This window comes from Dysgonomonadaceae bacterium zrk40, from assembly GCA_016916535.1.
In the GTDB taxonomy this organism is placed as follows: Bacteria; Bacteroidota; Bacteroidia; order Bacteroidales; family Dysgonomonadaceae; genus Proteiniphilum.
On sequence record CP070276.1, the window covers coordinates 1037143 to 1152485 of the forward strand.

104 protein-coding genes and 1 tRNA gene (2 of these 105 only partly in view) are annotated in these 115343 nt (G+C 51.4%); 53 read left to right on the forward strand and 52 right to left on the reverse strand.

The window, feature by feature from the left end; translation table 11 throughout:
• The 3 genes from rsmI to JS578_04470 all read right to left on the reverse strand — a co-directional run.
• Window positions 1-64: the beginning of a 16S rRNA (cytidine(1402)-2'-O)-methyltransferase gene (gene rsmI / locus JS578_04460; GenBank protein QRX64917.1), read on the reverse strand. Its footprint begins 605 nt before the window's first position; only the first 64 of its 669 coding nucleotides appear in the window; its start codon is at window positions 62-64; its stop codon lies beyond the left edge, outside the window.
• A gap of 16 nt (window positions 65-80) precedes the next feature.
• The gene (locus tag JS578_04465; protein QRX64503.1) at window positions 81-812 is read right to left on the reverse strand and encodes a hypothetical protein; all 732 of its coding nucleotides are present in this window, start codon (window positions 810-812) and stop codon (window positions 81-83) included.
• Between the two features lie 84 nt (window positions 813-896).
• Window positions 897-2324 (reverse strand): AAA family ATPase, encoded by a 1428-nt coding sequence (locus JS578_04470; protein QRX64504.1) that lies wholly within the window; start codon window positions 2322-2324, stop codon window positions 897-899.
• Window positions 2325-2452: 128 nt separating this feature from the next.
• Here JS578_04470 and JS578_04475 point away from each other — a divergent pair, with 128 nt between their 5' ends.
• The 5 genes from JS578_04475 to JS578_04495 all read left to right on the forward strand — a co-directional run bounded on the left by JS578_04475 (window position 2453) and on the right by JS578_04495 (window position 7581).
• Window positions 2453-3145 (forward strand): hypothetical protein, encoded by a 693-nt coding sequence (locus tag JS578_04475; GenBank protein QRX64505.1) that lies wholly within the window; start codon window positions 2453-2455, stop codon window positions 3143-3145.
• A gap of 26 nt (window positions 3146-3171) precedes the next feature.
• On the forward strand, window positions 3172-3990 hold the full coding sequence (locus JS578_04480; protein QRX64506.1) for a DUF3822 family protein: 819 nt from the start codon (window positions 3172-3174) through the stop codon (window positions 3988-3990).
• Complete coding sequence (locus JS578_04485) at window positions 3981-4514, forward strand: RsmD family RNA methyltransferase (protein ID QRX64507.1); 534 nt, start codon at window positions 3981-3983, stop codon at window positions 4512-4514. The genes JS578_04480 and JS578_04485 overlap by 10 nt, the downstream gene beginning before the upstream one ends.
• Window positions 4515-4555: 41 nt before the next feature.
• Window positions 4556-6601, forward strand: coding sequence for a TonB-dependent receptor (locus tag JS578_04490; protein ID QRX64508.1), 2046 nt, complete (start codon window positions 4556-4558; stop codon window positions 6599-6601).
• Between the two features lie 83 nt (window positions 6602-6684).
• Window positions 6685-7581, forward strand: coding sequence for a dihydrofolate reductase (locus JS578_04495; protein QRX64509.1), 897 nt, complete (start codon window positions 6685-6687; stop codon window positions 7579-7581).
• Here JS578_04495 and JS578_04500 read toward each other — a convergent pair.
• Window positions 7568-8356: a DUF108 domain-containing protein gene (locus tag JS578_04500; GenBank protein ID QRX64510.1), complete on the reverse strand. Its 789-nt coding sequence runs from the start codon at window positions 8354-8356 to the stop codon at window positions 7568-7570. The genes JS578_04495 and JS578_04500 overlap by 14 nt on opposite strands.
• A 467-nt stretch (window positions 8357-8823) precedes the next feature.
• Here JS578_04500 and JS578_04505 point away from each other — a divergent pair, with 467 nt between their 5' ends.
• Both JS578_04505 and JS578_04510 read left to right on the forward strand, forming a co-directional pair.
• A complete protein-coding gene (locus JS578_04505) occupies window positions 8824-9330 on the forward strand; it encodes a DoxX family membrane protein (GenBank protein ID QRX64511.1) in 507 nt (168 codons plus the stop codon).
• Complete coding sequence (locus JS578_04510; protein QRX64512.1) at window positions 9327-10994, forward strand: Gfo/Idh/MocA family oxidoreductase; 1668 nt, start codon at window positions 9327-9329, stop codon at window positions 10992-10994. The genes JS578_04505 and JS578_04510 overlap by 4 nt, the downstream gene beginning before the upstream one ends.
• A gap of 37 nt (window positions 10995-11031) precedes the next feature.
• On the opposite strand, the gene recG is transcribed toward JS578_04510, so the two are convergent.
• The 3 genes from recG to JS578_04525 all read right to left on the reverse strand — a co-directional run bounded on the left by recG (window position 11032) and on the right by JS578_04525 (window position 15033).
• Window positions 11032-13125 (reverse strand): ATP-dependent DNA helicase RecG, encoded by a 2094-nt coding sequence (gene recG, locus JS578_04515; GenBank protein QRX64513.1) that lies wholly within the window; start codon window positions 13123-13125, stop codon window positions 11032-11034.
• Between the two features lie 127 nt (window positions 13126-13252).
• The gene (locus JS578_04520; GenBank protein ID QRX64514.1) at window positions 13253-14524 is read right to left on the reverse strand and encodes a serine hydroxymethyltransferase; all 1272 of its coding nucleotides are present in this window, start codon (window positions 14522-14524) and stop codon (window positions 13253-13255) included.
• An 80-nt stretch (window positions 14525-14604) separates the two neighbouring features.
• Window positions 14605-15033 carry a hypothetical protein gene (locus JS578_04525; GenBank protein QRX64515.1) on the reverse strand — a complete coding sequence of 143 codons (429 nt, stop codon included), beginning with the start codon at window positions 15031-15033 and terminating at the stop codon, window positions 14605-14607.
• 162 nt (window positions 15034-15195) lie between these two features.
• Here JS578_04525 and JS578_04530 point away from each other — a divergent pair, with 162 nt between their 5' ends.
• Entirely contained in the window at window positions 15196-16578 is a 1383-nt protein-coding gene (locus tag JS578_04530; protein QRX64516.1) for a tyrosine phenol-lyase, read from the forward strand.
• A gap of 1 nt (window position 16579) precedes the next feature.
• Here the strand turns inward: JS578_04530 and rfbB are convergent, their stop codons facing one another.
• The 5 genes from rfbB to JS578_04555 form a co-directional block, all read right to left on the reverse strand.
• Window positions 16580-17617 carry a dTDP-glucose 4,6-dehydratase gene (gene rfbB / locus JS578_04535; protein ID QRX64517.1) on the reverse strand — a complete coding sequence of 346 codons (1038 nt, stop codon included), beginning with the start codon at window positions 17615-17617 and terminating at the stop codon, window positions 16580-16582.
• Window positions 17614-18141, reverse strand: coding sequence for a dTDP-4-dehydrorhamnose 3,5-epimerase (rfbC, locus tag JS578_04540; protein QRX64518.1), 528 nt, complete (start codon window positions 18139-18141; stop codon window positions 17614-17616). Before rfbC ends, rfbB begins: the two co-directional genes overlap by 4 nt.
• A gap of 106 nt (window positions 18142-18247) precedes the next feature.
• The gene (gene rfbA / locus JS578_04545) at window positions 18248-19129 is read right to left on the reverse strand and encodes a glucose-1-phosphate thymidylyltransferase RfbA (GenBank protein QRX64519.1); all 882 of its coding nucleotides are present in this window, start codon (window positions 19127-19129) and stop codon (window positions 18248-18250) included.
• A gap of 57 nt (window positions 19130-19186) precedes the next feature.
• Window positions 19187-19867 (reverse strand): tRNA (guanosine(37)-N1)-methyltransferase TrmD, encoded by a 681-nt coding sequence (gene trmD, locus JS578_04550; protein ID QRX64520.1) that lies wholly within the window; start codon window positions 19865-19867, stop codon window positions 19187-19189.
• A 76-nt stretch (window positions 19868-19943) separates the two neighbouring features.
• Window positions 19944-22436, reverse strand: coding sequence for a TonB-dependent receptor (locus JS578_04555; protein ID QRX64521.1), 2493 nt, complete (start codon window positions 22434-22436; stop codon window positions 19944-19946).
• A gap of 143 nt (window positions 22437-22579) precedes the next feature.
• On the opposite strand from JS578_04555, the gene JS578_04560 reads away from it, so the two are divergent.
• The 3 genes from JS578_04560 to JS578_04570 are packed head-to-tail and all read left to right on the forward strand — an operon-like array spanning window position 22580 to window position 24652.
• Window positions 22580-22900 (forward strand): LysO family transporter, encoded by a 321-nt coding sequence (locus JS578_04560; GenBank protein ID QRX64522.1) that lies wholly within the window; start codon window positions 22580-22582, stop codon window positions 22898-22900.
• The gene (locus JS578_04565; protein ID QRX64523.1) at window positions 22897-23499 is read left to right on the forward strand and encodes a lysine exporter LysO family protein; all 603 of its coding nucleotides are present in this window, start codon (window positions 22897-22899) and stop codon (window positions 23497-23499) included. The genes JS578_04560 and JS578_04565 overlap by 4 nt, the downstream gene beginning before the upstream one ends.
• 19 nt (window positions 23500-23518) lie before the next feature.
• Entirely contained in the window at window positions 23519-24652 is a 1134-nt protein-coding gene (locus JS578_04570) for a metallophosphoesterase (protein ID QRX64524.1), read from the forward strand.
• Between the two features lie 5 nt (window positions 24653-24657).
• Here the strand turns inward: JS578_04570 and JS578_04575 are convergent, their stop codons facing one another.
• Both JS578_04575 and JS578_04580 read right to left on the reverse strand, forming a co-directional pair.
• The gene (locus JS578_04575; protein ID QRX64525.1) at window positions 24658-25962 is read right to left on the reverse strand and encodes a UDP-N-acetylmuramoyl-tripeptide--D-alanyl-D-alanine ligase; all 1305 of its coding nucleotides are present in this window, start codon (window positions 25960-25962) and stop codon (window positions 24658-24660) included.
• Window positions 25963-25988: 26 nt separating this feature from the next.
• Complete coding sequence (locus JS578_04580) at window positions 25989-27158, reverse strand: aminopeptidase (GenBank protein QRX64526.1); 1170 nt, start codon at window positions 27156-27158, stop codon at window positions 25989-25991.
• Window positions 27159-27326: 168 nt separating this feature from the next.
• Between JS578_04580 and JS578_04585 the strand changes: the two genes are divergently transcribed.
• The 5 genes from JS578_04585 (at window position 27327) to JS578_04605 (ending at window position 29903) form a co-directional block, all read left to right on the forward strand.
• On the forward strand, window positions 27327-27782 hold the full coding sequence (locus JS578_04585; GenBank protein QRX64527.1) for a hypothetical protein: 456 nt from the start codon (window positions 27327-27329) through the stop codon (window positions 27780-27782).
• Between the two features lie 10 nt (window positions 27783-27792).
• Window positions 27793-28416 (forward strand): ribonuclease H family protein, encoded by a 624-nt coding sequence (locus tag JS578_04590; protein QRX64528.1) that lies wholly within the window; start codon window positions 27793-27795, stop codon window positions 28414-28416.
• 108 nt (window positions 28417-28524) lie between these two features.
• Complete coding sequence (locus tag JS578_04595; GenBank protein ID QRX64529.1) at window positions 28525-28929, forward strand: ribonuclease P protein component; 405 nt, start codon at window positions 28525-28527, stop codon at window positions 28927-28929.
• Window positions 28930-28934: 5 nt separating this feature from the next.
• The gene (yidD, locus tag JS578_04600) at window positions 28935-29198 is read left to right on the forward strand and encodes a membrane protein insertion efficiency factor YidD (GenBank protein ID QRX64918.1); all 264 of its coding nucleotides are present in this window, start codon (window positions 28935-28937) and stop codon (window positions 29196-29198) included.
• A gap of 3 nt (window positions 29199-29201) precedes the next feature.
• On the forward strand, window positions 29202-29903 hold the full coding sequence (locus JS578_04605; GenBank protein QRX64530.1) for a TatD family hydrolase: 702 nt from the start codon (window positions 29202-29204) through the stop codon (window positions 29901-29903).
• 87 nt (window positions 29904-29990) lie between these two features.
• On the opposite strand, the gene JS578_04610 is transcribed toward JS578_04605, so the two are convergent.
• The 4 genes from JS578_04610 to JS578_04625 are packed head-to-tail and all read right to left on the reverse strand — an operon-like array spanning window position 29991 to window position 33546.
• Window positions 29991-30755 (reverse strand): uroporphyrinogen-III synthase, encoded by a 765-nt coding sequence (locus tag JS578_04610; GenBank protein QRX64531.1) that lies wholly within the window; start codon window positions 30753-30755, stop codon window positions 29991-29993.
• Window positions 30752-31651, reverse strand: coding sequence for a DUF4271 domain-containing protein (locus JS578_04615; protein QRX64532.1), 900 nt, complete (start codon window positions 31649-31651; stop codon window positions 30752-30754). Before JS578_04615 ends, JS578_04610 begins: the two co-directional genes overlap by 4 nt.
• Before the next feature lie 25 nt (window positions 31652-31676).
• A complete protein-coding gene (locus JS578_04620) occupies window positions 31677-32282 on the reverse strand; it encodes a TIGR00730 family Rossman fold protein (protein QRX64533.1) in 606 nt (201 codons plus the stop codon).
• Window positions 32254-33546 carry a methionine adenosyltransferase gene (locus JS578_04625; protein QRX64534.1) on the reverse strand — a complete coding sequence of 431 codons (1293 nt, stop codon included), beginning with the start codon at window positions 33544-33546 and terminating at the stop codon, window positions 32254-32256. Before JS578_04625 ends, JS578_04620 begins: the two co-directional genes overlap by 29 nt.
• Before the next feature lie 365 nt (window positions 33547-33911).
• On the opposite strand from JS578_04625, the gene JS578_04630 reads away from it, so the two are divergent.
• Window positions 33912-35147 carry an FAD-binding oxidoreductase gene (locus JS578_04630; protein QRX64535.1) on the forward strand — a complete coding sequence of 412 codons (1236 nt, stop codon included), beginning with the start codon at window positions 33912-33914 and terminating at the stop codon, window positions 35145-35147.
• Between the two features lie 8 nt (window positions 35148-35155).
• Here JS578_04630 and JS578_04635 read toward each other — a convergent pair whose 3' ends face one another.
• Window positions 35156-35761, reverse strand: coding sequence for an HAD family phosphatase (locus tag JS578_04635; protein QRX64536.1), 606 nt, complete (start codon window positions 35759-35761; stop codon window positions 35156-35158).
• 433 nt (window positions 35762-36194) lie between these two features.
• Here JS578_04635 and JS578_04640 point away from each other — a divergent pair, with 433 nt between their 5' ends.
• Both JS578_04640 and prfB read left to right on the forward strand, forming a co-directional pair.
• On the forward strand, window positions 36195-37193 hold the full coding sequence (locus JS578_04640; protein QRX64537.1) for a C40 family peptidase: 999 nt from the start codon (window positions 36195-36197) through the stop codon (window positions 37191-37193).
• Between the two features lie 68 nt (window positions 37194-37261).
• A protein-coding gene (gene prfB, locus JS578_04645; GenBank protein QRX64538.1) for a peptide chain release factor 2 occupies window positions 37262-38372 on the forward strand; the annotation gives its coding sequence in 2 pieces (ribosomal slippage) (window positions 37262-37324 and window positions 37326-38372; 1110 coding nt in all).
• Here prfB and JS578_04650 read toward each other — a convergent pair.
• Complete coding sequence (locus JS578_04650; GenBank protein ID QRX64919.1) at window positions 38369-39136, reverse strand: TIGR02757 family protein; 768 nt, start codon at window positions 39134-39136, stop codon at window positions 38369-38371. The two genes, prfB and JS578_04650, sit on opposite strands and share 4 nt — an antisense overlap.
• Window positions 39137-39256: 120 nt before the next feature.
• Here JS578_04650 and JS578_04655 point away from each other — a divergent pair, with 120 nt between their 5' ends.
• Window positions 39257-41443: a trypsin-like peptidase domain-containing protein gene (locus JS578_04655; protein QRX64539.1), complete on the forward strand. Its 2187-nt coding sequence runs from the start codon at window positions 39257-39259 to the stop codon at window positions 41441-41443.
• 85 nt (window positions 41444-41528) lie between these two features.
• Here the strand turns inward: JS578_04655 and JS578_04660 are convergent, their stop codons facing one another.
• The 5 genes from JS578_04660 to JS578_04680 form a co-directional block, all read right to left on the reverse strand.
• Window positions 41529-43235: a transglycosylase SLT domain-containing protein gene (locus JS578_04660; protein QRX64540.1), complete on the reverse strand. Its 1707-nt coding sequence runs from the start codon at window positions 43233-43235 to the stop codon at window positions 41529-41531.
• A gap of 82 nt (window positions 43236-43317) precedes the next feature.
• Entirely contained in the window at window positions 43318-44037 is a 720-nt protein-coding gene (locus JS578_04665) for a hypothetical protein (protein ID QRX64541.1), read from the reverse strand.
• 7 nt (window positions 44038-44044) lie between these two features.
• Window positions 44045-44944 (reverse strand): ParB/RepB/Spo0J family partition protein, encoded by a 900-nt coding sequence (locus JS578_04670; protein ID QRX64542.1) that lies wholly within the window; start codon window positions 44942-44944, stop codon window positions 44045-44047.
• 24 nt (window positions 44945-44968) lie between these two features.
• Window positions 44969-45733, reverse strand: coding sequence for a ParA family protein (locus JS578_04675; protein QRX64543.1), 765 nt, complete (start codon window positions 45731-45733; stop codon window positions 44969-44971).
• A gap of 193 nt (window positions 45734-45926) precedes the next feature.
• Complete coding sequence (locus JS578_04680; GenBank protein ID QRX64544.1) at window positions 45927-47258, reverse strand: lysine 2,3-aminomutase; 1332 nt, start codon at window positions 47256-47258, stop codon at window positions 45927-45929.
• Between the two features lie 415 nt (window positions 47259-47673).
• Between JS578_04680 and JS578_04685 the strand changes: the two genes are divergently transcribed.
• The 11 genes from JS578_04685 to JS578_04735 all read left to right on the forward strand — a co-directional run bounded on the left by JS578_04685 (window position 47674) and on the right by JS578_04735 (window position 59522).
• Window positions 47674-48291, forward strand: a complete 618-nt coding sequence (locus JS578_04685) for a GNAT family N-acetyltransferase (protein ID QRX64545.1) — start codon at window positions 47674-47676, stop codon at window positions 48289-48291.
• The gene (gene argG, locus JS578_04690; GenBank protein ID QRX64546.1) at window positions 48288-49484 is read left to right on the forward strand and encodes an argininosuccinate synthase; all 1197 of its coding nucleotides are present in this window, start codon (window positions 48288-48290) and stop codon (window positions 49482-49484) included. Before JS578_04685 ends, argG begins: the two co-directional genes overlap by 4 nt.
• On the forward strand, window positions 49471-50445 hold the full coding sequence (locus JS578_04695) for an N-acetyl-gamma-glutamyl-phosphate reductase (GenBank protein QRX64547.1): 975 nt from the start codon (window positions 49471-49473) through the stop codon (window positions 50443-50445). The genes argG and JS578_04695 overlap by 14 nt, the downstream gene beginning before the upstream one ends.
• 97 nt (window positions 50446-50542) lie before the next feature.
• Window positions 50543-51685: an aspartate aminotransferase family protein gene (locus JS578_04700; protein ID QRX64548.1), complete on the forward strand. Its 1143-nt coding sequence runs from the start codon at window positions 50543-50545 to the stop codon at window positions 51683-51685.
• A 26-nt stretch (window positions 51686-51711) separates the two neighbouring features.
• Window positions 51712-52665, forward strand: a complete 954-nt coding sequence (locus tag JS578_04705; GenBank protein ID QRX64549.1) for an N-acetylornithine carbamoyltransferase — start codon at window positions 51712-51714, stop codon at window positions 52663-52665.
• 74 nt (window positions 52666-52739) lie between these two features.
• Window positions 52740-53522: an acetylglutamate kinase gene (gene argB / locus JS578_04710; GenBank protein ID QRX64550.1), complete on the forward strand. Its 783-nt coding sequence runs from the start codon at window positions 52740-52742 to the stop codon at window positions 53520-53522.
• 57 nt (window positions 53523-53579) lie between these two features.
• Window positions 53580-54650 carry a M20/M25/M40 family metallo-hydrolase gene (locus JS578_04715; protein QRX64551.1) on the forward strand — a complete coding sequence of 357 codons (1071 nt, stop codon included), beginning with the start codon at window positions 53580-53582 and terminating at the stop codon, window positions 54648-54650.
• 61 nt (window positions 54651-54711) lie between these two features.
• Window positions 54712-56007, forward strand: coding sequence for an argininosuccinate lyase (gene argH, locus JS578_04720; protein QRX64552.1), 1296 nt, complete (start codon window positions 54712-54714; stop codon window positions 56005-56007).
• Window positions 56008-56299: 292 nt separating this feature from the next.
• Entirely contained in the window at window positions 56300-57313 is a 1014-nt protein-coding gene (pta, locus tag JS578_04725; protein ID QRX64553.1) for a phosphate acetyltransferase, read from the forward strand.
• 11 nt (window positions 57314-57324) lie between these two features.
• Window positions 57325-58305 (forward strand): 3-hydroxyacyl-CoA dehydrogenase family protein, encoded by a 981-nt coding sequence (locus tag JS578_04730; protein QRX64554.1) that lies wholly within the window; start codon window positions 57325-57327, stop codon window positions 58303-58305.
• 14 nt (window positions 58306-58319) lie between these two features.
• On the forward strand, window positions 58320-59522 hold the full coding sequence (locus JS578_04735) for an acetate kinase (GenBank protein ID QRX64555.1): 1203 nt from the start codon (window positions 58320-58322) through the stop codon (window positions 59520-59522).
• Window positions 59523-59828: 306 nt separating this feature from the next.
• Here the strand turns inward: JS578_04735 and JS578_04740 are convergent, their stop codons facing one another.
• From JS578_04740 to JS578_04750, 3 genes are read right to left on the reverse strand one after another with little or no spacing between them, the layout of a single operon-like run.
• Entirely contained in the window at window positions 59829-60272 is a 444-nt protein-coding gene (locus JS578_04740) for a 50S ribosomal protein L9 (GenBank protein QRX64556.1), read from the reverse strand.
• Window positions 60273-60287: 15 nt separating this feature from the next.
• Window positions 60288-60554, reverse strand: coding sequence for a 30S ribosomal protein S18 (locus JS578_04745; protein ID QRX64557.1), 267 nt, complete (start codon window positions 60552-60554; stop codon window positions 60288-60290).
• A gap of 3 nt (window positions 60555-60557) precedes the next feature.
• Entirely contained in the window at window positions 60558-60965 is a 408-nt protein-coding gene (locus JS578_04750) for a 30S ribosomal protein S6 (GenBank protein ID QRX64558.1), read from the reverse strand.
• A 191-nt stretch (window positions 60966-61156) separates the two neighbouring features.
• Between JS578_04750 and JS578_04755 the strand changes: the two genes are divergently transcribed.
• Window positions 61157-62686, forward strand: a complete 1530-nt coding sequence (locus JS578_04755) for a glucose-6-phosphate dehydrogenase (GenBank protein QRX64559.1) — start codon at window positions 61157-61159, stop codon at window positions 62684-62686.
• A 2-nt stretch (window positions 62687-62688) separates the two neighbouring features.
• Window positions 62689-63414: a 6-phosphogluconolactonase gene (gene pgl, locus JS578_04760; protein ID QRX64560.1), complete on the forward strand. Its 726-nt coding sequence runs from the start codon at window positions 62689-62691 to the stop codon at window positions 63412-63414.
• Between the two features lie 8 nt (window positions 63415-63422).
• Here the strand turns inward: pgl and def are convergent, their stop codons facing one another.
• From def to folB, 4 genes are read right to left on the reverse strand one after another with little or no spacing between them, the layout of a single operon-like run.
• On the reverse strand, window positions 63423-63983 hold the full coding sequence (gene def, locus JS578_04765; protein ID QRX64561.1) for a peptide deformylase: 561 nt from the start codon (window positions 63981-63983) through the stop codon (window positions 63423-63425).
• Window positions 63980-64402 (reverse strand): Holliday junction resolvase RuvX, encoded by a 423-nt coding sequence (ruvX, locus tag JS578_04770; protein QRX64562.1) that lies wholly within the window; start codon window positions 64400-64402, stop codon window positions 63980-63982. The genes def and ruvX overlap by 4 nt, the downstream gene beginning before the upstream one ends.
• Before the next feature lie 5 nt (window positions 64403-64407).
• Complete coding sequence (gene lptB, locus JS578_04775) at window positions 64408-65187, reverse strand: LPS export ABC transporter ATP-binding protein (protein ID QRX64563.1); 780 nt, start codon at window positions 65185-65187, stop codon at window positions 64408-64410.
• 55 nt (window positions 65188-65242) lie between these two features.
• Window positions 65243-65596 carry a dihydroneopterin aldolase gene (gene folB / locus JS578_04780; GenBank protein ID QRX64564.1) on the reverse strand — a complete coding sequence of 118 codons (354 nt, stop codon included), beginning with the start codon at window positions 65594-65596 and terminating at the stop codon, window positions 65243-65245.
• 140 nt (window positions 65597-65736) lie between these two features.
• Here folB and JS578_04785 point away from each other — a divergent pair, with 140 nt between their 5' ends.
• The gene (locus tag JS578_04785) at window positions 65737-67527 is read left to right on the forward strand and encodes an aminopeptidase P family protein (protein ID QRX64565.1); all 1791 of its coding nucleotides are present in this window, start codon (window positions 65737-65739) and stop codon (window positions 67525-67527) included.
• A 23-nt stretch (window positions 67528-67550) separates the two neighbouring features.
• Window positions 67551-68078 carry a gamma carbonic anhydrase family protein gene (locus JS578_04790; protein QRX64566.1) on the forward strand — a complete coding sequence of 176 codons (528 nt, stop codon included), beginning with the start codon at window positions 67551-67553 and terminating at the stop codon, window positions 68076-68078.
• 65 nt (window positions 68079-68143) lie between these two features.
• Here JS578_04790 and JS578_04795 read toward each other — a convergent pair whose 3' ends face one another.
• On the reverse strand, window positions 68144-69403 hold the full coding sequence (locus tag JS578_04795) for a U32 family peptidase (protein ID QRX64567.1): 1260 nt from the start codon (window positions 69401-69403) through the stop codon (window positions 68144-68146).
• A gap of 213 nt (window positions 69404-69616) precedes the next feature.
• Here JS578_04795 and JS578_04800 point away from each other — a divergent pair, with 213 nt between their 5' ends.
• A complete protein-coding gene (locus tag JS578_04800; GenBank protein ID QRX64568.1) occupies window positions 69617-72832 on the forward strand; it encodes a DUF4981 domain-containing protein in 3216 nt (1071 codons plus the stop codon).
• Window positions 72833-72926: 94 nt separating this feature from the next.
• On the opposite strand, the gene JS578_04805 is transcribed toward JS578_04800, so the two are convergent.
• The 7 genes from JS578_04805 to dnaB all read right to left on the reverse strand — a co-directional run bounded on the left by JS578_04805 (window position 72927) and on the right by dnaB (window position 79010).
• The gene (locus tag JS578_04805; GenBank protein ID QRX64569.1) at window positions 72927-73337 is read right to left on the reverse strand and encodes a DUF302 domain-containing protein; all 411 of its coding nucleotides are present in this window, start codon (window positions 73335-73337) and stop codon (window positions 72927-72929) included.
• A gap of 3 nt (window positions 73338-73340) precedes the next feature.
• Window positions 73341-73826, reverse strand: a complete 486-nt coding sequence (trxA, locus tag JS578_04810; protein ID QRX64920.1) for a thioredoxin — start codon at window positions 73824-73826, stop codon at window positions 73341-73343.
• Between the two features lie 35 nt (window positions 73827-73861).
• Window positions 73862-74113 (reverse strand): hypothetical protein, encoded by a 252-nt coding sequence (locus JS578_04815; GenBank protein QRX64570.1) that lies wholly within the window; start codon window positions 74111-74113, stop codon window positions 73862-73864.
• Between the two features lie 24 nt (window positions 74114-74137).
• Complete coding sequence (locus JS578_04820; GenBank protein ID QRX64571.1) at window positions 74138-74455, reverse strand: winged helix-turn-helix transcriptional regulator; 318 nt, start codon at window positions 74453-74455, stop codon at window positions 74138-74140.
• Between the two features lie 104 nt (window positions 74456-74559).
• The gene (locus JS578_04825; GenBank protein ID QRX64572.1) at window positions 74560-75252 is read right to left on the reverse strand and encodes a PorT family protein; all 693 of its coding nucleotides are present in this window, start codon (window positions 75250-75252) and stop codon (window positions 74560-74562) included.
• Entirely contained in the window at window positions 75249-77207 is a 1959-nt protein-coding gene (locus tag JS578_04830; GenBank protein ID QRX64573.1) for a LysM peptidoglycan-binding domain-containing protein, read from the reverse strand. The genes JS578_04825 and JS578_04830 overlap by 4 nt, the downstream gene beginning before the upstream one ends.
• A 267-nt stretch (window positions 77208-77474) precedes the next feature.
• Window positions 77475-79010 (reverse strand): replicative DNA helicase, encoded by a 1536-nt coding sequence (dnaB, locus tag JS578_04835; protein QRX64574.1) that lies wholly within the window; start codon window positions 79008-79010, stop codon window positions 77475-77477.
• Between the two features lie 374 nt (window positions 79011-79384).
• Here dnaB and JS578_04840 point away from each other — a divergent pair, with 374 nt between their 5' ends.
• From JS578_04840 to JS578_04855, 4 genes are all read left to right on the forward strand, one after another.
• Entirely contained in the window at window positions 79385-80839 is a 1455-nt protein-coding gene (locus tag JS578_04840) for a catalase (protein QRX64921.1), read from the forward strand.
• Window positions 80840-81168: 329 nt separating this feature from the next.
• Window positions 81169-83208: a thioredoxin family protein gene (locus JS578_04845; GenBank protein ID QRX64575.1), complete on the forward strand. Its 2040-nt coding sequence runs from the start codon at window positions 81169-81171 to the stop codon at window positions 83206-83208.
• Between the two features lie 47 nt (window positions 83209-83255).
• Window positions 83256-84044, forward strand: coding sequence for a nucleoside triphosphate pyrophosphohydrolase (gene mazG, locus JS578_04850; protein ID QRX64922.1), 789 nt, complete (start codon window positions 83256-83258; stop codon window positions 84042-84044).
• Entirely contained in the window at window positions 84041-84241 is a 201-nt protein-coding gene (locus tag JS578_04855; GenBank protein QRX64576.1) for a hypothetical protein, read from the forward strand. The genes mazG and JS578_04855 overlap by 4 nt, the downstream gene beginning before the upstream one ends.
• Window position 84242: 1 nt before the next feature.
• On the opposite strand, the gene JS578_04860 is transcribed toward JS578_04855, so the two are convergent.
• From JS578_04860 to JS578_04900, 9 genes are all read right to left on the reverse strand, one after another.
• Complete coding sequence (locus JS578_04860) at window positions 84243-84806, reverse strand: DUF2179 domain-containing protein (protein QRX64577.1); 564 nt, start codon at window positions 84804-84806, stop codon at window positions 84243-84245.
• Between the two features lie 33 nt (window positions 84807-84839).
• Window positions 84840-85871 (reverse strand): threonine aldolase, encoded by a 1032-nt coding sequence (locus JS578_04865; GenBank protein ID QRX64578.1) that lies wholly within the window; start codon window positions 85869-85871, stop codon window positions 84840-84842.
• 34 nt (window positions 85872-85905) lie between these two features.
• Complete coding sequence (gene metH, locus JS578_04870; protein ID QRX64579.1) at window positions 85906-89598, reverse strand: methionine synthase; 3693 nt, start codon at window positions 89596-89598, stop codon at window positions 85906-85908.
• An 83-nt stretch (window positions 89599-89681) separates the two neighbouring features.
• The gene (locus JS578_04875) at window positions 89682-90617 is read right to left on the reverse strand and encodes a nucleoside recognition domain-containing protein (GenBank protein QRX64580.1); all 936 of its coding nucleotides are present in this window, start codon (window positions 90615-90617) and stop codon (window positions 89682-89684) included.
• A gap of 3 nt (window positions 90618-90620) precedes the next feature.
• On the reverse strand, window positions 90621-91073 hold the full coding sequence (gene smpB / locus JS578_04880) for an SsrA-binding protein SmpB (GenBank protein ID QRX64581.1): 453 nt from the start codon (window positions 91071-91073) through the stop codon (window positions 90621-90623).
• A complete protein-coding gene (locus JS578_04885; GenBank protein QRX64582.1) occupies window positions 91073-91624 on the reverse strand; it encodes a DUF1282 family protein in 552 nt (183 codons plus the stop codon). Before JS578_04885 ends, smpB begins: the two co-directional genes overlap by 1 nt.
• Window positions 91625-91744: 120 nt before the next feature.
• Complete coding sequence (locus JS578_04890; GenBank protein QRX64583.1) at window positions 91745-92482, reverse strand: hypothetical protein; 738 nt, start codon at window positions 92480-92482, stop codon at window positions 91745-91747.
• 27 nt (window positions 92483-92509) lie between these two features.
• Entirely contained in the window at window positions 92510-93817 is a 1308-nt protein-coding gene (locus tag JS578_04895) for an outer membrane beta-barrel protein (protein QRX64584.1), read from the reverse strand.
• Complete coding sequence (locus tag JS578_04900; GenBank protein ID QRX64585.1) at window positions 93804-94382, reverse strand: RNA polymerase sigma factor; 579 nt, start codon at window positions 94380-94382, stop codon at window positions 93804-93806. The genes JS578_04895 and JS578_04900 overlap by 14 nt, the downstream gene beginning before the upstream one ends.
• 255 nt (window positions 94383-94637) lie before the next feature.
• Here JS578_04900 and sppA point away from each other — a divergent pair, with 255 nt between their 5' ends.
• The 5 genes from sppA (at window position 94638) to JS578_04925 (ending at window position 99488) form a co-directional block, all read left to right on the forward strand.
• Window positions 94638-96413, forward strand: coding sequence for a signal peptide peptidase SppA (gene sppA / locus JS578_04905; protein ID QRX64586.1), 1776 nt, complete (start codon window positions 94638-94640; stop codon window positions 96411-96413).
• A 5-nt stretch (window positions 96414-96418) separates the two neighbouring features.
• The gene (lpxK, locus tag JS578_04910) at window positions 96419-97537 is read left to right on the forward strand and encodes a tetraacyldisaccharide 4'-kinase (protein ID QRX64587.1); all 1119 of its coding nucleotides are present in this window, start codon (window positions 96419-96421) and stop codon (window positions 97535-97537) included.
• Window positions 97494-98306, forward strand: coding sequence for a purine-nucleoside phosphorylase (locus JS578_04915; GenBank protein QRX64588.1), 813 nt, complete (start codon window positions 97494-97496; stop codon window positions 98304-98306). The genes lpxK and JS578_04915 overlap by 44 nt, the downstream gene beginning before the upstream one ends.
• A complete protein-coding gene (thiL, locus tag JS578_04920) occupies window positions 98306-99337 on the forward strand; it encodes a thiamine-phosphate kinase (protein QRX64589.1) in 1032 nt (343 codons plus the stop codon). The genes JS578_04915 and thiL overlap by 1 nt, the downstream gene beginning before the upstream one ends.
• Window positions 99338-99415: 78 nt before the next feature.
• Window positions 99416-99488, forward strand: a tRNA-Phe gene (locus JS578_04925).
• Between the two features lie 56 nt (window positions 99489-99544).
• Here JS578_04925 and JS578_04930 read toward each other — a convergent pair.
• The 3 genes from JS578_04930 to JS578_04940 form a co-directional block, all read right to left on the reverse strand.
• Complete coding sequence (locus JS578_04930; GenBank protein ID QRX64590.1) at window positions 99545-99748, reverse strand: dodecin domain-containing protein; 204 nt, start codon at window positions 99746-99748, stop codon at window positions 99545-99547.
• A gap of 143 nt (window positions 99749-99891) precedes the next feature.
• A complete protein-coding gene (locus tag JS578_04935) occupies window positions 99892-100626 on the reverse strand; it encodes an SMUG2 DNA glycosylase family protein (GenBank protein ID QRX64591.1) in 735 nt (244 codons plus the stop codon).
• Between the two features lie 321 nt (window positions 100627-100947).
• A complete protein-coding gene (locus tag JS578_04940; GenBank protein QRX64592.1) occupies window positions 100948-101634 on the reverse strand; it encodes a Crp/Fnr family transcriptional regulator in 687 nt (228 codons plus the stop codon).
• Window positions 101635-101818: 184 nt separating this feature from the next.
• On the opposite strand from JS578_04940, the gene nrfH reads away from it, so the two are divergent.
• From nrfH to asnB, 8 genes are all read left to right on the forward strand, one after another.
• Window positions 101819-102421, forward strand: a complete 603-nt coding sequence (nrfH, locus tag JS578_04945; protein ID QRX64593.1) for a cytochrome c nitrite reductase small subunit — start codon at window positions 101819-101821, stop codon at window positions 102419-102421.
• Window positions 102422-102529: 108 nt separating this feature from the next.
• On the forward strand, window positions 102530-104002 hold the full coding sequence (gene nrfA, locus JS578_04950) for an ammonia-forming cytochrome c nitrite reductase (GenBank protein ID QRX64923.1): 1473 nt from the start codon (window positions 102530-102532) through the stop codon (window positions 104000-104002).
• Between the two features lie 22 nt (window positions 104003-104024).
• A complete protein-coding gene (locus JS578_04955) occupies window positions 104025-105293 on the forward strand; it encodes a cytochrome c biogenesis protein ResB (protein QRX64594.1) in 1269 nt (422 codons plus the stop codon).
• Window positions 105290-106078, forward strand: coding sequence for a cytochrome c biogenesis protein CcsA (gene ccsA, locus JS578_04960; protein QRX64595.1), 789 nt, complete (start codon window positions 105290-105292; stop codon window positions 106076-106078). The genes JS578_04955 and ccsA overlap by 4 nt, the downstream gene beginning before the upstream one ends.
• Before the next feature lie 331 nt (window positions 106079-106409).
• The gene (locus JS578_04965; GenBank protein QRX64596.1) at window positions 106410-108605 is read left to right on the forward strand and encodes a glutamine synthetase III; all 2196 of its coding nucleotides are present in this window, start codon (window positions 106410-106412) and stop codon (window positions 108603-108605) included.
• 103 nt (window positions 108606-108708) lie between these two features.
• Window positions 108709-113244, forward strand: coding sequence for a glutamate synthase large subunit (gene gltB / locus JS578_04970; protein QRX64597.1), 4536 nt, complete (start codon window positions 108709-108711; stop codon window positions 113242-113244).
• 37 nt (window positions 113245-113281) lie between these two features.
• Window positions 113282-114715 (forward strand): glutamate synthase subunit beta, encoded by a 1434-nt coding sequence (locus JS578_04975; protein ID QRX64598.1) that lies wholly within the window; start codon window positions 113282-113284, stop codon window positions 114713-114715.
• A 113-nt stretch (window positions 114716-114828) separates the two neighbouring features.
• Window positions 114829-115343, forward strand: partial view of an asparagine synthase B gene (gene asnB, locus JS578_04980; GenBank protein QRX64599.1) — the 5' portion only. It continues 1165 nt past the right edge of the window; the window shows 515 of its 1680 coding nt (coding positions 1-515); the start codon lies at window positions 114829-114831; its stop codon lies beyond the right edge, outside the window.

Below are 115343 nucleotides of genomic sequence, written 5' to 3' on the forward strand. Positions count from 1 at the left end.
CAGCCCTGAAGGTGATGTCTTCCAGGTTACCAACAGGTGTGGGTATGAGGTAGAGTTTGCCCATCTTGTAATAGACTGAATTAAGCAAATCCTTTTTTGATGACCCTCAGGAAATCTAGCACCACCGGTGCATCGAAATCCCATTCCATCGTTGCTTTCAGGTACTCTTCCGCCTTTTCATAAGTCTCGAAAGCGTTGAGACGTATCATGACCCCGTTCATCTCCTCACGATTGTTGTGAAACAACTCCCGCTGAAACTGGAAACGGTCATTCAGGCTTATTCCCCGTTTCAGGTCCAGCACTGAGGGGGGTGTTTTAATCACATCGTTCAGGGAGGGAATCCCTGGCGACTCATCGCTGGTTGCCTGCTGCTGTTTGAATCTTGAATCTTCGGTCTCAAGAGGTTCGTTCAAACGGGGATTCCTGTAACCCGGAAGTTGCACTCTCTCAGACGACCTCACCTCATCAATCTCCTCAATTTGGGTGGACTCTTCCATCAAGGGATTTGTCTCATCTGCAGAAATCTCCTCAACAACGGAAACAGTCTCCTCTGTTACGGGGTGCTCCTCACTCTCCGGCTCTGCCCTTTCAGAAAGAAGTACCAACAGTTTTTGCATCTGTTGCTTCATCTCATCAATCTGCAATGACTGAAGCCGATGCAACAAGCGGGTTATCTGCTCCAACTGATTGAACGATTCGTTGAAAAATGAAAAGGAGAGTGTGTCTTCCTTTTCGGAAACTTCAACCTTCTCACTCAATTGCCGCACAGCATGGAGCAGCTGATCCATATAATCTTTTTTCTTATCCGTCATGCTAAAATCTATTTCCTTTGGTGCGTTCACGGCTGTTATGCACATCACCGCATCTTAGCTGCCACTTGTTCAATGCAAATGTAGTTATATTTTGGGAAGCTCCACAAAATCGTCGGGCAAATTCACCAGATAGAGCTTTTGGGAGCTACGGGTCACAGAGGTATAGAGCCAGCGATAGAAGTTGTCACCCATGTAGGACTGTTGAATATATCCCAGATCGAGGAACACATTCTTCCATTCTCCCCCCTGTGCTTTGTGACAGGTGATCGCATATCCGTATTTCACCTGCAGTGCATTGAAATAGGGATTCTCCTTCACCTTTCGGTATTTCTTCCGCTTCTGGGTGATCTCGGCGTAGTCTTCCAACACTCCCGTGAAGAGAAGATCATGTTGTTCTCTTGTGAGGCCGGGGACCTCGGTGTGCAACACATCAAGCAGAACCTTGGATTCAAACTCAATCTCAAAGTCACGATGAAAGAGCAGCACATTGCAAAACCGAAAGCCATACATCTCCTCTTCGCCTCTCACCCTCATCACTTCTACAAATTCACCATTGGCCAGGAAGTCGAGATGCTCATAGCCAGCCGCCCAGAAATAGTTGTTTTTGGTAATCATCAGGATATCACCGGCCGACAGCTCCTCCTCGCGGAAGAGCACCCTGTTGCGGATGCCGTTGTTGTAGGCGTTCACCCTTTTGTTGGAACGAGATATCACGACTGTCTCCTCAACTCCGTCGCGCCGGTAGGCATCGCCAATCTCATCAATCAGCTCAACACCTGTGATACGTTGCACATCGGCAAAACCTTCAACTCTAAGACGCGGGTACTGATCTGTCTCATTCAGCAACAGAGCATTGCGCAACATGGTAGCATTGTAGAGAATTCCCGAACTTTCTGCCTGCCGTACGATCTCTGTAAGGGTGGCACCCATCACCTGGAGGGAATAGGAACGGAGTACCTCCCTGTCAAGTGCCGGGCTATTGGCCTGCTTCACAGGTGGCAGCTGCGCATTATCGCCAATCAGCAACATCCGGCACCCCTCGGCCCCATAAACATATTCAATCAGGTCATCAAGGAGTCGTCCAGTACCAAACAGAGAGTGATCTGCCGATTCGTTGTAAATCATCGAAGCTTCATCGACAATGAAAAGAGTATGGGTATGTAGGTTCTCACTCAGCGAAAAATGAGCTGTTCCCTCTCCAAATTTCTCCTGCCGGTAAATCTTTTTGTGAATGGTATATGCCGGGTGAGAGGCATAAGTAGAGAAAACCTTGGCAGCACGACCTGTAGGTGCCAGTAAGAGGGTCTTCTGACCAAAGGCTGCCAATGTCTTCACCAGGCTGCCGATCAGCGATGATTTACCCGTTCCGGCATAACCTGTAAGCAAAAAAACCTGATCGTTCATTCCTGAAAAAAGAAAATCGGAAATATGCTCCAAGGCCGCCATTTGGTCATCAGTAAAAGAAAATGGGAAATTGTCGCTGATTTTCTCAAGAAAGAAACGATTGATCATTTTTTTTGGTTATTTTTCCCGTAAAAGTAGCACAATTCTTTTTCTTTTTCTAAATTTGTACTCTAAAATCAGGAAATCAAACCAAAAACAGTATAAATATTAAAAAAGAAAAATCCATGAAAGTTGTAATGAGAGTGCTTCTAGCATTAGCCATTGTTCTTTTAGCTTACATCTCCTGGCAAAGCATCAAGGGAACGGAAGATTTCAATGCAGAGGTTGAAAGGCGTGACAATGCCGTTATCCAGCGTCTGGTTGATATCCGCACCGCCCAGGTTGCGCTGCGTGGTCAGACCGGCTCCTATACTGCCAGCTTCGACACATTGACTCAGTTCGTGAAGGATGGCAGGATTGCCACCTTGATAAAAGAGGGAGACCTTACCGAAGCGCAGCTGGAAGAGGGGATGACAGAAGAAAAGGCCATGCAGATAATCCGTACCGGTAATGAAGCAGCCATCAAAGCAGCCGGACTGTGGGATGATGCAAAAAATGCACCGCAACTGGTTAGAGACTCCATCTTCTCACCTGCAGTGGAGGTACTCTACCCCAACCGTACCAGGTTTAGTATTGACTCACTGCGTTACGTACCCTTCAGCAATGGGGCTGAATTTGAGATGGGTGTGGATTCACTGATCACTGCTTCGGGATATCCTATTCAGGTATTTGAAGCAAAAACGCACTACCGCACCTACCTGGGTGATCTCGACAGGAAACTGCTTGACCAGAAAATTCAGGAAGTATTAGACCGTCCGGGCAATAAGTATCCCGGCATGCAGGTGGGATCACTTGAAGTAGCCAACAACAACGCTGGCAACTGGGAATAATCGTTATTCCACGGCCAACAATCGTTATGTTTCTACCGGAAAATATTGATCTGGCTCATTCGGAAGAATATAATTTATCCATTCGGCTCGCGCCGGATGGATTTTCTTTTGTAATCCATAGCAGCAATGATCCTTCGGTGTTTCACCATCAGGGAACACCGCTGGGGAACAGACTTTCTCCCCACGATCACATCAAGAAGGTGATCTTCGATCTGGGATTCTTCAGTCAGCCTTTTAAGAGGACATCGGTTACGCTGGTCACTCCCCGCTACACCATGGTGCCGGAAGCTTTCTACGACAGGAAAAAGGTTGAAGAGCTATTCATGTTCAACATCTACCCGGAGGAGAATGAGTCTGTACTGACAGACAATTTCCGGGAAGGATCCTGCCATATACTCTATGGGATGGATGAAGAACTCCACTCATTTCTTTCTCGTAACCTGTGGAATCCCCACTTCGTACACCACAGCAGACCTTTGATGCAGCACTTCAAAATGCGGGCAGCTACCCTGGAGAAAAAGTGTTGCTTTGTTGATTTTCATGACCGGAGTATGACCATCATCGCTTATTCAGGGGAGACATTGCTCTCTGCCAACAGCTACCCGGCAATCAACAGCCATGACACCACTTTTTTTATTGCCAGCGTCTGGGAGAAACTGAATCTCAATCAGTCGGCCGACATCCTTTTCCTGTCGGGTGACTTCGCATCGCAGAAGCCTACAGTGGAGATATTGAACAAATTGATCCGCAATGTAGAGCAGTTGGAGGTCAACCCTCCCGTCGTTGCAGATCAGGAATTGCTGCTTCGTTTACCCACCGATTTATTGGTTACCCTATGCGAATAATCAGCGGCAAATACAAGTCACGTCGCATTCAGGTCCCCCCAAACCTGAAAGCACGTCCCACCACCGATTTTGCGAAAGAGGGCCTCTTCAACGTGCTCAACAACTACCTGGCGTGGGAAGATCTCACCGCATTGGATCTCTTCTCCGGTACGGGCAGCATCGCTTTCGAACTGATCTCCCGAGGGGCATCCTATGTGGTGAGCTTGGAAATGAACCAGTTGCACTACAATTTCATTTGTAAAACTCAGGAGCTGTTGGGTGCAAATGAGTTGTTTCCGCTGAAGTCTGATGTGTTCAGATATCTGCAACATGCCTCACAGCAGTTCGACCTGATCTTTGCCGATCCGCCATACGACCTGCCCAAACTGGAGACCATCCCCGAGACCATTATTCACAAAGAGCTGGTGAAAGAGGGGGGATTCTTCATCATGGAGCATTCCGGCAAGTTTGATTTCTCTCACCTCCCCCACTTCAGTGAGTGTCGCCGTTACGGCAACGTCCATTTTTCCATTTTTGCCTTTTAGTTTGTATCTTTGACCGGTAATTTTTAAAAACTACCGCATCAATGAACAGACAAACAACTAACAGTGCGAAGTCGTTTCGCTTCCGGCGATTTACACGTAAGTCCTTTTGTGTCTTCAACAGCCTGCACAAGGTGGTCACCATCGGCGTGTTGACAGGCAGCACACTGACAAGTGCGCATGCAGCGCTGGCAAACCCGACTGAAGTGACCCGACTGGAGATGCCGGCCGATACCATTGCCCCCACCGAACTGGAGGAAGTGGTGGTCACCGCCTCCAAGGCTGCACTGCCCCTCAACCTGACAGCCAGACAGGTCACCGTAATCTCTTCAGGTGACATTGAACGGGCCCCCGTCCGCAGTATTGAAGATCTTTTACAATTTGCAGCAGGAACTGATATCCTGCAACGCGGACCGCACGGCGTACAGGCGGACATCTCTCTTCGCGGCGGATCATCCGATCAGACAGCCATCCTCCTTAACGGTGTGAATCTCACCAACCCCCAGACAGGTCATTACAGCTTCGACCTCCCCATCAACCTCTCCGACATCGAACGCATTGAGATCGTGCAGGGTCCCTCCTCCCTGATCTATGGTGCCGGTGCTTTCTCCGGGGGAATCAACATCATCACAAAAAAAGACAATGCCAGCAACGCTTTTGCGAAGCTGGAAGGGGGTATGCACAGCCTCTTTGGCGCAGAGGCAAGAGCTGCCTACAGGAAAAACAGTCAATTGCACACCCTTTCTGCCGGCTACAAACAGAGCGATGGCTATATCCCCAACAGCGACTATCAAATTTCCAACCTATTGTTACAGAGTCGTTTTGAACTGAATGACGCGCACCTCCATTTTCAGGCAGGTTTGAACGACAAAGCCTATGGTGCAAATACCTTCTACAGTGCTGCCTACCCCAACCAGTTCGATGATACAAGGGCTCTTTTCCTCTCTCTCAAAGGAGAAACAACCGGAAAAGTGAAAATGACACCCCATATTTTCTGGAGTCGCCACTACGACGAGTTTCAGCTGATACGTGACGGCACTCCCGATCGCCCCGACTGGTACAAAGACCACAACTACCACCGCAGTGATCTCTTCGGAATGAACCTCCAGATGCAATATGCATCGCTGTGGGGGATTACCAGCATCGGCGGTGAGTTCCGTAACGAGGGCATCCTGAGCAGTGTACTGGGCAAACCGATGGAAGAGACCATCGGGAAATTCAGCAAAGCAGACAACCGCAGCAGCATCAGCTATTTCCTGGAACACAATTTCATCTTCCGGCGTTTCACCTTCTCCATGGGCGGCTTGCTGCACCACCATACAGCAGTAGCCGATCAATTTAATTTCTATCCCGCACTCAACGGCTCGCTGCGGGCCACCAACCAGCTTACCCTCTATGCTTCCTGGAACAGAGCCAGTCGCATGCCCACCTTTACCGATCTCTATTATACCACCAGAACGCATATCGGCAACAGCAACCTGAAAGCTGAAGAGTCGGAGGCAATGGAAGCGGGACTCCGTTACACCCACCCGCTGGTGAATGCCAACCTTACAGCGTTCTACATGAAAGGGAGCAACATGATCGACTGGGTTAAATCATCACCCGAGGCACTGTGGGAGTCAACGAACCACACCCGTATCCACAAAAAGGGTTTTGAAGCGAACCTGCAATTCGATCTGCGGGAGTGGCTGGGAGCGAATCAACCATTTACTGCTTTCAAGGCAGGTTACCTCTATCTCCAACAGGAGCGGATAGCTGACAATCTGATTTCCAACTACACGCTGAATCACCTCCGTCACAAATTCACTGCCGGGCTGCATCACCGGCTGACAGGCAACCTAACCCTCTCCTGGCATTTTCGTTGGCAGGAACGGGCTGGCAGCTATATACAATATATCGATGGGCAACCGGGTGAGCTGGTGGAATACGTGCCATTTTCAATCATCGACCTGAAAGCGCTATACCAGACTGGGAGCATCGATCTTTTCATGCATGCCAACAACCTTTTCAACACTTCCCATGTCGATATAGGCAACATCCCCCAACCCGGCTTCTGGCTTTCGGGGGGTGTCACCCTGCGAATAAATTGAGAGGCTCCCGGCCGATATTTGCGAACCCGGAGATTATGTGTTATATTTGATCACATCAAGAAAACCGAACCAATTCAGACAATATGTTCCAGAAAATAGTGGCCATTGAGCCAACAGGTCTTATCCCCTCAGCAGTGGAAAAACTGAGCAGCTTTGCCCGGGAAGTAGTTCTATATGACGACATCCCGGAGAACGACCAAGAGATCCTCAACCGCATCGGTGATGCCGATGCGGTGTTGATCAGTTATACCTCACGGCTCGAAAAGCAGGTGCTGGAGAAATGCGACAACCTGAAATACATCGGCATGTGCTGCTCCCTCTATAACCCTGAGAGCGCCAATGTGGACATCCATTATGCCAACAGCCGCGGCATCACCGTGACCGGTATTCGCGATTATGGTGATGAGGGGGTGGTGGAGTATGTGATCAGTGAACTGGTGCGCTGTCTCCACGGGTTCGACCAGGAACCCTGGGACGGTATGCCTCGCGAGATCACCGGGCTGAAGGCCGGCATCGTGGGACTCGGCAAGTCGGGCGGCATGATCGCCGATGCACTCCGCTTTTTCGGGGCTGAGATCAGCTATTTTGCCCGCAGCGAGAAGAAAGAAGCCCGGGCAAAGGGATACCGCTACCTGCCATTGGATCAATTGCTCAGTGAGAGCGAAGTAGTCTGTTGCTGCCTGAACAGGAACACGGTATTGCTGCATGCGGCACAATTCAAGAAATTAGGAAACAGGAAGATACTCTTCAACACGGGACTCTCACCCGCATGGGATGAAGCACCCTTCGAAGAGTGGCTGGAAGGCGACAACCTCTGCTTCTGCGACTCCGTGGGGGCACTGGGCAGTGATCATCTGCTCAACCACCCTCACGTGCGCTGCATGGAGGGTTCCACCGGACGCACCCGTCAGGCGTTCGACCGGCTCAGTGAGAAGGTGTTGCAAAACCTGACCGATTACAGCGGCTTCAAAACACAATAGAAGAAACAATATTCTGCAGGGTGGCCACTACCGACCAGGCAGCGATCTCAGAGGTAGCGCTGAAGACATCCACCACGGCATGCACCTGTTCATTCTCAATCTCAACCCGCTGCCTGTCGCCGGTGAAGGCGGGTGTCGACTTCATCGTCACCTGCAGTTGCTCCGGTCCTACCGTGGCCAGCGAGGCAGCCACTGCCACGTTAAGCCCCGTGGGAAAGGTGTTGATGGCCTCCCTGGCCGTGCCGGAGAAGATCACTTTCTCCTGTTGCTCCATGTCGGGTGTGTAGTGGGGCGATCGCCGCAGGGCAGCAACACCCTTGCCATTAAAGAACCGAGCACTGGCGTTTCCCATCAATGATGCCGTACGGAGCACATCGAAGCCTCCGGTGGCCCCGGAAGCGATATAGACCCGCTGACCATTTGCTGTGGCCATTTCCCTCACTTTTTCATAAAAGTCTGTGTCGGCAAATGCGCCGATCGATAAGGTGATGATTGAAGTACCATTCTCCAGCGTAGGCAGCGCCAACTCCTTCATGGCTGCCGGGGAGGCTGCTTCCACCAGGTAATCAGGCTTCAAAGCGAGCAGCTCCTCCATCGTGTGGCATGCTTCGCACGCTCTGCCCGCTGCATCCATTCGTGCTGCCAGACACTCCGCCTTGGCTGCTGTTCTTGAATAAACACCAATGAGTTGATACTCCGGCAACAATCCGTCTAGCAACGCTTTGGCAACTACCTCGGCCAGATAGCCGCATCCCACAATCACAAGTTTTTTCATGGTGCAAAGATAGAGAGATTAAATAATTATCTTCAAACTTATTTGGGTATAACCCCCAAATCTATTTCAGGACGTGACATGTTTTTGTAAGCTATTCTTTTATTCTAACCTAATTGCATCTTTATATCCACTCCGATAATTCTTGGAGTGGATATAAGGGTGCTATAAGGATAGAATAAGGATAGAGACACCGAATCCCCCGTGAAGTGCTTGTCTCGTCCTGAAATACAACGAGGCAAACTGCAAATAAAAATCAGGAGAATACAAGGTCATCTTTCTAAAAAAAACGCTGATTTCTGATAAAATCGGATTATTTTTGCATTTTGGTACAGGGCCGTTTCTATTTCTGGCTTGATGCTGATGCACGCTATTCATCCGCGCGTTGCAGAAGTAGCAATGCCGTTTTTTTTAACACACCTGATTGATTTTTTCTTGTAACAGTTTTCAAAAAACAGATCGTTTCAACAATGAACAAAAATGAAATAAACAATAAGAGCGTGACCAACTATGCGAAAGGACAACTCATTGCGCTGGTAAGCTTACGCACATTGATTGGTTGGTATTTCCTCTATGAGGGGGTGGCCAAGATCTTTACCCCCAAGTGGACCGCCTATGGCTACCTGATGGACTCACAGGGTCTCTTTGCTCCGCTCTTCAGGATGATCGCGGAAAATCCCGATCTGATGGCGATAGCCGATTTCATCAATATCTGGGGATTGACATTGATTGGCCTGTTGCTGATCATTGGTCTTTTCGAGAAGATTGGCTACCTGGGGAGCGCAATCTTTTTAGTGCTCTTTTACCTGTCGCACCCACCATTGCTGCATGTGGAGTACTTGTTACCAACCGAAGGTTCCTACCTGTGGGTGGACAAGAACCTGGTAATGCTGGGCGCTGTGGCTGTGCTATATTTTTTCCCAACATCGATGAGAATTGGTGTTGATAGAATCATTTTTAAAAGCAAATCGAGATGAGCGAAAAAGATATTACCCCTCACGAAAAGAACAACGATCAGGGGAACCTGAATAAGAAACCGGTTTCACACGGCAGAAGAGATGCCCTCAAGGCACTGGCAACAGTGCCTGTACTGGGTGCGATGGCTTATGGTGTCTATCGGAAAAGAAAACAGGAGATGCGCAACATCACCTCTGCCGACATGTTCCACTTCAACTCCGAAATCTCACCCCTCACGCCACTCTCTCCCGACGGAAAAACCATCCGTCTTGGCATCATCGGTTCGGGTATCCGGGGCAAGCAACTGATGATTGCCCTCGGGTTCGCCACACCTCAATATGTGGAAGATCTGATACAGGCAAACAAGCAGAACAGCGCCGACAACCGTTACCGGGATTTCAGGGAGCAGGAGGATTTGAAGATCGTGATTACTGCTGTCTGTGACATATTCGATGTACATGCCGGGGAAGCCGTCGCTGCCGGAGCAAACATCAACCGTGAGGGTCTCAAGAGTCAATATGGTTCAACACCAAAAAGATACGTCAACTACCGTGATCTGCTCGCTGCAGAAGATGTGGATGCCGTGGTGATTGCCTCTCCCGACCACTGGCACGGACAGATGGCTCTCGATGCCGCCCGCGCCGGCAAGCATGTCTACCTGGAGAAACCGATGACCTGGACCGTCCCGGAGACCTATGCACTGCGGAGTGCAGTGAAGGAGAGCGGTATCATCTTCCAGCTGGGCCACCAGAACCGGCAGGTGGAAGCCTACACAAGAGCCCGTGAGATCGTAACCAAAGGATTACTGGGCACAGTATCATTGATCGAGACCGGCACCAACCGCAACGACCCCAACGGGGCATGGGTCTATCCCATCCACCCTGATGCAAATCCGCAGACCATCGACTGGCAGCAGTTTGAAGGCGATCCGGACAGGGTGAAGGAGTACATGGATTACATGACCTCGGCCGGACTGGCGCAATATGTAGGACCCGACCCTCGCGACAAGTTCAGCCTGGAACGTTTCTTCCGCTGGCGTTGCTGGTGGGATTACAGCACCGGCCTGAGCGGCGACCTGCTCACACATGAGTATGACGCCATGAACCAGATCATGGATCTTGGCATCCCCAGCTCTGCCAGTTCGTCGGGAGGGGTCTATTTCTTCCGTGACGGACGTACAGTACCCGACGTCCTGCAGACCTCCTTTGAGTTCGCCGACAAGGGGCTCACCATGCTCTACTCCGCCACGCTGGCCAGCCAGTTCAACAGAAGCCGCAAGATCATGGGCCACGATGCCACCATGGAGGTGGGCAACACGCTCACGGTCACCATCGACCCACGATCAGAACAATACCGGGAAAAAATTGACAACGGTACCATCAAACCGGGGGAACCGTTCTACCATTACGTGCCGGGCAAGAGCATCGATGCTGTCACCTCAGCCACCGAGCTCTATTTCGCTGAGAGGGGGCTGCTCTACTCTTATGTGGACGGAAAACGGTACAACACCACCTATCTCCACCTGCGGGAGTGGCTGGAGTGCATCCGCAGCGGAAAACAGCCCTCCTGCAACATTGACCGGGGGTTCGAGGAGGCGATCACGGCTCATATGGGCACCCGTGCCTACCTGGAGGGGCGCACTATGTACTGGGATGCGGAAAAAGAGGAGATCACCAGGGGGTAGTTGATTGAAGGATGCGGTGATGTGAACAATCTACAGATTAACTGATTCTTCCCCAGTCGTACCGATTGCCGGCAAGGCGGCTCAACTGCTGCTTCAGCACCCTGTGATGGGGTTGCTCCAGATGTGGATCCTCATCGATGAGTTGCTCAGCGATCTCGCGGGCTCTGTAGAGAATGGCATTGTCGCGCACCAGATCGGCAATGTGGAGGTTGAAAGGAACACCGCTCTGCTGCGTACCCTCCAGGTCGCCCGGACCGCGCAGCTTCAGGTCCGCCTCAGCAATCACAAAGCCGTCATTGCTCTCGGTCATGATCTCCATCCGCTTGCGGGTGTCGGCCGAAAGCTCGTAGGGCGTGATCAGTACACAGTAGGACTGGTCGGCACCTCGCCCCACCCTACCCCGCAGCTGGTGCAGCTGCGAGAGGCCGAAACGCTGGGCGCTTTCTATCACCATCACGCTGGCGTTGGGGACATTCACCCCCACCTCAATGACAGTGGTGGAGACCATGATTTGTGCTTCATTCTGCACAAAACGACGCATCACCTCCTCCTTCTCCACCGCCTTCATCCGGCCATGCATCTTGCAGACACTGAACTCCGGAAATGCCTCCCGCACATGCAGGTACCCCTCCTCAAGGTTCTTCAGATCAAGCTTCTCGCTCTCCTCAATCAACGGATAGACGATGTAAACCTGCCGCCCCTGTACTATCTGCTCACGAATGAACTGGTAGAGCGCACCCCGTTTCTTGTCGTAGCGATGAAGTGTCTGCACCGGCTTGCGACCGGGAGGCAGCTCATCGATCACCGACACATCCAGGTCGCCGTAGACGGTCATGGCGAGTGTTCGCGGGATGGGGGTGGCAGTCATCACCAGCACGTGGGGCGGCTGTAGGTTCTTTTCCCAAAGTTTGGCTCGCTGCACCACGCCGAAGCGATGCTGTTCATCGATCACCACGAACCCCAGGTTGTGGAACTGCACCACATCCTCTATGAGTGCATGGGTGCCAATCAGGATGTCAATCTCACCGGTAAGGAGAGCACTGTGCAGCGACTCTCGCTCCTTTTTCCGCGTGGAACCGGTGAGTAAAGCCACACGCACCTTCATCCCCTTCAGCATCTGTGTAAATGTCTCGTAATGTTGCGATGCCAGGATCTCGGTGGGAGCCATCAGTGCCGACTGAAAGCCATTGTCGCGGGCTATCAACATACACATGAGTGCCACCAAAGTCTTGCCGCTACCCACATCCCCCTGCAGGAGGCGGTTCATCTGCCTGCCGGTAGCGGTATCACGTCTGATCTCTTTGATCACTCTTTTCTGAGCATTGGTAAGCTCAAAGGGGAGGTGCTCCCTGAAAAAGGTATTGAGGTAGTCACCCACCATCCCGAAGATGAACCCTTTCAACTTCTCCTTTCGCTCTGAGGCGTACCGTACGATGCTGAGCTGGATATAGAACAGCTCCTCGAACTTCAACCGATACTCGGCATCACGCAGCAGTGCGGGTGTTTTCGGGAAATGTATGTTCTCCAGCGCATCGTGGAAGGGCATCAACCCTGCCGCTTTTACCACATCGGGAGAGAGCGACTCTGGCAATCGCTCGTTAATGAGAGAGAAGGCAGCGGTGATGATCTTCTGCATGGTGCGGGAGTTGAGAAAATGGTTCTTCATCTTCTCAGTGGTGTTGTACATCGCCATCAACCCCTCAGGACGATCCGACTCGTTCATAAAGGGATCGATGTCAGGGTGTGCGATGTTCCACTTCCCGTTGAAGAGCGCAGGCTTCCCGAAGACGATATACTCCTGGTTAAGCTTGTACTTGCTCTCCACAAAACGTATCCCCTGAAACCAGACCAGGTCCACGAAACCGGTGCCATCAGTGAAATGGGCCACCAGCCGCCGGCGGCGTCCCTCACCGAAGGACTCGAAGGCGGTGATCTTCCCTTTCAACTGTATGTAAGCCTGTGCACTGTCGATCTCATGCACATAGTAGATCCGCGTACGGTCGATGTAACGATAGGGATACCAGCGCAAGAGGTCTCCCAGGGTAAAAGCATCGATCTCCTTGTTGAGGATCTCCGCTCTTTTGGGGCCCACGCCCGGGACAAATTTGATGTCTGTTTGCAGAATATTCATCAGGGGTTGCCCGGCTAAATGCCGGTTGGATGCAAATGTATAAAAAAATGGGGAACAGTTCAACCATTCCCCATCGTTTCGATTTCACTGATCACTCACCAAGAGTGGTGAGCGTATTGCAGCTTCTCTACCAGGCAAAGAGCGGGTATTGCAGCATGGTGCTGTTCACCCTGTCGCGCACGACAGCGATCTTGGATTCATCTGCCAGTACCATGTCGATCATCTCCACGATCTCCTGCATCAACGCTTCCTTACCGCCACGGGTGGTGATAGCCGGTGTCCCGAACCTCAGTCCCGAGGTCTGGAAGGGTGAGCGGCTGTCGAACGGCACCATGTTCTTGTTGGTGGTGATATCCGCCTCCACCAGCAACTTCTCCGCCACCTTGCCGGTCAGGTCGGGGAACTTGCTGCGCAGGTCCACCAGGATGCAATGGTTGTCGGTACCTCCCGACACCACGTTATACCCTTTGTCGATGAACGCCTGCGACATCACTGCCGCGTTCTTCTTCACCTGGGTCTGGTAAGTTTTGTATTCGGGCTGCAATGCCTCGTGGAAAGAGACCGCCTTGGCGGCGATCACATGCTCCAACGGACCTCCCTGCATGCCGGGGAAGACAGCTGAGTCGAGCAGTGCCGACATCATCTTCACCTCTCCCTTGGGAGTGGTGACACCCCATGGGTTCTCAAAGTCCTTCCCTAGCAGTATCACACCGCCGCGCGGTCCACGCAGTGTCTTGTGTGTGGTGGAGGTAACGATGTGGGCATGTTTCAGCGGGTTCTCCAGCAACCCCGCGGCAATCAGTCCCGCCGGGTGTGCCATGTCCACCATGAAGATGGCACCAATCTCGTCTGCCACCTTGCGGATGCGGGCGTAATCCCACTCACGTGTGTAAGCCGAAGCACCTGCGATGATCATCTTTGGCCGTTCACTGCGTGCCAGTTCTTCCAGCTCATCGTAGTCGACCCGCTGATCCTCTTCCCGCACATTGTAAGCAAGGGGGTGGAACATCAGTCCGGAGAAATTGACAGGTGAACCGTGGGAAAGATGTCCTCCGTGTGAAAGATTAAGTCCAAGGAACTTATCACCCGCTTTCATGCAGGCCAGGAAGACAGCTGCATTGGCCTGTGCACCGGAATGTGGCTGCACGTTTGCCCACTCGGCACCAAACAGTTCTTTCAACCGGTCGATGGCAAGCTGTTCGCTCAGGTCCACCACCTCACAACCGCCATAATAGCGTCTCCCGGGATACCCCTCCGCATATTTGTTGGTGAGTACCGACCCCATGGCCTGCATCACCTGTTCGCTCACAAAGTTCTCCGAAGCAATCAGCTCGATCCCTTTCAATTGTCTCTCTTTTTCTCTTTCTATGATGTCAAAGAGTTGCCTGTCTTGTTGCATGCTGTTATAATTTGTAAGTAAAGATGGCGCAAAGGTAAATAACATTTTTATTTTGACGCGGCAGGAATTACATTTTTTTATCAGCGACGGTTCATACCAAACAATCCGCGCCGCTTTTTCGGTTCGGGCATAGCCGACGCTCCCACCATCAATTGCAAAGCGTTGCCGCCGTTTCGGGTAGCGTTCACCGCATTGTAAATCACCCCCCAATCGGGCAGTCCTCCCAGATTACGGTCGTCAATAAAGAGATCGGCACCCAGCTTACGGGAGGCATTTTCACGCTCCTCACCGGGGTAATTGGCATTCGCCGCATAAAAATAAAGGCCTCGCTCCGCACAATAATCGATGGCATCCTGCAGCAGCTCACCCTCACGGACGGTCCAGAGAATCAGCTTGTGGTTGTCCTTCTGTAACTGCAGAAGTGTATCTATTGCAAACGGGATCGGTCTCCCTATCTCAGGATAGGCATGCTCGACGATGGTGCCGTCGAAATCTACTGCTATAACCATTGTAAATCTTTTTTTCTTGTTGTTTCTAACGGGGTTACAAAGATAGCAAAAAACTACCGTACTATTGTCAATTGAGGAATGCGAAAAAAATGGGCAACAGCCAGCTGATATTCCAAACATTTACTACATTTGTAAAGAGAAAACCATAAATACGTCAATACTATGAACCAAAACAACTATCCGGCTGAGCCTTTTCGTATCAAATCGGTAGAACCTGTCAGAATGATCTCCCGTGAAGAGCGGGTAAAAGTGATCAAAACAGCAGGTTACAACACCTTCCTAATTCCAAGCGATGATGTCTATATCGACCTGCTCACCGACAGTGGTACAAATGCCATGAGCGACCGCCAATGGGCCGGCATGATGATGGGTGATGAAGCTTATGCCGGGAGCCGCAACTTTATTCACCTGGAAGAGACCGTACGGGAACTGTTCGGTTTCAGCCATCTGGTTCCAACCCATCAGGGAAGAGGAGCGGAGAACCTGCTCTCCCAGATTGCCATCCGGCCGGGACAATATGTGCCGGGTAACATGTACTTCACCACCACCCGCTATCACCAGGAGCGAAACGGGGGCATCTTCGCCGACGTGATCTGTGATGAGGCTCACGATGCCACGCTCTCTCTGCCCTTTAAGGGAAACATCGACCTGAAAAAACTACAGCAGCTGATTGACAAGAAAGGAGCGGAGAACATCGCCTACGTATGTCTGGCGGTGACGGTCAACCTGGCCGGTGGACAGCCGGTAAGCATGCGCAACATCAGGGAGGTGCGGGAGCTGACCGCACGACATGGCATTAAGGTTTTCTTCGATGCCACCCGCTGCGTGGAGAATGCCTATTTCATCCGTGAACAGGAGGAGGGGTATGCCCACAAGCCCATTGCCGATATCGTACGTGAGATGTTCAGCTATGGCGACGGCTGTACCATGAGCGGCAAGAAGGATTGCCTGGTCAACATCGGCGGGTTCCTCTGCCTTAACGACGAGGAGCTTTTCTCCCAGGCGAAGGAGCTGGTGGTGGTCTACGAGGGGATGCCCTCCTATGGCGGGATGGCCGGCAGAGACATGGAGGCGATGGCAATCGGCTTGCGGGAGTCGATGCAGTTTGAATATATCGAGCACCGGGTGAAGCAGGTGGGCTACCTGGGCGACCGCCTTCTGGAGGCAGGGATACCCGTGGTAGAGCCAATCGGCGGCCATGCCGTTTTCCTTGACGCACGTCGTTTCTGTCCCCATCTCACACAGGATCAGTTCCCGGCACAGAGCCTCGCGGCAAATCTATACCTTGAATCGGGTGTCAGGAGCATGGAGCGGGGCATCGTCTCAGCGGGCAGGAACAAGATTACCGGTGATCACCATCACCCGAAGTTGGAGACGGTGCGGCTCACCATCCCACGAAGGGTTTACACATATCGTCACATGGACCTCGTAGCCGATGCGGTTATTTCTCTCTACGGGCGTCGGGAGCAGATTAAAGGGCTGCGGTTTGTCTATGAACCCAAGCAGCTCCGTTTCTTCACCGCACGCTTCGAGGAGATAGAGTGACTTACACCTCTCTTTGTTGATAGGCTCCGCTGGCAATGTCATCGAGCCACTGCTGGTGATTGAGATACCACTCTACCGTCTTCTCTATGCCTTCCTCAAAGCGGAGCGAAGGCTCCCACCCCAACTCCTTCCTGATCTTGGTGGCGTCGATGGCATAGCGAAGATCATGACCCGCACGGTCCGTGACATAGGTGATAAGATGATCGGAAGCACCGGCCGGACGTCCCAGCTGCCTGTCTACCGTTTTGATCAGCAGTCTTATCAGGTCGATGTTGCGCCATTCGTTCCAGCCGCCGATGTTGTAGGTCTCTCCCACCCTTCCACGGTGAAAGATCAGATCAATAGCAGCTGCATGATCTTCCACGTAGAGCCAGTCGCGAACGTTCTCACCCTTGCCGTAGACCGGCAGCGATTTGTTTTCCCGTATATTCCGGATGAAGAGGGGTATCAGTTTCTCAGGGAATTGATTGGGGCCGTAGTTGTTGGAGCAGTTGGAGATTACCACCGGCAACCTGTAGGTGTCGTGGTAAGCACGCACGAAATGGTCGGACGACGCTTTTGAAGCGGAATAGGGGCTATGTGGCTCATAGCGGCTTTCCTCGGTAAAGAATCCTTCCCCCAGGGGCAAGGCACCATAGACCTCATCGGTAGAGACATGATAAAAGAGTCTATCGTGATGTTGGTCTCCCCACTGTTCACGTGCCGCCTGCAACAGGTTAAGCGTACCCATCACATTGGTGCGTGCAAAGGAGAAGGGATCGGTGATTGAGCGGTCCACATGGCTTTCCGCAGCGAGGTGAATCACCCCTTCCACCTCATGTTGCGAAAAGAGTTTCCTCATCTGCTCAAAATCACAGATATCAGCCTGCAAAAAGAGGTAGTTGGGTTTGTCAGCCACATCTTCCAGGTTTGAGAGGTTACCGGCATAGGTGAGCAGGTCGAGGTTGATGATCCGGGTACCCGGATAATGGTTTACGAAACGGCGAACCAAATGTGAACCGATAAAACCGGCTCCTCCCGTGATTAAAATAGTCTTCATAGCAGTGGGTTGTTTTTGTCTTTCTCAGAGAGGATGATGTCCTCCCGCGGCAGCATCCAATCGATGGCAAGCTTCGGATCATCCCACCTGATGGCACCTTCGTAGGGAGGTGCATAATAATTGTCACATTTATAATGAAAAATCACCTCTTCGCTCAGCACAGCGAAGCCATGAGCAAAACCACGCGGGATGAAGAGCTGTCGCTTGTTCTCTCCCGACAGCTCCGTGGATACATACTGACCAAAGGTGGGTGACCCTTCACGGATGTCAACAGCAACATCCAGTACACGGCCGGTGATCACCCTCACAAGCTTGGCCTGCTCATACGGGGCCCGCTGAAAGTGAAGCCCTCTCACCACACCATACTTTGATTTGCTCTCATTATCCTGCACAAAGCTTGTCTGACAGACCTTCTCCTCAAATTCTCTTTGTGAGTATGACTCAAAGAAGTAACCCCGCTCATCGCCAAATACCCTGGGTTCGATGATCAGTACTCCTTCAATATTTGTTTTATGTATTTTCATTGTCTGCAATCTACAATCTGCTATCAGCCGTCAGCAAAGTGCTTTCAGCTTGTTCAACATTAATCCGGAATCTATCTTTTGGCAAGTGATTACCCAATAAAAAAAATCACAACCTGGTGTCGATCAACTGGAGCAGGTATTGACCATACTGGTTTTTCTTCATTGGTTCGGCAATGCGTTCCAGATTTTCGTCAGTGATCCACCCATTGTTCCAGGCAATCTCTTCGAGGCAGGCGATCTTCAACCCCTGACGTTTCTCCAGCACCTCAATAAAGGTGGAAGCCTCCGCCAGCGAATCGTGCGTTCCGGTATCCAGCCAGGCAAAGCCCCTGCCGAAGCGCTGCAAGAGCAACTCTCCCTTTTCCAGGTAAGCCTGGTTTACAGAGGTGATCTCCAGCTCCCCCCGGGCAGATGGTCTCACAGCAGCAGCAATCTCCACCACACTGTTGGGGTAAAAATAGAGCCCTGTCACAGCCCAGTTTGATTTGGGTGACAGAGGCTTCTCTTCGATACCCAGCACCTCACCGCGGTCGTTGAAATGTGCCACGCCATAACGTTCAGGAGACTGCACGTAATATCCGAACACGGTAGCCTTATTGTTCTCCTCGGCATCGAGGGCAGCCTTGCGTAACATGGAGGGAAAGCCCTGTCCATAGAAGATATTGTCTCCCAGCACGAGGCATACTGCATCCTTTCCGATGAACGAGCGGCCAATCAGGAAGGCTTGTGCCAATCCGTCGGGAGAGGGTTGTTCCGCGTAGGAGAATTGGAGACCACAATCAGATCCGTCACCCAGCAAGCGCTGGAATGAGGGCAGGTCGGCCGGTGTGGAGATGATCAGTATCTCGCGGATACCGGCCAGCATCAGTGCCGAGATGGGATAGTAAATCATCGGTTTGTCGAAGACGGGTAAGAGTTGCTTGGAAACACCCTTGGTGATCGGATAGAGCCGCGTACCAGATCCTCCTGCCAATACAATGCCTTTCATAATCAATTCCTTGTTACAATTCGTGCTGTAAAGGTAATCAAAAGAACGTGTAATTTGTTATCCATGACCCGGCAAATCGGGACGTAAACGACGAGTGCGTTCCACCGACTGCTCCAGACGCCATTCCTGAATCTTTCGCTCATGTCCTGAGAGCAACACATCTGGCACCCTCCACCCCTTATACTCGGCAGGGCGTGTATACACCGGCGGTGCCAGCAGCCCATCTTGAAAAGAGTCGGAGAGAGCCGATTGCTCATCGCCAATCACGCCGGGGATGAGACGCACCACTGCATCGGCAATCATGGCGGCAGCCAGTTCTCCGCCTGTAAGTACGAAATCACCTATTGATATCTCACGTGTGATCAGATGCTCCCTCACCCGGTAATCGATCCCCTTGTAGTGACCGCAAAGGATGATGATATTTTGTTTCAGCGACAGCTCGTTAGCTATCGACTGGGTGAATTGCTCACCATCGGGAGTGGTGAAGATCACCTCATCGTAGTCCCGTTCTGATTTCAGGTGGGAGATGGCCCGGTCAATCGGTTCTATCTGCAACACCATTCCAGCCTCCCCGCCAAAAGGGTAGTCGTCTACCCGGCGGTGTTTGTCTAGCGTATAATCACGCAGGTTGTGCAGCTCAAACTGAGCCAATCCTTTTTCCTGCGACCTCTTCAGGATACTGGTATGTAGAGCTCCCTGAATCATCTCAGGCAGCACGGTGATAATGTCAATTCTCATTTGTCCAATGATAAAAGGCTGTTCTCTTCTCCGAAAGAACAGCCTTCAAATATAGCATTTTTCTTTCAATAACACATCACTCTCCTGAAACTGTTCCTGAAGCAGCCTGCTGGGTATTACTTTCCCCCTCCATCACATCATCGTTCACGATGCCGCGCTGTACACGTCTCATGGAAGATTTCAGTTCACCGAAGCGGTAGGTTACACTCAGCCTCAGGTTGCGCATCGGCTGGTAATTGAGGCTCTCCTGACGGAAACCGGGGCCGGTAGTGGTACTGGTCATTTTCTGCGACTTGGAGAGGAAATTCTGAACATTCAGTGAAAGGTCGAGCTTGTTGTTGAACATGCTCTTCATCACGCTGAATGAGTAGAAATAGTAGGGAGACTGATCGGTCTGAAGCTGCACCTGGTTCAGGAATATACCACTGTTGGCTCCCAGCCTCAGATCCTTGGGTAATGTCCATGAGAAACCGCCATAAGCGCGTCCTGAGAGGCCACTGTTACGCAGCTGATCGTTCTCAGTACTCTGGATATCGGTATAACTGACTCCCCCGTTCAGGTAGGTGCGAATTACAGGTGTGGGGGTCCAGCTAACGTAGAGGTTGGTACCCACCATCTGGTTGCGGCCGATATTGGCGTAGGTATTGTGTGTCACCCCATCGCGCCTGAAACTCTCATTACTGCTGTTGGGATCACCCGGGGGGATGAAGCTGTAGCGTGTCACGGCATTGCGTGTGAAAGCATAGCTGACAGTCGCGTTGAAGTTGATCTTTTGCGAAAAAGAGCCATAATTGATGTTGAAATTATGTTGTTGCTCGCCATCCAGCTCCGGATTTCCGTAACTGATGTTGTTGGGATCCATATCGTCGATGTAGGGATTTAGATACCAGATGCCGGGACGGGAGATGCGCATGTTGTAACCACCGCGGAGTGTCTGTGTCATCCCCAATTGGTAGGAGAAGGTCAACGAGGGCACCAGGTCGAAGAAAGAAGTGTGTATGATGGTATCCAGGTCGTTGTTCATGTAATGAATCTCCTGATTGGTATTTTCACCACGCAGACCTACCTTCAACCCCATTTTACCCTGCCGGTAGGCATAACCGGCATATCCCGAGGTGATGCGCTGCAGGTGATCGAGGTCGTTTAGCCTGCCTGGATCAGGCATCCAGTCACCACTCCCCAAATAATAAGAATGATCTCCCCGGCTGCTGTTGTCTCTGAATATATACTTTAATCCTGCTTCAATATTGTGTTTGCCGTTAAGCGGGTTCACGTAATCCAACTGACCGGTATACTCACTCCCACCGGCATTGTTCTCGCTTCTCTGTTTATACCCATTTGGATAATAGAAGTCACCCTTCACGTCGTTGTACGCACTTTCATATTCACTGTCGTTGGGGTCATGCTCCAAGCGGTAAGAGAGCGTAAGCAACTCTCCCTTTCTCTTGAAGTTTCTCTGGTAATCGGCAGCAAGGTTCAATCCCCCAAACTGAGAGATGCTGTTGCTCCGTGACTGATAGCTGTAGTTACGACTACCTTGGGAAACAGCATCCTGCACGGAAAGGGAGTTGAATTTACCTCCGAAACGGGAGAGAGAGAGATTGAACAGGTTTGCTGTATCGGGTTCATAGCTGAGTGCAGTGGTAAAGAACAGTCCACCCCCATCACTCTCACTACTTCCTTTTTGGGTCAGGTTATTCTGCGGGTTGAACTCCTCACGGTAAAATTCCGACTCTGAAACAGGTTGAGCATGTTGAAAATAGGAGGCATTACCGGTGAAACCCACCTTACCATACTTGGTAGCCAGGTATGCATTGCCGCCATAGCCACCAAAGGTATTGCCGTTGGCACCAACGGAGCCGGTATAGCCATCATCCACCCGTTTGTCGGTGATGATATTGATGATTCCTCCCACTCCTTCGGCATCATACTTCGCCCCGGGATCTGTGATCACCTCCACATCCTTGATACTGCTGGCAGGCATACTCTTCAACACCTGTGCAGGATTGGATGAGATCATGTTGGAAGGTTTACCGTTGAGGTAGATCTTGAAGTTGGAAGAACCTTTCAGCTGAATGTTCTCCTCCCCGTCGATGGTGACAAGGGGCACTTTACGTAACAGGTCCAACACATTGGAAGTAGAGGCTTCAGGGTCATCCTTGGCACTATAGGTGAGCTTATCGATATCAACCTTCACCAGCGGTGCCTGGGCTGTCACGCTCAGCTCATCCAGCAGCCTGCTGCTCTCACTCATTGCAATCACTCCCATGTCGAAGGGATCCTGTGATGCGGCAACCTCCGCCTTCTTCACGGCTTCAGCCATGCCTACAAAATGAAAAGTGAAGATATAACTTCCTGGGCTCAATGTTGTTGTAAAAGTTCCTGTCTCATCGGTAGCCATCTTACGAATTACGTTGGTGGGCATATCTTCCCTGGCAACAGAGATGGTGGCATAGGGTAGAGCTGCATTGTCTGCTTCCGCCACCAGCTTTCCTTTAACAGTAACGGAATCAGCATATGAGAAGGCTGCTAATAGATGAAGCAGGATAAGAATAATTGTTTGTTTCATTAAAAATTGATTTTTACGTATCGCAACAAAGGGTTAAAAGTACATATTAAATCGTAAATAGGACAACCATTAAAGATGAGTGTTACGAATAATTAGTAAAGAGCATCACATTTTTCACTATTTTTGCAAAAACTCCGAAACCAATGACAATCATCCCTGTATTTTTCTCTGTCCTGAGCGGCATCGCAGTAGGTTACCTGTTGCGCCAAAAGAAGGTTGTAAAAAAAACCGGGATGTTGCTCAACCTGGTGATCATGTTGCTACTGCTCTTTCTGGGCATTGCGGTGGGCAGTAACCGGGAGGTGGTAACAAGGTTTGCTTCCATCGGCCTGGAGGCGCTGCTGCTGACCCTGGGCGGTACGCTGGGAAGCCTCATCGCTGCAGGTTGGTTATACAAAAAAGCGTTTCACAGTCGTAATGAGGTATCACTTCAATCGAAAAAAAACACCCGAGCAAAGAGATGAAACAGACGATACTCTATCTGCTTCTTTTTACTGTCGGTGTGATAGCAGCAATCACAGGAGTGCTACCGGAAGCCTTGCTGGATGATCGCATCTCAAAAGGGATCCTCTACCTGTTGCTTTTCCTTGCAGGAATACTGATCGGTTCCGGCAGGAACATGTTCAGGGTGTTGGGACGTTATGGAATCAAGATCATGCTGTTGCCGCTGGGCACCACCCTCGGCACCTTCGCCGGGGTATCACTCATCAGCCTGATACTGCCTGATCGGAGCCTTACAGACTGCCTGAGCGTGGGAGCAGGATTCGCCTACTATTCTCTCTCCAGCATCCTGATTACTGAATTCAGAGGTGCAGAGCTGGGGACGGTAGCGCTCCTGGCGAACATAATGCGTGAGTTCAGCGTTCTTGTTTTTGCTCCCTGGATGGTACGATATTTCGGACCGTTGGCACCCATCTCAGCGGGAGGTGCCACCACCATGGACACCACCCTGCCCTTTATTACCCGCTACTCCGGTGAACCATACGTCGTGGTAGCGCTCTTTCACGGCATGGTGATCGATTTCACTGTTCCGCTCTGGGTATCGCTATTCCTGAGTCTGTAACCCATATGACGAAATGCTTATGCGTGCACTGATCAACGCTTTCATCATTCACCTCACCCTCAACCTCTTGGTTTTCCTGAAGGGATGGCATGTCTTTGAAGGAAAAAAAGCAGCACGGATTATTTTATCGATTCTGTTTGCTGCGGAGCTGCTGTTCTACGTCACAGGCTTTTTCCTCTACCGCCATCTACCTGAGCCGTTGGTACAACTGATACGGGTGACAGGCACCAGCTGGATGCTCTTCCTGCTATACAGCGGAGGGCTCTGGCTGATCATCGACCTGGTCACACTGATCTTCCTCCACCAATTGCACCGTCCCCTCACCTCCATGCGCAACTGGCCTCCCAGAAGAAAGAGACTGCTCTTCCTCCTACCGGTACTAGCGGTGGCACTCATCTTGGCACATGGCCGATACCGCTTCATGCACCCCGTGGTGCAACAGGTTCCTGTCACAGTCCACAAGAAAGCGGGGAATCATGACTCGCTGCGCATCGTCGTAGCTGGGGACATGCACCTTGGCTGGATGATTGACCGCAACCACACCCGTCGATTCGTGGATCTGATCATGGCACAACAAGCCGATATGATCCTTTTCGTGGGTGACATCTTCGACTCACAGATCGAGCCGATACTACAGCAGGGGATGGATCAGGAACTCCGGCGGCTTACTGCTCCCCTAGGCGTTTTCACCTGTACCGGCAACCACGAGTACCGTTACGACAGTGAAGAAAAGATCTCATTGTTGAATGATGTGGGAATCTCTGTGCTGCGCGACAGTGCGGTGTTGATCGACAGCGCTTTCTACCTGGTAGGGCGCGAGGATAAAGTGATCGCCCATCGCAAGCAGACCGCGGAATTACTGGCCAATTCGGGGTTAGACCACACAAAGCCGGTGATCCTGCTCAATCACACACCGGATAACCTGGACGAGGAGGCCGATGCAGGCATTGACATTGCACTGTACGGACACACACACCATGGCCAGGCTTTTCCGGGCAATCTCATTACAGAATGGATCTTCGAAGTGGCACACGGCTACAAGAAAAAAGGTGACACACATATCTATGTCACCTCAGGTCTTGGGTTGGTCGGCCCCCAGTATCGTGTGGGTACTCAATCGGAGATTGCCCTCCTTAGAGTACGTTTCGAATGATTTACTTAAAGGTAATCGATTGCTTTCTCAAGATGCACCGAATGTGACCCCTTCAGCAGGATATAATGGTTGCTGATAGGCTCACTGCGTAGCATAGCTATCAACTCATCCACATCCCTGTAACAATGGAATCCGTCGGCAGCAGTTGTCCATTGAGCGAATGAATCGCCCACCAGATAAACCCTGTCGAAAGCCAGTTCCCTCAGGTAGTGAATCAGCTTTTGATGTTCCTCATCGCTCACCTCACCCAACTCTTTCATCTCTCCCAGAATTACCACCCGTGGCAAAGGTGAAGGAATGGAAGCAAAAAAACCAACCGATGCTTTCATGCTCGTTGGATTGGCATTATAGGCGTCGATGATCAGGTCGTTGCGATCGTTACGCCTGAACTGTGAACGATGGTTACTTGGTTCATATGCCTCGAGCGCGCTGCTGATGTTCTCCGCATTGATACCAAAGAATTTGCATACAGCAACGGCAGCAATTGCGTTGTCAAAGTTATACTCACCTACCAAACGGGTACGGACACGGAAGGAGCGATCGAAAAAACGCCAGTCGAACTCCATGAAGGGTGTGGCCTCGGCCAGTGTGCCGGAGGCAAAAAGTGACGGATCATCCCTGCCGTAGAGGATGCGATCCATCCCTTCCGAGAGATCATACAGAATCGCACTTTCCCTGTTCACGAACACTTTCCCCTCATGTGCACGAAGGTAATCGTAAAGTTCACCCTTGGTGGCTACCAGCTTTTCGAACGAACCAAAGCCCTCCAGGTGAGCTTGCCCCACGTTGGTGATGAGTCCATAGTCGGGTTCGGCAATTTCGCACAATTCACGAATATCACCCGGATGGTTGGCGCCCATCTCCACTACTGCAATCTCATGTGAGCGGTTCATGGAGAGCAGGGTTAGCGGCACTCCGATATGGTTGTTGAAGTTGCCCTGGGTATAGGCCACTTTAAACTTGCGAGCAAGACCAACGGCAATAAGCTCCTTTGTGGTGGTCTTCCCGTTGGTACCGGTAATACCTACTACAGGTATCTTCAATTTGCGTCGGTGGTAAGTAGCCAACTGCTGGAGTGTAGCCAGCACATCATCGACCAGTATGATCCGATCATTGGGAGTCATACCATCATTCCACTCATCAACAATTGCATAGGCACATCCTGACTCCAGTGCCTTCTCAGCAAAAAGATTCCCATTGAACCGCTCACCTTTCAGGGCAAAAAAGATGGAGTTCTTCTCACACATCCGCGAGTCGGTGGTCACCAACGGATAGCGCAGGAAGAGCGAATAAAGTTCAGTAATCTGCATATCTCTTAAGGCTGATTGACGCTAAGTTAAAAGCCCAGTTTTTGGGCGATGGAAGCAGGCAGTGCATCCTTGTGCAACACAATGCTCAACGTCTTGTAGCTGACAAAGGGGTAGGATGCATACCAGAAACCATCGTAGGGGCCTGTTTCTCCCCATGAATTCTTCACCATGAAGAACCTGTTGCCATTCTGGTCTTCTGCAATTCCATAAATCTGCATGCCATGATCATCTGTGGTCGCATAATTATCGAACGACGCCTGACGCATCTCCTGGGTGATCTCTTTTTCTGCCAGTATTTCTTTTCCGATGCGGGTCCTGATTTCAGCATCTCTCTCCCGACTACTGAGGCCGAGCCACTTGGCTTGGTCGCTGCCGGCATTCTCAGGTGCCTCCCCATCGGGAACAATTGCAATACCCTCGCGGGAGAAACCTGCTTCACTCACATCAGAAGCCCATGCAATCGTGTAACCCTTCATCACCGCCTGCTCCATCACCTTCATCAGTTCATCAACAGGCAGGTTGTAAGAGAGCGCCCAGCGCCAATTATCAGGCACCTCAACGGCAAACGGCTTGTAAAAAGGATGATGGGTGAATGAGGTGAGCGAAATGTAATCCTCCTGTTTCAACCCCAGTTCAGCGGCAAAGCTGTGAGGCGTATATTCTTTTCCATTGTATTGAAACATTTCAGGAACCTCACCCAGGTAGCTGTCCAGAATACCGGTGATACCCTTGTTCCAAACGGGTGACAGGGTGCGGGCACCGATGACACCATCCATGTAACTTTTAAGAATCTTGTCCAGTTCTCCGTGGTTGTGGGTCTCCGATCCGTAATGAAGACCGTGGTATGCCTCATCAGGCATCACTCCATACGCATCGAGCGTTTCAATCACATCGGCAAAGGAGCCGCCGGGGGCGAAGTTAAGGTTGCCGTGGAGACGGGCATGCTTCAACGCTTTATCTTCATAGTTGCGCCTCACGATGTACATCTCGGAAAGGTCGTATGTTCCTTTTCCCATACGAAGCAGCTCTGACTCCAGAAAAGCCACGCCCGAGAAGCTCCAGCAGGTTCCCGTGCTCGATTGGTTTTTCACCGAGGTAACAGGATTCTCTCTGACTACCTTAAACTGGTATGCACTTTGTGCCATCATCATTCCTGCACTCAGCAACAGGGATAGGAATAAAAACATCTTTTTCATGAAAACTTTTTTATTTTAAGTTGGGTTTAGCCATAACAGACTCTAAGGTTGAATCTAACTCCTCACAAAGTTAATCAAAATAGGGTAAAAACATCCACTTTTTCCTCCATTCTTCCTCTTTACAGCGGAAAAATGATGTACCTTTACCCTCTCAATAAATCATTGTTTATGGATGATCTGACTCCAAAGAAGAAAAAAAGCCGTAAGGGTTGGTCCCTCTTTCTCGGCATACTGATCCTTGCCCTCGGGATATTTGTATATGTCCGATACTACTACGTGTTTGGTACGGGCGTAAAATCGGGCGAACTGAATTACCTGGTATACAAAGGGGTGGTATTTAAAACCTATGAAGGAAAACTGATTCAATCGGGATTCCGTGCCGACATGCCGGGGGGGCTCCAGTCCAATCAGTTCGACTTTTCGGTAGAAGACAAGGAGATTGCCCAACGGTTGATGGTAGCCAGCGGTAAGATAGTTCAACTGCACTACCGCGAATACTTCGCCCCTATTCCCTGGCGTGGGTACACCAAGTTCATCGTCGATAGCATCATCACCATCGAGGAGAAACCACTCGATCCGATGACTGAAAAAGATCTGACTCCTTACATTCTGGAATCGATGTAACCAGCTGTTCATGGCTCAGAAAAAGTATTACGTGGTGTGGCAAGGGGTGAGGCCCGGGGTATACGACTCATGGGAGGCCTGCAAAGCAGAGGTAACAGGGTATGACCATGCCCTCTACAAATCTTTCCCATCGCGTGCCGAGGCTGAACAAGCCTTCAACGACAACCCCTGGAAGCACCTTGCAGCAAAGAAAAAAGGGCCGCGGGAAGTATCCACCTCTCATCCCTCAATTATCCGTCAGAGCCTGGCAGTAGATGCTGCCTGCAGTGGTAACCCGGGACTGATGGAGTATCGTGGGGTATGGGTTGAAGATGGCACTGAGCTCTTCCGTGTGGGACCAATCGAAGAGGGCACCAACAACATCGGTGAGTTTCTGGCGATTGTACATGCGCTGGCGCTGTTGCATAAGAACGATAAACCTACACCGGTCTACACCGACAGTGCGAATGCCCTCAAATGGGTCGCCAAGAAAAAATGCAACACCAAGCTGAAACAAACCGAGCGCAACAGGATTTTATTTGAATGGATCGCCCGCGCGGAGAAGTGGCTGCGGGAAAACCAATTCAGCAACCCACTTCTGAAATGGGAAACGAAACAATGGGGAGAGATACCGGCTGACTTTGGACGCAAATAGCTTAAGCATTGGTAATCTTCATTTCTTTTTTGTCTCATTTATCCTAATTTACAACCAAAAAACAGTTATCTTTGCCCCGTAATTGCTTTCAGAGGAATGCTTTTATCTATGAACGAAGGAGAACGGTTCAGACTTGCGAAAAGGGAACGGATCTGCGGTGAAAAAAGGATTGAATCCCTCTTCGCCAATGGCAGTTCTTTCATGGCCTATCCATTCAGGGTAGTATGGCTGAAAAGGGATGCAGTATCCGCAACAATGGTTTCGGTATTGATCAGCATCCCGAAGAAGCGACTGAAACGGGCAGTAGACCGCAACAGGATGAAGAGAGTGGCAAGAGAAGCCTACCGGCTGCACAAAAATCAACTCATCAATCAGTTGACGGCAGACAATCTACATCTGGATGTGGCATTTATTTATGTCAGGGATGAACCGAGCGACTTTGTCACAACTGAAAAAGGAATCGTGAAGGCCTTCAGAGAACTGGCAAGAATCAATCAAACAGCAGCAACGTGAAACAATTGAAAGCTCTTTTGACGTGGATCCTGTTGCTCCCCGTCTATTTCTACCGGGCTGTCATCTCACCGCTCACGCCGCCCAGCTGTCGCTACACGCCTACCTGTTCACAGTACACGATAGAAGCATTGAAGAAACATGGCCCCTTTCGGGGTTTTTACCTGTCCGCACGGCGCATACTGAGCTGTAATCCCTGGGGAGGTTCGGGTTATGACCCGGTACCTGAACCGAGACACAGGAAAAAGAAGACGAAAGCAGAGGAACAATAACGTATGGAATTTTACGACGTACACACACACCAGATTTTCCTCGAGGAGAACGATGATCCCTATCACTCGTGTATCTTCGATGTTTACCCCCTTGAGTTTGAAGTAGCCAAAGAATCTTACAACCGCCATGCCTTCTCCTGCGGAATTCACCCGTGGTACTCTGAAGACAGCGACACACAGATGGCCTATCTGAATGAGATAGCACCCAATCCGCGCATCATCGCCATCGGCGAGACCGGTTTGGACCGTCTCAAAGGCCCCTCTTTTGAGATTCAGATACCGGTTTTCAAGAAACACATTGCGTTGTCGGAGAAGCTGGGAAAACCTGTGATCATTCACTGTGTGAAAGCCTGGGAAGAGCTGATCAGGGTGAGGCGCGAGACAAAACCCAGACAACCATGGATCATTCATGGCTATCGCGGCAAGCCGGAGCTTACCGAGCAGTTACTCCGGGAGGGATTTCTCTTCTCGGTGGGCGACCAGATCAACGTGGATTCAATGCAGCTGATACCGCTCGATGCCATCTTTTGCGAAACCGACGAAGATGAAATGTCGATACGTGAGGTTTACCAGCAGGCAGCTCGTTCACTCAACATGGAAACGGAGGCATTTGCCTCACGCATCGCGGAGAATGTAAGAAGAATATTCCCCACACTCGATCCGCCAAAGCCTTTTTATCCGGATCAAGAGGAAGAATTGGATTAAACAGATCTCAGAACTAACAACAACATAAAAAAACCGATGGCTATTCCGGATCGAATGCCATCGGTTTTTTATATCAAACAGCGCTAATCAGCTATGGTGCTTGTGATTCTCTTTTAGAAATGCATCCAGCGCCGCGGCCATGGAGGGATAATCGGGCTGAGGCGCCAAACAGTCGAGACGCAGCCCCACCTCTTCCACCGTTTTGGCAGTGCTGTGCCCAAAGCAGCCGATGGCCATTGTCCCCTGTTTGAAGTCGGGGAAGTTGGAGAGCAACGAATGAATCCCCAGAGGGCTGAAAAAGATGATCATGTCATAATCGAGTTTTTCATCTTCCTCGAACTCATTGCTTACCGTGCGGTACATCACACTTTTGGTGTAGTTTATCTTTTTCTCATTGAGGAAGTTGCACACTTCATCGTTGTGCTCTTCCGGCACAGGGAAAAGAAACTTTTCCTTGGCATGTTTGGCAAAAGCATTGTTGAGGCCGTCAATTTTGCCAGTCTGACTGAAAAAGATTTTTCGTTTCCGGTAAACGATGTATTTTTGAAGATAGAGTGCCACCGTTTCCGACACACAGAAATACTTCATAGTTTCGGGAATGGTAATTTTCATCTCCTCACAAATTGAGAAAAACTTATCAACAGCGGTACGGGCCGTAAAGATGACGGCTGTGAAATCGAGGATGTTGATCCGTTGTTGACGAAACTCCTTCAGCGAGACTCGTTCAACCTTGATGAAAGGGTAAAAGTGAATCTCCAGGTGATGCTTCTCAGCGAGGTCGTAATAGGGTGACCTCTCACTGTTGGGCTTGGGTTGTGAAATCAGTAATTTTTTAACTTTCCGGGCGTTCATATTATAATAATTCCAGCAATATTTACCATTGAAAGCGCTCCTTTATAGAATAGAAACCAAGGCGCAATTTCAGTGCCGCAAAGATACACAAAAAAATAGAACCCACCGATTTTATTTTTAACAAAAATATTTAATAACCCGATGATTATGATCATTCGGGAGACCAGAAAGATGGTGGCAAAGACGATCAACAACACCTCCTTGTATTCAGGCAGAAACACAAAACAGACTGCCGGCAGGAAAAGGACAACGCCAATAAGCTCCAGCATACGGGTGTACTGAGTGACCCATCTTTTCATGTCGGCCGAGAGGAAGAATGTCCCGATTAACCTGTATGAAAGCACCTTCAAAGCTGCAAGAATTGAGATAATGGCCATGATTGATGCGAGTACCAACAGTTGATCGGCAAGTACCAGCGAAGAGAGGCCATGATTCCACAAGGCATGAAAAATCACGACAGTACTGATCGCCATGGTCTGAAAGATCAAAAACAGTTCTCCCCATGCCTCCGTAATGGTTACCTGCTCCTTTCTAAGGAGGGTTGCCAATTTCCCCGGCATAAACACATTCCTGAAATTGTCCTGAAATGAGCTCCCCTCCATGTTGTAGAAAAAGGCAAACAGGAGGAAACAGAGCAGAAAGATCAGAAAGAAAAGCGTTTGGAGTGGCGAGTAGAATGGCAGTGAATCACCGCTCATGAAGGGGACAAGGAGTTGTTGCGGAGCATCGGCAACCGAGTCAGGCACAAAAAAAAGGCGACTGCTGTCGGTAGGCAGATATTCATACTGACCCAAAGCGGTCTCCATGGGTAACGACACCAATGAATCCTCCTCGGCTCTCAGGATGTGAAAGGGAATGGAGGGAACGCTATCGGGTGTGATTGTCAGTTGTCTCATCGGCAAAGCAAGTCTCACCACAAATTTACAACTCTTTTCGGGTATTTTTACCAAAAGCGGGATTCCACTCCGGATAATTCTGCAACAGCGCGATCACCTCCTCCGGAGTATCGGCCACCAGCCACATCCTGCGGGAATCATCCCGCATGAAACGTTCCGAAATCATCTTTTCGAAAAAAGTGAGCAACGGATCATAGTAATGATCGGTGTTGAGCAAGATGACCGGATGCCGGGTCAAACCAAGTTGCTTCCAGGTCAGGATCTCAGCCAGCTCTTCCAGCGTCCCCATCCCACCGGGTAACGCCACCACCGCATCGGCTGTGTGAGCCATCAGGGCTTTGCGTTCGTGAATGGTCTCCGTCACGATCAGCTCGGTGAGCTCATCATGTCCCCACCCTGCATCAGACATGAAGCGGGGAATGATTCCCTTTACCCTGCCCCCGTGCTGCAGCACAGCATCATTCAACGCTCCCATCAATCCCTCTCTGCCGGCACCGTTCACACAGGTGATCCCGTTCTTTGCCAGCAGCTCACCCAGGCGGCTTGCCGCCCGGGTGTATACCGGCCCTATCAGGCTGCTGGAGGCACAATAGACCAGAACGTTATATTCCGAATTCTTTTCTGATCGCATCCAGACAATCCAGTTTTTCCCATGTAAACAGCTCCACCTCCATTGTTTTTACATCAGGCATGTAACGCGATTTGAATTCCTTCTTCACCACCTGGGGTGTACGTCCCATATGGCCGTAGGAAGCCGTTTCGAAGTAGATGGGATTGCGCAGCTTGAGACGCTCTTCAATGGCACGGGGTTTCAAGTCGAACATTGTCCTGATCTTCTTTGCAATCTCCCCGTCCGACAACTTCACCTTGCTCTTCCCGAAGGTATCAACGAAGATACTGATGGGTTCATCTACACCGATGGCATAGGAGAGCTGAATCAACATCTCATCTGCAACACCCGCTGCCACCATGTTCTTGGCCACATAGCGCGCGGCATAGGCTGCAGAGCGGTCCACCTTCGAAGGATCTTTGCCGGAGAAGGCACCTCCGCCGTGCGGAGCTTTGCCGCCATAGGTGTCAACGATGATTTTTCTACCGGTCAGACCGGTGTCGCCATGAGGTCCGCCAATCACGAACTTTCCGGTGGGGTTGACATGATAGGTGATCTCTCCCTCAAACAGCTGCTGTATATCTTTACGCCCCTTGTATTGCGCTTTCACTCGCGGGATCAGAATGGTCTTCACATCCGACCGTATGCGCGACTGCATCTCCCTGTCGGCCTCCAGTTGAGCCTCCCGGCTGTTGCCACGAGGCAACTCGAACTCGTCGTGTTGTGTGGAGATCACGATGGTGTCAATACGCAAAGGGGTGCCCTCCTCACTGTACTCCACCGTTACCTGCGACTTGGCATCGGGACGAAGGTAAGGCATCAGTTCCGGCTGGTTCTTGCGGATGTTGGCCAGCTCCTGCATCAGTGCATGACTCAGGTCGATGGGCAGCGGCATGTAACTCTCGGTCTCGTTGGTGGCATAGCCGAACATCATCCCCTGATCGCCGGCACCCTGCACCTCGGCATCCACGCCCCGGTTGATGTCGTCCGACTGCTCGTGAATGCTCGAGAAAACACCGCACGACTCTGCCTCAAAACGGTATTCACTTTTGGTGTAACCAATCGTGGCAATCACCTGACGCGCCACCTCGGCCACATCAACATAGGTCTGCGACTTCACCTCACCGGCAAGCACCACCTGCCCGGTGGTCACCAGGGTCTCACAGGCAACTTTTGAACTGGGATCATGAGCCAGAAATTCATCCAGCAATGCATCGGAGATCTGGTCGGCCACCTTGTCAGGATGTCCTTCCGACACCGACTCGGAAGTAAATAAATAATTCATGTCGTCTGAAATTTAGCAGCGGGATCACACTCTGTTTTGCCGTTCGGTGCATCACCCAACGAAACAAAAGGGAACAGTATCACCCGTTCAATGATTAAAATGTCAAAAACAATTGAGATGGAGAGCCGGACCGCGTCAACGATAAGAAAGAGAAATGCAGGATTCATTTTTAGCATTTTTTTCTGTGGTTGCAAGCAGCTCAAATCTGTCCACATCATATCTTAGGGTACAAAGGTAATAAAATTATGGATTGGTGTAGCTGTAATTTGGTTAAATATTACACCTCACCCTGCAACTACCAATGGCTGACACATCATTCAGACCCGGTGAAAGAGCAAACAAAAAAGAGATCTGAATCGTTATAAATGAGAAAGATCAATCATTCAAAATTCACCCCCATGGAACTGCGTTCACCCGAATCATTCTGGCTCCTGAAAAACGGAATCCCCTATTGCTATCCCTCCCTGCAGGAAAACATTGATTGCGACATCGCCGTAATTGGCAGCGGCATTACCGGCGCACTGATCAGCCATACCCTTCACCGTGCCGGATATAAGACAGTGGTGATCGACAAGCGGGATGTGGCCAACGGAAGCACGGCAGCTACCACATCAATGTTGCAGTACGAGATCGACGTTCCGATGCACAAGTTGGCAGAGTTAATAGGCGAAGAGGGCGCGGTGACCTGTTACAGGGAAGGCATAAACGCCATTGAAATATTGGAAGCGCTGCTCCGGAAAGAGGGAATCGATGCCGGTTTTGAGCGAAAAAAATCGTTGCAGGTGGCACACTCCGGGAAGGCGGTAGCCGATCTGGAAAAGGAGTACCTCTACAGAGAAGCGCATGGCTTCAGGGTTGATTGGCTCAGCCCGGAAGAGATCAGCGTGCGATACAACATGGAGTCTCAACCCGGCATCTTATCCGAAGAGGGAGCATCGATCGATGCGTTTCGTGCAGCACATGAACTGATCAGCCGCAATCATGCCGGAGGAATGCAGGTGTTCGACCATACAGCGGTGAAAGAATTTCAATACGAACCGGATCACGTGAAGATCATCACCGAAGAGGGATTTTTCATTCGCAGCAAGCGGATTGTATTCTGTACCGGCTTCGAGACGCTGCGAATGTTCCGAAAGAAATATGCAGATGTGATCAGCACCTTTGCCTGCGTCAGCGAGCAATCTTTCAACCTCTACCCGCAATTGAAAGATCTGTTGATTTGGGATACTGCCGACCCCTACATCTACATTCGCACAACCGACGATGGTCGCCTGTTGGTGGGGGGTGAAGACATACCCTTCAAATACAACCCGGTGAGTGAGAAGATGAAAGGCAAAAAAAGGGACAAGCTGATCAAAAAGCTGGAGAAGCTCTTCCCCTCTCTCACCTTCCTGGAGGACTACACCTGGGCAGGTGCTTTCGGGGTGACAAAGGATGGGCTGCCCTTCATCGGGGAACATCCCGATTTCCCAAACGCCATCTTTGTGCTGGGGCTTGGGGGCAACGGCATTACCTTCTCGGTGCAAGGGATGGAGCTGGTGCTTAAAATCCTTGCAGGCGAGGATCACCCATTGCTGCACTATTACCGTTTCGACCGATAAAGGGATCCCTACAGGATTCCCTGCTCCCTGAGATATCCTTCCATATCCAGATCGGGCGTGAGATGTACCGCCTGAAATCCCAACTCTCGCGCTGTTACGATGTTGGCTGCATTGTCGTCGATGAAGAGTGACTCTTCAGCTTTCAGTTGATAGCGGTCAAGCAGGATGCGATACAATGCCGGATCAGGCTTCACGATTTTCTCTTCACCCGAAACCACGATCCCGTCGAGTTTTGAAAAAAAGTCGTAGCGCTGCATCGCCAGCGGCAGCGTCTCTGCCGACCAGTTGGTGAGGCCGTAAACACGATATTTTGCTTTTAACGGTTCCACGAGCTGCACATTCGCCTCAATGGTGCCACCCAGCATCTCCTCCCAACGGCCGTAATAGTAGCCAATTTCTTCCTCATATTCAGGATGTCGCTCCTGTCGCTCGCGCGTAGCCACCTCTATTGATCGGCCGGCATCCTGCCTGAGGTTCCAGTCGTAGGGGCAGATATGGGTCAGGAAATAGTTCATCTCCGCTTCTGTTTCAAACAGCTCGCTATAAAGGTAGACGGGGTTCCAGTCGATCAGCACCCCGCCAAAATCAAACACAATATTTCGGATTGTCTTCATCCCGCTTTTCGTTTGTCATCAAGAATTGTGGGGCACAAGGTACGGATATTTTCTGATTGCCACAACCGGTGACAGCTCCAAATCATGCCTCTGGATGAAACACTTTTTCAGGACGAGACAGAGATTAAATAGGGTTCTCAGAGCCTCTAGCCTTATTGCACCCTTATAGCACCCTTATATCCACTCCAAAAATTATCGGAGGGGATATAAAGATGCAATTAGGTTAGAATAAAAGAATAGCTTCCCATAATATTGGAAAAGGTTCACTTTTTTGGTGTAACGCTCTTTCAGGATGACACCCATTCAACAAAAAAGAGATATTACAGAGGTTGTGGAGAGAGTTATATGGATGGGACGTTTTGTTAAAAAATAATGAAATCAGCATGTTGCGCAGTTAATTTGCCTATTTTTGTACTCCTCTTAGAGTAGTTGCATGTCAGTAGAAGTAGATACAAAGCGCATATCAATCCAACTCATCACGCTCCTCCTGGTTGCTGTTGTTGCTGCATCGTGTGGTGCTGGGCGGCAGTCGGTTTCCCAAAAGAGAATCACGAAGAACAGCCTGCAGGAGCAGTTGATCGGCTACAGTAGGAAATACCTGGGGAAACCCTACCGATATGCCGGCAGAGGACCTCATTCTTTCGATTGCTCCGGCTTCACCTCATTCGTTTTCAAAGAGTTCGGTTTCAACCTTGCTTCGAGCTCAGCCGCGCAGGATCAGCAATTTCCCGCGATTGAGGAGAAAAGTAGCCTCAAAAAAGGAGATCTGGTATTTTTCGAGGGGAGAGCCCGCAACGGAATGGTGGGGCACGTGGGAATCGTCACAGAAGTCAGCAGCCACGGTTCGTTTCGTTTCATCCACGCCTCAACCAGCTATGGCGTCATCGTCTCATCATCCACCGAGCCCTACTATGCCGCACGTTACCTGCGGGGTGGAAGGGTGCTAAAGGAAAATATGCCAGTGAGTGCTGAGGAGAACAAAAAAACAACGCCAACAAATCACAAGAAACGTCCTACGCCGCTTACAGCAGGCAACAATGGTTATGCAGTCAACGGTGGAGCAACATTGAACAATCCGGTGAACAAGCGTGACTCGTTACTCCTCAGTGAACATGATCCGCTGAAAAACATGCCGGCAAGGGATAGCAGGAATGCGAACGACCAGGATGACCCCAACAAGGATGAGCGAGTTCAATCGGATATTCAGGCCGTATTGCGGGAAGATAAAAGCACCTTGCCGGAACCCATCGTCACCGATGTTGAAGGAAGCAGGAGGGTGAGACATACCGTGAAGCCGGGTGATACACTCTATGCCATCAGCCGCGAGTATGGCTGCACCGTTGATCAAATCAGGCAGGCCAACCCGCAACTGGGGGATCTTCTGAAAGCGGGTGAGGAACTGCTAATCCCTGTCACTCATCAAACGAAGTGAGACAAGAGGTGGAACATTCGCTTCTTTTGATTACTTTTGCACCTCAAACAGATAAAACAAAAACAATTATGATAACGGCAGACCAACTGAAAGATGTGTTGGAGCGCGAGCATGCGCTGAGGGGGTATCTTTGACGTCGATGCAAAGATCATCCAATTAGAAGAAGAGGAACTGCGGACCCAGTCGCCCGATTTCTGGAACGATGCCAAAGCGGCAGAGAAACAGATGAAGGTGGTGCGTGAACTGAAGTTCTGGATCAATGCCTACCAGGAGGTGAAGGCTGTGGCTGATGAGTTACAGCTCGCTTTCGACTTTGTGAAGGAGGGCATCGTCTCGGAAGAGGAGGTAGATGCACAGTATGCTGAAGCAATCCGCCTGACCGAAGAGCTGGAGCTGAAGAACATGCTTCGCCGTGAGGAGGACAAACTTGGAGCGGTACTGAAGATTAACGCCGGTGCCGGCGGCACCGAGAGCCAGGACTGGGCATCGATGCTCTTCCGCATGTACCAGCGCTGGTGCGAAAGCAAGAATTACAAGACCACCGTCACCAACTGGCAGGATGGCGATGATGCCGGTATCAAGACTGCCACCCTCCAGGTGGAAGGAGATCTGGCCTACGGATTCCTGAAAAGCGAGAACGGGGTGCATCGCCTGGTGAGGGTATCACCCTACAATGCACAGGGAAAAAGGATGACCTCCTTTGCATCTGTATTCGTGGTACCCCTGGTGGACGATACCATCGAGATAGAGGTGAATGCGGCCAACCTGAGCTGGGACACCTTCCGCTCCTCCGGTGCGGGAGGCCAGAACGTGAACAAGGTGGAGACCGGTGTTCGCCTCCATTACTTCCACAAGGATCCCGATACCGGTGAAGAACAGGAGATCGTAATCGAGAACACCGAGAGCCGCTCGCAAATGGGTAACCGCGAAAATGCCTTGCGACTCCTCAAGTCGCAGCTCTATGAGATGGAGCTGGAGAAGCGACGCGCCGCACAGGCTGTCATCGAGGCAGGGAAGAAGAAGATTGAATGGGGTTCTCAGATTCGCAGCTACGTGTTCGACGACCGCCGCGTGAAAGATCACCGCACCAACTACCAGACATCCGACGTGAATGGTGTGATGGACGGCGACCTTGACGACTTCATCAAGGCCTACCTGATGGAATACGGCGGCGACTAGAGTGGCGGAAAATCATCGTCGTTGACAGATAACCCGAAGAGCGCATAGTCATACTTCACCGGATCTTCACGGTCAAACCGGCGAAGCGACTCCATGAGCTGGAGTGCCGTTTTCCAGTCGGTTTGTTTCCGACCGATCAACCCTAGCGCGCGTGCTGTACGATCTACATGCAGATCGAGCGGACAGATCAGTTCCCGCTGGGGGATCCTCTTCCATATGCCGAAATCAACACCTCTCTCATCGCTGCGCACCATCCAGCGCAGATACATGTTCAACCGCTTACAGGTTGCATTGCGGGCAGGCGATGCCACATGCTTTCTGGTACGTTGTGGCATATCAGGATCATTCACGAATGTTTCTTGAAATCGGACCAGTGAATCTTCCACGGAATGAAAAAAGCCTTCATCAGAAAGAAAAGCATCTTCGAGCGACGCATGCTTTTGGTACTGCCTTTTTAGAAAACTGATGAAGTAAAGCAAGTCGGTGTCATTAAAAGTGCGGTGTTTGAAACCCAACAGACCCCTCAGATCCTCTTCGCCATGCTCCATGACAAACCGGTAGGGTTCATCTCCCATCCGGTGCATCAGCTCATTGCACTTTGAAAGGATGGTCTTTCGCTGTCCCCAGGCAAGGAGCGCAGCAAAAAGACCACTTATCTCCCGGTCCTTGTCTGTGGCATAACGGTGGGGAATGGCGATGGGGTCATTCACGATGAAAGACTTCCGGTTGTATTGATCGGCTTTCTCATCCAGGAAACTTTTCAGTTCTTGCATCTCTCAACAATATATATTTGGTACAAAAGTACCTCAATTTCTTAAAAAGAGTTACATTTGTAATGTTGTTTAATCAAAAGCAATGGTCATTATCTGAAACCAAATCATCACATGGATCGTCCCCTCACCAATATGCGCCTCATGCTGAAATATGTGCTTTCCCTTGTGGCCTGTCTCTCGTCTTTTGCAGCATTGGGACAAATCAGTCACGGAGGGAAACCACTCTCAATTGAAATCTTACCGGGAATACGTACCATCACGGCTGCAGAGGATCTATACGTAGAGATGCCTCCTCTCAGCAACGAGGCGGAATTGTGGCGATCGTCACAGGAGGAGTCTTCACTGAGGAGTCTCCATTTTGCCCATAAGTTTCACAAGTTTATCCGTCCCGACAACGCAGGCATCACCTTTCACTGGGAGCACATGAAGGTGTGGCGGGTAGGCATCCGCTCCAAGGGGGCCTATTCCCTCAACATCCTTTTCACACAGTTCAGACTTCCCCCCGGCGCCGCTGTTTTTGTTTACAACGCAGATCAGACAGAAATCCTGGGTTCCTTCACGGAAGAGAACAACAGCGAGCTGGAAATGCTTCCGGTTCAGCCTATCGGTGGAGATGAACTGATCGTGGAATACCAGGAACCGGTGGATGCACTCTTCCCGGGTGAAATTGAAATTGGGGAGGTGAATCATGACTTCCGTGGCATCTTCCGTGCGGCAGAGCCGCGTGATCCTGCTCAGGATTGTCATCCCAACATTGTCTGTTACCCGGAAGACATCCTTCCCGGGAGCGGTGTGGTGGGACTCATTATCAATGGAATCACCTACTGTACCGGCTCACTGGTGAACAACACCTCGGAGGATGGAACCCCTTATCTGCTGACAGCAACGCACTGCCTCAACAACGATTATGACGCTCGATTTCTTGCCAACAGGAAATATGACATGATAGCAGGAACGATTGTTGCATTCTTCAACTACCAGTCGCCCCTCTGCTCTACCGATATACGGGGGCCCCTGCAAATGACGTTGGCCTCTGCCGACTCGCTGTTGATCAGCGAACGACACGACATCTCGCTGCTGCGCTTCAAGGATATCCCCCCTGCAACATACCAACCCTATTACCTGGGATGGGATGCGACGGCAACACCCTTAGCTCCTTTTCACGGCATCCACCACCCGAATGGAGGCATCAAGAAGGTGGCAGTGGATGAGGGTTCCCTGTCTGTCACCTCATTTCCCGGTTCAAAATACAACATGAAACCTTATGCTCACTGGGAGATGAAAGGATGGGAAACGGGAGCCACTGAGGGTGGTTCTTCGGGATCACCCCTCCTCGACCGGGAGAAGCGAATTGTGGGCACCTTAACCGGTGGTGTTTCGATGTGCTCCTCACCGCGGGGACCGGATCAATATGCCTCGCTCAACAAGTTCTGGAACGTTTCCGATTCACTGGACAATCCCCTACCCATCAACCATTACCTGGATCCCGGCGGCACACAGGCCATCAATGTTCGGGGATATGAGCCATATGCCAGCAACCCCTACAGCAGGAGCATGAACTTCGGCACCGATGAGAAACCTGTTGAAACACTCCACCAATCGATCCCCATGTTCGCGACCAACAATACTTTTGGTTATGCTGAATTTGCAGAAGAGTTTTACACCGATGGTCCGGTGCTGTTGGAGGGCGTATTCATCTCTTCACCAGCAAACAGCAACATGCTGAAAAATGACATCAGAATCAGGGTTTATACTGGCAACGAGAAGCCTGAGTTGTTAAGACACGAACAATCCTACCAATACAGTTATCTCTATTATGGCAACAATCGTTTTTCAGCTACCGGTCGCAACATGCGACACAGCGTGGAGAACTACATTGCCTTCGATCATCCGGTAACGGTTACAGGCTCCTTCTACATCTCCTATTACGATGCCAACGGCACAACGAATGGATTCACCGTCTTCAATGCTGAACCACGTGCAATTGGATCAGGAAAGATCTCCACAGCCTGGATATTGAACGGCAATGGCTGGGAGCGCTCTTCCGAGAACATTGAGAATCCGGTCAACACCTCTCTTTTGATTGTCCCCTATCTGATTGGGAAGAAAAACGTTACGGTAGATCCTGAAACGGAGGATTTAGAGATAAAAGCGTACTATGCCGGTGAAGTTGGACGAATCTTTGTGGAATCGAATTTCGAATTGTTGGAATGGGAACTCTTTTATGTTTCCGGACAGAAGATACTGCAAGGAAGGGCTGAAAAAAGTATGAACAGGGCATCATTCCCGGCAGCTTAGCTCCCCAAAGGGGTTTACATCGTCCGTGTCAAAACCACTGATGGAACGCAAACTGCCAGGAAGATATTGGTGATGTAAGTTGTGGTTACTGCTTGTTGTCTCCCTCTTCAAGTGAGCCATCAGCCGGCACGACCTGTGATTGCACAGAATCTGCAACTCCTGCAACTGCCTCCGACTCGGGGTTGTTCTCTTCTTGTTCAACTTTTTCCATCTGCTCTTTCAGATAATCGGAGATGATATTGCTGCCCTCTCTTACATCCTCTGAACGTTTGTACTCGTTGTCAACCGGTTCTTCTTTGACTTTGGGAATCACTTTCTGATGCACGATGAGCCGATCACCAATATCGATTCGTGTGTTCCGCAAACCATTCCAGGTCTGAAGTTGTGAAACACGAACACCGTTGGATTGAGCAATCTTACCCAGTGTATCACCCTTTCTGACGCGATAGTATTGGTTGACAGTCTCGACATCTTCACCCCCACTCTGTTGAGCCGTAAGCTCACCGGCATTGTTGGATGGTGGAACAACAGCCTTTCTACCCACTACCAATAGCTTGCCAATTCCGATCCTGTTTGACTTCAGCCCATTCCAGGATTTCAATTGTGAGAGTGTGAGCCCGTTTCTGCGGGCAATGGTAGAGAGGTTGTCCCCTTTCCTGACACGATAGTAAACATTCTCCCCATTCCCGGAGGTTAGGGTGCCATTGTTTAAAAAGTGATCGGTATTTGAACGGTGGGTATTGTAAATACTTTTGTTGTAGGCAAGGATCTCGTTGTGTCGATCTACAAATGCATACATTTTTTCCGATGGGAGCACCAATGCGTAGGGTTTAAAATTACCGGGGATCACATCTTTTCTGAACTGCGGATTGAGGCCTCTCAGCTCTTCAACCGGAATCTCCAAAACGGCTGCTACCTGATCAAGATGCAAACGTTCGTTCACATGTACCGTATCAAGTGCTGTGAGAGAGGTTTGCATATGTGCCGGACAGATGTTGTGGTCGGCATAATGGTGCATGATATAATTGGCTGCGATGAAAGCAGGTACGTAGCCTCTTGTTTCGCGCGGCAGTCTGTAATAGATCTGCCAGTAGTCGCGCTTACCACCGCTACGGGCAATGGCTTTGTTCACGTTCCCCGGGCCACAGTTGTATGCGGCAATCACAAGGTTCCAGTCGTGATAGATTGCATACAGATCTTTCAGATAGCGCACCGCAGCCTCTGTCGCTTTGTGAGGATCCCTCCGCTCATCCACGAGGCTGTTCACCTCCAGGCCATAGCCTTTTCCGGTGCGCAGCATGAACTGCCAAAGGCCGGTAGCTCCCGCCCGTGAGACGGCAACCGGATTGAGTGCCGACTCGATCACAGGAAGATACTTCAGCTCCAGGGGAAGACCTTCCCTGTCGAGCGCCTGTTCAAACAGTGGGAAGTAATAGTCGCCAAGCGCAAGCATATAGCTCACCTGTTCCCTTCGGCGGGAAGCATACATCTCGATGTAACGTTTCACCACACTGTTGAATGAGAGCTCCATCAACGTTGGCATGCTGTGAAGCCGAGAGATGTAGACCGAATCGGGAAAAAGCACATTTGCTCCGCGCATGCACTCCTCATCACTCTCGTTGAGATCAATCTGCCAGTCACGCAGCAACTCACTTAGTTGACCGGTCATGCTTTCGGGAAATACGATGGCATTGTCGGTAATGCTATCATTCTCTGCCGGCCTTGGTTCCTGGGCCCTTGCGAAAGAAATCAGCCATATAGAGCAAAGTGCGAGCAGGACATTTTTATTCATACGAATCATATTTTACATCTGTTGTACCCGGTGAACCTTTAAGATTAAAGTGTGCTGCGAAGCAACCTCCAACCGAGTATCATTAAAAATTAAAACTGAGCTGCAATCCATAAGAGGAGGCAGCCGAAATACCGGTTTGTGGTTCTCTGAGAACAGCCGGAGCCAGTTGCATGGAGAGATCAGTGCTCATGTCAAAATCGAACAGCTGGGCATCCACATAGGCATCGACCATCGCAAGCATATACAATGCCACTGTGCCAATGATGCTCAGATCGCGGTAATATCTGTAATAATCTTTTCTCTTCTGCAATACATCAGTGAACCATTTCTGGTCAATCGTTTCCGGATCTCTGCCGTATGGGAGCAGGTCATGCCAGCGATTGGTTTCGGGATTGCTGTCCATGATATCTTGGTAAGCCCCCAGATAATCACGATACAACCCGTTGTTCCAGGTGATGGCGTAGGTGAAGCCCACAAATCCGCCGTAGAGGATGGGTAACTTCCAGTATTTCCTGTTGTACACTTGTCCCATACCGGGAAAGATAGCAGAATAGAGAACTGCCTTTCGTGGAGTGGGACGAAAACTCTCGGAAGAAGCAAAAAAAGAGTCTGATGGTGTGGCGACGAGAAGGGAATCAACCGCATCACGAAATGTGACGGTGTCAACTGTTTGGGTTAAGACTGAATCAGGAGGCAACAGTTCATCCTCAGGAGACATTGCAGGGGCAGTGATTTCCTGTGCCTGCAGCAATGTTGATCCAAAGGCAAAGATCAAACCGAGTAGAAATGCAGCTTGCTTCATCCTGCGCTCATTTATTCATTTTGTCGAACATCACGATCAGCCGTTCCAGCTCCTCAGGTGTGTGAAACGGGATGGTGATTTTTCCTTTCCCGCTCTTGTTGCAGGTAAACTGGACATCGGTACGGAAATAGGTGGAGAGGTGCTGCTTCAATGCATCAAACTCACCATCCTGCATCTGCCGGGAGAGACGATCTCCTGAACTTCTCTTTCTGCTTGACTTCGGTTTGACGCTGTCAGCATCACTCTTCTCCCGTACCATCATCTCTACCTTGCGTACAGAAAGGCCCTCTTCGATAATGTTGTTGTAAATGGCCAACTGTGTCACCGGATCATCAATGGTGACCAGTGCACGGGCATGCCCCATTTCTATTTTCTTGTCCTTGACACCCATCTGCACTTCGGCAGGGAGTTTCAACAAACGCAGATAGTTAGTCACCGTGGCTCTTTTCTTGCCCACCCGTTCGCTTAATTGCTCCTGCGTGAGGGAGAGGGTTTTGATGAGGGTCTGGTATGCCAGGGCTATCTCTATTGAGTTAAGGTCTTCCCGTTGTATGTTCTCGATGAGCGCCATCTCCATGGTCTCATCTTCATCGGCAATCTTAATATACGCGGGAATGGAATGGAGACCCGCCATCTGCGAAGCACGGTAGCGCCGCTCACCGGCAATGATTTGATAACTCTCTTCATCCAGTTTGCGTAGCGTGACAGGCTGGATCACACCAATGGAGCGGATAGAAGCAGCCAGCTCATTCAAACCCTCCTCGCTGAATGCCCTCCGCGGCTGATCGGGGTTGGGAATGATCTTGTCAAGTTCCACCTCACTGATGGAAGATGAACCACTGGCCTCACTCTCATTGAAGGTGATCAGCGCGTCCAAACCTCTTCCTAATGCATTTTTTTTCGCCATCGTTCATCGGGTTAGGGTGCAAAGTTAGGATTTTTTTTCGATAAGCTCTTGTGCCAGCTGCATGTGGTTGATGGCTCCACGGGAACCGGCATCATACATCAATGCCGGTTTGGCATGGCTTTGTGACTCGCTGAGAGTGATATTTCGCTGAATAACAGTGTTAAAAACCAACTCCTTGAAATGGTGTTTCACCTCCTCGTAGATCTGGTTGTGGAGGCGCAGGCGGGAGTCGTACATGGTGAGTACAAAACCCTCAATTTCCAATCGCCTGTTCAACTTCGACTTGATAATCTTGATGGTATTGAGCAACTTGCTTAACCCCTCCAGTGCAAAATATTCGCATTGAACCGGAATCATCACTGCGTCGGCTGCCGTGAGCGCATTTACCGTAATGATCCCCAGTGATGGAGAGCAGTCGATCAAAATGAAATCATAGGCATCGTTGAGCGGCAGCAACAGGTCGCGTAGTCTGCGTTCTCTGTTTTCCATCTGCACCATCTCCAGCTCTGCCCCAACTAGGTTGATGTGCGAGGAGATGATGTCAATATGTTCAAACGGAGTATGGTGTACCGCCTCGCGTGGTGCGCACTTACCAATCAGTCCTTCATAGATTGTGTTTTTGACCTTCTTGATATCAATACCCAATCCGGAGGAGGCGTTCGCCTGCGGATCGGCATCCACAACAAGTACTTTTTTTTCCAGTGCGGCAAGAGATGCCGCCAGGTTAATCGTGGTGGTTGTTTTCCCCACCCCTCCTTTTTGATTTGCCAGTGCGATGATCCTACCCATATATCCTCATTTACAGCCACCTATCTTTTCTCATCACAGAAAAGAGAAAGAATACCGAATCAATGAAACACGGCACTTCCCCAAGGGCTTTTTGAAGGGGCAAAATAAGCAATAATTCAAATAATACTGTGTTAATTAATGAAAAGGTTCGCTATTTTGTTGATAAATCAGAAAAGTGGCTGTCATTCTCCCACTACTCCCACAAAAAATCAGTGTCCTTACCGTGCCGACCCAGCAAGTTATCCTTTTCAAAGAAAAACTGCTCTTCACCAAATGCAGGCACCAATTCATCAAACCAGGTGGCTTTCTTGTCATATTTCGCAAAAAATGGAATATCTACCAGATTTGGATTGCGACACTGAATGAAACGCAGAACAAAGACCTTTTCACCTTGCACCTCGGTTACGCCCAATATTTGAATCTTACCGGGGTTGGCACTCATGCTCGGACCCCGCACCGTTCGTGCCACACCGCTCACGTTGCGATAAGCCTTGCGGAAGATCTTCCAGGCCTTCTCCAGTGGCACATCAAAGAATGCCTTTGATCCTGTATCACGCGCCACAAACATATAGTAGGGAATCAATCCGAGGTTGACCTGATCTCTCCACATCGTGGCCCACAACTGAGAATCATCGTTTATATGACGCAGCAGGGGCGACTGTGTCCTGATTTGAGCACCTGTGTTGCGGATTCGATCAATTGCCTGCTTTACAGCATCGGTTGAGAGCTCCACGGGATGATTGAAATGGGCCTGAAACGCGAGGTGCTTACCCGCCTTGGTCACCTTCTCGAAGAGTCGCATCAAATCGTCGGCATCCTTGTCGGTAAGAAATCGATAGGGCCAATAGCCAAGTGTTTTAGATCCGATTCGGATGGTACGGATATGCTCATATTCCTTTGTCAACAAAGGCTCTATATAAGCAGCCATGATATTTGTTTTGGCAGTAAGGGGATCACCGCCGGTAAAGAGTACATCTGACACCTTGGTATGCTTCTTCAGATAACGGTGCAACAGATCGGCCTCCTTCATGGCAAATTTCAACTCGTTCATGCCGGAGAACTGTGGCCAACGAAAGCAAAAGGTGCAATAGGCATGACAGGTCTGCCCCTGGCTGGGAAAGAATAGTACCGTTTCACGATACTTATGCTGCATGCCATGCAACTTGATACCATCAATTGAGGGTACGTTGTGCTCTTGTCCCGCAGGATTGGGGTTCAGTTTGAGACGGATTTCATGTACCCGCTTCTTCAACCCGGCCTCATCATTGTTGTCGAGCAGTTTCTTCACTTGTTCGTAATGAGACTTGGAGAGCATCTCCTTGCGGGGGAAGGTAAGCGTGAAGATAGGATCGTTGGGTACGTTATCCCAGTTAATCAGCTCCTCTACCACATAATTGTTCGACTTGAAAGGCAACACCTGACCCACTACCCTGATGGCCTCACGTTCCTCTTCAGTGAGCCTCTGCAACTGAGGCAGGTCGTTGTAGTTGCGAAGAATAAAATTCCTGTATTTCCGGGTTTCCATATTGAATCGTTCTTATGTTAGTTGATGAACCACAGGAGATGAAAGTAAATCCAGCCAGAAAAGTATGGGCAAAGAATAGAGATGCAGTTCAGAAAAACAAAAATAGTAAAAACCTATCAAAAAGACAAATTATCATGATTGCCAATTATGAATTTAGCATAAAAATAAACAGATTGATTGAATTCATCTCTGAACAAAAGATTTTTTTCAGAAATCAGTTCTATTTACAAATATAATGATTACTTTTGCCTCCCAATGAGTATGGTATATTCACATAGACACTCCCGCAAAGCTAACGACCTGGTCCGACGATGCTTTTAACAAATGCAGGCAATCCTATGCCTGTAGTTCTCTCGCTTTATACGTCGGTCTTTCGGCGTCAATCAACAACCATTTAATTTTTTTTTGTTTTAGGATGAATGTAGAAATTCATATAGCCAACAGCAGCTACATAGGGTACGCGCAGGAGATCTGCGACCTCATATACGAATCGGCACAAGCCCGGGGCACTGGTATTGCCCGGCGCAGTGCCGAATATGTGGCTGAAAAAATTGATGCCGGAAAAGCAGTGATTGCCCTTGACGGAGAACGCCTTGTGGGATTTGCCTATATTGAGACTTTCAGCCACCAGCGATTCGTGGCTAACTCGGGATTGGTGGTCCATCCCGACTATCGGAACCAGGGGCTGGCAAAAAAGATCAAAAGAAGGATCTTCGATTTATCGCGCAAGCTGTACCCCAACGCCAAGATCTTCAGTATCACCACCGGTCTTGCGGTGATGAAGATGAATACCGAATTGGGATTTAAGCCGGTCACCTTTTCCGAGCTGACCGACGATGCAGAATTCTGGAAGGGTTGTCAGGGATGTCGCAACTATGACATCCTACAGCGCAACAGCCACAAGATGTGCCTTTGCACTGGTTTGCTCTTTGACCCCAAGGCAAAACCCGTGCAGGAGGCGAGTCCCTTTGCCAAAAAAGTGGTCAAACCGGTTATAAAGACGAGGAAAACAAATAAAATGTTTAAGAAATGAAGGAAAAAGTAGTATTGGCATTCAGCGGCGGTCTCGACACGTCGTTTTGTGTACCCTGGCTGATGAATGAGAAAGGGCTGGATGTGCACACCGTGATTGTAAACACCGGCGGGTTCTCTGCCGAAGAGGCGAAACAGATTGAAGAGCGTGCCCTCACGCTGGGTGCTGCCTCACATACCTGCATCGACGCCGTGGATGATTACTATGCCCGCGGAATCAAATACCTGATATTCGGCAATGTGTTAAAAAATAACACCTACCCCCTCTCGGTTAGTTCTGAACGATTCTTTCAGGCAATGGCAGTGCTGGATCACGTAAAGAAGGTAGGTGCAGAATACGTGGCACATGGCAGCACCGGCGCCGGCAACGACCAGGTGCGCTTCGATCTGGTATTCGAAGTACTGGCACCCGAGGTGATGATTCTGGCTCCCATCCGGGAGCTGGCGCTGTCGCGCCAGCAGGAGATTGATTACCTCAAGGAGAAAGGATTTGATTTCTCCTGGGAGAAATCGAAATACTCCATCAACCAGGGTATCTGGGGCACTAGCGTGGGAGGCGTGGAGACATTGAAATCTTCCGGCGTGCTGCCTGAAGAGGCTTACCCTTCACAGGTGACAGCCGGTGGGGCGGAACGCATCACCATCGGATTTGCAAAAGGGGAACCGGTGTCGTTCAACGGTGAAAAGATGAACCCTGTTGCACTGATACACCATTTACATAAGGTAGCATCTAAATATGGCATCGGTCGCGATGTGCATGTGGGTGACACCATCATCGGCACAAAAGGAAGGGTGGCTTTTGAAGCACCGGCTCCGCTGATCATCGTGAAGGCACACCACCTGCTTGAGAAGCATGTGCTCACAAAGCAGCAGCTCTATTGGAAGGATCAGCTTTCCAACTGGTATGGACAGCTGATGCACGAGGCACAATACCTTGAGCCGGTGATGCGCAACATCGAAACCTTCCTCACCGATACTCAGCAATTTGTGACCGGCGAGGTGCAGATAGAGTTGCGGCCCTACCACTTTGCGGTGTTGGGTTGCACCAGCGACCATGACCTGATGAGTTCCCGTTTTGGTGAGTATGGCGAATCGAACAAATCATTCTCCGGACAGGATGTGGTGGGCTTCACCAGGGTGACCGCCAATCCGCTGAAAATTTACTATACCATCCACGATCATGATCAGAGTTAGCATAGCAGGCGGAACGGGATACACGGCAGGAGAGCTGTTGCGTATCCTGCTGCGTCACCCACAGGTAGAAATAGAATCAGTGATCAGCACCACCTCTGTAGGGATACCGGTAGCCGAGGTGCACCGGGACCTGCTGGGGGAAACCGATCTGATTTTCACTGAAACATTCAACCATCCCGATGTGATCTTCCTTTGCCTTGGCCACGGTCTCTCGCGTAATTTCCTTGAAAAAAACCAACTTCCGCAGGGTTGTAAGGTCATCGACCTGGGCAATGACTTCCGCAATGAACCTGTTTTTGAAGGGAAGGAGTTCATTTTCGGGCTGTGCGAACTAAACAGGGAAAAGATCCGCAATACAGACCAAGTGGCCAACCCGGGATGTTTTGCCACCTCCATCATGCTGGCACTACTGCCCCTGGCTGCTGAGAACCTGCTGAAAGAGGAGATCCACGTGCATGCCATCACCGGCTCTACCGGTGCCGGCAAGAAACCGGGGGAAACCACCCATTTCAGCTATCGCGACAACAACCTGTCGGTTTACAAGCCTTTCACGCACCAGCACCTGGAAGAGATCGGCAATACATTGATGGCAGCCGGGAGCAGCAATCTGCCACAGATCAATTTTGTGCCGATGCGTGGCGATTTCACCCGCGGCATCTTTGCCAGCGTCTACACCAAATGGATGGGCACGATGTCGGGAAAGGAGATGATTGAACGATACAAGGCATACTATGCTTCTTCACCCTTCGTCTTTGTTTCTGATAAGAGCATCAGCCTGAAAGAGGTGGTGAACAGCAACAAAGGACTGCTGCACATAGATTTTCACAACGGATACATCCACATCACCTCCATCATCGACAACCTGGTGAAAGGAGCCTCCGGACAGGCGGTGCAGAACATGAACCTGATGTTCGGGCTGGATGAAACAATTGGGCTGAAACTGAAAGGAACAGCATTTTAAAGACATTCAGACAGATGGGTGTGAAGCTATGAGAATGTGAGGACTGGGCAACTTTCAATCGAGGCTTCAGAGAATCAACGAATCAACAAATCAGCATATGAGACTTTTCGATGTGTACAGCTTATGGGATATTGAACCGGTAAAGGGGAACGGATGCCGGGTTTGGGATAAAAACGGTACGGAGTACCTTGATCTCTATGGTGGTCATGCAGTGATCTCAATAGGACACTCACACCCCCGACAGGTAGAGGCGTTGCAAAAACAGGTCGCTAAGCTTGGGTTCTACTCCAATTCGGTACAGAACTCACTGCAGCTGGAACTGGCTGAGAAACTGGGTGAACTGAGCGGCTACCCGGACTACTCCCTCTTTCTCTGTAACTCAGGAGCCGAAGCAAACGAGAATGCATTGAAGCTGGCCTCATTCCACACCGGAAGGAGTCGGGTGATCGCATTCAGTGAAGCATTCCACGGCCGCACCTCCGGTGCTGTGGCGGTGACAGACAACCCGGCAATACAAGCCCCCTTTAACAAGGGACACCAGGTGACCTTCCTGCCATTGAACAACCCGGAAGTTGTGGGACAAGAGTTGCAAAAAGGAGATGTGGCAGCGGTACTGATTGAGGGAATACAAGGTGTTGCGGGCATTTATACTCCCGACAATACTTTTCTGAAGGCTTTGCGCGAACTTTGCAGCCTTTATGCAACTCCGTTGATTCTCGATGAGATTCAATCGGGATATGGTCGTACCGGTGATTTCTTCGCCCACCAGGCTGCCGGCATCCGGCCAGACATCATTACCACAGCCAAAGGGATGGGCAATGGCTTCCCTATCGGAGGAGTGTTGATATCACCTCATTTCGAAGCCAAAAAAGGAATGCTGGGGACCACCTTCGGCGGCAATCACCTGGCCTGTGTAGCCGCAATCGCGGTGCTTGACGTGATGAAGGAGGAGTCTTTGATGGCAAATGCCCGGAAAACAGGTGATCACCTTATGAAGGAAATCTCCAGGCTGGAAGGGATTACAGAGATTCGCGGCCGGGGACTGATGATCGGAATATCATTTCAACCTCATCTTTCTGGGATCAGGAACGAGCTGCTCTTCCGCCACCATATCTTTACCGGAGGTGCAAAGAACAATGTGATGCGGTTGCTGCCCCCACTGTCCATCACAAAGGCAGAAGCGAATCAATTTCTGGCAGCGCTGCGGGAATCAATCGAGGCTACAGTGAAATCAATCTGATGAATCGAAACAATAAAAAGAGGTATATGAAACATTTTACTTCCGTACAGGATATCGGAGACCTGCAACAGGCGCTGGAAAAAGCAAGATTTGTAAAGGAGAACCCATTTGCCGATCAGGCACTGGGACGCAACAAAACCCTGATGCTGATTTTCTTCAATTCAAGCCTTCGCACACGACTGAGTACCCAGAAAGCAGGTATGAATCTGGGCATGAACGTGATGGTGCTCGACATCAACCAGGGTGCCTGGAAGCTGGAAACAGAAAGAGGCGTGGTGATGGATGGCGATAAGCCGGAGCACATCCTGGAAGCAATACCGGTGATGGGTTCCTATTGCGATGTCATCGGTGTCCGCTCATTCGCCCAGTTCGAGAACAAGGAAGACGACTACAACGAAGTGATTCTGAATCAATTCATTCGTTACTCCGGTAAACCTGTGTTCAGCATGGAGGCGGCGACACGCCATCCGCTGCAAAGCTTTGCCGACCTGATCACCATCGAGGAGCACAAAAGGAATGAGCGCCCCAAGGTGGTACTCACCTGGGCACCTCATCCACGCGCACTGCCACAGGCGGTACCCAACTCATTTGCCGAATGGATGAATGCTGCAGACTATGAGTTTGTGATTACTCACCCGAAGGGATATGAACTGGATCCTCAATTTGTGGGTAATGCAACGGTAGAGTATGACAAAGTGAAAGCCTACCGGAATGCAGATTTCATCTACGCGAAGAACTGGGCCGCATACAGTGATCCGAACTACGGCAAGGTGCTCTCCACCGACCGCTCCTGGACGGTTGATGGATCCAAGATGGCTTTGACAAACGATGCCTGGTTCATGCACTGTCTCCCTGTTCGACGCAACATGATTGTCACCGACGAGGTGATTGAGAGTCAACACTCCATCGTAATCCCGGAGGCAGCCAACAGGGTGGTATCGGCACAAACCGTACTCAAGGAAATCCTTCTGTCCATCTAAAATTTGTAACTGAGTAAGCTTGCAGTTTCAAAATAGTCAAAAGCTGACAGCTGAATGCTGATTGTAAAAAAAACATGAAAGAGAAAATTTCCATCGTAAAAATCGGCGGCAACATCGTTGACAACCCTGAGGCATTGCAGGCTTTCCTGGCAGACTTCAGAGAACTGGAAGGCAGGAAGGTACTGGTACACGGGGGGGGGGTGCTGGCCTCGAAGATGGCCCGACAGCTGGGCATCGAGACAAAGATGGTGGAAGGCAGGCGAATTACAGATGAAAATACGATAAGGCTAGTGACCATGGTGTATGCCGGTTGGATCAACAAGAGCATCGTCGCCCTGCTGCAACAAATCGGCTGCAATGCCCTCGGCCTCTCAGGTGCTGATGCCAACGTGATCCCTTCTGTACGCCGCTCACCTGAACCAATCGATTTCGGGTTCGTAGGTGATCCCGACCCGGCGAAGATCAACGCACCCTTTATTGCCCAGCTCGTGGACAATGGCATCGTCCCTGTTTTCTGTGCCATCACGCACGACGGCCAGGGCTCACTGCTGAACACCAATGCCGACACCATCGCTTACTCGGTAGCCACTGCCCTCTCGGCTCATTTTGAAACGACCCTCTTTTACTGTTTTGAAAAAGAGGGGGTATTAAGGGATCTCAATGATACGGAGAGCCTGATCCCAACAATGAGACAGGAAGAGTGTGACACACTGAAAAAAGAGGGCATCATTGCAGACGGCATGATCCCGAAGCTGGACAACTCTTTCAGGGCAATCAGTCAGGGAGTATCGAAGGTGATAATCCTGCATGCAAAAAATCTGCTGACAGGAAAAGGCACCCTTTTAACAGGATCATGATCAAAGAAAAAAACTATTCCATTGTTCAAACTCATTCTATCTGACCCGAACCATCCTATGAACAGTACGCCACATATAGCCAATGAGCTCCTGCGAAAGCTGATATCAATCAGCTCTTTCTCCGGAAAGGAAGATGAACGGGCCGATTTGCTGACAAGGTTTTTTACTGAACGGGGCATCACGGTTGAACGGCATGGGAACAACCTGGTCATGCGAAACCAGTCTACCGACCGCTATAGGCCAACCCTGATGCTCAACTCACACATCGACACGGTACAACCTGCATCAGGCTACAGCTTCGACCCCTTCAACCCGCCTCTCTCCGACACCCATATCTACGGATTGGGCAGCAACGATGCGGGTGTCAGCGTGGTGGCGATGATCATGACCTTCCTTCACTTTTATGGGGAATCACTTCCCATTAACCTTGTGTTGGCCCTCACGGCAGAGGAGGAAAACTCGGGACCCGCCGGAATGAGCCATCTATGGCAACAACTCAGACAAGAGGTAGATATGGCAATCATCGGCGAACCCACAGGAATGAGGGCCGCGATCGCGGAAAGAGGGCTTCTGGTGATTGACGGCGAAGCAAAGGGTGTGAGCGGACACGCCGCCCGTGATGAGGGAACAAATGCACTCTACATCGCAATGGAAGATATCACCACCCTTCGTTCGGCCGGATTTGACCGGATCTCCCCCACGATGGGAGCGGTAAAGCTCACGGTGACACAGATCCAGGCAGGGACACAGCACAACGTGGTACCCGATTGTTGTCGTTTTGTGGTGGACATACGCCCCACGGAGCAGTACAGCAACAGCGAGTTAATGGAAATGTTGCAGCCTTTGGTGAAGAGCAAGCTCACAGCGCGCTCATTGACCAACCGAAGCTCTGCCACTCCCGCCGATCACCTTCTGCTAAAGTGTGTGGAAGCGATGGGCATTGAGAGCTACACCTCTCCAACCACCTCCGACTGGATGCGGATCACCTGTCCGGCCGTGAAGATGGGTCCGGGTGAGTCGGCACGCTCCCACCAGGCCGATGAATATGTACTGACGGCCGAACTGGAACAGGGTATCGACAGATACATTGCATTTATCACAAAACTGGCAAATTTAAGCGACAACTGATTTGCCACAAGTGGTAACAGCTTAAAAGTTAAAGCATACAGCATACAGAAAAAATACAACTATGGCAAAAATATGGGACAAAGGCTTTGATGCCAACAAACAGGTGGAAGCCTTCACAGTAGGCAACGACAGAGAACTGGATCAGAGGCTCGCAAAACATGATATCAAGGGATCAATGGCTCATATCCGCATGCTTGCTGCCATCGGGCTGCTGGATGCTGATGAGGAAATCGTACTGCGCAAGGAGCTGGAAGCAATTCTCAGCGAGGTGGAGCAAGGCAACTTCCAGCTGGATGATGATGCCGAGGATATCCACTCACAGGTGGAAGCAATGCTCACCACACGACTCGGCGAAATGGGAAAAAAAATTCATTCCGGACGTTCCCGCAACGACCAGGTGTTGCTTGATATCAAGCTATACCTGAAGGAAGAGATCCGGCAGATCAAAGAGGAGATGCTGCAGCTGTTCGACCTGTTGCAGTCGCTCAGCGAGAGACACAGGGAGGTATTGCTGCCGGGATACACACACCTTCAAATCGCCATGCCCTCCTCCTTCGGCCTCTGGTTCGGCGCCTATGCCGAGACGCTGGTAGATGACATGCACACGCTGGCAGCAGCCTGGCGAGTCGCCGACCAAAATCCGCTCGGTTCAGCTGCAGGTTATGGCAGCTCCTTCCCAATCGACAGAGAGATGACCACCCGGGAGCTGGGTTTCTCCACCATGGCATACAATGTGATTGCCGCTCAGATGGGAAGGGGCAAGAGCGAGCGCATCCTGGCCCAGGCGATGGCCAACATCGCCTCCACCCTTAACCGGCTGGCATCTGACAACTGTCTCTTTCTCTCCGGTAATTTCGGTTTCATCTCCTACCCAGCCGAATTGACCACCGGATCCAGCATCATGCCACACAAGAAAAACCCCGATGTATGGGAGTTGATCAGGGGGCACAGCAATCGTCTGCAGAGCCTCCCCAATGAGATCACCCTGATGACCACCAACCTACAGCACGGATATCACCGTGACTATCAGTTGCTCAAGGAGATACTCTTCCCTGCGATTGAAACCTTACACCGCCTCTTACAGATGACCCGGTTCATGTTGGAGCATATTGAAGTAAACAGGGAAATCCTTGATGACAGCAAATATGACTATCTCTTCACGGTGGAGGAGGTCAACCAGCGCGTCCTGGCGGGTATCCCTTTCAGGGAAGCCTACAAAGAGGTTGGCCGTGAAGTTGAAGAGGGCACCTTCCTTGCACGGAAAGAGGTGCACCACACCCATGCCGGCAGCATCGGCAATCTATGCACAGGGGAGATCAAACGAAAGATGACAATGGCTTCGGAAAATATCAGGTAAGCAACGACCGTTACCCTACGAGTCCCTGTTTCTGATGGTTTGCAACGCATATTTGCCTGCAAACCATTTTTTTTGCAACTATGTTGTGTATTAAGAGAACACTTTTCACGTCCTTATTTCCACCCGATATCCTTATTTTTTTGTACTTTTGTACTGCAATTAATCAATTTTGATAAGATCATGACCGCATCATCTGACCAAACCGTCAGATGGCCCTGATGACCTGCTGACAGTAGGGGAAGAATCAACCCTACTGTCGATTGAAAAAACCAAACCAAAAATACGATACAGAATGAACTTACTTGAAAGCATGATTCAAAGGGCAAAGGCGAATAAACAACGCATTGTACTGCCCGAGGGCACTGAATTGCGCACCCTACAGGCAGCAGACAGGTTGCTGCGTGACGATGTGGTTGAAATCATCCTGCTGGGAGATCCTCAGGAGATAATGGACAAGGCCGGTGAAGCCAAGCTGGAGAACCTGGATAGAGCCTTGATCGTGAATCCAAAATCACACCCTCAGAAAGATGTCTATATTGATCTGTTGCTCGAGCTTCGCAGCAAAAAAGGGATGACCCCTCAACAGGCAGCCCAATACGTTGAAGATCCACTCTACCTGGCATGCCTGATGATCAAAAATGGCGATGCCAGTGGTGAGATTGCAGGTGCACAGAATACCACGGGTGACGTGCTGCGTCCCGCGCTCCAGATCATCAAGACATCACCTGGCGTGAAAGTGGTGTCAGGTGCCTTTATCATGTTCACAAAGACACCTCAGTATGGCGAAAACGGTACACTCATTTTTGCCGATTGTGCCGTGATGCCCAATCCTACTGCAGAAGAGCTGGCATCGATTGCCCTGGCATCGGCACAAACAGCCAAGAACCTGGTGGGTGTGGAACCAAGGGTTGCCATGCTTAGCTTCTCAACAAAGGGTAGTGCCGAACATGAGATGATAGACAAGGTGCGGGAAGCAACCCGCATAGCCCGGGAGTTGAACCCATCCCTGCAAATCGACGGTGAGTTGCAGGCCGATGCAGCATTGGTACCGGCTGTAGGCGCAAGCAAAGCTCCCGGCAGTGCCATCGCCGGCCACGCCAACGTACTGGTCTTCCCCACCCTCGAAGCAGGCAACATCGGATACAAGCTGGTGCAGCGTCTGGGCAATGCCGAGGCGATAGGTCCTGTATTACAAGGAATGGCAGCTCCCGTGAACGACCTGTCGAGGGGTTGCTCAGTCGACGACATCTATAACATGGTGGTCATCACGGCTAACCAGGCTATTGGTTTAAAACAAAGCAGCTAAGCAAAGCAGTTATGAGTGAAATGATTATTGAACCTATTGAAAAGTATGGGCTCACCATCTCAGCAGAGAACCGGCACAAGCCGTTGTTCTCGAAAATTGGAGTAGTAGGTGCCGGGAAAGAGGGCAGAAACATCATCAACATGGCTTCAACAGCCGGCATGGAGGTGGTGTTCCTGGACGAGTCGCCGGAACGGATCGACTTCGTGATGGGGGAGCTGGAGAAGGTGATGAATCATAAAATCACCGGATGGGGTCTCACCCAGTCGGAGAAGAAGGTGATCATGAACCGTATTACCCCCACCCTCGAGTACGAAGATTTTGCAGGGTGTGACCTGGTGATCGAATGTACCCGCTACACCGAAAGCGGCAGGCGGAGCACCCCACTGCGTAAAAACATCTTCAAGAAGCTGGAGGAGATCCTGGATGAAGATGCCATCATCGCCACCAACGGCTCCACCATCATCATCAGTGAGCTGGCTTCCGAACTGGAACACAAGGAACGATGCGTGAGCCTCTACTTTCCGGTATCGCATCCCGATGCCCGCATCCTGGAAATCGTGAGCGGCATGTACACCTCCGATGAGGTGTACGGCAAGATGGAGATCTTTGCCAGACTGATCAACTACAAACCTCACCGCATCAACGAGAGCAATGGGAACGTTAGTCTCCGGATGGTAGCCACCATGCTCAACGAGGCATGCCAGATACTACTCGAACGGGTTACCTCGCTTGAGGATATCGAAGAGACCTTCACCATCATCTACGGACAACGATACGGCATTTTCCGCCTTGCCGACATCATCGGCATTGAAAGGCTGGTGACACTGATGGAGGCGATGTTCAACGATTTCGGGGAGAAACACTACAAGCCCAATCCGCTGTTGTGGAAGTTGTATCGTTCCAACCAGCTGGGGGTACGCACCGGCAAGGGTTTCTATGTTTACGATGAAAACGGAGAGCCGCTTTCACCCAATAAATCTCTCTACAACTAAAAGCAAAAAAAGAAATGAAGATATTGGTTTTAAACTGCGGCAGCTCATCGATCAAGTACAAGCTTTTCGAGATGGAAAGCAAGGAGGTAGTTGCCCAGGGAGGCATTGAAAAGATCGGCATGAAGGGATCCTTTCTCAAGATAACCCTGCCCGACGGACAAAAGGTGATGCTCGAGGGTGAGATCCTGGAACATCGCGCCGGCATTGAGTATATCCTCGGCGTACTGCTCAGCGAGAAGTATGGCTGCATCAAATCGCTCGATGAAATTGAGGCGGTGGGCCACCGTGTGGTACACGGCGGCGAGCGTTTCAACAAAAGTGTACTCATCGACGAAGAGGTCATTCAGATGCTCAATGAGTGTATCGAGCTGGCACCCCTGCACAACCCACCCAACCTGAAGGGTATCTATGCCATTCAGGAACTGATGCCGGAGACCCCGCAAGTGGGAGTCTTCGACACAGCGTTTCACCAGACCATGCCAGATTACGCCTATATGTACGGCATTCCCTACATGCTTTACGAGAAGTATGGCATACGACGCTACGGCTTCCATGGCACTAGCCACCGCTACGTTTCGAAAAGAGCCTGCGATTTCCTTGATCTGCCCTATGAGGAACAACGCATCATCACCGCCCACATCGGCAATGGTGGTTCGGTGACAGCCATCAAAAACGGGCACTCAATCGACACCAGCATGGGGATGACCCCGGTTGAGGGGTTGATCATGGGAACCCGCTGCGGTGATCTTGACCCGGGGGTGATCTCATACATCATGGAGAAGGAACACATGGGCACCAAGGGAATTTCCACCCTGCTCAACAAGTTCTCAGGAGTCCTCGGCATCTCCGGCATCTCATCCGATATGCGGGAGATCGAAGCGGGCATCGGGGAAGATAACAAACGAGCCATACTGGCAATGAAGACCTACAACTACCGTATCAAGAAGTATGTGGGATCATATGCCGCGGCACTGGGCGGCGTGGACATCCTCGTCTTCACGGGCGGTGTGGGTGAGAACCAGGCAATCACCCGTAAAGAGGTATGCCAGGACATGGCCTTCATGGGCATCGAACTGGATGAGGAGCTGAACGCCAGTGTACGTGCCACTGAGGTGGTGATCAGCAAGCCCTCCTCGAAGGTAAAAGTGGTGATCATCCCAACAGATGAGGAGCTGACCATCGCCCGTGATACCGCGGAGATATTGAAGAATTCTTAATCCTCTGCGGTTGCGCACTAAAAAAGAGGCTGCCTCAAGATAGAGGCAGTCTCTCTTTTTATGTACAATACGCCTCATCCAGAATAGCATGACGCCAAAAAGTGAACCAATTCCAATATATTTGGAAGCTATTCTGATATACTAACCTTATTGCTTCCTTATATCCACTCCCATAATTATTGAGGTGGTTATAAGGGTGCAATAAGGATGCAATAAGGCTAGAGGCTCTGAGAACCATGTCTCGTCTAAACAAAAAGGCCATCTCATACGATGAGACAGCCTCTTTTTTATGTCGCTTCTAAATGATTACTCTGCAACCACTTCGAAAGGAATTTCTACCGATACCTCCTTGTGCAGTTTGACGACTGCATTGTAAGTACCAACCTCTTTCACCTGATCCTTGATTTGGATCAACCTGCGGTCCACTTCAAAGCCTTTCTCCTTCAGCGCTTCAGCAATCTGGATGTTGGTTACGGAACCAAAAATGGTGCCGGTAGAGCTGGTTTTTGCACCGATGGTGAGTGATACACCTTCCATCTTGCCGGCCAAAGCCTCAGCATCCGTCTTGATCTGTGCCAGCTTGTGGGCACGCTGTTTCTGATTCTCTGCCAGCACTTTCTTTGCTGATTCACTTGCGATCACCGCTTTTCCCTGGGGAATCAGATAGTTGCGGGCATAGCCTTTTTTCACGTTGACTACATCATCCTTGAAGCCCAAACTGATGATATCTTCTTTCAATATTACTTCCATATCTATTCCTCCTTCTTATTTCATTAAATCGGTTACGTACGGAAGCAGAGCGATGTGACGTGCTCTTTTAACAGCTTGCGCAATACGACGTTGAAACTTAAGTGATGTGCCGGTAATTCTTCTCGGCAGAATCTTACCCTGTTCGTTGAGGAACTTCTTCAGGAATTCGGGATCCTTGTAATCGATGTACTTGATGCCGTTCTTTTTAAAGCGGCAATATTTTTTCTTCTTCACATCCACCGACAGGGGAGTCAAATATCTGATTTCTGATTGCTTTGCCATTTCTTAGTCCTCCTTTTCGTTTGATTCTACTTCAGCTTTGGCGCCACGGGTTTTCTCCGCTCCATGCGCTTCCTGCTTCTTGCCACCTTTGTTGTTCCTTCTCTTCAAAGCATACTCGTGTGCAAACTTATCCTGCTTCACGGTGAGGAAGCGAATCACACGCTCGTCACGACGGAAGTTGATTTCCAGCTTGTCAATCACTGTCGGTTCAGCATTGAATTCCAGGAAGGTGTAAAAACCGGTGGTTTTCTTGTCAATGTGATAGGCCAGCTTGCGCAGCCCCCAGTCTTCTTCGTTTACAATCTCAGCTCCTTGATCTGTCAGGAGGTTTTTGAATTTTTCAACCGCTTCCTTCATCTGAGCATCAGACAAAACGGGAGTCAAAATGAAAACGGTTTCGTAATTGTTCATACCTAGTTAATAATTAATTCGTTAAATAAAAGCACAATATTTTCGGTCGGCAAAGTTACAATAAAATATCTAATTATCAAACAACTGATGATGATTCCTTTCTATCTTCGGTCGATTTTTTCTTTCACCTTGGTTCGTTCAACTTTTTATCATTAGATTTGTTTACTGAAATATCCAATCAACGCGAAGAAATGAACAAAACAGACAACCAGGCACTGGTGATCTTCGGTGCCTCGGGCGACCTCACATACAGGAAACTGATCCCGGCCGTTTTCGATCTATTCATGAACAAATCCCTACCGGAGGGATATGTAGTGCTGGGCGTAAGCCGTTCACCCTTCACCGACAGTCAATTCCGTAAAAAGATGAAGGAGGGGATTCATCAGTTTGCCCATTACAAGGATGCACCATCGGAACAGGTGGATGCCTTCCTATCCAAACTTTTTTACCTCAGCATCGATACCGGTAAAGGGGAAGAGTACAGCGAGGTGAAAGTGAAACTGGACAAGCTGAACAAACAATTCAACCTTGGACAGAACTATATCTTTTACCTCTCCACCCCACCCTCACTATACACAACCATACCAAAATATCTGTATGGCCAGGGCCTCACCTTGCAACAGAAAGGGTTTCGCAGAATCATCATCGAGAAACCGTTCGGACATGACCTGGAATCGGCAATCAACCTGAATGATGAGCTGCTTGAATTTTTCGAGGAAGATCAGATCTACCGCATCGACCATTACCTGGGGAAGGAGACAGTACAAAACCTGATGGTGACACGTTTTGCGAATGGCATCTATGAACCGCTGTGGAACCGTAACTTCATCCAGCACGTGGAGATCACCGCTGCCGAGAGCCTCGGCGTGGAAGACCGGGGTGGTTACTACGACCAGTCGGGAGCGCTGCGTGACATGATCCAGAACCACCTGTTGCAGATCCTGTCGCTGGTAGCCATGGAACCTCCGGTGAAGATCACACCGGAAGATATCCGTTATGAGAAGCTGAAGGTCTTTCGCTCATTACGTTCCTTCAGTGAAAAGGATCTGAGGAAGAATGTGATCAGGGGACAATATACGGAAGCAACCGTTCGTGGCAAGCACTACAAGGGGTACCGCGAGGAAAAGAATGTGGGAGAGAACTCCCGCACCGAGACCTATGCCGCAATGAAGATCTTCATCGACAACTGGCGCTGGCAGGGTGTGCCCTTCTATGTGCGCACCGGGAAGAGGCTCCCCACAAGTGTCACGGAGGTGGTGATCCATTTCAGGTCCTCACCCCAGAAACTATTCAAATCTTCCGACAATGCACCCCACTCTGACAATCAACTTATCCTGCGCATACAGCCGGATGAAGGGATCCTGCTGAAGACAGGGATGAAGGTGCCCGGCAGGGGGTTTGAGGTAAAATCGGTCAACATGGATTTTCACTATTCAGAACTGAACGACCACTACATCCCCAGTGCCTATGAACGGTTGATCCTGGACTGCATGACCGGAGACAACACCCTCTACATGAGCAGTGAAGCAGCAAAGGAGACCTGGCGGTTTGTTCAGCCCGTGCTCGACTACTGGGAGCATGACAACGATGCCCCCTTGCACGGATACCCCGCCGGATCGTGGGGACCTGATGTGGCGGATGAACTGATCAAGGGTAAAGAGAACACCTGGCGCTATCCCTGCAAGAATCTGGCAGAAGATGGTGTTTATTGCGAGTTATGAATATGAACATACAGATATTTCAATCGACGGATGCGCTGTGCCGCGCTTTCACGCAGTGGCTGAAAGAGTTGCTAATAGAAAAGGGAACCATCACGATTGCCCTTTCGGGAGGCTCCACACCCAAATCACTGTTCGACTACTGGGCAGCATTGCCCGGGGGAGAGATCGACTGGAAAAGAGTAAAGTTTTTCTGGGGAGATGAGCGTTGTGTGCCGCCGACCCACGAGGAGAGCAACTACCGGATGACCAAAATACATCTTTTCGATCGGATCGCTGTTCCCGAAGAGAATATATTTCGCATGCACGGCGAAAATGACCCGTCAGAGGAGGCTGTCCGTTACGGCAGATTGCTACAGCAAGAACTTGAATCAGAGAACAGTACCCCCACGTTTGACATCGTGATGCTCGGCATGGGAGATGATGGGCACACCGCCTCAATCTTCCCCCATCAGATGGAGTTATGGGATAGTGAAACCAACTGTGTGGCAGCCACCCATCCTGTGAGCGGTCAACAAAGGGTGAGCCTTACCGGCAGGGTGATCAACGCTGCACGCAACGTTGCTTTCCTGGTCACCGGAAGCAACAAGGCAGACAAAGTGCAGGAGATTGTCTCCAAACCGGAAGTGGCAGAAAAAAAATATCCGGCTGCACGGGTGCAACCGGAATCGGGTAATTTATACTGGTTTATCGACCGGCAGGCAGCGCTGAAACTGACAAGCGGCGACTGATCATCTGTTTATCTTACAGTCCGGATCTTGTAGTCGCAAGCCACCTTACCCTTCTCCATGTTGGCCAACTTATTTTTGACCATCCGTTTGCGGAGGGGAGTGATGTGATCGGTGAAGAGGATGCCATCCAGATGGTCGTACTCGTGCTGAATCACGCGGGCCATGAAACCGGTATAGTGCTCTTCACGCGGCTGCAGATCTTCATCGAGATAAGCAATGGTCACTTCTCCCTCGCGGGGCACCTTTTCATGGATGCCCGGGATGCTGAGACACCCCTCTTCCACCAGCTCCAGTTCACCGCTTCTCTCGGTGATGTGTGCGTTGATGAACACCTTCTTGAAATCAGCAAACTCCGGATGCTCCTCGCTGGCCATGGGAGAGAGATCCACCACGAAGATGCGCTCTGAGAGACCCACCTGAGGGCCGGCCAGCCCCACCCCGTCGGCATGGTACATCGTCTCATACATATTGTCGATCAACTTGTTCAGATTGGGGTAGTTCTCAGCATCGATATCCTGTGCCACCTTGCGTAACACCGGTTGTCCGTAAATATAAATAGGTAAAATCATAATCTCATTCTTTTGCTTTCCATATATCCCTGCAGGATGATGGTGGCGCTGATCTCATCCACCAGCGCCTTGTTCTGACGGCCTTTCTTCTTCACCCCCCCATCGATCATTGTCTGCTGTGCCATCTTCGAGGAGAAGCGCTCATCGAAGTATTCAATTGGAATATCAGGGTAAAGCTTCCGCAGCCTGTTGACAAACGGCTCGATCCGTTTCATGTTCTCCGACGGCTCGTTGTTCATTTGCCGCGGCAAACCCACCACGATGCAGGATACCTCCTCCTTTTGCAAATAATCGGCCAGGAAGTCAAAAAGTCGTGTTGTTTCCACCGTCGTGAGTCCGTTGGCAATGATCTGCAGCGAATCGCTCACGGCGATGCCGGTGCGTTTCTTTCCGTAGTCGATGGAGAGCAATCTGGCCATTTGGTTTACTGATTGGGAGCATCAAAAACACGGCGACGCAACTCGAAATCACGTCCCAGATATTTCTCACGTACCACAGGGTTGGCAGCCAGCTCTTCGGCAGTCCCCTGGAAGAGCACCTTTCCCTCAAAGAGCAGGTAAGCACGGTCGGTGATGCTCAGTGTCTCATCCACGTTGTGGTCGGTGATCAGGATCCCGATGTTGCGATACTTGAGTTGTGCAACGATCGACTGGATATCCTGCACGGCGATGGGGTCGATGCCGGCAAAGGGCTCATCGAGCATGATGAACTTCGGGTCGATGGCAAGACAACGGGCAATCTCGGCACGACGCCGTTCACCTCCCGAGAGGCGGTCTCCGCTGTTCTTGCGTACTTTCTCCAGTCCGAACTCGTCGATCAGGCTCTCCAGTTTGTTCTTCTGCTCACGGGGAGTCATCTCGGTGAACTCCAGCACCGACTTGATGTTATCCTCAACCGTCATCTTGCGGAAGATTGAAGCCTCCTGTGCCAGGTAGCCAATCCCGTGTTGTGCACGCTTGTATACCGGAAAGTTGGTAATATTTTGTTTACCTATGAATATCTCTCCCTCATTGGGGACTACCAGCCCCACCGTCATGTAAAAGGTAGTGGTTTTACCCGCCCCGTTGGGACCGAGCAAACCGACAATCTCTCCCTGCTTCACGTTGATGGAGACATGGTTCACAACGGTACGTTTCCCATACCGCTTCACCAGGTTCTCAGTGCGCAACATCAACGTGTCACTCTCCGATACGCGTTCATCCATTGTTCAAATATTTCTGCAAAGATACAAAAAAGTTGTGAGTTAATCGCCTTTCACCTCAGTCGGTAAGTGTGATTTCAGCTGCTTCCATCATCCCGCTTATGGGTGGATGAAGCTTGGCTACGGTGACCGTAAGAGATGTAATCTGAGGATAGTGCTGCCTGATTTCTCTGCGTATGCGCCCGGCAAGATGCTCTATCAATCGCGATGGAGTTTCCATCTCTCTTTTCACAAGATCATACAGTTCTCCATAATTGAGGGTATCACCCAGTTCATCAGATCCACACGCGGGCGACAGATCGGCTTCAAGCTGCAAGGTCACCCTGTAATCGCCCCCCACAATCTTCTCATGCGGCATCACACCATGATAGGCATAAAATTGCATGTTGCGAAGGGTCATCGTTGTCTTCATAACGTTTGTTTTATGAGTCATTATTGTAAGAAACGGATGATGAGTAAAGTAGTTCACCCTACTCCAACTGTTTCTCGTTATACCGGTCAAATATAAGAACAAATTGGTATATTTGTTGTTTAAAAACAAAAAGATACCCTATGAAGACGAACGAGATCCCTGAAAGATTGGCCGCCATGCGCCAGTTCATGGAGGAGAAAAAACTGGATGCATTTATCATCCCCAGTACCGATGCCCACCTGAGTGAATATCCCCCGCAACACTGGGAATCAAGAAAATGGATCAGTGGGTTCACCGGATCAGCCGGCACTGCCGTGGTGACCAGGGAGAAGGCAGGTGTCTGGACCGATTCGCGCTACTTCCTGCAGGCAGCCGAAGAGTTACAGGATACAGGATTTGACCTTTTCAAAATGGGACAGGCGGAGACACCCGAAATGACCGACTGGATCATTGCACAGACCGGCAAGGGTGGCAGGGTAGGCATCGACGGACTGGTTTATGCAGCATCCGATGCGTTGGCACTAAAGAAACGACTGGAAGCAAAAGAGATAGCGCTCGAAACATCATTTGATCCCTTCACGGAGATCCGTGCAGATCGCCCTGCGATACCAACCAACAAGGCATTCACACTGCCGGTGGAAATTGCCGGGGAATCGGTACCCGATAAGATCAACCGGATCAACGAGGAGCTGAAAAAAAAGGATGCCGACGGGATCCTGATCGTTACCCTCGACGCAGTTGCCTGGACTTTCAACCTGCGCGGCAAAGATGTGGAGTACAACCCGGTAGCCGTGGCCTATGCCTACGTCTCGGAGAAAGAGAGCGTGCTCTTCATCGATCCGGAGAAGCTGACCGACGAGGTCGCGAACGCCTATCTGGAACAGGGCATCCGCATCACCGGCTACAACGAGGTGTTCGAGTATGTTGCCCGCCTGCTTGAGAAGAGCTCCGTGTGCATCACCGGCAACAAGATCAACTACAAGCTGCTGCAGGCGATACCCGTACACTGCCGCATCGTGGACATCCCCTCACCGGTGGACCTGATGAAGAGCGTGAAGAATGAAACCGAACTGAAGGGTTTCCGCAATGCCATGGTGAAAGATGGCGTGGCGCTCGTGAAATTCTACATGTGGCTTGAGAAAGCTGTTCCCGCCGGTGAAGTAACCGAGGTGAAGGTGGAAGATAAGTTACGAGAACTACGCACAGAACAGGATCTCTACGTGGGGGAAAGCTTCGCGACCATCTGCGGCTATGCCGGCAATGGTGCCATCATCCATTACCACGCATCGCCGGAGAGCAGCCTGCAGGTTGAGCCGAAAGGACTCCTGCTGATCGACTCGGGGGCACAGTTCCGTGACGGCACCACCGACATCACCCGTACGGTGGCAGTAGGCAAGCTTACCAAACAGATGAAGAAAGATTACACCAACGTCCTGAAGGGGCATATCGCGCTGGCAACAGCCATCTTCCCCGAAGGAACACGTGGTTCACAACTCGACATCCTGGCTCGCAAGGCTTTGTGGGAGAACAATCTCACCTACTGGCACGGCACCGGTCACGGTATCGGTCATTTCCTCAACGTGCACGAGGGACCGCAGAGCATCCGACTGGAGGAGAACCCCACGGTGTTGAAACCGGGAATGGTCACCTCGAACGAACCGGGTCTCTACCGTGCCGGCAAGTACGGCATCCGCATCGAGAACCTGATCGTCACACAGGAGCATGCCCGCACCGATGAGTTTGGCACCTTCCTCGATTTTGAAACCATCACCCTCTGTCCCATCGACACCCGTCCCATCGCCAGGAGGATGCTGACAAAGAAGGAGCGGAAGTGGCTCAACCGTTATCATCAGATGGTCTACAAACAGCTCAGCGAACATCTCACAAATGAAGAGAAAGCCTGGCTGAAAAAGAGAACCAAAGCAATTTGACAGAAAGATATAGCTTCAATCTTATGGCTCTTATCAAATCAGTACGGGGCTTCACCCCCCAATTCGGTGAAAACTGCTACCTTGCAGACAATGCCACCATCATCGGCGACGTGGTGATCGGCGACGACTGCAGCATCTGGTTCAACGCGGTACTGCGGGGCGATGTCAACTCCATCCGCATCGGCGACCGGGTCAACATCCAGGATGGGACCGTCATCCACACCCTCTACCAGAAATCGGTATCAGTCATCGGAAACGACGTCTCCATCGGCCACAACGTGGTGATCCACGGTGCCGAGATCAAGGAGGGCGCCCTGATCGGCATGGGCGCCGTGGTACTTGATCATGCCGTGGTGGGCGAAGGAGCCATTATCGCCGCCGGCTCAGTGGTGCTGACCGGCACAAAAGTGGAACCGGGCAGCATCTATGCCGGTGTACCGGCCAAATTCGTCAAGAAGGTGGATCCAGAACAATCGAAAGGGATGAACCAGAAGATCGCCAACAACTACCTGATGTATGCCGGCTGGTTCCGGGAAAACGAAGAGGAATAAATGGAAAATCCGACTCCTCTCAAAAAATCAAGAGGGCTGCCACCGAAGTGAGCAGCCCTCTCTGTTTATGCGCTCCCTTTCCTTCCGGAGGGCACCATCTTGTATAGCTGGTCGTTGGGACGAATCTTCTCGTTGGTCATCATGGAGAAGTGATCCCCTTTCACCGCTTCGGGAACAGACTGCAAATCGACTCTTATATCATCGGCTGTAAGAAACAATGCACCGGTGGTGGGACCGGTGATCAGCAGCTCATCACCCTGCTTCACCGACTGGGTTTCCACCAGGAACTCAGTCACCCCAAGGTTGCCGAAGTGCTTGATCGCTTTTCCCACGTACACCTTACGCTTGGTGGCACCGGAGCCATACCGGTGTGTCCATTCACCCAGCCGCTGACCCAGGTAATAGCCGTCCCAGAAACCCCGGTTGAAGACAGTGGCAAGGCGTTCGTTCCAGTCGTTAATCTTCTCTTCCGTGAAGTTGTTGTCGCAATAAGCCTCAACAGCCTCCCTGTAGCAGGTTGTAACAGTGCGTACATATTCAGGCCCGCGCGCCCTGCCCTCGAGCTTGAAGACCCTTACACCGGCATCCATCATCTTGTTCATGAAATGGATGGTCTTCAAATCCTTGGGCGACATGATGTACTCGTTGTCGATCTCCAGTTCGATCTCACTATCCCTGTCCTTCACGACATAACCCCTGCGACAGATCTGGTTGCAGGCTCCCCGGTTGGCAGAGAGGTTCTTCTCGTGCAGGCTGAGGTAACATTTGCCTGAGACCGCCATGCAGAGTGCTCCGTGGGCAAACATCTCGATGCGGATCAGTTCTCCTGAAGGTCCCTTAATTTGTTGCTCAAGGATGTCACGATGGATGACAGCCACCTGATCGAGGTTGAGCTCTCTGGCCAGCACCACCACATCGGCAAACTGTGCATAAAACTTCAACGACTCGCTGTTGGTGATGTTCAGCTGGGTGGAGAGATGTACCTCTACCCCAATGCTGCGCGCATAAGTCATCACCGCCACATCGGCAGCGATGATGGCGGAGAGCTGCGCCTCCCTGGCGGCATCTACGATCCTGCGCATCAACGCCAGGTCGTTGTCGTAGATGATGGTGTTGACCGTGAGATAACTCTTCATATTGTGTTCACGACAGATCTTCGCAATCTCATGCAAGTCGTCTATGGTGAAGTTATTCGAGGATCGGGCACGCATGTTGAGGCCTTCGATGCCAAAGTAAATGGAGTCGGCACCACCCTGAATGGCTGCCCTCAGTGACTCATAGGATCCGGCAGGGGCCATGATCTCAAATTCCGTTCTTTTGTTCATAGGAATCCATACATATTTCTGTACAAAGGTACAAAAAAGGTAGTAACCTTCTGCACCCCCTGACTGTCAGCACAGATGATTGAAGAGAACAAAAAAAGACAGATGGGACGAGTACGATTGGTTAAACAGAAGTTGCAGACTATTCTTAAAAAATTTATCTTTGTGCAAAGAAGAAACACCATAAATTAAAATAACAAATAATCTGCCACCCAAATGAAAAAAAAACTAGCGTTACTCCTTGCCATTTCTCTTGGCTCCGGTATACTGTTTGCGCAGAAGCAGACAGATCGCTATGCAGAAATCATCGATGCAAAGCTGTTACATCTTAACCGTGAGGAGCCACGATCAACATTTTATTCCTTCAGCGATTTACAACAAGCCCTTAAATCATCATACTCCTCAAAGGGAAGTGATGTTGTGATGTTGAACGGCGTCTGGAAATTCCATTTTACGGAACTCTTTCACGAACGTCCTGTGGAGGGATTTTATCACCCTGAATACGACGACAGTACATGGAAAGACATTCGTGTCCCGGGCAACTGGGAAGTGCAGGGCTTTGGTGTGCCTATCTACGTGAATTCAACCTACGAATTCACCTCACCCGGACACCCTCCTTATTGGGACAAGCCCAATCCGCCAATGGTTCCGGAAGCTTTCAACCCCACCGGGACCTATCGGAAAGAGTTTACACTCCCCGACAACTGGCAAAAAAAGGAGATCATCCTGGCAGCTGATGCAACCAAGGGGGCTGCCTACTATTACCTGAATGGTGAGTTCATTGGAATGAACAAAGAGGGTAAGCTCCCGGCACGCTTCAATGTGACCGATCAGGCCAAAGCAGGGAAAAATGTACTGGCGGTTCAGATTCACCGCTGGAGCAGCGGCTCCTACCTGGAGTGTCAGGACTTCTGGCGTCTCTCCGGCTTTGACCGTGATGTCTACATCTATGCTCGTCCAAAACTGCACATCGAGGATATCTACGCACTACCGGGATTGGATGAGAACTACCGCGACGGAGTTTTTAACCTTGATGTGAAGATAGCCTCCCCAAAGGGTCAAACAGATCCATTCTCCGTAGCCTATACCCTTAGGGATGAGAATGGAAATAAGGTAGCAGCCGGAACTCGCAATGGGAAGAGTGAAGGATTTAGCACCTTGCAGTTTGAGGAGTTGATTCCGGATGTGAAAAAATGGAATGCGGAAACACCCCATCTCTATACGCTGGCCATCGAACTGAAGGACGAGAAAGGTGCCACCATCGAATCGACAGCGCTAAAAGTTGGTTTTCGTACGGCTGAGATCAAAAACCGCCAGTTTCTGGTGAACGGACAACCGGTTTTGCTGAAAGGGGTAAACCTGCATGAGCACAATGAGCATACCGGTCATTACGTTACCGAGGAAGTGATGCGAAAAGATTTTGAATTGTTTCGCAAATACAATGTCAACGCTGTACGCACAAGTCACTACCCGCAACCAGAGCTCTTCTACAGGCTTGCCGACGAATATGGGATTTATGTGATCAATGAAGCCAACATTGAAAGCCACGGAATGGGATATAACCTGCGCAAGGGCGGCACCCTGGCAAACAACCCTCTTTTCCTGGAGGATCACTTAAGCCGTACCATCGGCATGGTTGAGCGGGACAAGAATCACCCCAGTGTGGTTACCTGGTCCCTGGGCAATGAGGCAGGCAATGGTTACAATTTCTATCAGACATACCTCTGGATCAAGGGAAGGGACACATCACGCCCCGTACAGTATGAAAGAGCAGTAATGGAATGGAACAGTGATATTTTTGCACCCATGTATGCCGACCCGGATCAAATAGAGCGGTTTGCCACTGATCCTGCATCCGATCGTCCGCTGATCCTCTGCGAGTATGCGCACGCCATGGGAAACAGCCTGGGCAACTTCACTGAATATTGGGATATTATCCGGAAATACCCACTACTGCAAGGAGGTTTTATCTGGGACTGGGTAGATCAGGGACTTGTGAAAAACGACGAGAAGGGAAATCAGTACTGGGCCTACGGTGGTGACTTCGGTCCTGTGGGCACACCCAGCGCCGGTGACTTCTGCATCAACGGTATCGTCTTTCCGGACCGCAGTGTAAAACCACACACAGAAGAGATGCGGAAAGTATATCAAAACGTTTGGTTCAGGAATTTCAGTTCCGATGAGGGGTCGGTAGAGGTATACAACGAATATTTCTTCACCAACTTGAACCACTACCGCATTGCCTACAGCATCAAAGCCAACGGCAAAGAGCTGACCAAGGGAGTTATGAAAGTAAATGCAGCGCCACAGGAGACTACAAAAGTACAGGTTCCTGATTGGCCCCGTTTTGCAAACCGGAAAGAACAGCTTATCATTACCTTTTCTGTGATTCAGCAGAAGGAGGAAAGGCTGATCCCTGCCGGCTGGGTGGTGGCTCGTGATCAGTTCATCGTCAACGACTATCCTACCCTGGCAATCGACAACCTGAAAGCGGCCTCAGTAGAAGAGACTGACAACTCGGTCATCGTCAGTGGCCGTCGCTACAAGGCGGTGTTCGACAAAGAAAGCGGCCTGCTCACCTCCTACAAGGTGAACGGAGTGGAGTATATCGAAGAGGGTGAAGGACCGCGTCCCTTCTTCTGGCGGGCTCCCATTGACAACGACTATGGAGCACGCTTGCCACAAAGGCTTTCAGTATGGAAAGAGGCCAGTTACCTGCAACCAAAAGCAGAAAATCTGACGATTCACGTGGGTGAAACAACCACGCTCAGCTACAGCTACAATTATCCCGAAGCAGGTGCTTCCAACGAGGTAATCTATACCCTCTACGACAACGGCACAATGCACATCGCCAACCGGTTCGATGCCACCACTTCAGAGACAGACTTAATTCCCCGCATTGGCATGCGGATGCAACTGAGCGGAGAGCTGGTACAGGCAGACTATTACGGTAGAGGCCCCTGGGAGAACTATTCCGACAGAAAAAGCTCCACCTTCCTCGATCGTTACAGTTCACCCGTTAGTGAGATGGTTACCCGCTACGTGTTACCTCAGGAAAACGGCCATCATACCGATGCCCACTGGCTGGCACTCACCCGGAAGTCGGGCAACGGTCTGCTCTTCGTGGCAGACGACCAGTTCGAGTTCAACGTATCAAACTACCTCCTGGAAACGATTACCAACGGAGAAACCCTCAACAACGATGCAGCTGCGGGGACAGCCCCTCTCAACAAGCACATCAACGACTACCAACCTTCCGATCGGGTGGATCTTTTCATCGATCACCGTATGCAAGGTGTGGGAGGCAACAACAGCTGGGGAAAACTTCCCCTGGAAGAATACCTCATTCGTCCAAAAACAGCAATAGCAAGCTATGGGTTTACCCTGATTCCGATCAAAAACAGAAATGAGATCGAGCGTTATTTCCGTTAAACGGAATCCATAAGATTGTACAAATAAAGCGGGTCTGTTCAGTTAAGAACAGACCCGCCTATTTTTCCCGGTCAGTTGTCCGGAGAGGGGATATCTACCCTTCAGCTGTCAGCTGACCGATCATCTCTTCTACATCATGATAGACAGAGGTCATCACATCCTGCACTACTCCACCAGCCTGCGATGCAAGCACTGAAGGATTAAGGCGTGACAGGAAGGTTTCTCCGTCTGTTTTCTGATATACAGAAATACGGCAGGGAAGCATGCTTGAGTAGATACGAAGAGAATCATCAGAAAGCAACCTGAAGGCATAGTCAGGACTACAAAGTTCGACCACCTTCACAGGAAGAATATCTTTTCCGTTTTTCTTCATGATTCCTTGTAAATCGTGCTGATGGAGTACTTTCCATCCTCCTTCCAAGATGATATCGTTGAGCTTGCTCACCGTTTCATCAAAACTGTATTTGCTTTTGCTTTCAAGTAACATCTGATTCATCATTCTCATTATTTACGATTTTTTCAACAATACTTCATCAATGGCCTGCTTGAATGCATCCTTGGGAAGGGCTCCCTGAGCCATCTGGGGTGCTTCACCCATCGGGCAGAAGAGCAGTGAAGGAATGCTGCGGATTCCAAACTCAGCAGCCAGCTGCTGCTCTGCTTCCGTGTCTACCTTGTAGATGTAGATCTCACCTTCATATTCGGCGGCCAACTCTTCCAGGATGGGAGCAACCATCTTGCAGGGACCACACCAGTCGGCGTAGAAATCGATGATACAGGGTTTGTCACCCAGGTACTCCCATTTTTCAGGGTTGGCTTCGTAGTTTGCCACTTTGGTAAGAAAGTCTGCTCTTGTCAGTTTAATTGTTTTTGTCATACTTTTTTCAGAATTTATAATTGTGTTTGTTGTTTCTTTTGTTGCGTTCTCTGTCGAATCGCTTTTATTGGTACTGTTGACACAGGATGCTGCTACAAAGATCAGGGCAATAGTCATCAGGGTTTTGGTCAGATTCTTCATTCTTCTGTTTGTTATTCGTTAGGGGTTACTTTCTCTTGATTCTTTTTGCTACTGCCATCTTTTGAAAAAATATCAAACAGCAGATATCCAACCAGTGCACCGTAAATCATCATCCTATAGGGATTGGAGGTGATGGGACAGGTACCTGAAACGCATCCTACATAATAGTAGTAGAGATATCCTCCAAGCACCCCCACGGCAAAACCGGTGATCCTTAACCAATGTTTCAGTAAAAAACTTTTACTCTTTTCTTTTAAACTCATAAATCATTCATTTATTAAATGATATCACACTTTACCATTTGCATTATGATCATCGCCACAATTGACCAGACATCGGAGCACATTGGAGAAGCGCCTGTCTTTCAATGAATAATAGTTGTTCTTACCACTTTTACGACACTGTAGGATCCCTTTTGCCCGCATATCGGTCAGATGATGTGAAAGCAACGATTGCTCGCAATCCATCCCCTCCATCAACTCCGAAACGGTTTTCTCTTCCGCACGGGTCAGCTGCATCACCACACAGAGTCGTATTTCGTTTGCGACAGCCTTTAACATATAGGCTGCCTCCTCAAAATAGGTGCGATCTAAATCTATTTCCATTGTTTCCTGTTGTTTCATCACTTTTTTCATAATACCAATATATGAACATATATACATATATCAATGTTCAAAAGTAGTACATATTTTTTAATTGACAAAATTTTTCAGAGAATTTTAAAGTACCAGGTAAGTTTTCCCTCAATGATGCGATGGGCAGAACGGGAGAAGTAGGCATTATCACTGCGTCTGTTGGTAAAGAGATCGGCCAGTCCGAAGTAGTAGCGGCCCTCCAAATTGAGATCACCAATGTCAGTTTTCAGTTCCAACCCGAGACCGCCAATCAGTCCGTAGTCCACCCTTTTCATCGCATCAAAGGAGCCATATTGGACACCAATGGGTGCATCTGGATCAGCTTCACGACGCAGTGCAAGATCATCTGCCAGGGCACTGCTCATCTGATGTTGCTCTCCCAACAGATAGCTGATCTTGGGACCTGCATTGATGATGAAGCGCGTTTTATTTCCAAAGTAGATGTGTGTCAAGAAAGGCATTTCCAGGTAACTGAGGGTTCTTTGATAGGAGAATTCCGAATCAGGCTTAAATGCTTCAGTCCATCCCTTTTGCACATAGTTGAGTTCGGCAATCAGGCCGAGATGTTTTTCGGAAATGTATTTCAATGAGATTCCCCCCAGGATGCCCATATGCTCCGTCTGTTCTACGGTAGGCATAAAATCGATGTTACTGAAAACCACACCTCCTCCTGCGCCAAGATAAAGCTCATTACGGGCTGACTCTTTTTGTGCAAAAAGAGTAGTGACAGTCAAAAACAGGGTAAACAATAAAACAAGCTGCCTCATCTCTTCAGTTCTGTTTTTGAAATGCTTCCGTTTTGATCATAGTGCACCATATAAAGAGCACCATTGATCAAGCCACCCCAATTGTTAAGTCGTTCAAAATAATATGGAAACTGGATTGTTGCCACTCTCACATCGTTGATCTTTTGCTCAAAATTCAAGCCGTTTCGTTGCAGCGCTGTCAGGAAATAGAGGGCGGTGTCGTAACCCCACATGCCGTAACTGGGAAAAGTCTCCATCGGCTCGCGTCCATACCATCTCCTGAACTCATCCTTAAATCTTTTCGCCTGGTATGACTGCTGATCGACAAAGAAAGGAGTGTAGACGGTTGCACCAAACTGAGTCAACTCATCTTTCAGATCTCCATAGGTTTGCCAGTCAGGGTGTCCAAAGAGATGGGTTACAATTCCCGGATTGGCCTCATGTATCTTCTTCAATTCTGAGGTAATATGCCGCAAAGATGCAGCATCACTGCTGATCGGCAGGATCAGGTTCTCCTGTCCCTGACGCAGCAAGGGTGCACTTGTGGAAGCCAAAGACGCAACGTCATTAACTGATTGGTAGGGTATGTTCTGCTGTCTGAGCGATGACTGTAACAACGTGACAAATTCCTTCTGGGGATTGTTTCCCCCTTCAACAAATATGATATTGGCATTCCTGAACTTATGAGTGAAATAGTTTATTGTCTTTGTATAGACAAGACTGTTCATGGGATTCACCTGGAGCATAAAGCCATTGTTGAGCACCTCGTCATTGCCTTGTGAGAACGGCACCACATATTTGATATTCTTCGATCGTGAGAAATCAGACAACACTTTAATCTGGGCATCATTCACACCTCCGATAATCAGGTTGAGAGACTGCATCTCAAGGGTTCCAAGCAGGCTCTCGAGCTTCCCCGTGTCGTTCCCTTTACCGATTTCAAACACGTATAGTTCGAGGTCTGCACCACGCTCTTTCAGCTCGTTCACAGCCAGCAGAAATCCTTCGTAGTACTCCTGAAGACGAAGATGTCCCCTGCTGGTTTGATCCAGGAAGGGCAGCAACAATCCGACCTTCATTACATCGACCCGTTGTGACGGACTTTGCTTTGTCAGCAACCTGTTTGCCTGATTTTCTTCACCGGGATCAAGATTTTCAACCTTACTCCTGGCCACAGCAACGATCAACTCCATGTTGGGTTTCAATCCTCCCGAAAGCATCGGGTTCATCTGCTCAAGTGTGGAGACCTCAACGCCATATTTTCTTGCAATGCCATAAAGCGTCTCTCCCCGCTTCACGGTATGGATGATGTTGGCAGTTTGTTTCTCAAACGGTTTCACAACTTCGTAAGATTCAAAGAAGGGAATCCGGATGGTCTTGCCGATTTGGAAGCTCTCAACCGATAACCCTACATTTGCACGAACCACATCCTCCGGTTTCAGCCGGTAAGTTTTGGCAACCGAATAGAGCGTCTCTTTCGGCAGGATGGTGTGATAACGATAATTCTCCTCTTTCTCCTTGCTGATGACACGTCGCTGGGGGATGGTGAGGACGGCCCCAATTGCAATCCCGTCGGCAGCACCTGGATTGAGCCGGATGATATGGTCGACTGTTGTATGATACATGTTGGAGATGCTGTAGACAGTCTCCCCTTTTACCACGGTATGCTTGAAGCTGTTGTTCTGATCCGTCGGATCATTACGGGAAACATCCTGTGGTGCAGCATCGGAATGAACTCTCTCCGACACTTGGGTGACAGGAATCAAGAGCTCCTGACCATTTTGGAGTCCGTTGTTCGACCCGGGATTGTAGCGCAGTAAGTCAGCTACGGAGATGGAAAAAATGCGTGATACCGCATAGAGTCCTTCACCAGGTTGAACCTTATATTTGTAATATGATTGACCGTCAACCGTAACTATCTCATATGGAAGCTGCTGGGCTTGCATTGAATGTATGCCTGCGACAAGGCAGATCATGATGACTAAAAACCTGCTTAGTTGAATGAGCTTACCCATTTTTTCTTGTTTAAGTAAATATATAAAGAGTGGTTGTTGCTGCAACCGACAGACAAAAATAGGGAAAAAAATCGGGATATGATTTTTTCCGCCAAGGTGTGACCGATTGTTTCACAGGTTTTAAACATTTTACGCTTCCCTACGGTTCAGGATGCCTCAATTTATTCAACGATCACATGCAAGTTGATTCGTCTGGCAGTTAGGCCTGAAAGCGGATTGCCATTTCCATTAAAAGGGGAGCGGATCTTTCTTCTGTGCATTGAACCCAGATGACGGGAAAGGTTCATTAACAGCATTTTCATCACTTGCCACCTGTTTATTCATGCGTGATGGACGCTCCACATAATTTCGGCCAACGGCATAGTCATCCAGGTTCTGGAATCGTGCATACTCGTTGTCAAAGCGCATGCTCGCAATGCCGGTGGGACCGTTACGATGCTTGGCAACGATAATCTCGGCGATACCCACCAATGAGTTACCCCGTTCATCTTCCGTGATGCGGTAGTACTCCGGACGGTGAATGAAACAGACGATGTCGGCATCCTGCTCAATGGCACCCGACTCACGCAGGTCGGCCAGCTGGGGTCGTTTTCCCTCATTTCCCTGCCGCGACTCAACCCCACGGTTCAACTGAGAGAGCGCAATGATGGGGATGTTCAACTCCTTCGCAAGTCCCTTCAGCGAGCGGGATATCATGCTCACCTCCTGTTCGCGGCTACCGAAGCTCATCCCACTGGCATTCATCAGCTGCAGGTAGTCAATAATCAGTGTCCGGACACCATGCTCACGCACCAACCGGCGTGCCTTCGTACGCAGTTCAAAAACAGAGAGGCTGGGTGTATCGTCAATGTAGACCGGTGCATTGTAGAGAAACTTGTGGTTCTTGTCGAGCCGCTCCCACTCATCGTCCGACAGCCTTCCGCTTTTGATGCTCTCACCCTTTATCTGACACACATTGACGATCAAACGATTGACCAGCTGCACGTTCGACATTTCAAGGGAGAAGATGCCAACAGGTTGTTTGAAATCGAGTGCCATGTTCTTGGCCATTGAGAGCACAAAGGCGGTCTTACCCATTGCCGGACGGGCCGCGATGATTACCAGGTCGGAGTTCTGCCACCCGGAGGTGAGTTTGTCCAGCTCCTTGAAGCCGGTTGGAAGACCGCTCATCCCATCCTTGCGGTTCGCCGCCAACTGGATGTTCTGCATCGCCTCCTTGATCACCGGGTTGATCTGGATCACATCCTTCTTCACGTTGCGCTGTGAGATTTCGAAGAGTCTCCCTTCAGTCTCCTGCATCAGGTCATCCACATCGACCGTTTCGTCGAAAGCCTGTTGTGACACCTCTGATGAGAAGGAGATCAGCTCACGGGCAAGGCACTTCTGGGCGATGATACGGGAATGGTATTCAATGTGGGCGGCCGATGCCACCTTCTCGCTCAGCTCCGCCACATAGACGGCACCACCGGCTGTTTCCAGCTCGCCGCGACGCTTCAGTTCCTCCACCACGGTGAGCACGTCAACCGGCTTCTGCTGCATGGCAAGGCCCTGTATAGCGTCGAATATGAGTTGATGAGACGGATCATAAAAACTCTCCGGCTTGAGGATCTCACTGATCACAGAATAGGCATCTTTTTCCAACATCAGCGCTCCCAGTACCGCTTCCTCCAGTTCTCTTGCCTGCGGTGGCAGTTTCCCCATATCGGGAGCAACGACTGCTTTTTCAACTACTTTAACCGATGGTTTACGTTTTTGCTTTTCCATTGAATTGACCTGATATAGCATTTAAGATTGTAAAGGTACAGAGATATTCATTGTGGACAGAATTTTTATCCCGCTTATATCGCCAAAAGTTATAAACAAAAAACTGTTGATAACTCCTGAACAACCTCGATGAGTTATTGTTAAACAAGAACCGTTCTTATATAAATCTAATCAGACAATGAAAAGTAACGGGAGTATCCCCCAACTATATAAAAGATTGAATACCATGGATTAAGGGTCGAGCCTCAACGGGTCGACATCCTGGATGCCATTCACTCCCTTGGGAATCACCAATAACCTAAAACCTATATAAAATCATTTGTATGAACGCAGAAGAATTAAAGAAACAGAAAGACAAGGAGAACAGGAAGAAGATGACTACCGTGGCAGGCGCTCCGGTAGGTAACAACCAGGACTCAATGACTGCCGGCCCACGTGGACCCATGATGTTGCAGGATGTATGGTTCCTGGAGAAACTGGCACACTTCGACCGCGAGGTGATTCCCGAAAGACGCATGCATGCCAAAGGCTCGGGCGCCTTCGGCACCTTCACCGTGACTCACGACATTACCCAGTACACCCGTGCGAAGATCTTCTCCGAGATCGGCAAGCAGACCGAGATGTTCGTCCGCTTCTCCACAGTAGCCGGTGAGCGGGGTGCCGCAGATGCTGAGAGGGACATCCGTGGCTTCGCGATGAAGTACTACACAGAAGAGGGCAACTGGGACCTTGTGGGCAACAACACCCCGGTCTTCTTCTTCCGTGACCCGCTCAAGTTCCCCGACCTGAACCACGCGGTGAAACGTGATCCGCACACCAACCTGCGCAGTCCCAACAACAACTGGGACTTCTGGAGCAATCTGCCCGAAGCGTTGCATCAGGTGACCATCACCATGAGCGATCGCGGCATCCCGCGTAGCTATCGCCACATGCACGGTTTCGGCAGCCACACCTACAGCTTCATCAACAGCGACAATGTGCGTCACTGGGTGAAGTTTCACTTTGTGACCCAGCAGGGAATCGAGAACCTGAGCGATGCAGAGGCGGAAATGTTGGTAGGGAAAGATCGGGAGAGCCACCAGCGCGACCTCTTCGAGGCCATCGGCAATGGAGATTTCCCCAAATGGAAGATGTTCATTCAGGTGATGACCGAGGAGCAGGCTGAGCAGATGCCCTACAACCCGTTAGACCTGACCAAGGTTTGGTACAAGGGCGACTTTCCGTTGATCCCGGTAGGGGAGTTTGAACTAAACCGCAATCCGGACAACTACTTCCAGGATGTGGAACAGGCAGCATTCAACCCTGCCAACGTGGTGCCGGGTATCGGCTTCTCACCCGACAAAATGTTGCAGGGTCGTCTCTTCTCCTACGGCGATGCGCAGCGTTACCGCCTGGGGGTAAACCACCACCAGATCCCGGTAAACCAGCCCAAGGGGGTAAAGGAAGGCTACAACTCCTACCACCGCGACGGTCAGATGCGGGTCGACGGCAATCTGGGTGCCGCCCTCCATTATGAACCCAACAGCTATAGCATCTGGCAGGAACAGCCTGAGCATGACGAGCCTGTTCAGAAGGTGAACGGCGACATCAAACGGTGGAACTTCCGCGAGGATGATGACAATTACTACGAACAGCCAGGCAAGCTCTTCCGCCTGATGACTGCGGAAGAACAACAAAGACTGTTTGAAAACACCGCCCGGAACATGGGTTGCTCTGATGAGATCATCAAGATCCGCCATATCGGCAACTGCTACAAGGCCGACCCCGCCTATGGGCGTGGTGTGGCTGATGCACTGGGCATCTCCTACGAGAAAGCGGGGATTATCTGATTCGTAGTAGGATTCGCAGTAGAAATAGTATTAGAGGCCGTCTCATGATATCACATGAGATGGCCTCTTTATTGTGAAGTCGCCTCACACGACTTTAAATTACACTTTAATTGGGACGTATCTGATTCTTAACTGCCTCGGATATGTTAGACGTATATTAGAACGAGATTAGAACGAGATTAGAACGAAATACGTCTCATCTCTTCAGGTTGTATGGGTGAAATGAACATTTTCATACCTCTTGGGGTTATTTCACAATCTGCAACCAATCCTTTTCACTGATTTCACTACCTTTGCAGATTAAACGACAAGATGATAGAACAATGAATATGAAAAAACTGACGACACTGCTGTCGCTGGCTCTGCTCTTTACTACGCTCACCTTTGCTCAGGATGAGATGCGCTGGAGCTTCTCCCTCGAGGATCGCGGCAACGGAGAAATAGAGCTGGTGGCTGATGTAAAAATCAAACAGGGGTGGTATCTCTATGACACCAAGATACCGGAAGGAGGCCCTACCCCCACGCAGATCAGCTTCGACAACATTACCGGTGCGGAACCCGTAGGTGAGTTCCATGCTTCCGGCAAAGAGGCGAAGGTGAAGTTCGATGCCATCTTCGGCATGCAGATTGGGATCTTCCAGGAAAGTGCTCGCTTCGTACAACGGTTACGGGTAACTGACACAAACAGCTTCGCGATCGCAGGCGATGTGCGGGCACAGGCTTGTGACGACCAGAGCTGCACCCCGCCCCTGCCCAACGACTTTGCCTTCAGCGCTGCCGTTCTGCCGGCAACGGTAACAGTCTCATCCTCAACAACAACGCCTGCAGGCGAATCGGGAAACACAGCACCTCTCACTGCACTGCAGCCGTTGGAAGCTGCCGTCAATGAAACCGCTGCAGCAGCGACCACTGTATCGGTTTCAGATCTCGACAGCGACCTGCTCTGGACACCGGTGGTAGAGGAGCTGCAACAGTTTGGCATGAAGGGCAGTACTGCCGGCATGTCACTCTTCTGGATCCTGCTCTCCGGCTTTGCGGGCGGGCTGATCGCGCTGGTGACACCCTGTGTCTGGCCGATGATTCCCATGACGGTCAGCTTCTTCCTGAAACGGAACAAGACAGATAAGAAAAAGGCAGTGGGTGAGGCACTGGTCTACGGTGTCGCCATCATCGTGATCTATGTGGTACTGGGATTGATCATCACCGCCATCTTTGGCGCCAGCGCACTGAACAACCTGGCCACCAGTGCTCTGTTCAACCTGATCTTCTTCGCCCTGTTGGTCTTCTTCGCCATCGCCTTCTTCGGTGGCTTCGAACTGGTGCTCCCCTCAAAATGGACCAACAAGATGGACCAGAAGGCAGACACCACAACGGGTGTCCTCAGCATCTTCTTCATGGCCTTCACCCTGGTGCTGGTCTCCTTCTCCTGCACCGGCCCCATCATCGGCACCCTGCTGGTGGAGGCTGCCACCGCCGGCAGCATCATCGCACCGGCCATCGGCATGCTGGGCTTCGCACTTGCCCTGGCCATCCCCTTTGTCCTCTTCGCCATCTTCCCCTCCTGGCTCTCCACCATGCCCAAGTCGGGCGGATGGCTCAACTCGGTGAAGGTGGTGCTGGGATTCCTGGAACTGGCACTCGCTTTGAAGTTCCTCTCGGTAGCCGACCTGGCCTACGGGTGGGGCATCCTCGACCGTGAGGTGTTCCTGGTATTGTGGATCGTTATCTTTGTACTGCTGGGAATCTACCTGCTTGGAAAAATCAAGTTCCCCGGCGACAGCGATGTACCGCACCTCACCATCCCGCGCCTCTTCCTCTCCATCATCTCACTCGCCTTCGCGGTCTATATGATCCCGGGACTGTGGGGAGCACCCCTCAAGGCTATCAGTGCCTTCTCACCTCCCCTCTACACGCAAGATTTCAATCTTTACGAGGGTGAGGTGCATGCGCAGACACTCGACTATGAAACAGGTGTGGCGATGGCCAAGCAACAGAACAAACCATTGCTGATCGACTTCTCAGGCTATGGGTGCGTCAACTGCCGCAAGATGGAGGCCTCGGTATGGACCGACCCGCGGGTGAAAGATCTGCTGGACAACGAGTACATCCTGGTCACCCTGATGGTGGACGACAAAACACGGCTGCCGGAGATCATCGAGGTGGAGGAGAACGGACGCACCACGCGACTGAAAACCGTGGGCGACAAGTGGAGCTACCTGCAGCGCCACAAGTTTGGAGCCAACGCCCAACCCTATTACATCGCGCTCGATCACGAGGGCAAACCGCTCAGCCCCTCCTACGCCTATGACGAGAACGTGGAGCGATACCTAGACTTCCTGGAGACGGGACTGACCAATTTCAAGAAATAACAACCTTAATGCAGAGACGACCGGTGTCGTCTCTGCCCTTTTTCGACATGCATACGAGAGAAGAAAAAATGGAAGCGTTCGGGCGGTTGCTCGACGTGATGGACGAACTGCGGGAGAAGTGTCCCTGGGACCGCGAACAGACCAACGAAAGCCTGCGGGCCAACACCATCGAAGAGACCTACGAGCTGGCCGAGGCAATCATCGCCAACGACAACCCTGAAATCAAAAAAGAGCTGGGCGACCTGCTGCTGCACGTGGTCTTCTATTCGAAGATCGGCGAAGAGAAAGAGGCGTTCGACATCGGGGATGTCTGCCTTGCCATCTGTGACAAGCTCATCTTCCGCCATCCCCATGTCTTCGGCGACCAACAGGCCGGCTCCGCCGGTATGGTGGAGAAGAGCTGGGAGCAGATCAAGCTGAAGGAAAAAGGTGGAAACAAGACGGTACTCGAAGGCGTTCCCTCCGCCCTGCCTGCTTTGGTGAAAGCCTATCGCATCCAGGACAAGGCGCGCAATGCCGGTTTCGACTGGAATGAACGCCAGGATGTATGGGAGAAAGTAAAGGAGGAGTTGGGAGAGCTGGAAGCTGAAATTGAAGGTTTGGATGCCGACCGGATGGAAGCTGAGTTTGGCGACATGCTCTTCAGCATCATCAACGCTGCACGACTCTACAAGGTAAATCCCGACAACGCGCTGGAACGCACCAACCGCAAGTTTATCTACCGTTTCATCTACATGGAGCAGAAGCTCCGTGAACAGGGACGCCAATTGAAAGAGGTAACGCTGGAAGAGATGGAAGCCTTCTGGCAGGAAGCAAAAAAAACGGAAAAAGCATGAAGAACCTGCTCTGTCCGCAATGCAAGATACGCCGCTTCTACCTGCTCAACGCAGCAGGAGAAAGACTGGTGGTAACAATCACGAAAGAAAAAGAGATCCAGCCGATTCATGAAAATGAATCACTCGAAGGGTTTGACACCTCGTTGCTCTACTGCCTCGGATGCTCCTGGAGAGGTACGGTCAACAATCTGGTCTGACCTATTTCCCGAGCCGCCATTGCGCCAGGATTGACTTTCGTTTCGGGAAGATACCGTTTTGACGCGTACGCACATCTTCCACCACGTAGAAGATATTCTTATCAAACTCACTGAGCGTGCGCTCCATCTTTTTCATCTCCTTGCGATCGATCACCGTTTCAATGATGTCGACTGCATCGGTCGATCCTTCACCATGTGTCAGAGTGGCCCCGAAATTAAGTTTATTCAGTATCTTCACCAGGTGAGCACCATTCTTCTGGGTATAGATGCGGCAGAGTACGATCCCATAGGCGATGCGTTGCTCGAGCAGTATCCCTACGTAATTACCGGCGGCATAACCGGCGGCATAGGAGAGATATGCCAGCATATCATTGGCGCGTGAGAGAATCTGAGAGATGATCACCACCCAGATAAATACCTCCACGAAGCCTATCAAAGGTGCCTTGTATTTTTCACCTTTCGAGACGAAAATGATGCGCAGTGTGCCGAGCGACACATCCACCACGCGGCCGAAAAAGATGATCACGGGCAACAACCAGGGGTAAACGTCTAAGAAATCGAACATTGTAATATTTTTTTAGCTGTATGCGATAAGCTATCAGCTGTCAGCTGTTAGCTTGAAAAGAACGTCTGAAAATTGTTTGATATCCTCTTCTGTGGTGTCCCACGAACAGACCAGCCGCATCTCGTTGCGGCTCTCATCCCAGTCGTAGAAGAAATAACGCTCGCGCAGACGGTCGGTGATGCTTTTTGGAAGGATGAAGAAGATCGCGTTCGACTCCACCTTCTGCGTGATCTCAATCCCTTTCACCCTGCTCATCTCGCGGTACAGCATCTGCGCCGCAACATTCGAACGGTGTGCGTTCTCCAGCCAGAGGTTCTCACGCAAGTAGGGGATGAACTGCGCGGCGATGTATCGCATCTTGGAATATAGCTGGGTGGTCTGCTTCCGGTAATAACGGATATGCTGTGCCAACTCCTCCCGCAGGGGCACAAGCACCTCACCGAACATCAGCCCATTCTTGGTGCCTCCCAGGGTAAAAATATCCACTCCACAATCTATAGTCATCTCCCTCAGCGACAGACCCAGCATTGCACAGGCATTGGCTATGCGGGTACCATCCACGAAGAGCAGCATCTCATGGGCGTGTGCGAGCTCTGCCAGCGCACTGATCTCATCAGGGGTGTAGGCGGTCCCCAGCTCTGTGGTCTGTGAGATGGCAATCACCCTTGGTTGCGAGTGATGCTCGAAGCCGAACCCGTGGAGGTGGGGACGAACCAGTTCAGGCGTGAGCTTGCCGTCAGGTGTATCGATCTCCTTGAGCGATGCCCCTGTCAGCTTCACCGGTGCCCCGCACTCATCCACCGCGATATGGGCGGTGGCAGCACAGAGGATGGAATGAAACGGCAGCGTGCAGGCTTGTAGCGCCACCACATTGGCACCCGTGCCGTTGAGCATGAAAAAAGGCTCAATGAAATTCTCTCCCAGCAACTCCCGCACCACGGCGGCAGCCTCAGCTGTCCAGGGATCATCACCATAGGCGATGGCATGATCGCTGTTTGCCGATGCAAGGGCTTCGATGATACGGGGATGTACACCCGAGTTGTTGTCACTTCCGAAACTTCGCATAATTTTTTCGTTTTGGGGATGCAAAGATACTAACTTAGACCAGATTTGCCAGCAGGAACTTGCGTATCATCTCAGAATCGCTTCCTTTTCGCCGTGCATAATCGGCCACCTGCTCTTCCGATATCTCACCGATGGCGAAGTACTTCGACTGCGGGTGGGCAAAGAAGAGGCCGCTCACGGCCGCATTGGGATACATCACACCGTTCTCGGTGAGGGAGATACCGATCTCCTCACTCCCCAGCAGGTCATGCAGCAGGAAGTTGACCGTCTGGTCCGGGATGGAGGGGTAGCCCACCGCGGGGCGGATACCAGCATACTTCACGGCGAACATCTCCGCCACCGTGAGTGATTCGCCCGACGCATAGCCCCAGTACTCACGCCGCACCTTTGCATGGAGCCACTCGGTGGCCGCTTCCGCCAGCCGGTCGAGCAGCGACTTCACCAACAGGGAAGCGTAGGCATCACCCTCCTCATCATACTGATGCAGCAGAGCATCGGCACCGGCACCCCCAGTGACTGCGAAGGCACCAATCCAATCGGTGATGCCACTCTCCTGTGGTGCAATGAAATCGCTCAGGCAGAAGTAGGTCTGCTGCTCGTTCTCCTTCTGCTGCCGCAGGAAGGGGAAAGGCTTTCCGTCGATCAGGATGGTATCGTCGCCGCTCGATGCCTCGTAGAGGCCCAGCACCGCACGAATGTAATCGGCATCCTCGTCACAGAAACGCTGCAGGATATCGTAGGCATCATCGTAGAGGCGTGCAGCCTCCATCGCTTTCTCCTTCTCCTCCTCACGGTAAGTGGCTACCCACTCGGCACGACAACGCTCGCAACGGTCGATGCGTGTCACTGTGTGGAACTTGGCCGAGAGGTTCCAGGCATGGAAGAAGAACTTCCAGTCGATGTAAGGAATGATCTCCTCCATCGGGATCTTATGCAACACAGTGCGTCCCGGCTTACGGGGTACCGGTGGCTGCCACTTCTCCCATTCGATACGGAAGGGGTTCTGCCTGGCCTCATCGAGGGTGACCAGCTTCACCTGCTTCTGTGCACGGTGCTCCCGCAGCAGTGCATAATCTTCGCTGATCTTCCGGATGTAGGCATCCCGGTTCTCACTGTTCAGCAGGTTGGCGACCGCCGAGGGGCTCTGGGAGGCATCCTTCACATATACCACAGGGCCGTTGCCATATTTGGGTTCGATCTTCAGTGCCGTATGCAGACGCGAGGTGGTGGCGCCACCAATGAGCAGCGGCAGGGTGAAACCCTCTTTCTCCATCTCGGCAGCCACGACAGCCATCTCCTCGAGCGAGGGGGTGATCAGACCGCTGAGTCCCACCATGTCCGGTTGTTCCCTTTTCACTGTTTCAATGATCTGCTCGGGGGGAACCATCACCCCCAGGTCGATGATCTCGTAGTTATTGCAAGCGAGGATGATGGAGACGATGTTCTTGCCGATGTCGTGCACGTCCCCTTTCACCGTGGCAAGCACAATCTTGCCTGCCTTCTGAGAGCCTCCTCCGGAGCTTTTCTCTGCTTCGATCACCGGCTGCAGGATTGCTACCGCTTTCTTCATGGTGCGGGCTGCCTTCACCACCTGGGGCAGGAACATCTTACCCGACTCGAAGAGGTCGCCCACGCGGTTCATCCCATCCATCAACGGCTTGTCGATGATATCCACCGCCCGGGGATAGGCCTCCAATGCCTCCGCCAGATCCTCCTCCATATAGTCGCCAATTCCTTTCACAAGGGCATGACTCAGTCGTTCTTCCAGGGTCAGCTGACGCCACTCCTCCGACTTGGCGGCAGCGCCGTTATCTGATTTGTCGCCTTTGATCTTCTCGGCATACTCCATGAGCCGCTCGGTGGCATCCTCCCTTCGGTTGAGCACAGCATCCTCCATCAGCTCCCGCACATCGGCCGGGATATCCTCATAGATCACCGACTGGCCGGGGTTCACAATTCCCATGTCCAGCCCGGCTGCGATGGCATGATAGAGAAAAACGGAATGCATCATCTCACGCACCGACTCGTTGCCGCGGAAGGAGAAGGAGAGGTTGCTCACCCCGCCGCTCACCTTGGCGTGGGGCAGGTGCTCCTTGATCCAGCGAACGGTGCGGATATAATCCACGCCGTAGTTGCGATGTTCCTCGATACCGGTGGCGATGGCCAGCACGTTGGGGTCGAAGATGATATCCCTGGGATCAAAACCATTGTCGGTAAGCAGCTTGTAGGCACGACTGCAGATCTCAGTGCGCCGCTCGAAGGTGTCGGCTTGTCCTTTCTCGTCGAAGGCCATCACCACCACCGCGGCACCATAGCGCTGCGCTAGCAGAGCCTCGTGCAGGAATTCATTCTCGCCGTTCTTCAGGGAAATGGAGTTGACGATTGACTTGCCCTGCACGCATTTGAGTCCCGCCTCCAGCACCTCCCACTTGGAGGAGTCAATCATGATTGGTACCCGCGACACGTCGGGGTCGGAAGCTAACAGATTGAGGAAACGGGTCATCTCTTCTGCTCCCTCGAGCAGTCCCTCATCCATGTTGATATCGAGTGCCTGGGCTCCATCCTCCACTTGGCGGCGGGCGATGTCGAGCGCCTCCTCATATTTCTTCTCCTGTATCAGTCGCAGGAAACGACGAGAGCCGGCCACATTGCAGCGTTCACCGATGTTCATGAAGTTGATGAGTGGCGAGACCTCCAGCATCTCCAACCCCGAGAGTTGCAGATAAGCAGGTGGCTCTGCCTTCCGGTGGGGAGGGGCACTCTCCGCCATCGCTACATAGCGGGCGATGTGATCGGGGGTGGTGCCGCAGCAGCCACCGATGATGTTGACCAGTCCCTCTTCCATAAACTCCCTGATCTGCAGCGCCATCTTCTCAGGCGTCTCGTCATACTCACCCAACTGATTGGGCAACCCCGCATTGGGATAGGCACTGATGAAAAAGGGGGCTATGCGCCCCAGCTCCTTCACGTAAGGTTTCAGATCGGCTGCACCGAAAGAGCAGTTCAGTCCGATGGAGAGAGGTTTTGCATGACTCACGGAGGCCACGAATGCCTCGAGGGTCTGTCCCGAGAGGGTTCTGCCCGCGCGGTCGGTGATGGTCACCGACAACATGAGGGGTGTGTCGATACCGGTCTCCGCGGCCACTTCCCGGGCAGCATAGATGGCCGCCTTGGCGTTGAGGGTATCGAAGATGGTCTCGATCAGCAGCAGATCCACCCCACCCTTCACCAAGGCGGTGATCTGCTCGTGGTAAGCTTTCCTAAAGTCATCGAAAGTGGCCGCACGGTACATAGGGTCCTCCACGCGGGGACTCATCGACGCGGTCTTGTTGGTGGGACCGATGGACCCGGCCACGAAGCGTGGCTTGTGGGGCGTTTTGAGGGTATACTCGTCGGCCGCCTCCCGTGCCAGTCGTGCGGCGGCGAGGTTGATCTCTGCCGCCAGGTGGCTCATGCCGTAATCCTGCATCGAGATGGCGGTGGCGTTAAAAGTGTTGGTCTCGATGATGTCGGCACCGGCATCGAGATACTGGCGGTGGATGGCACCAATCACATCAGGTCGAGTGATGGAGAGCAGGTCATTGTTGCCCTTGAGCAACTTATGCGAATCGGCGAATCGCTCTCCACGGAAATCGGCCTCCGCAAGGCCATAGCGTTGTATCATCGTGCCCATTGCACCGTCCAAAATCAGGATGCGATCGGCCAGCATTTGTTCAATCTTGTTCATGGGAATAACATCTAAAACAGTTCTCTACTTTATTGATAACCTCAAAAATAACCAATCGTTCCGACATATCGGCAAAAAGGAGGCTAAAATGTGATCCAGCGATTTCTCAGGGTGAGCCAGAATCGTCTCAGCCAGACCACGGCGAAGGCAATCGTGAAACGTACGGCCAGGATCCACCAGAGAGAGACACCCAACGCCACGAAGAGCAGGTTATCTTCCAGGACGGAATGTGAAACCGCCAGGTGATGGTTCAGCAGGCTCGCTTCCGAACGGGTTACCTTGCCCTCCTTCATCTGGTCAATCATCAGTGCTCCTCCGTAGGCCAGTCCCACGATGTAGCCGATCAACCAGAGGAATGCGGTACTCCCGGGCAGTCCGAAGAGGGTGAGCAGCGGTTCAATCGCCCGGCTGAGCTTAGGGATTAGCCGATAGGCTTCCAGCACGCTGTAGAGCAGGTTCAGGAGGAAGACGATAACCAGGATGAGCAAGGCTATATGGAGTGAGCTCTTCAGCCAGAGAATCAGCAGTGTTCCCAATGAGGTGGCTGTGACTACGTTTCCCTGTGCGAAAAGAGGCATTCCCATCTCTGCGGGGAGAATCAGGTTGAGCAGCACCCCCACGACGATGCTCATAGCGATGCGCAACAGTGTCATCGCCCAGAAGGAGGTTCCTGTCTTGGCTTGTATGGCGCTCTCCACAGGTAGGTTGTGGGAGATCTGGCACATCAGCGCCAGGATGGTCAGCTCACGCAGGGTAATTGGCAGAGAGGTAATGATTGCCAGGGGAGCGTAAAGCGGAAGGAAGATGCTGGTGATGAAGACGATGGCGGTGCTACCTGGGAGACCCATGTTGACAAAAAGCGGATCGAGGAAGCCGGCCAGCCATGCCAGTGCCCCGAAATAATCGAGCAAGCGCACCAGCAGCGATATAGGCAGGATGATGCGCAACAGCCAGAGGGTGGTGCGACCCGACTTGCCGGCGGCCTGCAGCATCAACTTTTTCCAGGATTGCTTTTGCATGGGTTACTGTTTGAACATGCGGTCCATCGCCCGTTTATCCTCTTTCTCCTTCAGCGACTGTCGTTTGTCGTACTGTTTTTTTCCTTTTGCCACGGCGATCACCAACTTGGCAAGCCCCTTGTCGTTGATGAAGAGCCGCACAGGGATGATGGTGAAGCCGGTCTCCCGTGTAAGTCGCAGCAGCTTCTGCAGCTCTTTCCTGTTGAGCAGCAGTTTGCGGTCGCGCCGGGCACTGTGGTTGTTGTAGGTGCCGTAAAAATATTCGGCGATGTGCATGTTCCTCACCCAGCATTGTCCTTTCTCAAGCAAGCAGTAGCTGTCCACCAAGCTGGCCTTGCCCAACCGGATCGATTTAATCTCGGTACCGGTAAGCACCATCCCTGCGGTGAAGGTCTCCACCAGTTCATAATCGAAGGTGGCCCTTTTGTTCTTTATGTTGATGGAAGAGTGGTTCATTATTGGATGAAAAATGAAAAGAGTGCGTGAATAAATGCTGGCACCAGGATCACCAGTGCAGATGCAGTAATGATAAAAGCACCTCTTTTATGTGCAGGCACCTTTAGAAAATAGATGGCCCCCATATGCACCAGATGAATGGTGTAAAGAGCCAGTAGCCAGAGGATGAAAAAATCGGACATAAATGGAATAAGACAATACAACAGGTACATCACTACTGAAGCGTAACCGGTGAACTGCTGAAATAGGAAAAGGTTCTGCTTCAGTGCAAATCGCTCAGCTATCTCATTGAGGATATAAGAGATGATCACATAGGCACCGAAGACAGCAACCATAGAGATGATGCTTTTCTTCAATGCATTCTCCAGGTCACCGTCGCGCGTGAACCATAGTCCCCCCACAAAAGCTGCCAGTGCTATGAGGCCGAAAATTGGATAGAGAAAACGATTGAGAAAATCGGTTCGATTTCTTTTTTCTCTCTCCAGCTCCTTCCATGCCATCGGTGATGCAACAAGCAACTGTGCTACAATTGCAAAAAGTTCTCTCCACATTCCTTTCCGATTTTGGTGTGCAAAGGTAACCAATTCCTGATAATAATGAGAATGTGAGCGAGATAAAAAAATGGCAGCCCCTTTCAAGAAGGACTGCCATTCACACTACCGGCACAGCGGTTATGCGTTGTCACCAATCGTCAACAGATAGATCCTGGGAATTTCCACAGGTTCTTCCATCCCTTTTTTGTAATATTGAATGCGGATCTTCAAATCTCTGTTACTTTGAGACATTCCCTCATGGAGAGCCCTCAACGGTGCCATGCTGAAAGCAATGATATCGGTTTTGGAGGTTAGTGAGGCCCCAGTCTCAGGTTCACCTGCAATCACCAGACGCACCTCCAGCAACACCTCGTTCTCAGCCAGCTCCGGATCATCCACATTGTGAATCTGCACCTCTGCAGTCTCTCCTTTTCTGGATTCATAGGCATACTCGAACAGCCAGTGATCTCCCAAAAACAGGTTGTTGTTCACATAATAAGGTTCACTCACTGCCAGGAACTTATCGGGTTCCTCCACTTCAGGAGGGGTAGAAAGCAACATTGCTTTACGCGTCACATCTTGCGGTTCGCCAGAAATAACGACATTGTCTATGTTTGTATCTGCAATGGGGGTAGTGCCATACGACTCATCCCAACTGTATGAGAGAAACTTAAATGTTCCGGGTTGCATCAGCAACATCTCGTTTGCAATGATCAGACGACCCGTAAGGCTTTTCCCGTATGTTTTTCCCGAAGTCATATCCATATCGATATAGACAACCGAACTTTCGGAATAGTTGCGGCTGCCCTCATCCAGGCAGGAGCTTAAAAACAATGTGAGTGTCAACACACTCATCAGTAAGTAAATCTTCTTCATATTCATTTGTTGTTGTTATTCTTGAAATTAAAATTCATATCTGAATCCGATGTTCAGATCCATCACGATCTTACGGTCGGAATAAATTGTTTTGTATTGGTTGCCGGCATCAAAATAGTAGGCACCTCCAGCTTTTCCATAGACTCTCAGATTCTGAATCAACGGATAGGAGATTCCCACACCGGCATTGACCGAGAGTTGCGGATTGCGCTGTGAGATTTTTGTCACCTCCTCTTCCTGCGCAGTACTGTTAAAATCGGCAGATTCCCCTACACCCAACTTGCGGTATTCACCATAAATATCCTTCTCGAGCATACCACCCAGTGATGCATATATATTGAAATTGTTGAAGGTGAAAAGCGTATAGTTAAGGTTGAGCGGAATACCGAGGTAGTGAATCTTTTGTGTTTCCTCTACCCGAAAATTGGCATTGGCGTTTCTGACCCGGGAGGAGAGATAACTGTAAGTGAGCCCCGACTCAACCGAGAGCTTGTCGGATATCTGCTTGGAGAGGGTAAGTCCGAAGGAGAGTGGTTGGTCGTGTTCCATCTCGGAGAAATTATCGGATGCCAGTGTGCCGGCCAGCATCTGCTTGCCTCCCTCTGCATAATGATTGTCAGTGGGTATGGAGGCACTGCGAAGCGTCATCGGAGTGTTAACGCTCTGCTTGAAGGAGGAGAGACCTCCTTTGCCGCTCAAACCCACTATCAAAGGCTCATCACCGGAGCTATAACCGGCGTATTCCGCAAATAGCTGATCATCATTCCCCGACACAGTGATCAACTCTTCACCCTTTGTGTCAATCTGTCCGGCTCTTTCAACTGCTGATCGCCTAAGAAGTGAACGCAAGGATGTCCAATTTCCCGTCAGCTGCCGATTGGCACCAATACCTTCCTGTTCCATCCATCGGGTCAACATTGCTGCAGAACTGTTCCTTCCCACCAGCAACTCATCTCTTTGACTGCGACCAGCGAAGGTTAATCTTGCTGAAGCTCTTGTTGGAGAGACAAATGTCTGCTGTACCTCCGCAACAGTTGATTCTGCTGTTGCCGGTTGCTCAGGAGCATAACGGCTCTCGGGCTGTGGACTGTTGCTTTCGGTGACCATCGTCTCAGGCACGGTCATCGGATCACGGAGAAAGAAGATTGAACCCACCAGCAGGAGCAGCAATGCAGCAGCCGTACCGGCATACCACCGGCGGCGGATCACACTCCGATATGCGCCTGCCTGATTCAGTGAGTGTTCGATGTGCTCCCACCCATCTGCAGCCAGGGGCGGTTGGTATCCATCGAACTTCGCCTGAAAGGCTCTTCTTATATCATTATCTCTGTTCATTGTATCTTCTGTTGCATTTGTTCAGGATGGCCATTATTTTTTTCTGTAACAGACTCTTCGCTCGAAAAAACTGTGACCGTGAGGCCGCTTCGTTGATGCCCAGCATCGCTGCTATCTCCCGGTGCGACATCTCCTCGAAGATGAAGAGATTGAAAACGGTCCTGTATCCGGGAGGAAGATCACGAATCATTCCCATCACCTCCTCACGGGGAATATCCCCTATGTCGAGCAGATCATCTTCATCGATCATCACTTCTTCTTCTTTTTTAAGCGAACCATACGCTTCCATAAAGCGGTTTTTCTGCTTCTCTTTCCTGTAATTCTCCAGTGCCAGATTGACAAATATCCGCCTGAGCCAGCCTTCAAAAGAACCATTACCCCTGAACGAGCCGATTTGTGTGAAAGCGCGGATGAATCCGTCGTGCAACAGGTCGCGTGCTGTCTCCTCTTCCTTGCTGTAACGCAGACAGACTGTCATCATCACGGGGGCATACCGTTCGTATAACACCTTCTGGGCATTACGGTCCTGTTTCTTACACGCTATTATCAGTTGCGAATCATCCATTCTAATCGCACGTTCAAATGATAGACGGGATTGAAAACAAAAAGCTGCGTGGGCAGGGTTCCTATTTTGGGTTTTTATTGATTTTTAAGAAATAAAATTTTCCCTCCACCTTGCTGCTGAATCAATACCAACCATCAAAAATAGTACCCTCTAAAATAGAATCCAAGTGAAATTGATTAAGAATATCAAATTAATTTTTGTGAAGTATCTCTTTTTTCCCTAATTTTGAGCTATGAATCAATAAAATTACACTTTATGAAGGATTTTCTAAAAATCATGCTGGCATCAGCATTGGGATTTGTCATCGCAAACATCATCCTCTCCCTGATTGCCATGATCTTTTTCTTCGGAATGATGGGCTCGCTTGCCGGTTCCTTCACCTCTGAAAAATATGTACTGGAAGAGAATTCCATGCTCAACCTGCAGCTCAACGGTCCAATCAACGAGCGAGTGGCTGAAATGGATCCCTTCACGGAGCTGTTGGCTCCCGAAGGCACCACTGCAATGGGATTGAATGACATTGTGAGTGCCATCCGCAAGGCGAAAAGCAACGACATGATCAAGGGCATCTACATCGATTCACGATCGATGTCTGCCTCCATGGCTACACTGGAAGAAATACGCGACGAACTGATGAGCTTCAAGGAGAGCGGTAAGTTTGTCGTGGCTTATGCTGACACCTACACTCAAAACGGATATTACCTGGCATCCATGGCCGACAAGGTGGCCATCAACCCACAGGGAAACCTCGACCTGCACGGACTGGCTTCCGTCCCGATGTTCTTCAAGGATGCCCTCGACAAGCTGGGCATCGAGATGCAGATCTTCAAGGTAGGCACCTACAAATCGGCTGTCGAACCCTTCACTCAGAACGAGATGAGCGATGCCAACCGGGAGCAGGTCTCCTCCTACCTGAACGATGCCTGGAGCTTCCTCCGCGCCGACATCGCCGAGGCACGCTCCATGACGGCGGATGAAGTGGACGCTCTTGCCAATCAGATGCCTTTGGTGCAACCCACAGAGTTCCTGCTGGAGGCCAACCTGGTTGACACCCTCCTCTACGAGACGGAGATGAAAGAATACCTGCGCACACTGCTCAGTCTGGAAGAGGGCAAGGAGATCCCCTCCGCCACTGTCTCCAACATGAAATCGGTCACCACCAAGACGGTGAAGAAGACCGACAACACCATCGGCATTCTTTATGCCCAGGGCAATATTGTCTCCGGTACAGGAGCGGCCAACATCCAGGACAAGTACATGGTCGATCAGATCGAGAAGCTGCGCAAGGATGAAGACATCAAGGCGGTCGTTTTCCGCATCAACTCGGGTGGCGGCAGCGCCTACGCCTCAGAACAGATATGGAAGGCAATCAGCGACCTGAAAAAAGAGAAACCAGTGGTGGTCTCAATGGGTGATGTGGCTGCATCGGGCGGTTATTACATCGCCTGCAATGCCAACAGCATTGTGGCGCAACCCACCACCCTCACCGGCTCCATCGGCATCTTCGGCATGATCCCCAACATTGAGGGAACTGCAGAAAAGGTGGGCATCTCTACCGACGTGGTGAAAACAAATGAGTTTGGCGATTTCGGCAACATCACCCGTCCTTTCAATGAACAGGAGAAACAGCTGATGCAGAATATGATTGAAAGAGGTTACGACCTTTTCCTCACCCGCTGCGCCGAGGGACGCAACATGCCCAAGGACAGCCTGGCACGCTATGCCGAAGGACGGGTGTGGACCGGCAACCAGGCAAAGGAGATCGGGCTGGTGGATGAACTGGGTGGCATTGAACGGGCCATCGAGATCGCCGCCGAGATGGCCAACCTGGGCAAGAGCTACGTGGTGTTCGAATATCCCAAGATGCGTACCATGATAGAAGAACTGCTGGATCGCTCTACCGAGGACCTGGCCGCACGTACCGTCAAGGAGTACCTGGGTGAGAGCTTCGAATTGTTTATGCTCCTCCGTGACATCCGCGAGCAGGATTACATACAGGCGCGCCTCCCCTACGAACTGAACATCCGCTGACCTGCATGGATATGCCCCCCGTACATACGCGCAAATCATTGCAACCATTGGCTTGGCTGTACGGCGTTGGTGTGAATTTCCGCAACTTTCTCTTCAACAAAAATATCCTCAAAAAAAGAAGCTTCCCCATTCCGGTCATCTGCGTGGGTAACCTCACGGTGGGAGGCACAGGGAAGACGCCTCACATCGAGTATCTGATAAGGCTGCTCGCACCGAAGTACCGCGTGGCGGTGCTCAGCAGGGGATACAAACGAAGCAGCCGCGGCTTCCGCATCGTGGAGAGCAACTCCCGGGTCAGGGAGGTGGGCGACGAACCGCTGCAACTGAAACGCAAGTTCCCCGACACGATGGTGGTGGTGGATGCAAACCGTGTGAAGGCAATCGAGAAGCTCCTCTCCATCGAAAAGGAGGAACGCCCGGAGGTGATCCTTCTCGACGACGGCTTTCAGCACCGCTACGTGCAGCCCTCACTCACCATCCTGCTGGTGGACAGCAACCGGCCGGTGTTCGAGGACAAGCTGCTGCCGGCGGGTTCACTGCGTGAGCCACTGAAAGGGAAAGACCGCGCTTCGATGGTGATCGTCACCAAGTGCAACCCCGACATGCAGCCGATCGACTTCCGCATCTACACCAACGGGCTGAACCTATTCGCCTTTCAGGATCTCTTCTTCACATCGTTCCAGTACGGGGTGGCACGACCGCTGTTCCCCGATCTGCAGGGCGATCAGTATGTGCTGGACGACCTGCGCAAGAAGCATGTCTTCCTGGTGACCGGCATCGCGTCACCGCAACCGCTGGCCGACAAGCTGGAGCACAAGACCTACAACCTTTACACCCGGTTCTTCCCCGACCATCATACCTTCACCGAAGAGGATATCCTTGAGGTACGGGAGCTGGTGGCCTCCGTGGATGTAGATGAGGAGGAGAAGATCATCCTCACCACTGAGAAAGATGCTACCCGTCTGCGGGAGTTGCCCTTCCTGGAGGAGGAGATGAAAAAAATCCTCTACTATCTGCCGATACGGGTATCGTTCGTAGAGGAAAGCGACAAAGAACTATTCAACCAAAAAATACTTGCACATGTTAGAAACCATCAAACAAACAGCCGATTACCTGAAAGGTAGGATCGGCGAAGTACCCAACACCGCAATCATCCTCGGCACCGGCCTCGGGGAGCTGGTACATGAGATCGACGACAAGAATGAGATCCCCTATACCGAGATCCCCAACTTCCCGGTCTCCACCGTGGAGGGGCACAGCGGCAAGCTGATCATCGGCACCCTGGGCGGCAAGAAGGTGCTAGCCATGCAGGGACGCTTCCACTACTACGAAGGATACAACATGAAGGAGGTGACCTTCCCGGTACGCGTCTTCCAGGCGCTCGGCATTGAATACCTCTTCGTCTCGAACGCCGCGGGAGGCATGAACCCCAGCTTCGACATCGGCGACATTATGCTGATCGAAGACCACATCAACATGTTCCCTGAGCACCCGCTGCACGGCAAGAACTTCAACGAGTTGGGCACCCGCTTCCCCGACATGAGCGAAGCCTACAACAAGGAACTGCGCCTGAAAGCAATGGAGATCGCCCGTGAGAAAAACATCAAGCTGCAGCATGGCGTTTACGTGGGTGTTTCCGGTCCCACCTTCGAAACACCGGCAGAGTACAACTGGTTCCGCGTCATCGGCGGCGACGCCGTGGGCATGTCTACCGTGCCGGAGGTGATCGTGGCCAACCACGCCAGGATGAAGGTGCTCGCCTTCTCCATCATCACCGACCTGGGTGTGATCGGTAAGATCGTGGAGGTGTCGCACGAGGATGTACAGGAGGCAGCCAAAATTGCCCAGCCGAAGATGGCTGAGATCATGCGTTCACTCATTCAAACAATCTGATGGGCAGAACAGAGATAGCAACCCTCGGTGAGTTCGGACTGATAGAACGGCTCACCGGGGATATTCTACCACAGCAGCAGAGCACCGTCAAGGGGATCGGCGATGATGCCGCGATCCTCGACTACGCCGGCCGGCGGACGCTGGTCACCACCGACCTGCTGCTGGAGGGAATCCACTTCGACCTGGTCTACGTGCCGCTCAAGCACCTGGGATACAAGGCTGCCGTGGTCAACTTCTCCGACATCTACGCCATGAATGGCAGGCCGGAGCAGCTCACCGTCTCGCTGGGTATCTCCAAACGTTTCTCTGTGGAGGATCTGGAGAGTTTTTACAGCGGTATCAAGCTTGCCTGCGAAGTGTATGGCGTGGACATCGTGGGGGGCGACACCACCTCCTCGCTTACCGGCTTCACCATCAGCATCACCTGCATCGGCAGCGCCGCGGAGGGGCAGACCGCCGGCCGCGACGGCGCGAAAGAGAGCGACCTGATCTATGTCTCGGGCGACCTGGGAGCATCCTACATGGGGCTCCAGCTACTGGAGCGCGAGAAGGCGGCCTGGGATGGATCGGGTGATTTCCGGCCCGACTTCGATGGCAGGGAGTACCTGCTGGAACGTCAGCTGAAGCCGGAAGCAAGAAAAGATGTGGTGGAAGCACTGGCAGCACAGGGCATCCTGCCCACCGCGATGATCGACCTCTCCGACGGCCTTTCCTCCGATCTGCTGCACATATGCAAGCAGAGCAAGGTGGGGTGCCAGCTCTTTGAGGAGCGTCTGCCCATCGACTACCAGACCGCCATGATGGCCGAGACCTTCAACATGAACGTCACCACCGTGGCGCTCAACGGCGGGGAGGACTATGAACTGCTTTTCACTATACCGTTGCATCTGCACGAGAAGATGAAGGAGATCAAGGGAGTGCACCTCGTCGGCCACATCGCAAAGGAGGAGCAGGGCTGCTACCTGGTGACGCGCGACGGCCAGGAGATGCAACTGCGCGCACAGGGCTGGAATCCCATCTCCGGGGAATAAATTTCCATATTTTTTAGGTACTTATTTTGGAAATCCCGAAAATGCGCTTATCTTTGCACTCGCAATTTAAGCAATGTTGGTGCCATAGCTCAGTTGGTAGAGCAAAGGACTGAAAATCCTTGTGTCCCCGGTTCGATTCCTGGTGGCACCACAAAAAAAGGTAAATAGTTGAAAAACTGTTTACCTTTTTTTTATTCTGTTGATTGGTCAGTCAATCACTTCGAAGGTTAATTTTACGTTTACTCGAAATTCCTGAATCTTACCATCGCGTACGGTGGCCGATTGTTCGTTGATGTAAACAGATCGAATTCCTTTCAATGATTCACTTGCTTTAGCAACTGCTTTTTTGGTTGCATCTTCCCAACTCTCGGTTGAAGAAGCAAGAATCTCTACGACTTTTAATACAGACATGATGATAGGTTTTAAGATGGTGAATAAAAAATGAACTTTTAGTTTCTGCTATTTTAGTAACGCAATATCAGGACAATAGTTCAATCAAAAATTCACGAAACAACTCATCTCATTCCGGCATTCCGGTCAACCATCGCAATCCATCACCGAAACCCGGCATCGGGCTTTCCACAATCGCCACTGCGATTGTCTGGAAAAAACGAGGCTAAATACTTTTCAATGTATCGCTCTTTCTCCTTCGACTTGTACTGCTGGATGTAACGGGGATGTTCCAGTACGGTCAACCGACCAAAAAGATTCTCCTGCTCATTCAGCTTCGCGATAAACACGGCATTTTTCTTTCCCAGCACAAACACCTCAGAGGAATCCAATCCCAGGGCAACATGTTGTTTCAGTGAATCGATCATGAACTCCTTCACGGCCTCAAACAGCGCCGGATCATCGTAATAGTTGGCGTTGACCCATTTTCCACCGGTTCTCTGCCGGATAATGGCCAACGGAAAAGGGGAGTTGATGTAGAAATCGCGGTAAAAACGAGCTGCACCCCCATAAGCCTCAATCATGTCATAGACGAAAAGGGAGGATACCTCGTGGGTGTGTGCCGAACGCATGGGAATGCCGCAGACGCTTTCCAGTCGCTTGGTATCGGTGAAGGGGATGCCGGTCACCCCTGCCCCGTGCCTGCCCGGATTGATTCCGATGAGAAACCTTCTTTCCCGGTTATCGTTGTAATACTTGTTGTAGAACGCACGCATCACCTCCATCGTCTCCGGGTTGTCGAGGAACGGGTTGACCACCTTAAATCCTTCCGGCAAATCACCGGTGAAGGAGAGTTGCCGGTTGAACGCAATCACCTTCTCTGCAAATGTCTGTATCATACTATTCTTTTATCATTCATACCGGAAGTATTTCATTCAGAGCCTCTCGGATCCGGGTTATCGACTCCTGTATCCTCCTGATTTTTTTGCATCTGATCTAAACCCATTTTCAGGACGAGACAGGGTTCTCGGTGCCTCTATCCTTATTGTACCCTTATTGCACCCTTATATCCACTCCAATAATTATCGGAGTGGATATAAAGATACAATTACAGTGGAATAAAAAAAAAGAACTCATGAACTTGAGGACCAATTGCAGGAACCCATCGATGATGATCATCGGGGTGAACGATTGAACTTCCTGTGCACTTCATCAAGTTATCAGAACATGCTTTGCAAAGTCTTACGGTTTTGGATGGTAATCTCCCGGCGATCGACGCTGATGATTCCCTCATCGGCCATCTCCATCATCACCTTCACAAGTGCGGGACGGGAGACACTGAAGAGACGGGCCATCTCCTCTTTCGAGCTTTTCAGAAGGAACCGGCTCTCACCGGCGGACTCCTTCAGCAGGTAGTAGGCCAGCTTTGCACGGATGGTGCGCAGCGACACCAGACGCAATTTCTCCGACAGAAAGGAGACCTTGTTGGAGATATAGGACAGGAAAGCCATCATGAACTCCTCATACTTGCGCATCAGGAAATAGACATTCTCCCGGGGAATCACCACCAGCACGCAGGGCTGGCTGCATATGGCCGAAACGGGCGAACGGTTGTCGTTAGAGAAGAGGAATCCGGTGGCCATGGGGTTGGGCGCCCTGAGCTGCTCCACCTTCATGAAGTCTCCCTTCTCATCTGCCATCTCGGTCACAATCTCCCCCTTCACCAGGATGTAGAGCGATTCGTAGCGCGACCCCTGCGTCACCACCACATCCCCCTTCTCATACCTTCTCACTGAGTAATGCAGATCCTGCAGGAAATCCTCCCTTTGCGATTCCGGCACGGAGCTGCAAAGGGGGCACTGAAAGATGGCACGGGAGTGGTCCGTGGAAGGTATCATGGGATGCATAGGCTCAACCTGTTTGTGCGATCATTGCTGATGGGGCTGCTCTGTCGTTTACTGTGAAAAGGGAAGGTGAACAGCTTAACCGAACTAAAAATAGGCATTTTTTTACAAACGTCATAATTATTACACTTTTTTTAGCTTTTAACTCCTTTCTTTGTTAAGGTGAATTATCAAAACTGCACGCACCATGGATAAACTGCGAAACCTTTGGAATGAGATCAGGCCCCGCGGTGGCTGGAAATATCCGGCCATTATCATCAGCGGTGCTTTCGTGGGTCTGTTTATCTATACCTTCTTTACTGCCCGCGCCCACAGCTACCTCTCAAACGACCCGGCCACCTGTGTGAACTGCCACATCATGGGTCCCTACTATGCCACCTGGATGCACAGCTCCCACGGTAGGAACACCACTTGCAACGATTGCCATGTGCCACAGGACAGCAAGATCAGGGGATATTACTTCAAGGCGGTAGACGGGTTACGTCACTCGGCAGTCTTCACCATCCGAGGGGAAGATCAGGCACTGCAGGCAATCCCCGCCAGCTCGGAGGTGATCATGGAGAACTGTGTCAGGTGCCACACACAGCTCAACAGTGAGTTCATCCGCACCGGCCGCATGGGCTTCAAAGAGATGAAAGAGATGGGCGGACATGCCTGCTGGGACTGTCACCGCGACGTACCACACACCCGCAGCCGATCACTCTCCTCAACACCCAACGCACGCATCCCCATGCCGGAGACGCATGTTCCGGAGTGGCTGCAGAACTTGATGAACGAAGAGCAAGAATGACCATACATTGATCTAAAAAAACAAGCAAAAATAAAAGCTGAATGCTGATAGCCGATGCAACAAAACAAAAACAATAGCACTATGAACAGGAACAGAAATCAAACAGGGATGAAACCCTGGGTAGGATGGCTCCTCTTTTTCGTTACGATGGGCGTGGTATTTCTGCTGGGGATGCTGGCAGCATCGATCACACAACGCAGGGCCGAGATTGCCAGCGTGATGAACAACAGGAAGATCGAGATCACCGGCATCGAATCGAGGAATGAGATCTTCGCGGAGAACTATCCCCGTGAGTACGAAACCTGGACACAAACAGCCGACACCACCTTCCAGAGTGAGTTCAACGGCAGCAGCATGGTGGATGTACTGGAGGAACGTCCCGAGATGGTGATCCTCTGGGCCGGATATGCCTTCTCGAAAGATTACAGCACACCGCGCGGTCACATGCATGCCATCGAGGATATCCGTCATACCCTCCGCACCGGTTCACCGATGGGTCCTGATGAGGGACCGCAGCCGGCCACCTGCTGGACCTGCAAGAGTCCCGACGTGCCCCGTCTGATGGATTCCGTGGGCATCGCCGAGTTCTACAACAAGCCTTGGTCGCACTGGGGCCACGAGATCGTCAACCCGATAGGCTGTGCCGACTGCCACGAGGCGGAGACCATGAACCTCAGGGTGAGTCGCCCTGCCCTGATCGAAGGATTTGAGGCGATGGGCAAGAACGTGCAGGATGCCACCCACCAGGAGATGCGCACGCTCGCTTGTGCACAATGCCATGTGGAGTACTACTTCACACCGGAGGGTAAATACCTAACCTTCCCCTGGCACAACGGCACCACCATGGAGGGTGCGGAGCAGTACTACGACGAGATCGGCTTTGCCGACTATACCCACGCCCTGAGCAAGGCCCCCATCATCAAGGCGCAGCATCCCGACTACGAGATCTACAGCACCGGTATCCACGCCCAGCGCGGTGTCTCCTGTGCCGACTGCCACATGCCCTATGTATCTGAAGGAGGTGTCAAGTACAGCAGCCACCACAAGAGAAGTCCCCTGGCCAGCATGAACAATACCTGCCAGGTGTGCCACCGCGAAACCGAGGAGGATCTCCGCAACAATGTTTACGAGAGACAGCGCAGCGCCGACCAGATCCGCAACCTGGTGGAAAAGGAACTGGCAACAGCCCATCTCGAGGCACAGTTCGCCTGGGAGAAGGGAGCCACAGAAGCACAGATGAAGGAGGCGTTGCAACTGATCCGCCAGTCGCAGTGGCGCTGGGATTATGCGGTAGCCTCACACGGCGGATCATTCCACTCGCCTGTGGAGTTCCAGCGGATCCTCTCCCTGAGCCTCGACCGCGCCCATAAGGCCCGCTTCGAGATTGCGAAGGTGCTCGCGCTGAACGGCTTCACCGGCAATGTACCGCTACCCGACATCTCCACCAAGGAAAAGGCACAGAGTTACATAGGCCTCGACATCGCGAAAGAGAAAAGCAACAAGCAGCGGTTCCTTGAGGAGCAGGTTCCGGCATGGCTGGAGAGCGCCCGTGCAAACAACAGGCTTGTTAGTCTGAAATAAACCACAATAGCGGATCAAGAGGATGAAGAACAGCTCCCGACATATCTGGGAACAACCCTGGAGCTACAGGGAGGGCATTCTAATCGCTGCAGGCATCGGACTTTCGGGTCTGATCCTGCAGCTGACCCTGGGCAACATACGCCCCACACTCTTTGCCGCACCCCTCAACCTGATCATTGGAGCCCTGTTCATGACAGGGCTTCTTGCTGTGCATCTGCTCGCCCGCAAGCGACCACTGGGGCGCTGGCTCACGAGCGTCGCTGCTACCCTCCCGGCATTGGCATTATTCTTGTTGCTCAGCATATTCCTTGGGGTTATTCCACAATTCCCGTCCGGGAGCGAGACAGCCTTGCCCGACAATCTCTTCACTTCGCTGGGATGGTATCGGATGACCACCTCCTGGCCATTTGTCCTGATTTGCTTCTACCTCCTGCTAATCCTGGGACTCACCACGTTGCGCCGCACGACACGTAAACAGGAATGGCGTGACATCGGATTCTACCTCAACCACTTGGGTCTCTTCATTGCCCTGCTGGGGGGAGTGCTGGGCAGTGCCGACATGGAGCGGCTCACCATGCGCGTGCAGGAGGGGCAAGTGGAGTGGCGGGGCACTACTGCCACCGGTGCGTTAAAAGAACTTCCACTGGCCATCCAGCTCGACAGCTTCCTGCTGGAGGAGTATCCGCCCAAGCTGGTGGTGATTGAGCATGAGAGTGGCCGGATGCTTCCCACCGAACGACCGGAAAGCTATATGTTTGAAGGAGTTGGAAAAACAACAGACCTGGCAGGCTATACAGTCGAAATCCTGGAGTACCTGCCCCATGCCGCCATCTTCAGCAACGACAGCATCACCCGGGTGGTGCCGATGCTGATGGAGGGAGCCACCGCTGCCCTGCGGGTGAGGGTGACCCCGGAAGGAGGAGCTGCACCGAAAGAGGGATGGGTCAGCAATGGCAGCTACCTTTACCCTCACAGCCTGCTTCGCATCGACGAGACCCGCAGCCTCGCCATGCCCCTGCAGGAGGTAAAACGCTACACCTCACACGTGACCCTCTACACAGAGGAGGGGCATACCCGCAAGAGCCTGATAGAAGTGAACCATCCGGTGATGATGGAGGAGTGGATGATCTACCAGTACAGTTACGACGACACCAAGGGGAAATATTCCGACACCTCGGTCTTCGAGCTGGTACGCGACCCCTGGCTGAAAGTTGTTTACACCGGCATCTTCATGTTGCTGGCAGGGGCACTCTTCCTCTTTTTTGCAGGACCTAAAAAAAGCAGATCATGAGCTGGGATCAATTTATCTATTTCGCAATGGGCGCCCTGTTGTTGTGGGGCACAGGTGCGGCACTCGCATACGGACCAAAACGTAAGATCATATCGACACTCTTTACACTGGGGGGAGTGATGCTCTTTTTCGCGTTTATAGCGGGGTTGTGGGTTTCACTGGAACGCCCCCCGCTGCGCACCATGGGGGAGACGCGCCTCTGGTACTCCTTCTTCCTGCCGGTGGCGGGATTGCTCACCTATCTGCGCTGGAACTATCGCTGGATCCTCTCCTTTACCACCATCCTCTCGGCGGTCTTCATCATGGTCAACCTGCTCAACCCCGACATCCACAACAAGGTGCTGATGCCGGCTTTGCAGAGCCCCTGGTTTGCTCCCCACGTGATCATCTACATGTTCTCCTACGCCATCCTGGGAGCTGTGACCCTCATCGCCATCTATTACCTGATACGGGGGGAACGAATCAAAGAACCTGCACGCATCATGGAGATGACAGACAACCTGGTCTATGCCGGCACCGCTTGTATCACCCTTGGCATGCTGATGGGTGCCATCTGGGCCAAGGAGGCATGGGGACACTACTGGAGCTGGGACCCCAAGGAGACCTGGGCCGCCGTCACATGGATCGGCTATCTGATCTACATCCACTACCGGGTGAAACGCACTTCATCCAACAAAACCGCCATGGTGATCTTGATCATTGCCTTCGTGATGCTCCAGATCTGTTGGTACGGTGTCAACTACCTCCCCTCCGCAAAGCAGAGCATCCACACCTACTCCTCCTAAGCAAAAGGGAAAAGACTCCTCCCTCTGTGACAGATACTCATCTCTCCCGATGCCGAAACCAACAGACCAGTAAAGAATTGAGCGATTTAACCAAACGGCACTGATTTGGCAGGATTCCGATCCATTTATTCAAAAGAATCCAAACTGTATGTTCTTTTGAAAGTTTTTATGTCGTTTTTCGACCTTTATGTTAATTTTTTGACCCTAATGTGACATTTTTATCATTTTTATTTTGTGATTAAAACATTTTGTCTAAATTTGCATCGGAATACAATTCAAATTAATATAACAACTGGTTATCAGACCGCGATTCACAATCAATTCGTGTAGTATGTCAACATTACGATTTAAAGCAGTAGAGGAAGCCTCAAAAAGAGCACCCGTGGAAGTAGCCTCTCCCGGACAGTTACCATCGGAGTATTATGGCAAGTATGTCTTCAACCGGACACAGATGTCGAAGTATCTCTCAAAGGAGACGATGAAGATCGTGCTGGAAGCCATTGACCAGGGTACCACCCTGCACCGTGAAATAGCCGATCATGTGGCGGCCGGGATGAAGATGTGGGCCATCGAGATGGGTGCAACCCACTATACCCACTGGTTTCAGCCCCTCACCGAAGGGACTGCCGAGAAGCATGACTCCTTTATCGATTACGTGAACGGACCGGACGGGGGGATCATCGAGCGTTTCGCCGGCAAGCTACTGGCACAGCAGGAACCGGATGCTTCCAGCTTTCCCAGCGGCGGCATCCGCAATACCTTCGAAGCGAGGGGATACACCGCATGGGACCCCTCTTCCCCCGCTTTCATCATTGATGACACCCTCTGCATCCCCACGGTTTTCATCTCCTACACCGGGGAGGCTCTCGACTACAAGACACCGCTCTTGAAAGCCCTCTCGGCAGTAGACAAGGCTGCCACGTCAGTCTGCCAGCTCTTCCACCCCGAGGTGAAGAAGGTATACTCCTACCTCGGCTGGGAACAGGAATATTTCCTGGTGGACCAGGCACTCTACAATGCCCGTCCCGACCTGAGCCTCACCGAGCGAACGCTGATGGGACACGAGAGTGCCAAGAACCAGCAGCTGGAGGACCACTACTTCGGTGCTGTTCCACCCCGTGTGGCTGCCTTCATGAAAGAGGTAGAACATGAGGCCTACAAGTATGGCATCCCCCTCAAGACCCGTCACAACGAAGTGGCTCCCAACCAGTTCGAGCTGGCACCCATCTTCGGGGAGACCAACCTTGCTGTGGATCAGAACCTTTTGGTGATGTCGCTGATGCACCGCATCGCTGCCAAGCACCATTTCAAGCTGCTGCTGCATGAGAAGCCCTTTGCAGGTGTGAACGGATCGGGCAAGCACAACAACTGGTCGCTCGGCACCGACACCGGCATCGGTCTCTTCACTCCCGGCAAGAGCGCCAACGAGAACCTGCTCTTTGTCACCTTCCTGGTGAACACGCTGATGGCGGTCTACAAACACAACGCACTGCTGAAGGCATCCATCATGTCGGCCAACAATGCCCACCGGCTGGGTGCAAACGAAGCTCCCCCGGCCATCATCTCCGTCTTCCTCGGCAAACAGATCTCAGCCGTGCTGGACAAGATAGAAGAGAGCTCAGAAGATGATGACATCACCGTAGATGAACTGAAAAAGATGAAACTGGGCATCGCCCACATCCCTGAGGTATTGATCGACAACACCGACCGCAACCGCACCTCTCCCTTTGCCTTTACCGGCAACCGTTTCGAGTTCAGGGCGGTGGGATCGTCGGCCAACTGCTCCTCCGCCATGTTCGCCCTCAATGTGACGGTAGCCGCACAGCTCACCGATTTCAGGGAGGAGGTGGAGCAGAAGATGAAAAAGGGAATGAAGAAGGAACAGGCCATCTTCGACACCCTGCGACTCTACATCAAGGAATCCAAGCCAATCCGCTTTGAGGGAAACGGCTACAGCGACGAGTGGAAAGAGGAGGCAGGTCGCAGGGGACTCGACTGCGAGACCAGCGTACCGGTGATCTACGATGCCTACACCTCCCCACAGTCGGTCGAGATGTTCAAACGAATCGGGGTGCTCAATGAGAAGGAGCTGCATGCCCGCAACGAGGTAAAATGGGAGACCTACACCAAGAAGATCCAGATCGAAGCTCGTGTGCTGGGGGATCTCTGCATGAACCACATCATTCCGGTGGCCACGGAGTACCAGTCGATGTTGCTTGACAACCTCTTCAAGATGCGGGCGGTGTTCGACAAGGAAAAAGCGGACTACCTTTCCAGGGAAGATGCGGCGTTGATCGAGGAGATAGCGGCCCATATCTCCGCCATCAAAACCAATGTAGATGACATGGTCGATGCCCGCAAGGCGGCCAATAAGCTGGAAGACGCCCGCGAGAAGGCTGTGGCCTACCACGACACCGTCTTCACATACTTCGACACCATCCGCTATCACGTGGACAAGCTGGAGCTGATTGTGGACAATCAGATGTGGACCCTGCCCAAATACAGGGAGCTGCTATTCATCAGCTGAGAGAAATTCTCTATAAATCAGATAGCTGTTTAGAAACAGTTTTTGGAATAGCGGGTAAGTGATTATCTGCTATTTTTTGGCGAAAATTTAAAAAAACAACGAGATGAAACAACAAGAAAATATCTTCCGCCAGCTCAGGGAGACCCAGCAACAATCGCTATACAGCTTTGACAACGAGCATGATGCCTGTGGTGTCGGGATTGTAATGACCCTCACGGGTGAAAAATCGCACGACATCGTGGAAAAAGGAATGCAGGTGCTTGAGAACATGGTGCACCGCGGTGCGGAGAGTGCCGACAAGGTGACCGGCGACGGTGCCGGTATCCTGGTGCAGATCCCGCATGAGTTCATCCTGCTACAAGGCATTGCCGTCCCGGAGGAGGGGCGATACGGCACAGGACTGCTTTTCCTTCCGAAGGATGAGAAGCAGAGAGCCCTCTGCCTGCAGGTGGTCAGAGAGGGGGTTGCCTCAGCAGGGCTCACCCTGATCGCCCTGCGCGACCTGCCGGTCAACAGCAGTTGCCTGGGTGAGATCGCCCTCTCCAACGAACCCCATATCGTACAGCTCTTCCTGACCGGCTCCGGAAGCCGTGAGGAATTGGAAAGAAAGCTTTACCTCACCAGAAAGAAGATTGAAAGAACCATGCTTCAATCGGGATTGGGAGAGAATCGGGATTTTTACGTTGTGAGCCTCTCCACAAGACAGATGATATACAAGGGGATGCTCTCGTCACACCAATTGCGCAGCTACTTCCCCGATCTCTCCCATCCCCACTTTACAAGCCGGGTGGCCATGGTACACTCCCGCTTCAGCACCAACACCTTTCCCACATGGGACCTGGCGCAGCCCTTCCGCATGGTGGCGCACAACGGTGAGATCAACACCATCCGCGGTAACAGGCAGTGGATGCAGAGCCGCGAGAGTGTGCTCTCCTCACCACACTTCAAAGAGATGGAGCAACTCTTCCCTGTGATACAACCGGGCATGAGTGACAGCGCCTCGTTCGACAATGCACTGGAGTTTATGGTGATGACCGGCAAGTCGCTGCCCCACGCCATGGCAATGATGGTGCCTGAAAGCTTCAACGACAAGAACCCCATCTCTGACGGACTGAAAGCGTTTTATGAATACCACAGCATGCTGATGGAGCCCTGGGACGGTCCCGCCACCCTCCTCTTCAGCGACGGTCGCTATGCCGGCGGGATGCTCGACCGCAACGGCCTCCGACCGGCACGTTACACCATCACCCACGACGGCATGTTGATTCTCGCCTCCGAGACGGGCACCTTGGAGACTGAGGGAGCTAACATCAAAGAAAGGGGTAGGCTTAAACCGGGTAAGATGATGATGGTGGACACCCATACCGGTCGCATTTACCGCGATCAGGAGTTGAAAGAGGAGCTGGCCTCCGCATACCCCTACAGGCAATGGCTCAACAGCCACTGCCTGCGACTGGAAGAGATCGCCTCCGGCAGGAAGGTGAACAACGAGGTGGAGAACAGGGAGAAACTGCTCAAAGCGTTTGGCTACAGCACAGAAGATCTGGAGCTGCTGATCAAACCGATGGCCTTGGAAGGCAAGGAGCCGGTCTCTTCGATGGGGAACGATGTCACCCCCGCCGCTTATTCCGACAAACCACAACGACTTTTCAACTACTTCAGGCAGCAGTTCGCGCAGGTCACCAATCCACCCATCGACCCCATCCGTGAAGAGCTGGTAATGTCACTCACCGGATACATCGGTGCCATTCATCAGAACCTGTTGCAGGAGATTCCGGAGCTGTCACCCATCGTCAGGATCAAAAGTCCGATTCTCACCAACACCCAGATTGACATCCTCAACAATCTGCGCTATAAGGGTTTCTCTGCCGCGGCAATCCCAATGCTGTTTGACCCGGAGAGTGGTGCCGCGGGATTGCAGCAGGCACTCGACACCCTCTGCCGCTCGGTGGAACAGGCAGTGGATGAGGGGAAGCATTTCATCGTGCTGAGCGATCGCGGTGTGGATGCCACCCACGCTCCCATCCCCTCGTTGCTGGCCACTTCGGCGGTACACCTCCACCTGGTGGAGCGTCGCAAGCGGATGCAGATCGACATTGTGGTGGAGAGCGCCGAGCCGCGGGAAGTGATGCACTTCGCCCTGCTCTTCGGCTTTGGGGCCAACGCGGTGAACCCCTACCTGGTCTTCGCCGAGCTCGCCCAACAGGTGAAGATAGGCTCACTGCAGCTCGATTTCGACACAGCCAAGAAAAACTACATCCAGGCAATCAACAAAGGATTGCTGAAGGTGCTCTCCAAGATGGGCAACTCCACCCTCCGCAGCTATCGGGGTGCCCACATCTTCGAGGCACTGGGTATCTCCTCCTCCCTGCTCGACAGCTATTTCAGGGGCATCTCGTCCAAGATCGGTGGCATCGAACTGGTGGAGGTGGCACAGGAGGTGCTGCAACCCCACTACGAAGCTTTCTTTAAGGAGGAAAACGAACCGTTCCACCTGGTCAACATGGGACAGTATGCCTATCGCATAGAGGGTGAGTACCATGCCTGGAATCCTGAAACAGTGGCCCGCCTTCAGATAGCCACCCGTACCGGCAACTATGAACTCTTTAAGGAGTACACGCGTCTGGTCAACGAGAAGGAGAAGCCGGCGTTCATCCGTGACATGCTGGATTTCAGGAAAGATCCCGTGGAGCTCTCGGAGGTGGAGCCGGCGGAAAAGATCATGAAGCGGTTCTGCACCGGTGCCATGTCTTACGGCTCCATCAGCCGAGAAGCACACGAGGCACTGGCCATCGCCATGAACATCATAGGGGGGCGCAGCAACACCGGTGAGGGGGGCGAGGATCCGGCCCGCTTTCTGCCACAGGAGGACGGGCTCTCCCGCAGAAGCGCCATCAAACAGATCGCCTCAGGACGCTTTGGCGTCACCACCGAGTACCTGGTCAATGCCGACGAGCTGCAGATCAAGATTGCGCAGGGTGCCAAACCGGGTGAGGGGGGACAGCTGCCGGGCTACAAGGTGGATCAGATTATCGCAAGGACGCGTCACTCCATCCCCGGCATTTCACTCATCTCTCCTCCGCCACACCACGACATCTACTCGATAGAGGATCTTGCGCAGCTGATCTTCGACCTGCGAAACGTAAACCCGCAGGCGGTCATCAGCGTGAAGCTGGTGTCGGAGAGTGGTGTAGGCACGATCGCTGCCGGTGTGGCAAAGGCTAAGGCAGACCTGATCGTGATCAGTGGTACCGAAGGAGGAACAGGTGCCAGCCCCTCCAGCTCCATCAAGCATGCCGGCCTCCCACTGGAGATAGGGCTGGCGGAGACACAGCAGACGCTGGTGATGAACAACCTGCGCGGCATGGTGACCCTGCAGACCGACGGGCAGCTGAAGACAGGACGTGACATCGTGGTGGCCGCGATGCTGGGTGCAGAGGAATATGGCTTCGCCACCAGCGCCCTGATCGTGCTGGGTTGTGTGATGATGCGCAAGTGTCATCTCAACACCTGCCCGGTGGGGGTGGCCACACAAGATGCGGAGCTCCGCAAGCGGTTTGTGGGGAGATATGAGTACCTGGTAAACTACTTCCGCTTACTGGCGGAGGATGTGCGGGAACAGCTGGCGGCGATGGGCTTCCGTTCACTCGACGAGATCGCGGGAAGGTCTGATCTGCTGATACGGAAGCACTATCCCACTCATCCGAAGTCGGAGAAGATTGATCTCTCCCGGATCACCTTCTTCCCGGGAGAGGCATCTTACAATGCGATCCGCAAGGTGGGCGACCGTCACCAACTGCCCCTAGAGCTTCTCGACAGGAGGCTTATCAGCGAAGCACTTCCCGCCATCAAAACAAGGCAACCGGTGGGAATCAAGTCGAAGATACACAATACCGACCGTACCACCGGCGCGATGCTCTCGGGTGAGATTGCACGCCTTTATGGTAACGAGGGATTGCCCGACCACACCCTCTCCGTATGGTTCGAAGGATCGGCAGGACAGAGCTTCGGCGCTTTCCTGGTGAGGGGGGTAACCTTCTATCTACATGGTGATACCAACGACTACCTGGGAAAGGGGTTGTCGGGTGGTCAGATCGTGGTGACACCCCCTAGGGGGAGCACCCTCAAGGCGGAAGAGAACATCATATGTGGCAACACCACCCTTTACGGGGCCACCTCCGGCGAGGTCTACATTAACGGGGTGGCGGGTGAACGTTTTTGCGTTCGCAACTCGGGTGCACTGGCTGTGGTGGAGGGCGCCGGCGATCATTGCTGCGAATACATGACAGGTGGATGTGTGGTGGTGCTGGGCCGCGTGGGCCGTAACTTCGCCGCCGGCATGAGCGGCGGCGTAGCCTACGTGCTGGATGAGCAAGGCGACTTCGACTACCACTGTAACATGGAGATGGTGGAACTCACGCTGGTTGAGGAGCTCTCCGACATGCGAGAGCTGAAAGATCTGATCGCCAGACACCACCAATACACCCAAAGCGAGCAGGCGGGTCGCATCCTTGCAGAGTGGGATGGTTTCCTGGAGAAGTTCATCAAGGTGACCCCCATCGAGTACAAGAAGGTTTTGCAGGAGCGGAAGATCGCGGAGCTGGAGAAGAAGATCGCCGTGGTGGAGAGAGATTATTAACAGACTCCTTGGTTGAGGAGCACAAAAAAAAGATTGTATGGGTAATCCAAAAGCATTTATGACGACAGGCCGGAAAGTTGCCGGCTATCGTCCTGTAAGCGAACGAATATATGACCAAGCGGAAGTAGAGCAGACCCTCAACAGGGAAGATCGCCGTGAACAAGCCTCACGTTGTATGGACTGCGGCATCCCCTTCTGCCACTGGGCCTGCCCCCTGGGCAACAAAATGCCGGAGTGGCAGGATCACATTTACAAGGGTGACTGGAAGCGAGGGGTGGAGGTGTTGCACGAGACCAACAACTTCCCCGAGTTCACCGGCCGCGTCTGCCCCGCACCCTGTGAGAAATCCTGCGTACTGGCATTGCACGAGGCACCGGTCACCATCCGCGAGAACGAGGCCTCCGTAACCGAGGTGGCGTTCATGGAAGGGATGATCCAGGCGCGCCCTCCCAAACAGCGCACCGGCAAGAAGGTGGCGGTAATCGGCTCGGGACCGGCAGGATTGGCCGCAGCGCAGCAGCTGAACCGCAAGGGACACAGTGTTACCGTCTATGAACGGGACAAAAGTCCCGGGGGACTGCTTCGCTATGGCATCCCCAACTTCAAGCTGAGCAAGAAGGTGATCGACCGGCGGCTGGCATTGCTCCGCGAAGAGGGGATCGCCTTCATCACCGGTACCGAGATCGGAAGAGATATCACGGGAAAAGAGATTATGGAGCAGTACGATGCGGTCTGCCTGGCGGTGGGAGCCGGCAAACCGAGGGATATCACTCCGGAGGGACGCAACCTGAAAGGGATTCACTTTGCAATGGAGTTCCTCTCGCAACAGATCCGTCACCTTCAGGGAGAGACAACAGCAGACGAGGAGCGGATCAGTGCGGCAGGGAAGCATGTGCTGGTGATCGGTGGCGGCGACACCGGCTCCGACTGTGTGGGCACTGCCGTGCGGCAGGGCGCCCTGAGCGTTACCCAGATTGAGATCATGCCTCAGCCGCCGGTGGGACACAACCCAGTCACTCCCTGGCCCAACCCCTATCCTCAGGTGTTGAAAACATCCTCCTCACACGAGGAGGGATGCACGCGCCGCTGGCAAGTCAACACGCTGGCGTTCCGTGGTGAGGGGGGAAGCGTACGGGAAGCCGTTGTGGAGGAGATCCGCTGGGAAAAGGATGCCAACAACCGCTTTACCATGGTCTCCTCAGGCAACCCCGAAACCATCCGGGCCGAACTGGTGCTCCTGGCACTTGGCTTCGTGCATCCGGTGCAGGAAGGGCTGCTTAACGAGCTGGGAGTGGCCTACGACGTGCGGGGCAATGTATCGGTGGACAAAGGACATGCCAGCAGCGTGGCAAGGGTGTATGCCACAGGTGATGCGATGATGGGGGCCAGCCTGGTGGTGAAGGCAATCGCCTCGGGACGAAAAGTGGCCGAAGATATTCACCGGATGCTGCAAAAGAGCGAAGATATATAAGCGATAAACTGTTTCGGTTATTGATTCATGGGTTAAAAACATCAAACGATGAACTTAACTATGCACCAAAAGCCAATAAAGCTCACAAGTTACAAAACAACAAACTTACAACCATGTGTGGAATTGTCTGTACATTCAATATAAAGAAAGAAGAAGAGCAACTGCGGCCACAGTTGCTGGAGATGTCAAAAAAGGTACGTCACAGGGGACCCGACTGGTCAGGTATTTTCAGCTGCAGCCGTGCCCTCCTGGCTCATGAGCGGCTGGCAATCGTTGATCCTGCGTCTGGAAAGCAACCGCTCGTAAGCAGTGACGGCAACCTGGTGCTGGCGGTGAACGGGGAGATCTACAACCACCGGGAGATCCGTAAAAGGTATGAGGGGAGCTATAACTTTCAGACGCAGTCGGATTGTGAGGTAATCCTCGCACTCTACCGTGAGATGGGGCCCAATTTTCTGGAAGAGCTGAACGGCATCTTCGCCTTTGCCCTTTACGACCGGGAGAAGGACACCTTTCTGATTGGCCGCGACCATATCGGCATCATCCCTCTCTACCAGGGGTGGGACCGCGACGGGGCCTATTGGATTGCTTCGGAGCTGAAAGCACTGGAGGGCTATTGCAACCGAAT

Bases quoted from the DNA above. Each gene is read 5' to 3' on its own strand.
- JS578_04465 (QRX64503.1), bottom strand. From the start codon at position 812: ATGACGGATAAGAAAAAAGATTATATGGATCAGCTGCTCCATGCTGTG.
- JS578_04470 (QRX64504.1), bottom strand. From the start codon at position 2,324: ATGATCAATCGTTTCTTTCTTGAGAAAATCAGCGACAATTTCCCATTT.
- JS578_04475 (QRX64505.1), top strand. From the start codon at position 2,453: ATGAGAGTGCTTCTAGCATTAGCCATTGTTCTTTTAGCTTACATCTCC.
- JS578_04480 (QRX64506.1), top strand. From the start codon at position 3,172: ATGTTTCTACCGGAAAATATTGATCTGGCTCATTCGGAAGAATATAAT.
- JS578_04485 (QRX64507.1), top strand. From the start codon at position 3,981: ATGCGAATAATCAGCGGCAAATACAAGTCACGTCGCATTCAGGTCCCC.
- JS578_04490 (QRX64508.1), top strand. From the start codon at position 4,556: ATGAACAGACAAACAACTAACAGTGCGAAGTCGTTTCGCTTCCGGCGA.
- JS578_04495 (QRX64509.1), top strand. From the start codon at position 6,685: ATGTTCCAGAAAATAGTGGCCATTGAGCCAACAGGTCTTATCCCCTCA.
- JS578_04500 (QRX64510.1), bottom strand. From the start codon at position 8,356: ATGAAAAAACTTGTGATTGTGGGATGCGGCTATCTGGCCGAGGTAGTT.
- JS578_04505 (QRX64511.1), top strand. From the start codon at position 8,824: ATGAACAAAAATGAAATAAACAATAAGAGCGTGACCAACTATGCGAAA.
- JS578_04510 (QRX64512.1), top strand. From the start codon at position 9,327: ATGAGCGAAAAAGATATTACCCCTCACGAAAAGAACAACGATCAGGGG.
- recG (QRX64513.1), bottom strand. From the start codon at position 13,125: ATGAATATTCTGCAAACAGACATCAAATTTGTCCCGGGCGTGGGCCCC.
- JS578_04520 (QRX64514.1), bottom strand. From the start codon at position 14,524: ATGCAACAAGACAGGCAACTCTTTGACATCATAGAAAGAGAAAAAGAG.
- JS578_04525 (QRX64515.1), bottom strand. From the start codon at position 15,033: ATGGTTATAGCAGTAGATTTCGACGGCACCATCGTCGAGCATGCCTAT.
- JS578_04530 (QRX64516.1), top strand. From the start codon at position 15,196: ATGAACCAAAACAACTATCCGGCTGAGCCTTTTCGTATCAAATCGGTA.
- rfbB (QRX64517.1), bottom strand. From the start codon at position 17,617: ATGAAGACTATTTTAATCACGGGAGGAGCCGGTTTTATCGGTTCACAT.
- rfbC (QRX64518.1), bottom strand. From the start codon at position 18,141: ATGAAAATACATAAAACAAATATTGAAGGAGTACTGATCATCGAACCC.
- rfbA (QRX64519.1), bottom strand. From the start codon at position 19,129: ATGAAAGGCATTGTATTGGCAGGAGGATCTGGTACGCGGCTCTATCCG.
- trmD (QRX64520.1), bottom strand. From the start codon at position 19,867: ATGAGAATTGACATTATCACCGTGCTGCCTGAGATGATTCAGGGAGCT.
- JS578_04555 (QRX64521.1), bottom strand. From the start codon at position 22,436: ATGAAACAAACAATTATTCTTATCCTGCTTCATCTATTAGCAGCCTTC.
- JS578_04560 (QRX64522.1), top strand. From the start codon at position 22,580: ATGACAATCATCCCTGTATTTTTCTCTGTCCTGAGCGGCATCGCAGTA.
- JS578_04565 (QRX64523.1), top strand. From the start codon at position 22,897: ATGAAACAGACGATACTCTATCTGCTTCTTTTTACTGTCGGTGTGATA.
- JS578_04570 (QRX64524.1), top strand. From the start codon at position 23,519: ATGCGTGCACTGATCAACGCTTTCATCATTCACCTCACCCTCAACCTC.
- JS578_04575 (QRX64525.1), bottom strand. From the start codon at position 25,962: ATGCAGATTACTGAACTTTATTCGCTCTTCCTGCGCTATCCGTTGGTG.
- JS578_04580 (QRX64526.1), bottom strand. From the start codon at position 27,158: ATGAAAAAGATGTTTTTATTCCTATCCCTGTTGCTGAGTGCAGGAATG.
- JS578_04585 (QRX64527.1), top strand. From the start codon at position 27,327: ATGGATGATCTGACTCCAAAGAAGAAAAAAAGCCGTAAGGGTTGGTCC.
- JS578_04590 (QRX64528.1), top strand. From the start codon at position 27,793: ATGGCTCAGAAAAAGTATTACGTGGTGTGGCAAGGGGTGAGGCCCGGG.
- JS578_04595 (QRX64529.1), top strand. From the start codon at position 28,525: ATGAACGAAGGAGAACGGTTCAGACTTGCGAAAAGGGAACGGATCTGC.
- JS578_04605 (QRX64530.1), top strand. From the start codon at position 29,202: ATGGAATTTTACGACGTACACACACACCAGATTTTCCTCGAGGAGAAC.
- JS578_04610 (QRX64531.1), bottom strand. From the start codon at position 30,755: ATGAACGCCCGGAAAGTTAAAAAATTACTGATTTCACAACCCAAGCCC.
- JS578_04615 (QRX64532.1), bottom strand. From the start codon at position 31,651: ATGAGACAACTGACAATCACACCCGATAGCGTTCCCTCCATTCCCTTT.
- JS578_04620 (QRX64533.1), bottom strand. From the start codon at position 32,282: ATGCGATCAGAAAAGAATTCGGAATATAACGTTCTGGTCTATTGTGCC.
- JS578_04625 (QRX64534.1), bottom strand. From the start codon at position 33,546: ATGAATTATTTATTTACTTCCGAGTCGGTGTCGGAAGGACATCCTGAC.
- JS578_04630 (QRX64535.1), top strand. From the start codon at position 33,912: ATGAGAAAGATCAATCATTCAAAATTCACCCCCATGGAACTGCGTTCA.
- JS578_04635 (QRX64536.1), bottom strand. From the start codon at position 35,761: ATGAAGACAATCCGAAATATTGTGTTTGATTTTGGCGGGGTGCTGATC.
- JS578_04640 (QRX64537.1), top strand. From the start codon at position 36,195: ATGTCAGTAGAAGTAGATACAAAGCGCATATCAATCCAACTCATCACG.
- JS578_04655 (QRX64539.1), top strand. From the start codon at position 39,257: ATGGATCGTCCCCTCACCAATATGCGCCTCATGCTGAAATATGTGCTT.
- JS578_04660 (QRX64540.1), bottom strand. From the start codon at position 43,235: ATGAATAAAAATGTCCTGCTCGCACTTTGCTCTATATGGCTGATTTCT.
- JS578_04665 (QRX64541.1), bottom strand. From the start codon at position 44,037: ATGAAGCAAGCTGCATTTCTACTCGGTTTGATCTTTGCCTTTGGATCA.
- JS578_04670 (QRX64542.1), bottom strand. From the start codon at position 44,944: ATGGCGAAAAAAAATGCATTAGGAAGAGGTTTGGACGCGCTGATCACC.
- JS578_04675 (QRX64543.1), bottom strand. From the start codon at position 45,733: ATGGGTAGGATCATCGCACTGGCAAATCAAAAAGGAGGGGTGGGGAAA.
- JS578_04680 (QRX64544.1), bottom strand. From the start codon at position 47,258: ATGGAAACCCGGAAATACAGGAATTTTATTCTTCGCAACTACAACGAC.
- JS578_04685 (QRX64545.1), top strand. From the start codon at position 47,674: ATGAATGTAGAAATTCATATAGCCAACAGCAGCTACATAGGGTACGCG.
- argG (QRX64546.1), top strand. From the start codon at position 48,288: ATGAAGGAAAAAGTAGTATTGGCATTCAGCGGCGGTCTCGACACGTCG.
- JS578_04695 (QRX64547.1), top strand. From the start codon at position 49,471: ATGATCAGAGTTAGCATAGCAGGCGGAACGGGATACACGGCAGGAGAG.
- JS578_04700 (QRX64548.1), top strand. From the start codon at position 50,543: ATGAGACTTTTCGATGTGTACAGCTTATGGGATATTGAACCGGTAAAG.
- JS578_04705 (QRX64549.1), top strand. From the start codon at position 51,712: ATGAAACATTTTACTTCCGTACAGGATATCGGAGACCTGCAACAGGCG.
- argB (QRX64550.1), top strand. From the start codon at position 52,740: ATGAAAGAGAAAATTTCCATCGTAAAAATCGGCGGCAACATCGTTGAC.
- JS578_04715 (QRX64551.1), top strand. From the start codon at position 53,580: ATGAACAGTACGCCACATATAGCCAATGAGCTCCTGCGAAAGCTGATA.
- argH (QRX64552.1), top strand. From the start codon at position 54,712: ATGGCAAAAATATGGGACAAAGGCTTTGATGCCAACAAACAGGTGGAA.
- pta (QRX64553.1), top strand. From the start codon at position 56,300: ATGAACTTACTTGAAAGCATGATTCAAAGGGCAAAGGCGAATAAACAA.
- JS578_04730 (QRX64554.1), top strand. From the start codon at position 57,325: ATGAGTGAAATGATTATTGAACCTATTGAAAAGTATGGGCTCACCATC.
- JS578_04735 (QRX64555.1), top strand. From the start codon at position 58,320: ATGAAGATATTGGTTTTAAACTGCGGCAGCTCATCGATCAAGTACAAG.
- JS578_04740 (QRX64556.1), bottom strand. From the start codon at position 60,272: ATGGAAGTAATATTGAAAGAAGATATCATCAGTTTGGGCTTCAAGGAT.
- JS578_04745 (QRX64557.1), bottom strand. From the start codon at position 60,554: ATGGCAAAGCAATCAGAAATCAGATATTTGACTCCCCTGTCGGTGGAT.
- JS578_04750 (QRX64558.1), bottom strand. From the start codon at position 60,965: ATGAACAATTACGAAACCGTTTTCATTTTGACTCCCGTTTTGTCTGAT.
- JS578_04755 (QRX64559.1), top strand. From the start codon at position 61,157: ATGAACAAAACAGACAACCAGGCACTGGTGATCTTCGGTGCCTCGGGC.
- pgl (QRX64560.1), top strand. From the start codon at position 62,689: ATGAACATACAGATATTTCAATCGACGGATGCGCTGTGCCGCGCTTTC.
- def (QRX64561.1), bottom strand. From the start codon at position 63,983: ATGATTTTACCTATTTATATTTACGGACAACCGGTGTTACGCAAGGTG.
- ruvX (QRX64562.1), bottom strand. From the start codon at position 64,402: ATGGCCAGATTGCTCTCCATCGACTACGGAAAGAAACGCACCGGCATC.
- lptB (QRX64563.1), bottom strand. From the start codon at position 65,187: ATGGATGAACGCGTATCGGAGAGTGACACGTTGATGTTGCGCACTGAG.
- folB (QRX64564.1), bottom strand. From the start codon at position 65,596: ATGAAGACAACGATGACCCTTCGCAACATGCAATTTTATGCCTATCAT.
- JS578_04785 (QRX64565.1), top strand. From the start codon at position 65,737: ATGAAGACGAACGAGATCCCTGAAAGATTGGCCGCCATGCGCCAGTTC.
- JS578_04790 (QRX64566.1), top strand. From the start codon at position 67,551: ATGGCTCTTATCAAATCAGTACGGGGCTTCACCCCCCAATTCGGTGAA.
- JS578_04795 (QRX64567.1), bottom strand. From the start codon at position 69,403: ATGAACAAAAGAACGGAATTTGAGATCATGGCCCCTGCCGGATCCTAT.
- JS578_04800 (QRX64568.1), top strand. From the start codon at position 69,617: ATGAAAAAAAAACTAGCGTTACTCCTTGCCATTTCTCTTGGCTCCGGT.
- JS578_04805 (QRX64569.1), bottom strand. From the start codon at position 73,337: ATGAGAATGATGAATCAGATGTTACTTGAAAGCAAAAGCAAATACAGT.
- trxA (QRX64920.1), bottom strand. From the start codon at position 73,826: ATGACTATTGCCCTGATCTTTGTAGCAGCATCCTGTGTCAACAGTACC.
- JS578_04815 (QRX64570.1), bottom strand. From the start codon at position 74,113: ATGAGTTTAAAAGAAAAGAGTAAAAGTTTTTTACTGAAACATTGGTTA.
- JS578_04820 (QRX64571.1), bottom strand. From the start codon at position 74,455: ATGGAAATAGATTTAGATCGCACCTATTTTGAGGAGGCAGCCTATATG.
- JS578_04825 (QRX64572.1), bottom strand. From the start codon at position 75,252: ATGAGGCAGCTTGTTTTATTGTTTACCCTGTTTTTGACTGTCACTACT.
- JS578_04830 (QRX64573.1), bottom strand. From the start codon at position 77,207: ATGATCTGCCTTGTCGCAGGCATACATTCAATGCAAGCCCAGCAGCTT.
- dnaB (QRX64574.1), bottom strand. From the start codon at position 79,010: ATGGAAAAGCAAAAACGTAAACCATCGGTTAAAGTAGTTGAAAAAGCA.
- JS578_04840 (QRX64921.1), top strand. From the start codon at position 79,385: ATGACTACCGTGGCAGGCGCTCCGGTAGGTAACAACCAGGACTCAATG.
- JS578_04845 (QRX64575.1), top strand. From the start codon at position 81,169: ATGAAAAAACTGACGACACTGCTGTCGCTGGCTCTGCTCTTTACTACG.
- mazG (QRX64922.1), top strand. From the start codon at position 83,256: ATGCATACGAGAGAAGAAAAAATGGAAGCGTTCGGGCGGTTGCTCGAC.
- JS578_04855 (QRX64576.1), top strand. From the start codon at position 84,041: ATGAAGAACCTGCTCTGTCCGCAATGCAAGATACGCCGCTTCTACCTG.
- JS578_04860 (QRX64577.1), bottom strand. From the start codon at position 84,806: ATGTTCGATTTCTTAGACGTTTACCCCTGGTTGTTGCCCGTGATCATC.
- JS578_04865 (QRX64578.1), bottom strand. From the start codon at position 85,871: ATGCGAAGTTTCGGAAGTGACAACAACTCGGGTGTACATCCCCGTATC.
- metH (QRX64579.1), bottom strand. From the start codon at position 89,598: ATGAACAAGATTGAACAAATGCTGGCCGATCGCATCCTGATTTTGGAC.
- JS578_04875 (QRX64580.1), bottom strand. From the start codon at position 90,617: ATGCAAAAGCAATCCTGGAAAAAGTTGATGCTGCAGGCCGCCGGCAAG.
- smpB (QRX64581.1), bottom strand. From the start codon at position 91,073: ATGAACCACTCTTCCATCAACATAAAGAACAAAAGGGCCACCTTCGAT.
- JS578_04885 (QRX64582.1), bottom strand. From the start codon at position 91,624: ATGTGGAGAGAACTTTTTGCAATTGTAGCACAGTTGCTTGTTGCATCA.
- JS578_04890 (QRX64583.1), bottom strand. From the start codon at position 92,482: ATGAAGAAGATTTACTTACTGATGAGTGTGTTGACACTCACATTGTTT.
- JS578_04895 (QRX64584.1), bottom strand. From the start codon at position 93,817: ATGAACAGAGATAATGATATAAGAAGAGCCTTTCAGGCGAAGTTCGAT.
- JS578_04900 (QRX64585.1), bottom strand. From the start codon at position 94,382: ATGGATGATTCGCAACTGATAATAGCGTGTAAGAAACAGGACCGTAAT.
- sppA (QRX64586.1), top strand. From the start codon at position 94,638: ATGAAGGATTTTCTAAAAATCATGCTGGCATCAGCATTGGGATTTGTC.
- lpxK (QRX64587.1), top strand. From the start codon at position 96,419: ATGGATATGCCCCCCGTACATACGCGCAAATCATTGCAACCATTGGCT.
- JS578_04915 (QRX64588.1), top strand. From the start codon at position 97,494: ATGTTAGAAACCATCAAACAAACAGCCGATTACCTGAAAGGTAGGATC.
- thiL (QRX64589.1), top strand. From the start codon at position 98,306: ATGGGCAGAACAGAGATAGCAACCCTCGGTGAGTTCGGACTGATAGAA.
- JS578_04930 (QRX64590.1), bottom strand. From the start codon at position 99,748: ATGTCTGTATTAAAAGTCGTAGAGATTCTTGCTTCTTCAACCGAGAGT.
- JS578_04935 (QRX64591.1), bottom strand. From the start codon at position 100,626: ATGATACAGACATTTGCAGAGAAGGTGATTGCGTTCAACCGGCAACTC.
- JS578_04940 (QRX64592.1), bottom strand. From the start codon at position 101,634: ATGCATCCCATGATACCTTCCACGGACCACTCCCGTGCCATCTTTCAG.
- nrfH (QRX64593.1), top strand. From the start codon at position 101,819: ATGGATAAACTGCGAAACCTTTGGAATGAGATCAGGCCCCGCGGTGGC.
- nrfA (QRX64923.1), top strand. From the start codon at position 102,530: ATGAAACCCTGGGTAGGATGGCTCCTCTTTTTCGTTACGATGGGCGTG.
- JS578_04955 (QRX64594.1), top strand. From the start codon at position 104,025: ATGAAGAACAGCTCCCGACATATCTGGGAACAACCCTGGAGCTACAGG.
- ccsA (QRX64595.1), top strand. From the start codon at position 105,290: ATGAGCTGGGATCAATTTATCTATTTCGCAATGGGCGCCCTGTTGTTG.
- JS578_04965 (QRX64596.1), top strand. From the start codon at position 106,410: ATGTCAACATTACGATTTAAAGCAGTAGAGGAAGCCTCAAAAAGAGCA.
- gltB (QRX64597.1), top strand. From the start codon at position 108,709: ATGAAACAACAAGAAAATATCTTCCGCCAGCTCAGGGAGACCCAGCAA.
- JS578_04975 (QRX64598.1), top strand. From the start codon at position 113,282: ATGGGTAATCCAAAAGCATTTATGACGACAGGCCGGAAAGTTGCCGGC.